83 protein-coding genes (2 of these 83 cut by a window edge) are annotated in these 115,343 nt (G+C 74.6%); 48 read left to right on the top strand and 35 right to left on the bottom strand.

Going from position 1 to position 115,343, the window contains the following annotated elements; genetic code table 11:
- From BLU95_RS01865 to BLU95_RS01845, 5 genes are all read left to right on the top strand, one after another.
- Positions 1–948, top strand: the 3' portion of a protein-coding gene (locus tag BLU95_RS01865; protein WP_093864567.1) for an NAD(P)/FAD-dependent oxidoreductase. The gene continues 315 nt to the left of window position 1, outside the view; only the last 948 of its 1,263 coding nucleotides appear in the window; the start codon falls outside the window, past its left edge; its stop codon occupies positions 946–948.
- Entirely contained in the window at positions 945–1,790 is an 846-nt protein-coding gene (locus BLU95_RS01860; RefSeq protein WP_502689787.1) for a DUF1365 domain-containing protein, read from the top strand. The genes BLU95_RS01865 and BLU95_RS01860 overlap by 4 nt, the downstream gene beginning before the upstream one ends.
- Complete coding sequence (locus tag BLU95_RS01855) at positions 1,787–3,142, top strand: class I SAM-dependent methyltransferase (protein WP_093858360.1); 1,356 nt, start codon at positions 1,787–1,789, stop codon at positions 3,140–3,142. The genes BLU95_RS01860 and BLU95_RS01855 overlap by 4 nt, the downstream gene beginning before the upstream one ends.
- Positions 3,139–3,972, top strand: coding sequence for a DUF1295 domain-containing protein (locus BLU95_RS01850; protein WP_093858359.1), 834 nt, complete (start codon positions 3,139–3,141; stop codon positions 3,970–3,972). Before BLU95_RS01855 ends, BLU95_RS01850 begins: the two co-directional genes overlap by 4 nt.
- 355 nt (positions 3,973–4,327) lie before the next feature.
- Positions 4,328–5,443, top strand: coding sequence for a DNA topoisomerase subunit B (locus tag BLU95_RS01845; protein ID WP_231978203.1), 1,116 nt, complete (start codon positions 4,328–4,330; stop codon positions 5,441–5,443).
- Positions 5,444–5,579: 136 nt separating this feature from the next.
- On the opposite strand, the gene BLU95_RS01840 is transcribed toward BLU95_RS01845, so the two are convergent.
- Positions 5,580–6,074, bottom strand: coding sequence for an SRPBCC family protein (locus tag BLU95_RS01840; RefSeq protein ID WP_093858358.1), 495 nt, complete (start codon positions 6,072–6,074; stop codon positions 5,580–5,582).
- Positions 6,075–6,352: 278 nt separating this feature from the next.
- On the opposite strand from BLU95_RS01840, the gene BLU95_RS01835 reads away from it, so the two are divergent.
- The 3 genes from BLU95_RS01835 to BLU95_RS01825 all read left to right on the top strand — a co-directional run bounded on the left by BLU95_RS01835 (position 6,353) and on the right by BLU95_RS01825 (position 9,046).
- Entirely contained in the window at positions 6,353–6,955 is a 603-nt protein-coding gene (locus BLU95_RS01835; protein WP_093864565.1) for a VOC family protein, read from the top strand.
- Positions 6,956–7,035: 80 nt separating this feature from the next.
- Complete coding sequence (locus tag BLU95_RS01830; RefSeq protein ID WP_093858357.1) at positions 7,036–7,929, top strand: response regulator transcription factor; 894 nt, start codon at positions 7,036–7,038, stop codon at positions 7,927–7,929.
- Between the two features lie 79 nt (positions 7,930–8,008).
- Positions 8,009–9,046: an alpha/beta fold hydrolase gene (locus BLU95_RS01825; protein WP_093858356.1), complete on the top strand. Its 1,038-nt coding sequence runs from the start codon at positions 8,009–8,011 to the stop codon at positions 9,044–9,046.
- A 131-nt stretch (positions 9,047–9,177) separates the two neighbouring features.
- Here BLU95_RS01825 and BLU95_RS01820 read toward each other — a convergent pair whose 3' ends face one another.
- Positions 9,178–12,051 carry a helix-turn-helix transcriptional regulator gene (locus BLU95_RS01820; RefSeq protein ID WP_093858355.1) on the bottom strand — a complete coding sequence of 958 codons (2,874 nt, stop codon included), beginning with the start codon at positions 12,049–12,051 and terminating at the stop codon, positions 9,178–9,180.
- A 119-nt stretch (positions 12,052–12,170) separates the two neighbouring features.
- Entirely contained in the window at positions 12,171–12,941 is a 771-nt protein-coding gene (locus BLU95_RS01815) for a DUF8817 family protein (RefSeq protein ID WP_231978201.1), read from the bottom strand.
- Positions 12,942–13,384: 443 nt separating this feature from the next.
- Between BLU95_RS01815 and BLU95_RS01810 the strand changes: the two genes are divergently transcribed.
- Positions 13,385–14,782 (top strand): CLIPPER-2 domain-containing protein, encoded by a 1,398-nt coding sequence (locus tag BLU95_RS01810; protein ID WP_231978199.1) that lies wholly within the window; start codon positions 13,385–13,387, stop codon positions 14,780–14,782.
- 58 nt (positions 14,783–14,840) lie between these two features.
- Here BLU95_RS01810 and BLU95_RS01805 read toward each other — a convergent pair whose 3' ends face one another.
- The 3 genes from BLU95_RS01805 to BLU95_RS01795 form a co-directional block, all read right to left on the bottom strand.
- Positions 14,841–15,158 carry a hypothetical protein gene (locus BLU95_RS01805; protein WP_093858352.1) on the bottom strand — a complete coding sequence of 106 codons (318 nt, stop codon included), beginning with the start codon at positions 15,156–15,158 and terminating at the stop codon, positions 14,841–14,843.
- A gap of 131 nt (positions 15,159–15,289) precedes the next feature.
- Positions 15,290–16,234: a hypothetical protein gene (locus tag BLU95_RS01800; RefSeq protein WP_093858351.1), complete on the bottom strand. Its 945-nt coding sequence runs from the start codon at positions 16,232–16,234 to the stop codon at positions 15,290–15,292.
- Between the two features lie 81 nt (positions 16,235–16,315).
- A complete protein-coding gene (locus BLU95_RS01795) occupies positions 16,316–17,194 on the bottom strand; it encodes an alpha/beta fold hydrolase (RefSeq protein ID WP_093858350.1) in 879 nt (292 codons plus the stop codon).
- 112 nt (positions 17,195–17,306) lie between these two features.
- Between BLU95_RS01795 and BLU95_RS01790 the strand changes: the two genes are divergently transcribed.
- Positions 17,307–19,244, top strand: coding sequence for an AfsR/SARP family transcriptional regulator (locus BLU95_RS01790; RefSeq protein WP_093858349.1), 1,938 nt, complete (start codon positions 17,307–17,309; stop codon positions 19,242–19,244).
- A gap of 127 nt (positions 19,245–19,371) precedes the next feature.
- Positions 19,372–19,659 carry a hypothetical protein gene (locus BLU95_RS01785; RefSeq protein ID WP_093858348.1) on the top strand — a complete coding sequence of 96 codons (288 nt, stop codon included), beginning with the start codon at positions 19,372–19,374 and terminating at the stop codon, positions 19,657–19,659.
- Positions 19,660–19,799: 140 nt separating this feature from the next.
- On the opposite strand, the gene BLU95_RS01780 is transcribed toward BLU95_RS01785, so the two are convergent.
- Positions 19,800–21,584 (bottom strand): penicillin-binding transpeptidase domain-containing protein, encoded by a 1,785-nt coding sequence (locus BLU95_RS01780; RefSeq protein ID WP_159424719.1) that lies wholly within the window; start codon positions 21,582–21,584, stop codon positions 19,800–19,802.
- 332 nt (positions 21,585–21,916) lie between these two features.
- Between BLU95_RS01780 and BLU95_RS01775 the strand changes: the two genes are divergently transcribed.
- The 9 genes from BLU95_RS01775 to BLU95_RS01735 all read left to right on the top strand — a co-directional run bounded on the left by BLU95_RS01775 (position 21,917) and on the right by BLU95_RS01735 (position 31,511).
- The gene (locus tag BLU95_RS01775; RefSeq protein ID WP_159424718.1) at positions 21,917–22,765 is read left to right on the top strand and encodes a hypothetical protein; all 849 of its coding nucleotides are present in this window, start codon (positions 21,917–21,919) and stop codon (positions 22,763–22,765) included.
- Positions 22,766–23,136: 371 nt separating this feature from the next.
- On the top strand, positions 23,137–24,393 hold the full coding sequence (locus tag BLU95_RS01770) for an MFS transporter (protein WP_093858345.1): 1,257 nt from the start codon (positions 23,137–23,139) through the stop codon (positions 24,391–24,393).
- A 460-nt stretch (positions 24,394–24,853) separates the two neighbouring features.
- The gene (locus BLU95_RS01765) at positions 24,854–25,780 is read left to right on the top strand and encodes an ABC transporter substrate-binding protein (protein ID WP_159424717.1); all 927 of its coding nucleotides are present in this window, start codon (positions 24,854–24,856) and stop codon (positions 25,778–25,780) included.
- Between the two features lie 144 nt (positions 25,781–25,924).
- Complete coding sequence (locus BLU95_RS01760) at positions 25,925–26,965, top strand: DUF4129 domain-containing protein (RefSeq protein ID WP_093858343.1); 1,041 nt, start codon at positions 25,925–25,927, stop codon at positions 26,963–26,965.
- The gene (locus BLU95_RS01755) at positions 26,962–27,594 is read left to right on the top strand and encodes a hypothetical protein (protein ID WP_231978197.1); all 633 of its coding nucleotides are present in this window, start codon (positions 26,962–26,964) and stop codon (positions 27,592–27,594) included. The genes BLU95_RS01760 and BLU95_RS01755 overlap by 4 nt, the downstream gene beginning before the upstream one ends.
- 136 nt (positions 27,595–27,730) lie before the next feature.
- Complete coding sequence (locus tag BLU95_RS01750; protein ID WP_093858342.1) at positions 27,731–28,852, top strand: AAA family ATPase; 1,122 nt, start codon at positions 27,731–27,733, stop codon at positions 28,850–28,852.
- The gene (locus BLU95_RS01745; RefSeq protein WP_231978195.1) at positions 28,849–30,414 is read left to right on the top strand and encodes a DUF58 domain-containing protein; all 1,566 of its coding nucleotides are present in this window, start codon (positions 28,849–28,851) and stop codon (positions 30,412–30,414) included. The genes BLU95_RS01750 and BLU95_RS01745 overlap by 4 nt, the downstream gene beginning before the upstream one ends.
- Entirely contained in the window at positions 30,411–31,100 is a 690-nt protein-coding gene (locus tag BLU95_RS01740) for a hypothetical protein (RefSeq protein ID WP_093858341.1), read from the top strand. Before BLU95_RS01745 ends, BLU95_RS01740 begins: the two co-directional genes overlap by 4 nt.
- A gap of 138 nt (positions 31,101–31,238) precedes the next feature.
- Positions 31,239–31,511: a hypothetical protein gene (locus tag BLU95_RS01735; RefSeq protein ID WP_093864562.1), complete on the top strand. Its 273-nt coding sequence runs from the start codon at positions 31,239–31,241 to the stop codon at positions 31,509–31,511.
- A 78-nt stretch (positions 31,512–31,589) separates the two neighbouring features.
- Here the strand turns inward: BLU95_RS01735 and BLU95_RS01730 are convergent, their stop codons facing one another.
- Positions 31,590–31,901, bottom strand: coding sequence for a hypothetical protein (locus tag BLU95_RS01730; RefSeq protein ID WP_093858340.1), 312 nt, complete (start codon positions 31,899–31,901; stop codon positions 31,590–31,592).
- An 895-nt stretch (positions 31,902–32,796) separates the two neighbouring features.
- Between BLU95_RS01730 and BLU95_RS01720 the strand changes: the two genes are divergently transcribed.
- Positions 32,797–33,807 (top strand): hypothetical protein, encoded by a 1,011-nt coding sequence (locus BLU95_RS01720; RefSeq protein ID WP_159424716.1) that lies wholly within the window; start codon positions 32,797–32,799, stop codon positions 33,805–33,807.
- Between the two features lie 535 nt (positions 33,808–34,342).
- On the opposite strand, the gene BLU95_RS01715 is transcribed toward BLU95_RS01720, so the two are convergent.
- Positions 34,343–35,221, bottom strand: coding sequence for a ribosome-inactivating family protein (locus BLU95_RS01715; RefSeq protein WP_159424715.1), 879 nt, complete (start codon positions 35,219–35,221; stop codon positions 34,343–34,345).
- Between the two features lie 263 nt (positions 35,222–35,484).
- Between BLU95_RS01715 and BLU95_RS01710 the strand changes: the two genes are divergently transcribed.
- Positions 35,485–35,823 carry a hypothetical protein gene (locus BLU95_RS01710; protein ID WP_093858336.1) on the top strand — a complete coding sequence of 113 codons (339 nt, stop codon included), beginning with the start codon at positions 35,485–35,487 and terminating at the stop codon, positions 35,821–35,823.
- A 124-nt stretch (positions 35,824–35,947) separates the two neighbouring features.
- Positions 35,948–40,048 carry a hypothetical protein gene (locus BLU95_RS44915; protein ID WP_093858335.1) on the top strand — a complete coding sequence of 1,367 codons (4,101 nt, stop codon included), beginning with the start codon at positions 35,948–35,950 and terminating at the stop codon, positions 40,046–40,048.
- 84 nt (positions 40,049–40,132) lie between these two features.
- Here BLU95_RS44915 and BLU95_RS01700 read toward each other — a convergent pair whose 3' ends face one another.
- On the bottom strand, positions 40,133–40,549 hold the full coding sequence (locus BLU95_RS01700; RefSeq protein WP_093858334.1) for a GNAT family N-acetyltransferase: 417 nt from the start codon (positions 40,547–40,549) through the stop codon (positions 40,133–40,135).
- Between BLU95_RS01700 and BLU95_RS42050 the strand changes: the two genes are divergently transcribed.
- On the top strand, positions 40,439–41,047 hold the full coding sequence (locus BLU95_RS42050; RefSeq protein ID WP_353653534.1) for a TetR/AcrR family transcriptional regulator: 609 nt from the start codon (positions 40,439–40,441) through the stop codon (positions 41,045–41,047). The genes BLU95_RS01700 and BLU95_RS42050 overlap by 111 nt on opposite strands.
- 41 nt (positions 41,048–41,088) lie before the next feature.
- Here the strand turns inward: BLU95_RS42050 and BLU95_RS01690 are convergent, their stop codons facing one another.
- Entirely contained in the window at positions 41,089–41,868 is a 780-nt protein-coding gene (locus tag BLU95_RS01690; RefSeq protein ID WP_093858333.1) for a hypothetical protein, read from the bottom strand.
- Entirely contained in the window at positions 41,852–43,117 is a 1,266-nt protein-coding gene (locus tag BLU95_RS01685) for a hypothetical protein (protein WP_173861994.1), read from the bottom strand. The genes BLU95_RS01690 and BLU95_RS01685 overlap by 17 nt, the downstream gene beginning before the upstream one ends.
- 285 nt (positions 43,118–43,402) lie before the next feature.
- Between BLU95_RS01685 and BLU95_RS43635 the strand changes: the two genes are divergently transcribed.
- The 3 genes from BLU95_RS43635 (at position 43,403) to BLU95_RS01670 (ending at position 45,065) form a co-directional block, all read left to right on the top strand.
- Complete coding sequence (locus BLU95_RS43635) at positions 43,403–43,597, top strand: hypothetical protein (protein ID WP_231978194.1); 195 nt, start codon at positions 43,403–43,405, stop codon at positions 43,595–43,597.
- A gap of 108 nt (positions 43,598–43,705) precedes the next feature.
- Positions 43,706–44,203, top strand: coding sequence for a phosphoribosyltransferase (locus BLU95_RS01675; RefSeq protein WP_093858332.1), 498 nt, complete (start codon positions 43,706–43,708; stop codon positions 44,201–44,203).
- A 232-nt stretch (positions 44,204–44,435) separates the two neighbouring features.
- A complete protein-coding gene (locus tag BLU95_RS01670) occupies positions 44,436–45,065 on the top strand; it encodes a hypothetical protein (protein ID WP_159424713.1) in 630 nt (209 codons plus the stop codon).
- 101 nt (positions 45,066–45,166) lie between these two features.
- Here the strand turns inward: BLU95_RS01670 and BLU95_RS01665 are convergent, their stop codons facing one another.
- The 4 genes from BLU95_RS01665 to BLU95_RS01650 form a co-directional block, all read right to left on the bottom strand.
- Positions 45,167–46,036 (bottom strand): DUF3592 domain-containing protein, encoded by an 870-nt coding sequence (locus BLU95_RS01665; protein ID WP_093858330.1) that lies wholly within the window; start codon positions 46,034–46,036, stop codon positions 45,167–45,169.
- Positions 46,037–46,134: 98 nt separating this feature from the next.
- The gene (locus BLU95_RS01660) at positions 46,135–47,247 is read right to left on the bottom strand and encodes a hypothetical protein (protein ID WP_093858329.1); all 1,113 of its coding nucleotides are present in this window, start codon (positions 47,245–47,247) and stop codon (positions 46,135–46,137) included.
- Between the two features lie 234 nt (positions 47,248–47,481).
- The gene (locus BLU95_RS01655; protein WP_093858328.1) at positions 47,482–48,363 is read right to left on the bottom strand and encodes a carbon-nitrogen hydrolase family protein; all 882 of its coding nucleotides are present in this window, start codon (positions 48,361–48,363) and stop codon (positions 47,482–47,484) included.
- An 8-nt stretch (positions 48,364–48,371) separates the two neighbouring features.
- Positions 48,372–49,904 carry an APC family permease gene (locus BLU95_RS01650; RefSeq protein ID WP_093858327.1) on the bottom strand — a complete coding sequence of 511 codons (1,533 nt, stop codon included), beginning with the start codon at positions 49,902–49,904 and terminating at the stop codon, positions 48,372–48,374.
- A gap of 128 nt (positions 49,905–50,032) precedes the next feature.
- Between BLU95_RS01650 and BLU95_RS01645 the strand changes: the two genes are divergently transcribed.
- Positions 50,033–50,641: a TetR/AcrR family transcriptional regulator gene (locus BLU95_RS01645; protein ID WP_093858326.1), complete on the top strand. Its 609-nt coding sequence runs from the start codon at positions 50,033–50,035 to the stop codon at positions 50,639–50,641.
- 149 nt (positions 50,642–50,790) lie between these two features.
- Here BLU95_RS01645 and BLU95_RS01640 read toward each other — a convergent pair whose 3' ends face one another.
- The 4 genes from BLU95_RS01640 to BLU95_RS42950 form a co-directional block, all read right to left on the bottom strand.
- On the bottom strand, positions 50,791–52,053 hold the full coding sequence (locus tag BLU95_RS01640; RefSeq protein WP_093864560.1) for an MFS transporter: 1,263 nt from the start codon (positions 52,051–52,053) through the stop codon (positions 50,791–50,793).
- 212 nt (positions 52,054–52,265) lie between these two features.
- Positions 52,266–52,826, bottom strand: coding sequence for a glycine-rich domain-containing protein (locus BLU95_RS01635; protein ID WP_231978192.1), 561 nt, complete (start codon positions 52,824–52,826; stop codon positions 52,266–52,268).
- Complete coding sequence (locus BLU95_RS01630; RefSeq protein WP_231978190.1) at positions 52,823–54,139, bottom strand: phenylacetate--CoA ligase family protein; 1,317 nt, start codon at positions 54,137–54,139, stop codon at positions 52,823–52,825. The genes BLU95_RS01635 and BLU95_RS01630 overlap by 4 nt, the downstream gene beginning before the upstream one ends.
- 212 nt (positions 54,140–54,351) lie before the next feature.
- Positions 54,352–54,501, bottom strand: coding sequence for a hypothetical protein (locus BLU95_RS42950; protein WP_173861992.1), 150 nt, complete (start codon positions 54,499–54,501; stop codon positions 54,352–54,354).
- Between the two features lie 445 nt (positions 54,502–54,946).
- Here BLU95_RS42950 and BLU95_RS01625 point away from each other — a divergent pair, with 445 nt between their 5' ends.
- On the top strand, positions 54,947–55,942 hold the full coding sequence (locus BLU95_RS01625; protein WP_159424712.1) for a YncE family protein: 996 nt from the start codon (positions 54,947–54,949) through the stop codon (positions 55,940–55,942).
- Positions 55,943–56,426: 484 nt separating this feature from the next.
- Positions 56,427–58,136 carry a hypothetical protein gene (locus BLU95_RS01620; RefSeq protein WP_093858324.1) on the top strand — a complete coding sequence of 570 codons (1,710 nt, stop codon included), beginning with the start codon at positions 56,427–56,429 and terminating at the stop codon, positions 58,134–58,136.
- 229 nt (positions 58,137–58,365) lie between these two features.
- Here BLU95_RS01620 and BLU95_RS01615 read toward each other — a convergent pair whose 3' ends face one another.
- Together BLU95_RS01615 and BLU95_RS01610 are read right to left on the bottom strand one after the other, a co-directional pair.
- Positions 58,366–58,623: a hypothetical protein gene (locus BLU95_RS01615; RefSeq protein WP_093858323.1), complete on the bottom strand. Its 258-nt coding sequence runs from the start codon at positions 58,621–58,623 to the stop codon at positions 58,366–58,368.
- A gap of 52 nt (positions 58,624–58,675) precedes the next feature.
- Positions 58,676–59,278: a DUF4291 domain-containing protein gene (locus tag BLU95_RS01610; protein ID WP_093858322.1), complete on the bottom strand. Its 603-nt coding sequence runs from the start codon at positions 59,276–59,278 to the stop codon at positions 58,676–58,678.
- A gap of 306 nt (positions 59,279–59,584) precedes the next feature.
- Between BLU95_RS01610 and BLU95_RS01605 the strand changes: the two genes are divergently transcribed.
- On the top strand, positions 59,585–62,083 hold the full coding sequence (locus BLU95_RS01605; protein ID WP_093858321.1) for a right-handed parallel beta-helix repeat-containing protein: 2,499 nt from the start codon (positions 59,585–59,587) through the stop codon (positions 62,081–62,083).
- A gap of 341 nt (positions 62,084–62,424) precedes the next feature.
- On the opposite strand, the gene BLU95_RS01600 is transcribed toward BLU95_RS01605, so the two are convergent.
- Entirely contained in the window at positions 62,425–62,673 is a 249-nt protein-coding gene (locus BLU95_RS01600; RefSeq protein WP_093858320.1) for a DUF5302 domain-containing protein, read from the bottom strand.
- Positions 62,674–63,036: 363 nt separating this feature from the next.
- Between BLU95_RS01600 and BLU95_RS01595 the strand changes: the two genes are divergently transcribed.
- A complete protein-coding gene (locus BLU95_RS01595; protein WP_093858319.1) occupies positions 63,037–63,480 on the top strand; it encodes a hypothetical protein in 444 nt (147 codons plus the stop codon).
- Positions 63,481–63,648: 168 nt separating this feature from the next.
- On the opposite strand, the gene BLU95_RS01590 is transcribed toward BLU95_RS01595, so the two are convergent.
- Together BLU95_RS01590 and BLU95_RS01585 are read right to left on the bottom strand one after the other, a co-directional pair.
- Positions 63,649–64,473 carry a polysaccharide deacetylase family protein gene (locus BLU95_RS01590; RefSeq protein WP_093858318.1) on the bottom strand — a complete coding sequence of 275 codons (825 nt, stop codon included), beginning with the start codon at positions 64,471–64,473 and terminating at the stop codon, positions 63,649–63,651.
- Complete coding sequence (locus tag BLU95_RS01585) at positions 64,470–66,182, bottom strand: N,N-dimethylformamidase beta subunit family domain-containing protein (RefSeq protein WP_231978189.1); 1,713 nt, start codon at positions 66,180–66,182, stop codon at positions 64,470–64,472. The genes BLU95_RS01590 and BLU95_RS01585 overlap by 4 nt, the downstream gene beginning before the upstream one ends.
- Positions 66,183–66,636: 454 nt before the next feature.
- Between BLU95_RS01585 and BLU95_RS01580 the strand changes: the two genes are divergently transcribed.
- Positions 66,637–67,647 carry an ArsR/SmtB family transcription factor gene (locus BLU95_RS01580; protein ID WP_093858317.1) on the top strand — a complete coding sequence of 337 codons (1,011 nt, stop codon included), beginning with the start codon at positions 66,637–66,639 and terminating at the stop codon, positions 67,645–67,647.
- Between the two features lie 116 nt (positions 67,648–67,763).
- Here the strand turns inward: BLU95_RS01580 and BLU95_RS01575 are convergent, their stop codons facing one another.
- Positions 67,764–68,345 (bottom strand): alpha/beta fold hydrolase, encoded by a 582-nt coding sequence (locus BLU95_RS01575; protein WP_093858316.1) that lies wholly within the window; start codon positions 68,343–68,345, stop codon positions 67,764–67,766.
- 74 nt (positions 68,346–68,419) lie between these two features.
- Between BLU95_RS01575 and BLU95_RS01570 the strand changes: the two genes are divergently transcribed.
- Positions 68,420–69,028 (top strand): TetR/AcrR family transcriptional regulator, encoded by a 609-nt coding sequence (locus tag BLU95_RS01570; protein WP_093858315.1) that lies wholly within the window; start codon positions 68,420–68,422, stop codon positions 69,026–69,028.
- A gap of 147 nt (positions 69,029–69,175) precedes the next feature.
- Here BLU95_RS01570 and gcvH read toward each other — a convergent pair whose 3' ends face one another.
- From gcvH to BLU95_RS01545, 5 genes are all read right to left on the bottom strand, one after another.
- Entirely contained in the window at positions 69,176–69,559 is a 384-nt protein-coding gene (gcvH, locus tag BLU95_RS01565; protein WP_093858314.1) for a glycine cleavage system protein GcvH, read from the bottom strand.
- A gap of 232 nt (positions 69,560–69,791) precedes the next feature.
- On the bottom strand, positions 69,792–70,652 hold the full coding sequence (locus tag BLU95_RS01560) for an amidohydrolase family protein (RefSeq protein ID WP_093858313.1): 861 nt from the start codon (positions 70,650–70,652) through the stop codon (positions 69,792–69,794).
- 8 nt (positions 70,653–70,660) lie between these two features.
- The gene (locus BLU95_RS01555) at positions 70,661–71,545 is read right to left on the bottom strand and encodes a 3-hydroxyacyl-CoA dehydrogenase NAD-binding domain-containing protein (protein WP_231978187.1); all 885 of its coding nucleotides are present in this window, start codon (positions 71,543–71,545) and stop codon (positions 70,661–70,663) included.
- The gene (locus BLU95_RS01550) at positions 71,542–73,599 is read right to left on the bottom strand and encodes an acetoacetate--CoA ligase (RefSeq protein ID WP_093858312.1); all 2,058 of its coding nucleotides are present in this window, start codon (positions 73,597–73,599) and stop codon (positions 71,542–71,544) included. The genes BLU95_RS01555 and BLU95_RS01550 overlap by 4 nt, the downstream gene beginning before the upstream one ends.
- Positions 73,596–74,393, bottom strand: coding sequence for a crotonase/enoyl-CoA hydratase family protein (locus BLU95_RS01545; protein WP_231978186.1), 798 nt, complete (start codon positions 74,391–74,393; stop codon positions 73,596–73,598). The genes BLU95_RS01550 and BLU95_RS01545 overlap by 4 nt, the downstream gene beginning before the upstream one ends.
- Positions 74,394–74,503: 110 nt before the next feature.
- Here BLU95_RS01545 and BLU95_RS01540 point away from each other — a divergent pair, with 110 nt between their 5' ends.
- Positions 74,504–74,929: a MarR family winged helix-turn-helix transcriptional regulator gene (locus BLU95_RS01540; RefSeq protein ID WP_093858310.1), complete on the top strand. Its 426-nt coding sequence runs from the start codon at positions 74,504–74,506 to the stop codon at positions 74,927–74,929.
- A gap of 27 nt (positions 74,930–74,956) precedes the next feature.
- Here BLU95_RS01540 and BLU95_RS01535 read toward each other — a convergent pair whose 3' ends face one another.
- A complete protein-coding gene (locus BLU95_RS01535) occupies positions 74,957–75,649 on the bottom strand; it encodes a substrate-binding domain-containing protein (RefSeq protein ID WP_093858309.1) in 693 nt (230 codons plus the stop codon).
- 74 nt (positions 75,650–75,723) lie between these two features.
- On the opposite strand from BLU95_RS01535, the gene BLU95_RS01530 reads away from it, so the two are divergent.
- From BLU95_RS01530 to BLU95_RS01500, 7 genes are all read left to right on the top strand, one after another.
- Positions 75,724–76,491 carry an IclR family transcriptional regulator gene (locus tag BLU95_RS01530; protein ID WP_093858308.1) on the top strand — a complete coding sequence of 256 codons (768 nt, stop codon included), beginning with the start codon at positions 75,724–75,726 and terminating at the stop codon, positions 76,489–76,491.
- A gap of 103 nt (positions 76,492–76,594) precedes the next feature.
- On the top strand, positions 76,595–77,866 hold the full coding sequence (locus BLU95_RS01525) for a 4-hydroxybenzoate 3-monooxygenase (protein WP_093858307.1): 1,272 nt from the start codon (positions 76,595–76,597) through the stop codon (positions 77,864–77,866).
- A 32-nt stretch (positions 77,867–77,898) separates the two neighbouring features.
- Positions 77,899–78,936, top strand: coding sequence for an amidohydrolase family protein (locus BLU95_RS01520; protein WP_093858306.1), 1,038 nt, complete (start codon positions 77,899–77,901; stop codon positions 78,934–78,936).
- 18 nt (positions 78,937–78,954) lie between these two features.
- Complete coding sequence (gene ligK / locus BLU95_RS01515; protein WP_093858305.1) at positions 78,955–79,644, top strand: 4-carboxy-4-hydroxy-2-oxoadipate aldolase/oxaloacetate decarboxylase; 690 nt, start codon at positions 78,955–78,957, stop codon at positions 79,642–79,644.
- Between the two features lie 2 nt (positions 79,645–79,646).
- A complete protein-coding gene (locus BLU95_RS01510) occupies positions 79,647–80,651 on the top strand; it encodes an amidohydrolase family protein (RefSeq protein ID WP_093858304.1) in 1,005 nt (334 codons plus the stop codon).
- A gap of 25 nt (positions 80,652–80,676) precedes the next feature.
- Positions 80,677–81,984: a protocatechuate 4,5-dioxygenase subunit alpha gene (ligA, locus tag BLU95_RS01505; RefSeq protein WP_093858303.1), complete on the top strand. Its 1,308-nt coding sequence runs from the start codon at positions 80,677–80,679 to the stop codon at positions 81,982–81,984.
- Positions 81,985–81,988: 4 nt separating this feature from the next.
- On the top strand, positions 81,989–82,960 hold the full coding sequence (locus BLU95_RS01500; protein WP_093858302.1) for a Gfo/Idh/MocA family oxidoreductase: 972 nt from the start codon (positions 81,989–81,991) through the stop codon (positions 82,958–82,960).
- A 140-nt stretch (positions 82,961–83,100) separates the two neighbouring features.
- Here the strand turns inward: BLU95_RS01500 and BLU95_RS01495 are convergent, their stop codons facing one another.
- The gene (locus BLU95_RS01495; RefSeq protein ID WP_093858301.1) at positions 83,101–84,561 is read right to left on the bottom strand and encodes an acyl-CoA dehydrogenase family protein; all 1,461 of its coding nucleotides are present in this window, start codon (positions 84,559–84,561) and stop codon (positions 83,101–83,103) included.
- A gap of 354 nt (positions 84,562–84,915) precedes the next feature.
- On the opposite strand from BLU95_RS01495, the gene BLU95_RS01490 reads away from it, so the two are divergent.
- The 3 genes from BLU95_RS01490 (at position 84,916) to BLU95_RS01480 (ending at position 87,263) form a co-directional block, all read left to right on the top strand.
- Positions 84,916–85,815, top strand: a complete 900-nt coding sequence (locus BLU95_RS01490; protein WP_093858300.1) for an inositol monophosphatase family protein — start codon at positions 84,916–84,918, stop codon at positions 85,813–85,815.
- Positions 85,816–85,852: 37 nt separating this feature from the next.
- Complete coding sequence (locus BLU95_RS01485) at positions 85,853–86,449, top strand: NADPH-dependent F420 reductase (RefSeq protein ID WP_093858299.1); 597 nt, start codon at positions 85,853–85,855, stop codon at positions 86,447–86,449.
- A gap of 457 nt (positions 86,450–86,906) precedes the next feature.
- Positions 86,907–87,263, top strand: coding sequence for a PRC domain containing protein (locus BLU95_RS01480; RefSeq protein ID WP_093858298.1), 357 nt, complete (start codon positions 86,907–86,909; stop codon positions 87,261–87,263).
- Between the two features lie 99 nt (positions 87,264–87,362).
- Here BLU95_RS01480 and BLU95_RS01475 read toward each other — a convergent pair whose 3' ends face one another.
- Positions 87,363–88,718 carry an eCIS core domain-containing protein gene (locus tag BLU95_RS01475; protein ID WP_353653533.1) on the bottom strand — a complete coding sequence of 452 codons (1,356 nt, stop codon included), beginning with the start codon at positions 88,716–88,718 and terminating at the stop codon, positions 87,363–87,365.
- A 490-nt stretch (positions 88,719–89,208) separates the two neighbouring features.
- Here BLU95_RS01475 and BLU95_RS01470 point away from each other — a divergent pair, with 490 nt between their 5' ends.
- Positions 89,209–90,477: a hypothetical protein gene (locus tag BLU95_RS01470; RefSeq protein WP_093858296.1), complete on the top strand. Its 1,269-nt coding sequence runs from the start codon at positions 89,209–89,211 to the stop codon at positions 90,475–90,477.
- 189 nt (positions 90,478–90,666) lie between these two features.
- On the opposite strand, the gene BLU95_RS01465 is transcribed toward BLU95_RS01470, so the two are convergent.
- Entirely contained in the window at positions 90,667–91,182 is a 516-nt protein-coding gene (locus tag BLU95_RS01465) for a hypothetical protein (protein ID WP_093858295.1), read from the bottom strand.
- A gap of 360 nt (positions 91,183–91,542) precedes the next feature.
- On the opposite strand from BLU95_RS01465, the gene BLU95_RS01460 reads away from it, so the two are divergent.
- A complete protein-coding gene (locus BLU95_RS01460; protein ID WP_093864557.1) occupies positions 91,543–105,933 on the top strand; it encodes a type I polyketide synthase in 14,391 nt (4,796 codons plus the stop codon).
- Between the two features lie 16 nt (positions 105,934–105,949).
- Positions 105,950–115,343, top strand: the 5' portion of a protein-coding gene (locus tag BLU95_RS01455; RefSeq protein WP_093858294.1) for a type I polyketide synthase. It continues 5,648 nt past the right edge of the window; the window shows 9,394 of its 15,042 coding nt (coding positions 1–9,394); its start codon is at positions 105,950–105,952; the stop codon falls past the right edge of the window.

Here is a 115,343-nt window from a genome sequence, read left to right as displayed (position 1 = left end):
CTCGGCCGCCCCGACGTGGTGGTCCGGGGCCGGTACCTGCGCATGCTCGCCGAGGTGCCCCGGTTCCACCGGCGCGCCCGCCGGCTGCTGGCCGACCCGGACGCGGGGGAGCCGAGCCTGCGGGAGTTCCTCGCCGCCGGCCGGTTCGGACCCTACTTCGTGAGCCACTTCATGACCCCGGTCGTCTCCTCGGTGTGGTCCTGCGCCCCCGACCTGGCGGGGGACTACCCGGCCCGCTACCTGTTCGCCTTCCTGCGCAACCACGGCCTGCTCGGCGTGGGCGGCTCACCGACCTGGCACACCGTCGTCGGCGGATCGCGCACCTACGTCGAGCGGATCGCCGAGCGGCTCACCACCGTCCACCGGTCCGCGCCCGTGCGCGCGGTGCGCCGGCACCCGGACGGGGTCACCGTGGTCCGCGCGGACGGCCGCAGCACCGAGGCCGACGCCGTGGTGGTCGCCACGCACGCCGACCAGGCGCTCCGGCTGCTCGCCGACCCGAGCGACGACGAGCGCGCCGTCCTCGGCGCCTTCCGCTACTCGCGCAACCCGACGGTGCTGCACCGCGACCCGACGGTCCTTCCCGCCGCGCCCTCGGCGCGTGGATCGTGGAACTACCGGATGCCCCACTGCACCGCGCCCTCCGACCGGGTCCGGGTCAGCTACCACCTCAACCGGCTGCTGCGGCTGGACACCGAGGCCGACTACCTGGTCACCCTCAACGAGGACCGGCAGCGGCCGATCCCCGAGGAGCGGGTGCTGTCCCGCACCGTCTACGAACACCCCGTGTACACCGCGCGCACGGTCGCGGCCCAGCGCCGGCTGCCCGGCCTCGCCACCGCCCGCACCGCGTTCGCCGGCGCCTACCACGGCTGGGGCTTCCACGAGGACGGCTGCCGCTCCGGCGTCCAGGCCGCGCACTCCCTGCTGGGGGTGAGCGCGCCGTGACCGCCTCGCCCGCCCCGAACCTGCCCGGACCGTGGCGCGCGGTCCTCTACGACACCGTCACCACGCACGTGCGCACCGCACCCCGGAGACGGGCGTTCCGGCACGCCGGCTACCTGTGGCTGGTGGACCTCGACGACCTGCCGGTGCTGCCGCGCCCGCTGCGGCCACTGGCCCGCTTCCTGCCGCGCGACCACGCCCTCGCGGCCGCCGACGACCCGCCGACGGTCCGGCACGACCTGGAGCGCTACCTCCTCGGTCACGGTGTCCGGCTCGGCCGCGGAAGGGTCCTGATGCTGACCCAGGCCCGCTCGCTCGGACACGTGTTCAACCCGCTGACCGTGTACTGGTGCCGGGACGCGGAGGGCCGCCCGCTGTGCACCGTCGCCGAGGTCCACAACACCTACGGCGGCCGCCACCGCTACCTGCTGGCGCCCGACCCCGAGGGCCGCGGCGAGTGCGACAAGGACTTCTACGTCTCACCGTTCTTCCCCGTCGACGGCCGCTACCGCATGGTGCTGCCCGAACCGGGGGACCAGCTCCGGCTGGCGGTCCACCTGGAGCGCCGGGGCGAGCCGGCCTTCACCGCCACCGTGCGCGGCGCCGCACGACCGGCCGGCCCGGCGGCCCTGCTGCGGGTCGCGCTCACCCATCCGTTCGCCACCTGGGCCGTCAGCCTCCACATCCGCTACCGGGGGATCCGGCTGTGGCTCAGCGGCCTGCCGGTCCGTCCCCGGCCGGCCGACACCACCGACCGCTCCGCCGCCACCCCTGCCTGCCCCGCGGCCGCCGCGCCCCGGCCCGACGACCGGCCCGCTCCCACGGAAGAGGTACCCGCCCCATGACGACCACGGTCCCCCCGGCCGCGACGCCGACACCCTCCGTCGACCCCGCGCGCTGGCCGGACGTCGCCCGAGTGCCGGACGTGCCGCTGCGGGCCGCCGTCGCCGCGCGCCTGCTGCGCCGGGCGGCCTCGCGGCGCGGCCTGCGCGTCGAACTCCCGGGCGGCCGCGTCCTGCGACCCGCGCCGGCCGGGGCGCCGGTCCTGCGCCTGCACCGCCCCCGGGCCTTCCTCCACCGGGTCGGCGAGGGCGGCCTGATCGGCTTCGGCGAGTCCTACCAGGCCGGGGACTGGGACAGCCCCGACCTGGTCGCACTGCTCACCGCGCTCGCCACCGCCCCCGAGACCCTCGTGCCGACCGGCACGCGGTGGCTGCGCCGGCTCTACGTCCAGCGGCCGCCGGACGAGGAACTCTCCACCGCGGCGAACACACGGCGCAACGTCGGCCGCCACTACGACCTGTCGAACGACCTGTTCGCGCTGTTCCTCGACCCGACGATGAGCTACTCCGCCGCCCTCTTCCCGACCGGCGCCGCCCACGCGCCGCTCGCCACCCACGACGATCTGGCCGCAGCCCAGCACCGCAAGATCGACCGGCTGCTCGACCTCGCCCGCGTCGGTCCCGGCACCCGGATGCTGGAGATCGGCACCGGCTGGGGCGAACTGGCCCTGCGCGCCGCCGGGCGCGGCGCCCACGTCGTCAGCCTGACCCTCTCCGAGCAGCAGCTCGTTCTCGCCCGGCAGCGGATCGCCGCGGCCGGGCAGGCGGACCGGGCGGAGGTCCGGCTGTGCGACTACCGCGCCGCCGAAGGCCAGTACGACGCCGTGGTCAGCGTCGAGATGATCGAAGCCGTCGGCCGGCCCTTCTGGCCCGACTACTTCGCCACCCTCGACCGGGTCCTGGCACCCGGCGGACGTGTCGCCCTCCAGGCGATCACCATGCCCCACGGCCGGATGGTGGCCAGCAGCCGCACCTACACCTGGATCCTCAAGTACATCTTCCCCGGCGGCCAGATCCCCTCCGTACGGGCGATCGAGGAGAGCGCCACCCGTCACACCCGGCTGCGCCTCACCCGTGCCGACGCGTACGGACCGCACTACGCCGAGACGCTGCGCCTGTGGCGCGAACGCTTCACCGAACGCTCGCCGCAGGTCGCGGCCCTCGGCTTCGACGAGGTGTTCCGGCGGATGTGGGAGCTCTACCTCGCCCACTCCGAGGCCGGGTTCCGCACCGGCTATCTCGACCTCCACCAGCTCCTCCTCACCCGCGACGGGGCGACGGACGCACCGGTGCCGACCTCCCCCTCCGGGCGGGAGGAGCAGCGGCCGTTCGGCGGGAAGGAGGAGCGGCCGTGAACGCCACCGCCTTCGCACTCAACCTCGCCGTCACCGCCGCCGTCGCCCTCGCCGTCCTCCTCGCCGCGTTCGCGGTGGGGGTGCGCAGCGGGCGCCACCGGGGCGTGGACGTCGCCTGGGGGCTGGCGTTCACCGCCGTGGCGCTGAGCGGCCTCGCGCTCTCGCAGGGCCACGGGGACCCGGGGCGCCGACTGCTGGCCACCCTGCTCGTCACCGTCTGGGGCCTTCGGCTCTCCGCCCACCTGTGGTGGCGCGCCCGCGGCGCCCCGGAGGACCCGCGCTACGCCCGGATGCTCTCCCGGGCCCCCGAGGGACCGGCCCGCACCCGGTACGCCCTGCGGATCGTCTACCTGCTCCAGGCCGCTCTGGTGTGGTTCGTCTCGCTGCCCGTCCAGGCCGCCCAGTACCTTCCCCACCCGCCCGGCGCGCTCGCCTGGGCGGGCACCGCGCTGTGGACGGTCGGCCTGCTCTTCGAGGCGGTCGGGGACCGGCAGCTCGCCCGCTTCAAGGCGGACCCCGCCAACCGCGGCCGGATCATGGACCGCGGCCTGTGGAGCTGGACCAGGCACCCCAACTACTTCGGCGACGCCTGCGTCTGGTGGGGCCTGTTCCTGCTCGCCGCGGACAGCCCGGTCGGCTGGGCCTTCGTCCTCAGCCCCGTCCTGATGACCTACCTGCTCGCGTTCGGCAGCGGCAAACCGATGCTGGAACGCCGGCTCGGTGCGGAGCGGCCCGGCTGGGCCGAGTACGCCGCGCGCACCAGCGGCTTCCTGCCCCTGCCACCGCGTCGGACGGCCTCGCCCGCAGGACCGCCGCGGCCCCACCTCTGACCGCGGCCGCGGCGCCACCCCTGACCGCCGCCGCGGCCGTGCCCGGCCTCCGCGACAGCCGCGGGTCGGGCACGGGAAATTCTCTTCGGACTCCCGGTCCCGCGGCCGCCGGGAAGGGCGCCTCCCAGGGCCGTGAGCGGCTCGCGGCGGCTCTGCCGCGACGGTCCGGGCCCCTCCCGGCCGACCGCCCCCGATCGTCCGTCAGGCGCCCGTCCACGGCCGTGCCGCACCGCCACTGACCTGGTGTTCTCCTGAGAATTCCGTAGGCTGGAGAGCTCTGTCGGAGACTCTCGGAGGGGGCAGCGTGAGCGAGGGAACGGGCGAGGGAGCAAGCCAGGGAACGGGCGAGGAGCCCGTGACGTACGACGCCGGCATGATCGTGGTCCTGGAGGGCCTGGAGGCGGTTCGGGCGCGGCCCTGGATGCACATCGGACCGGTCGACGAGCGAGCACTGCACCAGCTGGTGCTCGACGCCGCCGAGCCGGCGCTGGACGAGGCGCTGAACGGCACGGCCGGTCGGATCGGGATCACCCTCACCGCGGACGGCGGCGTCACGGTCGCCGACGACGGCAGGGGCCACCCGGTCGGACACGCCGGACACCGCGACGGCCGTGCGCTGGAGGAATGCCTGTCCGTGCTCTGCGGCGGGGTCCCGTTCGTCGGCCGGCGCTCGCCGGCCGGCAGCAGGTTCGCTGCGGAGCTGTCGGTCGTCAACGCCCTGTCCAGCCACCTGACGGCCGAGGTTCGGCGCGACGGCTCCCGTTGGGTGCTGGAGTACGAGCGGGGAGTGCGGGTCGGGGCGCCCGTCCGGACCGGTGCGGACGGGGGCAGCGGGACGGCGATCTCCTTCCGCCCCGATCCCGGGATCTTCGGGGCACTGACGCTCTCGTTCGACACACTGGCCGACCGCTTCAGGGAACTGGCCTTCCTGAACCGTGACTTGGACATCACCCTGACCGACGACCGGCACCCCGGCCGGCCCCGTTCCGTCCGTTTCCGCTACCCCGGGGGAGTGCGCGACCGCCTCGCCGAACAGGGCGCCCCGCCCCACCCGGAGGTGCTCGCCTTCGAACGCGAGTGCCCGGACATGGAGGGAACCGTGGAAGTGGCCCTGTGCTGGGCCGACTCCCACGAGGAACAGGTCACCGGCTACGCCAACAGCCGGCCGACCACCGACGGCGGAACCCACCAACTCGGCTTCCGCGACGGCCTGGCAGCCGCGCTCACCGCCGTCGCCGGGGGCCAGTACGTACCCACCCCGGCCCGGCTCGGCCCCGGCCTGACGGCGATCGTGTCGGTGAAGCTCGACCGGCCCGAGTTCGAGGGCGCCGCCCGCGCGCGGCTGAGCAACGGCCCCGTCCGCACCTGCGTCGCCGACGCCGTCCGGGAGCACGCGACCGCCTGGCTCCGCGCCGACCCGGCCCGCGCGGCCGCCGTCCTCGCCCGGCTCCCGGCCACCACCCGGGACTGACACAGCCGCACCGCCGGGTCTCCCGGTCCGGCGCGACGTCCGGACCGGGACCGGGGCGGCGCAGACCGCGAGCCCGACCGGATCCGCTCGGTGGCGCCTGCTCCCCACCTCGACGGCTCCGGGTTCCGGGCTCCGGTCAGCGGGTGTGCGGGGCGTTCGGGGTGTCGGGGGCGGGGCGGTCGTGGGGCGGGAGGGAGCGGGCCTCGACGGCCCTGGCCGTGTTCCTCAGGGCCTTCGCGAGCACGCCCTTGCCGACGCTGCCCAGGAGCAGGCCGGTGAGTCGTCCCCGGAGGTTCTTGCCCTCGCGCACCACCACGGCGTCCAGCCGTGTGGTGCCGTCCGGCAGCGGTGTGAAGGTGTACGTGTGTCCGGAGGCGCCGCCCCAGATGTTGGAGTCGACGGTGGTCATCACCACTCGGTGCGGGTCGGACCAGTCGTAGTGCAGCCGCTCCCAGACACCGCCCGAGCCCTCGGTGACATCGGCCCGGTCGGTGCCCCGGGTGTGGACCTTCAGGTACTCGTCCGCGCTGTTGCCGAACAGTTCCCGGCGGCCCGGACCGAAGTCGGTGAGGCAGGCCACGAACTGTTCCGGTGTCGCGTGCGTCCGCTCGGTGAGGTGGATGGTGGCCATGGTGTGTTCTCGTGCTCCTCGGGTCGGGGCGGGCCGGACGGTCCGCGTCGGGCGGTCGGGCCGGGTCGGGCCGGTGATCGCTGGACCCAGGTTGCCGGTCGGTGCGCTCCCGTCGAGCCCGTGTCCAACCCTGGTCCACCCCCCCGGGGCCCTGGCCGGGGACACCCGGGCCAGGGTCTCCACCAGGGTCCGTCCCTGGGGCGACGGGGCGGCGCTCCCGGGATCGTTGTCGGCGGGTGCCCTCCCGGCACCCGTCGACGCAGAAGGAGCAGATGACGGTGGATCTCAAGCTCGAGGTCGTGGTCGTGCCGGTCTCGGACGTGGACCGGGCCAAGGAGTTCTGGACGCGGATCGGTTTCCGCGAGGACGTCGACTTCTCCGGCCCCGGGGGCTTCCGGGTCGTGCACCTGACGCCGCCCGGCTCGGCCGCGTCGATCATCGTCGGCAGTGGCGTGACCGACGCGGCGCCGGGTTCGGAACGGGGCGTGCACCTGGTCGTGGACGACGTCGTCGCGGCCCGCGCCGAGTTGGTGGCCCGCGGTGTCGACGTCGGCGAGGTGTTCCACGACGCCGGCGGTGTGTTCCACCACGCCGGCTCGACCGGCCGGGTCACGGGGCCGCACCCGAGCCGGCAGTCCTACGGCTCGTTCGTGACGTTCGCCGACCCGGACGGCAACACCTTCGTCCTGCAGGAGGTGACGACGCGGCGGCCCGGTCGGATCACCCAGGTGGTCTACCGCTCGGCGGCGGAGGTCGAGCAGGCGCTGCGCGAGGCGGCGCTCGCCCACGGAGAGTACGAGGCCCGGCTCGGTCACCACGATCCGGACTGGCCGTCGTGGTACGCCGCGTACATGGCCCGCGCGGCCGGTGTCGGCGACTGACGCCCGGTGGCGCGGTCCGGCCACCGGGGCGTGCGGGCGAGACCCGATCGACGGCGGACGGCGGACGGCGGAGGGAACCGATGCCGACGGAGAACGTGAACGAGGACGAGAACGTGAACGAGCGGAACGGTGCGGGCCGGCTGCCGGTGGCGCGGGAGCGTGCGCACGCCGAACTCGCGGCGCTGGCGCGGAGCACGGCGGGCCGGGCCCTCGTGCTCCGCGCGCTGCCGGGAGTCGACCGGACGTCCCTGCTGGGTCGCGCCGCCGTCACGGCGGAGCGGGAGGGGCACCGCGTCGTGCGGGTGACCGGGGTCGAGGCGGAGGCCCGGCTGCCCCACGCCGGACTGCACCAGTTGCTCCATCCGCTGCTCGGTGAGGTCGCGCGGTCGGACGAGGCGACCCGAGCCGTGCTCGACGGTGTCTTCGGCCGGGCCGAGGACGACCGGCCGTCGGTCGTGCGACTGGGCACAGCCGTCCTCCGGCTGCTGTCCCGGGCGGCGGTGCGGCAGCCGCTGCTGTTAGTCGTGGACGACGGGCAGTGGCTGGACGATCCCAGTGCCGAGGTGCTCGGCTTCGTGGGGCGGCGCCTGGCCGGGAGCCGGGTGCGGCTGCTGATCGCGGTCCGTGCCGAAGTGGCGTCGCGGTTCGACTCCGCCGCCCTGCCCGGGTGGACCGTCGCCGTCCGCTCGGGAACCGTCCCCCGGGGAGCCGTCCTCGCCGACGCGCACTCGGCGCACCGGCCGGACCGTACCGCAGTGCCGGTCCTCACCCCGCTGACCTGGCAGGAACGCCGGGTCGCGGACCTGGCAGCCGCAGGGCTGACCAACAAGGAGATCGGCCGGCGCATGCACCTCTCGCCGCGCACGGTCGCCTCGCATCTCTACCGCGTCTTCCCGAAGCTCGGCATCACCACCAGGGCGGCGCTGCGCGACGCCCTGAACCGAACCGCGGGCGCGGGTCGGCTCCAGCCGTGAGCCGGGCCTCGGCGCATCAGAACGTCAGAACGTCAGAACGTCATCAGCTTCCGGATCAGCTTCCAGGAAAGGATCGAACATGATCAACAGGCGTACGTTCTCCAAGGCGGTCGGTCTGGGCATGGGTGCCGTGGCCGTGCCCACCGGGGCCGCCGCCGCGAGCACCGTCGCCGTCGCCGACGACGACCGCTCCCGCGGCCCCGCCCCGGCCCCTGCGTTCGGCGGCCTGAAGCAGGTCCGCGCCGGCGTGCTCGACATCGGCTACGCCGAGGCGGGACCGGCCCGGGGGCCCGTGGCCGTCTGCCTGCACGGCTGGCCGTACGACATCCACAGCTACGTCGACGTGGCCCCGCTGCTGGCCGAGGCCGGCTACCGCGTGATCGTCCCGTACCTGCGCGGCCACGGCAGCACCACCTTCCGGTCGCCCACCGAGGTCCGCAACGCGCAGCAGTCCGCGGTGGCGCTCGACGTCGTCGCCCTCCTGGACGCGCTGGGGATCCGCAGGGCGGTCCTGGCCGGGTTCGACTGGGGCGCGCGGACCGCCGACGTCGTCGCGGCGCTGTGGCCGGAGCGGGTCCGGGTCCTGGTGTCGGTGAACGGGTACCTCGTCACCGACGTCCGGGCGCAGCAGAACCCCCTGCCGCCGAAGGCCGAGCACACCTGGTGGTACCAGTACTACTTCGCCACCGACCGCGGCCGGCGGGCGCTGGAGAACCCGCAGTACCGCCGGGAGCTGTGCCGGGCGGTGTGGGAGGAGGCCTCGCCGACCTGGGAGTTCGACGACGCGACGTTCGAACGCACCGCCGCCGCCTTCGACAATCCCGACTACGCCGCGATCGTCACCCACAACTACCGGTGGCGGCTGGGGCTCGCGGCCGGCGAACCCCGCTACGACCGCTACGAGCAGCGGCTCGCGGACCGGCCCACGATCGGTGTTCCGACCATCACCCTGGATCCCGGGCTCGATCCCTTCCTGGCCTCCACCGACGGCCTCGGGTACCGGAAGTTCTTCACCGGCCCGTACGAGCACCGGGTGCTCGCCGGCGTCGGGCACAACGCTCCCCAGGAGGCCCCGGCGGCGTTCGCCCGGGCGGTCATGGACGCCGACCGGCTCTGACCACGCGGTCCGGACCGGGAGGCCGACCGGGCGGGGACACTGGCCGCAGGGGGACGCCGACCACGCCGGCCAGGCCGGCCACGCCGGTCACGCCGATCACGGCGGACGTCCCGGCGGCGCCCGACGCGTGGTCACAGGCCGCCCGACAGCGCCCCGTCCAGCTCCCGACGGGAGGCGATCCCCAGCCTGACGAAGACCTTGCGCAGGTGCCACTCGACCGTCCGGGGGCTGATGAACAGCTGGGCCCCGATCTCCGCGTTCGAGTGCCCGGCCACCACGAGCCGGGCGATCTGGGTCTCCTGCGGCGTCAGGGCCGGCGCGTCGACGGTCCGGCGGCGGACGGTCTCGCCGGTGGCGAGCAGCTCCCGCCGGGCCCGCTCCGCGAACGCCTCCATGCCCATCGCCGCGGCGGCGTCGTGCGCCGTCCGCAGCTCGGCGCGGGCCTCGGCCCGCCGGTTGCGGCGGCGCAGCCACTCGCCGTACAGGAGCCGGGCCCGTGCCCCGAACACCGGCAGCCCGCCCCGGTCGTAGTGTTCGACCGCGTCCCGGTAGCGCTCCTCGGCGTGCTCCTCGGGCCCGGTCAGGGCGTCGGCGACCGCCGCCGCGCCGCGTGCCCAGGGGGTGCCGGTCAGGCTGCGGTCGGCCAGCCGCTCCCGCGCCTCGCGCGCCTCTGTCGGCGCGTCGGGGCCGCCGGTGCGGGTGGCCGCCTCGACCAGTTCCAGGCAGGTCCAGTGGTGCACGGCGAGGTCCTGGTGCTCCAGGCCGCGCCGTGCGGCCTCCAGCGCGAGCGGATAGTTGCCCAGACCGTTGTGGAGCACCGCCCGCGCATACGCGGCCACGGCGATCGAGCGGCCCAGGCCGCGTCGCTCGCCCTCCCGCTCCAGCGTCTCCAGCGCCTCCAGGGCCGCGCGCTCCCGCCCCCGGTGGGCGCTCAGAAGGCCGGTCGCGGCCAGGCGCGCCGCCGCCCCGGCGGGCTCCTCGGTGTTCGCTCCCTCGGCCAGCAGGTCCCAGGCCTCCGTGAAGCGCCCTGCCAGGCCCAGTGCGGTCGCCCGGTGGGGGAGCGCCGTGGAGAGGACCGACAGGGCGCCCGTCGTCCGGGCGAACCGCACCGCCCGGTCCGTGACGGCCAGCCACGCCGCCAGGTCGCCCAGTTCCCCGGCGGAGTCCACGGCCGGCTCCAGGACCGCCGGGACCGCCCGGTCGTCCCCGTCGGTGACGGCGCGCAGCGCCCGCGCCAGCGGGGGGAAGGCCTTGACCGGTCCGTCCTCGGTCCAGACGGCCAGGGCGTGCAGGAACGCTCCGGCGGCCCCGTCGCCGTCCGTCCGGTCCCCGTCGCCCACCTCCCCGTCGCCTGCCGACCCGCCGCCCACTTCCCCGTCGCCTGCCGACCCGCCGCCCACTTCCCCGTCGCCTGCCGACCCGCCGCCCGCCGACCCGCCGCCCGCCGACCCGCCTGCCGCGAGGCCGCGGGCGGCCTCCGCCACCTGCCGCAGTCCGTCCCCGTCGAGCCGTCCGGCCCGCACGGCCGCCCCGAACGCGGCGAGGCAGGTCTCGCGCGCGGCGGCCGGGTCGAGCTCCCCGAGCGTCACGGCCGCCGCGATCAGCGGCCGTATCGCGCCCGGCCCGGGGTCGGCCATGGCGGCCGCCCCCGCCCGCAGTCGGCCCGCCCCGGCCCGTTGCAGCCGGTCCAGCGGCCCGAGTTCGGCGGCGGCCAGCAGGTCCGGGACCCGGTCGGCCGCGCCCGCCGCGAGATGCGCCCCGGCCGAGGCCAGCGCCCGCCGGGCCCGCTGCGCCGGGTCGGGGCTGAGCGCGGCGGCACGTTCCAGGAACGAGGCCGCGGCCGCCCGGCCGCCGCGCGCCAGGGCCCGGTCCGCCGAGCGTTCCAACGCGGCGGCGACCGGCTCGTTCGGGCCGACCGCCGCGTGGGCGAGGTGCCAGGCCCGCCGGTCGGGGTCGCGTTCGGCGTCGGTGGCGTCGGCGAGGGCGGCGTGCACCGCCCGCAGGTCCGCGGCGTCGGCGCGGCGCCAGACCGCCGAGCGCACCAGCGGGTGCCGGAACCGCACCGGGGCGCCCAGCTTGAGCAGCCCGGCGGCCTCGGCGGGCGCCGCGGCCCCGGGCCCGATGCCCAGGGGGCCGAGGGCGCGCCACAGCAACAGCTCGTCGCCGACCGGCTCGACCGCCGCGAGCAGCAGCAGGGCCCGGGTGTCGGCGGGCAGCGCGTCGACACGCCGGCGGAAGCCCTCCTCGACCCGGTTCGGCACGGGGGCGGGGCCGTGTCCGCCGAAGCCGAAGGCCAGTTCGGCCGCCGACAGCCCCTGCGGCAGCTCGAGCAGGGCCAGCGGGTTCCCGCCGGTCTCGGCGACGATCCGGTCCCGCACCCGGGGGTCCACCGGCCCCGGCAGCACCGAACCGAGCAGGGTCCGGGCGTCCGCGTCGGCCAGCCCCCGCAGGGGCAGGACCGGCAGATCGGCGAGCTCGCCCTCCCCGTCGGCGAGCCGTTCGGCGAAGACCAGCGCCACCGACTCGGCGTCCAGCCGACGGCCGACGAACCCCAGGATCCGCAGCGACATCAGGTCCAGCCACTGCGCGTCGTCGACCAGGCACACCAGCGGGCTCGTGGCGGCCGCCTCGGCGAAGAGCCCCAGCACCGCCATTCCGACCAGCAGCAGTTCGGGCGCGGGCCCGCCGCTCAGGCCGAACGCCACCCGCAGCGCGTCCTGCTGGACCGGCGGCAGCCCGTCCAGGTGCGACAGCAGCGGGGCGCAGAGCCGCTGCAGGCCCGAGTAGGCGAACTCCGACTCGGCCTCGACGCCCTCCGTGCGCACGACCCGCATCCCCGTCGCCCGGGCGGCCGCGTGGTCGAGCAGCACGGACTTGCCGATCCCCGCCTCACCGCGCAGCACCACCACCCGGCTTCGCCCGTGACGCACTTCGCGCAGCAGCCGGTCGAGCTCCTCCGACTCCCGGTGCCGTCCGAGCAGCTGATGCGTCGTGCCCTGCTCCATCACGCTTCCTCCGCCGCGTCCGCCCTGGCAGAGCCCCCTTTCCCCAGGAGCTTCGCCCCCATCCTACGAACCCCGCGCGCCACCCGGCCCGGTGGTGACCGACCCCGCGTGCCGGAACGTCAGGGTGTGCCGACGGTTCCCGCGTCCGGGTCCGCGCCGTCGCGCCACAGCCGGAGCGCCTCGGCGTCGCGGAGCCCGGCGGCGGCCCGGTGACGTTCGGCCTCGGTGAGGTCGAGCGCGTTCAGCCGACGGCGCCACTCGTCGACACCGTCGGTCTCCTCCAGCGCGGTGGCGAGCTCGACCAGGGTGGCCAGCGTCCGGGCGACCTCCAACGGCGCGGCGGTGTCCCCGTGCCGGCGCACAGCCGTCGCCAGGACCCGCAGTGCGGCACGGTCGTCGTTCTTGAACTCGCTGAGGACACGGGCGTTGTCGAGGGCCTTGGCCAGGCCGGCGAGGTCCTTGGAGCCGCCGTACTCCAGCTCCGCGGGCTCGTCCCGCTGGATGAAGATGATCGAGTTCCCGGACGGGTCGACGAGGGTGAAGCGGCTCGCCCCCGGCCTGAACCGGGTGATGCGCGGTCGGCCCTTGGACAGCGTCCGCCCGTACGCGGCGCGCAGGGCCCGGGTGAACTCGGCGTGGTACGGCGCGACTTCGTCGACGAGTACCAGGCAGCCGCCGCCGTCCTCGTGGCTCGGCTCGATGTTCCTGGGGGGAGTCCCGAAGTGCAGCGCGAACCCGCTCCACTCCAGTGCCAGGTAGACGTAGGGGCGGGTCTGCTTGTAGGTGACCTCGAACCCGAGGGCCTGGTAGAACTCCAGCGTCTCGTCGACCGAGACGCACGGCAGCACCGGCACCGTGGTCTCATTGGCGCGCACCGTCGGTCCTGGCATGTCCGCCACCTCTTCCCCTCCTGTTCCGGTCCGAACCTCGGACCCGAAGACCGGGTCCGAACCTCGGACCCGAAGACCGGGTCCGAACCTCGGACCCGAATCCCCGAGCCTGCCGCAGAATCGGCCCCGGCGCCCATGAGTTCTCCGCGCGGCGTGCAGAGTCCGCGCCGATGCCGACGGAGCGCAGGCCGGTGCCGAAGGCGTTGCCCTTCCTGTTCACGATGGCCGCTGCCCCGGTGCAGGTCGGGGCTGCCTCTGCGGGCGGGAAGCGCCGGGACGGTGAACCGCACGGCGGTCGCGGCGGGGCGGGGCGCGATCCGGCGCGGTTCGCGCTCGTCCGTGCTCCGGGAGCCGGTCCCCGCGCTCTCGTCCGTACAAGAACCATTGCCGCACCCTGAACCCGGATGCCGCCGGTGTGCGGCACCGGAACGAAGGGGAAGAACGTGACCACTCCCGCCCCGTCCCGCATCACCCTCGTCAACGGCAGCTTCGAGCAGCCCGCCGTCCCCGCCGGCAGCAACGCGCTGCTGCCCGACGCCTCCCAGACCCAGAGCCCGAACCGCGTCCCGGGCTGGCTGACCACCGCCACCGACCACCTCATCGAGCTCTGGCACGACGGCTTCAACGGCGTCCCCTCCGCCGACGGCACCCAGTTCGCCGAACTCAACGCCAACCAGGTCTCCACCCTCTACCAGGACCTGCCCACCACCCCCGGCGCCACCCTGTACTGGCGGCTCTACCACCGCGGGCGGCTCGGCCAGGACACCATGGCCCTGGACATCGGCCGCCCCGGCGCGGTCGTCCAGCAGCGCCAGTTCACCGACGGCACCACCGCCTGGGGCTTCTACTCCGGCACCTACACCGTGCCCGCCGGGCAGACCGTCACCCGCTTCGCCTTCCGCTCGGTCGCCTCCGCGGGCGGCAACCAGTCGGTCGGCAACTTCCTCGACGGCATCTTCTTCGGCACCGCCCCCGCCGTCACCGTCACCAAGTCCGCCGTCCCCGACGGGCCCCTCCAGGTGGGCGACGTCATCACCTACCGGATCGTCGCCAGGAACGAGGGCGGCGGCAACGCCGAAGCCCTCCTCCTGACCGACACCGTGCCGGACGGCACCACCTACCTGCCCGGGACCCTGCGCATCGTCGACGGCCCCAACACCGGGGCGAAGACCGACCGGCCGGGCGACGACCAGGCCTCCTACGACCCGGTGGGCAACCGGGTGACGTTCGCCCTCGGAAACGGCGCCACCGCGGGCCACGGCGGCAGCCTGCCCAACACCGACACCCTGCCGAACGGCACCACCGTCGAGTACCGGGTCACCATCGACGAGGACAGTGCCGGCGGGCACGTCACCAACACCGCCACCGCCACCTACGAGAACCGGCTCGGCCCCACCCCCGAACCCCTCACCACCACCTCCGGCCCGGCCGACACCGCAGTCCTCCCGGCGGCCGACCTGAGCGTCACCAAGTCCGCCGACGAGACGACCGTCACCGTCGGCCAGACCGTCACCTACCGGATCACCGTCCGCAACGCCGGACCCAACACCGCCACCGGCGTCACCGTCACCGACCCCCTCCCGGACGGCCTGGTGTTCCTCTCCGCCGAGACGGGAACCGGCAGCTACGACCCCGACAGCGGCGAGTGGAGCGTCCGCACGCTCGCCCCCGACGCCTCCGTCACCCTCACCCTCCGGGCCAAGGCCACCGCCCCGGGCACCGTCACCAACACGGCGACGGTGCACGCCACCGAGACGGACCTCCACCGCGCCGACAACACCGACTCCGTCACCGTCTGCGTCAAGGCCGCCCCCGTCTGCCCGCCCCCCGGCTGCTGCTGACCCCGCGGACGCCGCGGGCACCGTCCCTCCCCGGCGGTGCCCGCGGCTCCCGGGCCCGCTACTCGCCCGCCTCCCTGACCAGTTGGTAGGCGGCGGCGAGGGAGAGCCCGGGCCGGGCTGTCCGCAACGCCTTCACCGCCCCGACCTGGTCGCGGACATCGGCGCCCGACGCGTGGAGCACCTCCCGCACCCACCGCCGGCGCACCCCGGCATCGGGCGCCGACACCGTCTCCATGACGATCCGCAGGGCTCTCTCGAGCCCCGCCCGCTCGCCCGCCTCGGCGGTCTCCAGGGCCCGCCGCAGGTCCGCCTCCACCTGCCGGGAGTCACGGACGACGATGACGGGCTCCTCCTGGGCCTTGCCGGACTTGAACACTGCACCACTCCTCGGGTCGGACGACAGGACGTGCGGCCACGGCTGAACCCCGGTCCGCGAAGGGGACAACGTTCGTACCGATGACTTCGACTCCGCCGCCGGCCGGCCTCCTACCGCGCGGGGAGGGCGGGCTACGAATCGGTCCAGCGCACCGGGTGTCCGGACGGGTCCGTGGTGAGCCAGGTGCCGTCCCCGAGGGGGTGGATGTCGTAGGGGTCCTCCCCACGTGCGTCGAACTCCGCGTGGACCCGGCCGGAGCGGGCGTCGACGCGGTAGTGGCGGAACCATTCCTCCCCGTCCTCGGATTCGCCGACGACGGTGACGACGACGGTGTCCGGGCTCAGATGCCCACCGGACCACTCCACCCAGGCCTCGTCGGGGTTGTGCCCGAAGGCGTCCACCGGGAGGGTGAACACCGCCTCGCCGCCGGGATACGCATGGATGGTGATGTCCCCCTGGTCGTGGTTGACGGTCATGAACCGGTGGCCGTCGGGCGACAGGTCGATGAGGCATCGGTCGTCCCAGGGGTACTGGAAGAGATCCATCCCGGCCTCGGTGAGCGAGGCGCGGTAGACGGCCGTGCCGTCCTGTCCTTCCCCCACGTTGAGGAGGATCTGGCCGCTCGGTCGGTGCGGCAGCTGCACTCCGCCGTGCCCGGCGGTCCGCAGGTCCGCCTGCGCGACGACCGCCCCGGAGCGGGCGTCCAGGGCGACCCACTGGTCGGGGCGGTCACGGCCCGCCATGGCGTCGGGGCGGTAGACCCAGAGCACGCGTTCGTCCGGCGACAGCACGCAGCCGGGCGCGTGTCCGTACCGACCGGACGACTCCGGTTCGAGCCCGGACCTCCAGACCTCGACGCCGTCCGGTGTCACGCACACGACCGCGTTCTGCGTCGTGTAGTAGACCCGCTGAAGGTCGGCGGCAACGGCGTGGCCGACGATGTCGTCCCCGGGAGCCGGTGGGCGGACCAGGACGGGTGACAGCGGACCGCGCTCCTCCCCGGCCAGGTCGTAGGCGCAGACGCCTCCGTCCACGAGCCGCGTGATGATCCGGTGGGGGTGCCGCGCTTCAGCCATGCCCGGAGGCTAGCGCCCCCCGGCGGACCCAGCTCGGCCCGGGGCTGGCCGGGGTGCGATCACTGCCGCCGCGCGGTGGGCTCAGCGGGCCAGCAGGTCCCGGACCGCCGCCGCGATCTCGTCGGGTGCCTCCTCGGCCATGAAGTGCCCGGCGCGGGTCAGCCGGTGGTCCAGGTCCGGTGCCCACGCCCTCCACACCCCGGCGGCGTCGAAGCCCAGCTGCGCGCCCCAGTCCTGCTGGACCACCGTCACGGGCATGGCCAGTTGCGACCCGGCGTCCAGGTCCGCCTGGTCGTGCGTGACGTCGATGTCCGACGAGGCCCGGTAGTCCGCGACGATCGACGTCACCGCCGCGGCGCTCGCGCGCAGGTACTCGGCACGCACGTCCTCGGGCACGGCGGCCGGGTCGGCGGCCCAGGCGTCGAGGAACGAGCCGAAGAACGCGTCCGCGCTGGCCGCGATCATCGCCTCCGGCAGGCCCGGCGGCTGAGCCATCAGGAAGAGGTGGTAACCGACCGCGGCCGGGACGCCGCGCAGGACGTTCCACATGTCGAGCGTCGGCACCACATCGAGGATGCCCAGGTGGGTGACGGTCTCGGGGTGGTCCAGCCCCGCCCGGAAGGCGACCAGGGCGCCCCGGTCGTGGCCGACCAGGGCAAAGCGCTCGTGACCGAGTTCCGCCGCCAGGGCCACGACATCGGCGGCCATGGTGCGCTTGGCGTACACATCGGGGTCGGTGGCCGCGGGCTTGTCACTCGCACCGTAGCCGCGCAGGTCCGGACAGATCACCATGTGCTCGTCGCGGAGCCGCTCCGCGACGTGCCGCCACATCAGGTGGGTCTGCGGAAAGCCGTGCAGCAGCACGACCGGGCTGCCACTGCCGCCTACGGCCGCGGCCAGCTCCACACCGTCCGCACCGGGCAGGCGAAGGTGATCGAAACCGGGAAGGGTGAGCGTCATGAGGGACCGCACTCTCGGGTCGGGGACTTGACCGGACCAGCTTGGGCGACGGCGATCAGCAACCGATCAGTACGGTCGGGCGCGGCCGGCCCCCGGCACGGAGGATGGGGGCATGCGAATCGACGTGCTCGGCGTGGTGCGGGCCCTCGGCGACGACGGCGGCCCCGTCGACCTGGGCGGACCCCGCCATCGTGAGGTCCTCGCCCGGCTCGTCGCCGCCGAGGCACGGACGGTCACCACCGACACCCTTGTCGAGGACCTGTGGACCGATCCGCCGGCCCGCGCGGTCGGTGCGCTGCGGACGTTCGTCGCCGCGCTGCGCCGCGCCCTCGAACCCGACCGGCCGCCCCGCACCCCGCCGCGCGTACTCGTCACCGAAGGCCCCGGCTACGCACTGCGCCTGCCGCGCGAGGACGTGGACGTCCACCGGTTCGAGGACACCCTGGCCCGGGCCCGCCGCAGCCCCGACGCGGTCACCGACCTCGGCGCGGCACTCGCGAGCTGGCGCGGTCCCGCCTACGCCGATGTGACCGGCTCGGCATGGGCGCAGCGCGAGCGGACCAGGCTGGAGGAACTGAGGCTGGACGGGGTGGAACTGCGCGCCCGCATCCTCCTCGACTCCGGGGAAGGGGCCGACCTCGTCGCCGGCCTGGGTGCCCACGTCGCCGAACACCCGTGGCGCGAGCCGGCCTGGCAGCTGCTGGCCCGCGCGCTGTACCGCGCGGGCCGCCAGGCCGACGCGCTCGCCACCCTCCGCCGTGCCCGCGCGATGCTCGTCGACCAGCTCGGACTCGACCCCGGTGCCGAGCTCCAGCGTCTGGAGACGGAGATCCTCAACGGGACCGCGCCCCCGGACGCCGGACGTACCGCGTGGACCGGCCCCGCTGTCCGGCTCGGCCCGCGCACCACCGTGGACCTGGCCCGCACCCTCGCGCTGGCGGGCGGCGACGCCCTCGTCCACTCCCGGCGCGACCGCCTCGCCGCCGTCCGTGCGGCGGAACGCGCGGGGGACCTCGCGCTGACCGCCCGGATCATCGGCGCCTACGACGTGCCCGCCCTCTGGAGCCGGGCCGACGACGCCGAGCAGTCCCGCGCCGTCGTCGCGGCCGCCGAACGCACCCTCACCGGGCTCGGCCCGGACGGCCCCGCCGACCTGCGCGCCCGCCTGCTGGCCACGGTCGCCGTCGAGAGCCGCAGCGCCGATCTGTCCGGGACCGAACGGAGGCACGCGGAGCAGGCGGCCCGGGAAGCGGAGCAGCTGGCACGGCGGCTGGCCGATCCCGCCCTGCTGGCCTTCGCCCTCAACGGGGTGTTCCTGCAGTCCTTCGCCCGCCCCGGGCTCGCGGCGGCACGGGACAGGACCGGCGCCGAGATCCTCGACCTGGCCACCCGGCACGAGCTGCCGAACTTCGCCGTCCTCGGCCGGCTCGTCCGCCTGCAGTCGGCCTCGGCCCTCGGCGACCTCGACGCCGCCACCTCGCACGCGGACGCGGCCGACCGGCTCGCCGCCACCACCGAGGCGTCCCTCGTCCCCGTCCTCACCGCGTGGTTCAGGGCCCGGGCCACCGCCGCCCGCAGCACCGAACCCGGCGGACCGACCGCCGCCACGGCGGCGGCGCAGTACCGCTGTGCCGAGGACGCCCTCCGGACGGCCGGAATGCCGGGGCTGCACCGCGGCCTGTTCCCGCTCGCCCTGCTGGGACTGCGCCTGCTGCACGACCGGCCGGCGCCCACCGACCCGCACCTCGACTGGGGCCCTTACCGGCCCTGGACGCGCCCCCTGGTGCTGCTCGCCCAGGACCGGGCCGAGGAGGCCCGTACCGCCCTCGCCGCGGCACCCGAACCACCGCGCGACCACCTCCAGGAGGCCATGTGGTGCCTGACCGCCCGCGCCGCCGTACGCCTCGACGAGCCCGGCACCGCCGCGCACGCCGCGGCCGCCCTGCGTGACGCCGCCGCGGAACACGCCGGCGCCGCCAGCGGACTGCTGACCCTGGGCCCGGTGGCGCGCTACCTCGCGGAGGCGCAGGCCTGCGCCTCCGCGAGGTAGCGCGACCGCGATCCGCCGTCGGCATCCCGCACTCGAACTCGCCCGACAGGCGGCCGCGAACGTGACGGTGTTGAGGGCGACGTTCCCGGCTCTGCCGGACGTCGCCCGATGTCTGACGTCCGGGCCGGTGCGCCGGGGCTTCCTCTCGGACGGCTTCGACGCCGGGATCGCAGCCGCACTCGGCGGTGATCCGGACACGGCCCGCGAACACTTCGAGCGAGTCCTTCGAGAGGACCCGCTGGCGCCGTGGATGGTCGAAGCTCAGGAGAAGGCGCACGAGCTGCACGCGATCGCCGCCGATCACGACGCCGTGACCGCCTGGGCACCCGCGCCGTCGACTCGTGCCGGAGCAAGCTGGGTCTGGACCCTGTGCCGCTCGCGACCCGTCGGCCGCGTGTACGTGAAGCGGTTCTGACTCGACCTCCGCAGCCTGCGCAAGGAAGTTGAGCCAGAACCCACTCTCGCGAACACGGCCGCCGGGGAGGCGGAAGTCGGCGTACGGGCCGACGACGTCCGTCCGGCCCGGGTGGGTGGCGGGCTCCGGGGTGGGGGCCGTCAGCCCTTGCCGCCGGCCTTGAGGACCTGGGCGGCGGCCACGCCCGCCGCGGCGAAGCCGTGGCCGCCGCCGTCGACCTCGGCGGCGACGGCGAGGTCGCCGCGGTAGGCGATGAACCAGCTGTTGGTGGCCGTGCCGCCGGATTCGGCGGTGCCGGTCTTGGCGCCGATCTGGCCGGTGAGGCCGGCCATCGGGGTGCGGGCGGTGCCCTGGGTGGCAGTTCTGGCCATCATGGCGCGCAGGTCCTTGGCGACGCCGGCGGGCAGCGAGCCCGGGGCGGTGACGCGCTTGGCGTCCGCCCGCAGGACGGGCTGGCGGAACGTTCCGTTCTGCACGGTGGCGGCGACCGAGGCCATCGCGAGCGAGTTGACCTGGATCGTGCCCTGGCCGATGTACTCGGCGGCGGCTTCGTCATTGGTGCGCGGCACCGGGATCGTGGCGTCCCGGCTGTCGATGCCGATGTGCCACTCCAGGCCGAGGCCGAACTGGTCGCGGGCCACCTTGGCGAGCGTTCCGGGCTGCAGCTTCTCCAGGCCCTTGTCGATGAAGCCGGTGTTGCAGGAGTGGCTGAAGTCGTCGGCGAGCGTGTACGACGGGAAGTCGCCGCGTTCGTCGTTGTGCCACTGCCGGGGCGAGTTGGTGGTGTCCTTGCAGGGCACCACGGTGTCCGGGGTCACCCCGGCCTCCAGCAGGGCCGCCGAGGTGATCACCTTCATCGTGGAGCCGGGAGCCTGGCCGGCCGAGACCGCGCGGTTGTGCCCGCTCGGCGAGTAGGCCATCGCCAGGATGTGGCCGGTGCTCGGCTGGATCGCCACCAGCGAAGCCGGCTTGCCGCCCGCGGCCTGCTGCTTGATCGCCTCCTCGGCGACCCGCTGCAGCTCGGCGTCCAGCGTCAGCTTCACCTGTGGCGCGCTCGGCGGGGTGAGCACGTACAACTGCTCGGGCTCCTTGCCGGCCGCGGAGAGCACCACGGCCCGCCCGCCGACGACGGTCCCGCCGTCGGCCGGTGTGATCCTGGGCAGTACGGCGGCCAGCGAGGGGAAGCCCTCCAGCGGTTTGCCGTTGCGGTCGGTCGGCTTGGAGACCGGGTCGGGCAGTGCCTTCACGGCGATCGTCCCGCCCTGGGCGAGGTGCGGGTGGAGCACCGCCGGCGTCCAGTGCACGAGGGCCTTGCCGCTCCCGCCCCGGACGACGCCGAGCGTGCTGTCGTACTCCCAGGCACCGGTCGCGCCCTCGAACTCGGCCTTCACCCGGAAGCCGACGAGGGGTTCCCCGTCCGTGCCGCCCGCCGTGCCGCCCGCCGCGCCGCCCGCCGGTCCCGTCGCGGTCAGCGCCAGCGTGCGGGCCGGCACGTTCTCCTGGAAGGCGGCCAGCGCCGCGCGGGCCGCCTCCGGCCGGCTGGTCAGCGCCGAGGCGGCCGTGACGTCCCCGCGGCCCCAGGCCGCCAGGAAGTCCGTGGTCACCGCGGCGGCCTCCTCGGCGGTCGCCGGTGCCTGCGGGGTCTGCGTCGCGCTCCCGGACGCCTGGCTTCCGCCGCTGCCGCCGCTCGAGGACCCGCCCTGCACGGTGGTCACGATGGTGTGCAGGCCGTACCCGCCGACCGCCAGCAGTGCGGCGAACACTCCGCCGACGGTGGCCAGGACGGCCTTCCGGGCACCGGAGCGGCGCGGTGCGCCCGGATCGCCGCCCGCATCGCCCCCGCCCCCGTCCTCGAAGTCGTACCCGTCGAGCTCGGTGTGCCCGGCGTACCCCTGGTAGTCCTCGGGTTCCTGTCGGTCCCGCATGTCCTCGTCCCCCTGCGTATGGGTGTCCCGCGGACCTGCCCCCTCCGGCATCCCGGCCCGTGGCCCGTCCGGTCGTCCGTCTGTCCGTCCGTTCGAGCACGGATCAGCATATGCGGAGGGCGTCGGGAGGTCGACGGAGGGCGGGGCCGCCGAGCAGTGGGCACCGGGAGGATCGAAGCCCAGGGGACTCCATTGCCGAAGGACGGTGTAAGTGCTGAATCGTAAAGGCGAGTTGGAATCCCCTGCCGTGGCTGTCGGGCGCCTTCGACGATACGCGGGGCCGGCTGTCGCTGTGCGGGTGACCTGTCGGCAGGGGTTTCGTTGAGTGGATCATGGACTTAGTACAGGAGTCGTACCACCGCATCCCCGACGGCCGCACCGAGCACCAGGAGACCGTGCCCGCGCCCTCCGAAGGCCCCGTGCCCGCGCCCTCCGAAGGCCCCGGGCCTGGAGAGTCGGGACAGGAGGGGCTGGAGCGGATGACCGCACTGCCCGCCGTCGCGACGATGGGCACCAGCCAGCACCTCGACGGCGCCCAGTGGCTCGCCAGGCTCGGCACGGGCCGGGTCTACATGATGGGCGACAACCCGGCCCTGCCGCCGATGCCCGACCGACCGACCCTCGCCGACTTCTTCCGCCTGCGCCTCTCGCAGGACCGGTTCACCGGCCTGCACCTGATCCACAGCGCACGCCGGGCCCGTGCCCTCGACCTGGGCGACACGGTCGTCACCGCGTGCCTGCTCCACGACATCGCCGTTGGCGGACTCCTGCGCAGCCACCACGGCCACTGGGGCGCCCAGTTGGTCGCGCCCTACGTCAGTGAAGAGGTCGCCTGGGCGATCCGCCAGCACGAGATCCTGCGCTTCTTCCCCGACGCCACGGTGGGCTACGACTACCCGCAGGCCTACAACGCCTTCTTCGGACCCGACTACCGCCCGCCGGCGCACGTGCGCCGCGCCTACCACGAGGTCCGTGCCCACCGCTGGTACATGACGGCCAGGTTGGTCACCCTCAACGACCTCTACACGTTCGACTTCGACCCGGCCGAGGAGGTCGACATCAGCGAGTTCGAGGACACCCTCGGCCGCTGTTTCCGCCAGCCCCGTGAAGGGCTGGGATTCGACGGCTCACCGGTGGCCCACATGTGGCGCACCATGATCTGGCCCAACAACTTCCTCTGACTCCAGCGGTGATGGCGGCGGGAATCCACGTGCAGCCCGGTCGACGGCGGCCGACAGGACCGACCTTCGTCACCGGGTGCCGAGTGCCGGTGGACCGAGCACCGGGGCGTCGTACGCCGACGGGCGCATGCGCGACCGGCACCGCCACCTCCGTCGCCACCTCCATCGCAGCCTTATCCGCAGCCGCAGCCTTATCCGCAGCCGCAGCCGTTCCGCTCCGGGTCGGCGTCCGGCCGTCGCCCCGACGGCCGGACGCCGACCCGGGTCCTCCGGGACGGCCGCACGTCGAGGTCCGATTCACGCCGGACCGCCGCCCGCCTGCCTGGTGGACTCCGTGGTGACACCCACCCCTCACGGACAGGACCTCCGGCATGGCCGACACCGCTCTCCGTCCCGCACCGCAACCGCCCGGAAGCGGCCCCATCCGCCCGTACTCCCGTGCGCGCAACGGAGGTTGGCCCGCCGTGCTGGCCGTCACCACGGGTGTGTTCTCCATCGTCACCACCGAGATCCTGCCGATCGGGCTGCTGACCCCGATCGGTGCGACCTTCCGGATCTCCGACGGCACGGCCGGGCTGATGATGACGCTCCCGGGCCTCGTCGCCGCGGTCGCCGCACCGGTGCTGACCGTCGCGACCAGGCACGTCGACCGGCGGACCGTGCTCGCCGCCCTGCTGCTGCTCCTGGTCGCGGCCGACCTGCTCAACGCCCTCGCCCCCGCCTACGGGGCCGTGCTGGCCGCCCGGGTGGCCCTCGGCCTGGTCATCGGCGCGTTCTGGTCGATCGGCGCGGGGCTCCCCGCACGGCTCGTCCCGGAGCGCCGGCGGGCCCGGGCCACCACGCTGTTCTTCACCGCCGTCCCGCTCGGCTCGGTCCTCGGCGTACCGGCGGGCGTGTTCCTCGGCTCGTTCGCCGGCTGGCGCGCCGCCTTCCTCGTGATGGCCGCGCTGACCCTGCTGACCCTGGCCGGCCTGCTGCTCTCCCTCCCGCCGTTGCCCCCGCTGACGACCACCGGCCTGGGCGTGCTGCGCGGGCTGCTCGCCGGTCGGGGCACCCGCACCGGGCTCGCCGTGACGTTCTTGATCGTGCCGGCCCACTTCGGTGGCTACACCTATGTCACCCCGTTCCTCGAGGGCACCGTCCAGGCCGGCCCCGGCCTGGTCACCGGGCTTCTGCTCGTGTACGGCGCGGCCGGAATGCTCGGCAACGCGCTCGCCGGGGGCCGCGCGGCCGTCGCGCTGCGCCCCGTGTTCGGCACGGCCGTCGTGCTGCTCGCCGCCGCGGCTCTGCTGATGCCCGTGCTCGGCACCGGCGGCCCGGGTGCCGCCGTGCTGCTGACGGTCTGGGGCGCGGCGTACGGGGCGGTGCCGGTCTGCTCCCTGACGTGGTTCCTCGCCGCGGCCCCGCAGGCGCCGGAGGCGGCCGGTGTGCTGTTCACCTCGTCCTTCCAGGCGACCCTGTCGATCGGCGCCCTGTCCGGTGGCCTGGTGGTGGATCGTTCCTCCCCGGCCACGGTCATGGTGCTCGGGGGAGCGGTCGCCCTCCTCGCCGCCGCCCTCGTCCTGGGGCACGGCCACCGGGTGCGACCCGATTCGGCCGCCGGCCCCGTGCGCGGGGCCGGCGCCTGACGACGGACGGACTCCGGTCGCGGCGCGAGGGCTCGCGTCCGGCCGGGAATCCACGCGGCTCGGACTCCTCCGCCGGGGCACGGATCCCGATCGGTTCGGGCCCGGCGCCGGGAGTCGCGAGCGGATTCGGGCACGATCGAGTTCACCAGGTGGGACGATCGGGCCCCGTGCTGGGCCCCGTGGCGGGTCCCTCGCCCCGCCGTGCCGCCGCTCGCGCGGTGTGCGTCGGCGAGCCGCTCCACGGCCCGCCGGCCTCGTCCCGCCCCGCCGGGCCTTCTGCCGTCCGTGCTGTTCCGAGGACGGGCAGGCCGGGCCCGGGGCGCGGGTGAACCCGATAGCGGATCGTGACATGTCTACGGCCCGTCGAGGCAGAAACGGATGGCAGGATTCCGCCTCCCGGTCGCTGCCGCTCCCTCGTGGATGCCGGTCGCGCCACCCTGCCTCGCAGAGGAGCGCCATCGTGGTCCATCTCCCCGGCTCGTTCCCCCACCGCCGGGCCCTGCCGGCGGCCCTCACCACCGCGTCGGCCCTGCTGCTCACCGCCTGCGCCGGGCCGGAGGCCCCGGTGAGTGTCGAGGACAAGGCCCGGGCGGCCGTCCCGAGCGCGCAGCGCGCCGCCGGGGTCCTGCGGATCGGGTCCGACCTCAACTACCCGCCGGTCGCGTTCCGCGGCACCGACGGCAGGCCGACCGGTCTCGACCCGGACCTGGCGGAGGCCCTGGGGAAGGTCCTCGGCCTGCGGATCGAGATCGTCGACACGCCGTTCGACAAGCTGATACCGGGTGTCAACGGCAAGCAGTTCGACCTGGCGATGTCGGGGATCAGTGACACGCCCGCGCGTCGCAACGCGCTCGGCGACAACGGCATGCCGACGGGCCGGCCGGGCGTGGACTTCGTGGACTACTTCATCGCCTGGACCTCGATCATCGTGCAGAAGGGCAACCCGAAGGGCATCCGGACGCTGGACGACCTCTGCGGCCGTACGGTCGCCGTGCAGCGCGGCACGACCCAGGACGAGATCGTCAGCCGCCAGGTGGGGGCCTGCGAACGGACGGGCAAGCCCCTGCAGGTCCACCGCTTCGACGACGACACCGTGGCCCTCGCCGAGGTGGCGGCAGGCCGGGCGGTCGCGGACTTCAACGACCTCCCGGTGGCGGCCTACGCGGCCAGGACCACCGACGACGGCAACCGGTTCGAGGTGACGGGCGCGCTGTCGCAGTCGAGCCCGTACGGGATCGCGGTGAACAAGAGCGACACCGTTCTGCGTGACGCGGTGGCGAAGGGGCTGGACGAGCTGATGCGCAGCGGGGAGTACGACGCGATCCTCGCGAAGTGGAACGTCAGTGCCGGTGCGGCCCGGGTGGCGGCGGTCAACGGGGGACTGTGATCCGGACGGCGGGCGGTGGCGCACGCAGCTCCTCGGTCCGGGAGCGCGGCGACCCACAATGCAGCGTGACAATACGATTGTTGGTGTGCGACGCTGCACCTCGCGCGGTGCCCTCCGTGCTGCGGGGGAACCAGGGGTGGCCGCATGAACGACGAAGCGCAGCCGAGCGGGCCTCGGTACGACGGCCGCGAGGCACCGGGCGACAGCGCGGAGGAGCCCGCCCGCCGGTCGGGCGGCCGGATCACCGCTGCCCTGGTGACCGTCGCGGGTCTGCTGCTCGCGGCCTCGGCACTGCGGCCGGACGGCGGACTGCTCGGTGCGCCCCTCGCCAGGGTGCCGGTCCGGGCCATCGGGTTCGTCCTGCTGCTCGCGGTCGGCTGGCTGATCGTGGCCGGCCGGTTCGCGCTGCGCTTCCGGGCGGAGGTCCGCCACCTGGACGGGCCCACGCCACGGGCCGAGCGCCTGCGGGAGGCCGCCGCCGTTCTGCTGCCCGGGGCCGCCGTCGCGGTGCCGGTGCTGATGTTCCTCTTCCACAACCGGGCGGACACCGGGTCGGACGGGCCGCACCGGGCGCGGCCGTTGCCGGACTTCGCGCTGCCCCCGGTGCCCACGGTGTCGCCGCCCGAACCCGGCGAACCGGTCTCCGACAGCTCGCTCTCGGGCGTGGTCCCGCTGCTGTTCGGCGTGCTCCTGGTCCTCCTGGTGATCGCGGTGGTCGTCGGCGCCGTCCTGCTGCTGCAGCTGCGGATCGTCCGCCGGCGGCCGCCGACGCCGTTGCCCGCCGCACCGGACCGGAGCGAGGACGCCCTGGCGGCCGCGGTGGTGACGGGGCGCCGTGCCCTCACGGGCGCCGACGCGCGGGCGGCGGTGATCGCCTGCTACGCCGCGATGGAGACCTCGCTGGCCGCCTCGGGGCTCTCCCGCCGGGCTCCTGACAGCCCGACCGAACTGCTGGAGCGCGCGGTGGCCGACGACCGCGTCGACCCGGTCCACGCGCGGGCTCTGACCGCACTGTTCCGAGAAGCCAGGTACTCCACCCACCCGATGGACGAGACCCATGTACGCCGGGCGCGGACCGCCCTGGACGGCCTCGCCGCGAGACTCGCGGAGCGGGCAGGCCCGCTGCCGGAGCCCGCGGCGGCGGGAGCGTCCGGGGGCGCCGACCGGGCCGGAGGCCGGCGATGAGCGCCCGCCGGGACCGACGCACGGCCGGTCCTGCCGCGTCCGCCGCCCCGGAGGATCCGATCGCCCCGGCCGGTCGGCCGGAGGATCCGACCGCCCGGGCCGGTGGTGGCCTCGCCGCGCCCGGTTCCGTCCGGCACAGCCTGATCGAGCTGACCGGGGCGGCCGTGCTGGCCGAGGTCCTCCTCGCGCTGGTCGGCGGCGCTCCCGCGGCCGCCGCGGGCGCGGTCCTGCTGACCACCGGTGCCCTCGTCACCGGGCGGTACGTGGCCGGCGCGGGCTTCCTGGACATCGGCCTGCGCAGGCGGCAACGCGTGCTGGACGCGCGCGAGTTGGGCCTCGGCGACTGGCGCTGGACCGTCCGCGAGGGTCTCGACCCGAAGGGCGACGCCGGGCCGTTGCGCGGTCGCCTCCGGAGGCTGTTCGCGGCACGCCTGTCCGAGACCCACGGCGTCTCGCTGACCGCCGACCGCGACCGGGCCGCCGAACTGGTCGGGCCCCGGCTGTGGCCGTGGATCGATCCGGAGGCCGCGGACCGGGACGGGGCCGTGCCGGCGGCCGTACTCCTCGCGCTCGTCGACCGGCTCGAAGCCCTGCAACCGCCCGGCCCGCCGCCGCCGAAGTCCGGTTAGCGGGCGCCGGCGCGGTGTCCACCGCTCCCCGCACTCCGCTCACCGCCCGCCTTTCCCGCACCCCCGCGTCCCCGCATTCCCGTACTTCTCGCCGGTCCCGACAGCCGGCCGACCGACGCCGTCCTCCAGGAGAGTCATGACCGCCGTTCCCCAGGCCCCCGCCCCGGACACCGAGCAGGCCCGGGCGGCCGGGACGAGCCCGGGCCGCCCGACCGAGGCCGCCGTGCTGACGCCGCAGGAGGCGGGTCGGCGTGCCCGCGCGGTGGTCGAGGAGATCGAACGCGCCGTGGTCGGCAAGCCCGAGGCCCTCCGACTGGTGATGCTCGGCGTGCTGGCCGGCGGCCACGTGCTGATCGAAGACCTGCCGGGGCTCGGCAAGACCCTGCTGGCACGCTCGTTCGCCACCACCCTCGGCCTGGACTTCCGCCGGATCCAGTTCACCCCCGACCTGCTGCCCTCGGACGTCACCGGCGCGCCGTTCTACGACCGGCGCAGCGGCGAGATGGTGTTCCGTCCCGGGCCGCTCTTCACCCAGCTCCTGCTGGCCGACGAGATCAACCGCACCCCGCCGAAGACCCAGGCGGCGCTGCTGGAGGCGATGGCCGAGGGCCAGGTCTCCGTCGACGGGGCCACCCGCCGGCTGCCGCAGCCGTTCGTGGTGATCGCCACCGCCAACCCGATCGAGTACGAGGGCACCTACTCGCTGCCCGAGGCGCAGCTCGACCGCTTCCTGCTCCGGGTGCGGATGGGCTACCTCTCCACCGGGCTGGAGGCCTCGATGCTCCGGGCCCGGCTGGACCGGGCGACGCCCGAACCGGAGCTGGAGACGGTCAGCAGTCCGGCCGAACTGCTGGCGATGCGCGCGGCGTTGGAACGCGTCGAGGTCGACGACGACCTGGTCGACTATGTGATCGCACTGGTCCACGCCACCCGCGACGACGCGCAGATCCAGGTCGGCGCCTCGCCGCGCGGCGGTCTCGCGCTGGTCCAACTGGCGCGTGCCCGCGCGATGCTGGAGGGCCGCGACTACCTGACGCCGGAGGACGTGAAGGCGCTCGCGGTTCCCGCGTTGGCCCACCGGATCACCCTGACACCGGAGTTGTGGGTGCGGCAGGTCGAGGCGGACGAGGTCCTGGCGCGTCTGGTCGCCACCGTTCCGGCGCCGCGGACCCTGCCGCGCGCGGGCGGCGGTGCGGAGAGCGGTCCGGGGAACGGTCCTGGGAGCGGTCCGGTGGACACCCCGGGTGCCGCCCGGTGAGCCCCGAGCCCGCCGCCGGCCAACGGCGCGGGGGACGGGCCGGCCGACTCGCCGCCCAGAGCGCCGCGCTCGGCACACGCCCGGTCCGGCGGCTCGCCGGCCCCGCCGCAGGCCCCGCTCCGCGCCCCGCGCAGAAGCGTCCGGCCCGGACCGCGGGCCCGACCGGCGCAGGGAGCGATGCCCGCACCGACGCCGGCCCCGGCCGTCGTACAGGTCGTCGGACGGGCCCGGCGGGCCCGGAGCGGGCCTCCGCGCGCCTGGTCGCCCGCAGCGCCAGGGCCACACTGGCCGGACTGCCGACCGCACCGCCCTCCCCGTACTGGCGGCCCGGCGAGCGGACCCTGCGCCTGCTCACGGTGGCCACCGTCGCGGCCGTCGCCGCACTGATCACGGGTCACCCCTGGCTGCTCGCGCTGGCGGCCGGCCCGGCCGTCCTGCTCGCCCTGGCCGCCCCGGGCAACGACCGGCCGTCCCGGCTGGACGCCGGGAACACCGTCACACCCCGCCGCTGCCTGGAGGGCGAACCGATCACCGTACGGATCACCGTCCGCCACGACGGGCGGATCGGCCGGCTCGACCCGGCCGCGTCCCTCGGCCCGGGCGTCACCCTGACGGCGGTGACCGTCGGCACCTCCGAGGTCGACCTGGTGGTCCGGGCCGAACGATGGGGCCGCTGGACCCTGGGCAGCGTCGACATCGACGTCTACGACGCCGGCGGACTGGCCCGCCGGACGGTGCGCACCGACCTCGGCACGGTGGACGTCTTCCCGGAGCCGAGCGCGGCCCGCCTCACCCCGATCCCGGTGCGGCTGCCCGAGCGCCTCGGCGAGCACACCACCACGCACGAGGGCACCGGCGTCGAGGTGGTCGGCGTGCGCCCGTACGTGCCGGGTGAGCGCCAGCGGCGCATCCACTGGCCGTCGACCACCCGCCGCGACGCCGTCCAGATCAACCAGTTCGCGGCCGAGCGGGCCACCGACGCCGTCGTCCTGCTGGACACGCTGGCCGACTTCCGCGACGCGGCCACCGGCCGCTCCAGCCTCGACGAGACGCTGCGCGCGGCCACCGGGCTGACCCGTGCCTATCTGCGCCGGCACGACCGGGTCGGCCTGATCGCGGTCGGCGGGAAGCTGCGCTGGCTCACCGCGGGCAGCGGGGAGCGGCAGTCCTACCGGATGGTGGAGAGCGTGCTGGAGGTCCGTCAGGACCGCGGCCACCGCGGCCTCCTCGCGCCCCGGCTCCCCGTCGCGGCACTGCCCCGCCACGCGCTGGTGTACGCGTTCACCTCGCTCGCCGACCAGCGGATCCTGGACGTGCTCGGCCGGGTCCGCGACCTCGGCAATCCGCTGGTCGTGGTGGAGATCCCGGCCGGCGAGCCGGCGGTCGAGCCCGGTGACGAGATCGATGCGGTGGCCCTGCGCCTCTGGCGCGCCGAACGCGAGGCCATGCGGTCGGCGCTCCGAGCCAGGGGCGTGCCGGTGGCCCGCTACACGCCGGGCGAGGCGCTCGACCTGGCGCTGGCGCCACTGCTGCGGCGCCGGATCGGGGGAGGAACGCGATGACCGCACCCGATCACGTCCCGACCCCGGCCGCGATTCCTGCCGCGGTTCCGGCCGTGCCCACTGCGCCCAGCGCGCCCACCACGTCCACAGCGCCCGCCTCGTCCACCGCGTCCACCACGTCCACTGCGGCTGCGGCCCCGTGGGCGCGCTGGACCGAGCGGGCCGCGCTGCGCTGCACCGGTGTCGCCCTGGCGCTCACCGCCGCCGGGGTCGGCGCCGCCGACGGTGCGGCGGACCGGTTCGGGCCCGCCGCCGCGGTGGCCGCCGCGGGCTTCGCCCTCTGGGCCGCCCCGCCGCCCGAGGAGCCCCCGCACCGCCCGCACAGCTGGCCCGGTCGGCTCGTCGCGTCGCGCACCACCGTGCTGGCGGGCGGGAGTGTCCTGCTGGCCGCGCTGGGCGAGCCCGCGTTCGGCCGGATCGCGGCGGTGGCCGCGCTCCTGATCGGTTATCTGCTGCTGGTCGACGTCCTCGGCCCGCAACGCGAGCGTGCCCGGCCCGCGCACGTGCTGGCCGCGGTCGCGGCGTCCGGGCTGGTCCTGTGCGTCGCGTTCGCCCCGACCGGCGCGGGGGAGTGGTCGCGTCCGATCGCCCTGGCCGGTCTCGCGGTCGCGGGCTGGGGCGTCGCGCGGGCTCTCCGGCCGCGCGGCCGGAGGGAGCGTGCGCACGGGCCCCGCCCCGGCGGCTGAGCGGCGCCGGGGCGGTCGCGGCGGCGGCCGGACGGACCCCGCGAGCGTACGGCCGTCCGCCGCCTCCCGCCGCCGGAGAACCGTCCGCCGGAACCCGGATCCCGGCCGATGTCAGTGCCGGGCGCCATGCTGGTGGGCATGGACGAGGAGGCATTGATGCGGGGCCGGGTGTACGGCGCGGACCACGACGACCCGGACCCCGGCCCGCGGCCCGGCCGCGTCTACCGGGAGCTGTGCGGCGGGCCGCTCGACGGTCTGCTCCTGGACGTCACCGGTTGGGGCGCCGAGGCTCTCGCCGACGGCGCCGCGCTGCCCACGGAGATCGGCCGCTTCGGCTCCGGCGGCCGGGCCCACTACGAGCCGCGCCCCGTGGACCCGCGCCGGTGGGACTGGACGGGGGACAGCGCCTGACGATCTTGAACCGGCCTCCCGGTCCGGGCCCGCCGCCGGTCCGGTTCCGCACCCGCTCCCGCTCGCCCCGTCGGAAGGTCAGCCGGTGTACGTACCGGCGGCATCCGTGCCGATCGGTTCCAGAGCCTCGTCGTCGTCCTCCGCGAGGTCCTGAAGAAGAGCCCGGGGCCCGGGATCGGCCGACCACAACAGGGCCGGCAGTCTGACGGCCCGGACCCTCACCTCCGTCGACTCGTCGCGGCGCGCACGCTCCGCGGCCGGGCAGATCGTGGGCCGCCGTCGAGCGAGCAGCACCAGCGCGGTGACGCGCATGCTCGGATCGGCGGCCACGACCCCGGCGAGGAGTGCGCCGCGCGTCTCCTCGCGCTCGCCCCACCGATCGGTCAGCATCTCGAGCGCGGTGGTTCCGACCCGCTCCCGGACGTCGCCGGCTGCGGCGAGGGTGGCGGCGCAAGCCTCTTCCCGCTCACCCAGTGGGCGGCGAGCAGTGCCGGGGCGATGCAACAGATCGTCCCGTGGCTGTCGGTGGTGGCGGCGACGGCCGCGGTGAGGGCCTCCTCCCGGCCGCCCCCACCGAACGAGGAAATGGGGGCGGGGACCGGACGCGTGGTCGGTGGCAGCTGCCGGAGCCGTGGTCGAGCTCTCCCGCGCACGTGATCCGGCCTCCCGAGGGCGGCGTGCGGGGCCGTGGTAGTGCTGGCCTGTGGCGGTGACTTGGTCCCCGTACGGCCCCACGCCGGGCCGGACCGGGGGCTCCCTCGAGCGTTGGGGTGACCGAGGACGGCAACAGCCGGTGTACCACGGCCCTTTCGCCGTCCTCATTGCTGCCGCCCGGTGGTCCCGTGGTGCGTTGTCCGCTCAACGGTGAAGCGCGGCACGAACGTTCGGTTGCCGTCGCCCTGACGCGGTGGAGTGGAGCGCGACATTCGGCGTGCCGGTGATGCGGACCCGGGTGGGTTCGGCCGACTCCTCCGATGCCACTGGACCCCAGGAGGCGTCGACTTCGCGGCTGCGGTTGTGTTTGTCGGACGGCTCGAACCAGGAATACCGGTACCGGATTCCTTGCGACTACCCGGTCGGCGAGATGTTCTTCCCGTGCTGAAAGGGGAGTTGGAGGGAAGGCCGTGCGGCGGTGAGGGTGGACCGGGATCGCGCGGGGCCGGCCGATGCGGCACGACGCCGGCAACTATGTGGGATGAATTCTGCTTACTCCTGTGGCATTTGGGAATGCAGGTCGTAGATTTACCCACAGGAAGCGTGATTGACGAGGCGACAGGGAGTCCTTGTGGAAGACACAGAGGCGTTCGGCGCGGACAGCGGTGTGGGATCGACGATCGCCCTGTTGGAGGCGAGGCTGCCCGGCGTGCGGGAGCGGCGCCGACAGTTGGAGGGCGAGCTCGCGGCCGTCGTCGCACAGGAGAACGCCATGGTCAGCGTGCTGCAGGGCCTGGAGACCCTTGCGGACACGCTGCCGGCCGGCGGGAGCGCGACGGTGGAACCGGCCGAGGTGGTCGAGCCGGCAGCCACGGAGGCCGAGCAGGCGACCGCGAAGGACGAGCCGGCAACCACGCAGGACGAGCCGGACGCCGCACCGGCGCCCGCGGAACCGGCCGGCAGCGCGGACGTGCCGGTCGCGGGGGAGGCCGAACCGCCGACCATCCCGACGCAGACCGCCCGTAGGCGCACCGGCACGACCCCCGCCCGGAAGCCCACGGCGAAGAGGGCCCCGGCCAGGAAGGCCGCCGCGAAGACGACGGGCGGGCGGACGACCCGTCCGCGGAATACGGCAACGGCGAGTGCCCCGGCCACCGTCGCCCCCGAGCAGGACATCGCGGCGGAGCCCGTCCTGACGGAGAAGACAGCCGCACGAGGCGCGGCCAAGAAGGCGGCCGCGAAGAAGGCAGCCGCGACGAAGACCGCGGTGACGAAAGCAGCGGTGACGAAGGCAGCGGCGACCAAGAGCGCGGCGACGAAGAGCGAGGTCAGGAAGACCACGGCGAAGAAGGAGGTCACGAAGCCGGCCGCGGACGCCGCTCCGGCTCCTGACGCCGAGCCGCAGACGGTCTCCGCGCCGGCCGACGAGTCCGGCCGTAGGCGGCGCACCGACGCCGGCAGCGTGCTGGCCGTCCTCACCGGCACCAGCGATTCGCTGCGGGCCCGCCAGGTGGCCGACCTGCTCGGCCTGGACGGCACCGACACCGACGTGAACGCGGTGCGCACCATGCTGGAGCGCCTGACCAAGAGCGGCACCGTGCAGCGGACCGGCCGAGGTCTTTACACCGCCGTGTCCGGCTGACATCACGGCAGGAATCACGGGCGAACGGTCCGGGCCGGCGTGCGAGGCCCCTGCCATGGTCCGCCACCAGGAGTTGCCGTTGCGGCTGAGGGTGCGACGGTCCCACCACTGACCTGTCGCAGCAGGCCCGTGAAGGCCGAGGGCAGCTGCCCGGCTGCCCGGCCGGAAGCCCGATTGGCAGGGCTCGCGGGACCCTCCGGGCGAACCGGCCGACGACTGCGCCGGTCCGAGCGAGCGCAGGTACGCTCCCGCAGCCCGGCGCACGCGGGCGGCGAGGGACCGCACCCGCTCGGGTACGAGCATCCGCCGGCGGCCGACGCCGCGAGGGCGCCGGGCCGTTCGTGGCTGTACACGCCCGGCCCCGCTCCGCACGCATCTGCGCCGGAGCGGGGCCGGTCCCTGCCGCGATACGCCGCCGGTCGGCTCGGTCCGGCCGACCGGCCGGCTCGGCGCGGGTGATGGAGAGTTTGCTCCGGGCCGAGGGGGCGGTCCACCGGTGGACCGCCCCCTCGGCCCGGAGGCGCTGGGTCGCGGTTCAGGGCCTGCTGTGCATGATGCCGCCGTTGGCCTCGATGAAGCCGATGTAGTAGAGCACCGCGGCGATGGTCGTGACGGTGTGGCCCATGACGCTGACGCTCTGGCCGGAGGGGTTGGCGCGGGCGTTGCGGATGAACTGGCTGATGGCTCCCCACTGGTTCTGCACATTGGCGGCCAGGACGGTGCCGCGTGCCGGGTCGGGGTCGACGTAGTTCAGGGTGCGGTTGCGGTTGGGGTTCTGGATGTTGCCCCGGACGACGTCGAAGACCACACCGAAGCGCGCCGCCTCGGAGAAGATCTGAGTGGCCATCAGCACCGCCCGCCCGGTCGCGTCGTTGTAGGCGGTCGCGCGCCCGAGGGTGCGCATGGCGTTGTAGATGTTCTCGGGAGCGGGGGCGAGGCTCCCGCGGTTGTTGCCGCCCGGGATGTCGGAGTAGTTGCCGCTGGCGATCCGGCGGTTCTGGGGCACGGTGACGCCCAGCGCCGTCTGGAACTCGTTGATCCGGTCCTGGAAGGCCCAGTGGGTGTTGGTCTGCGGCGCGTAGAACCCCGCGACGTAGAGGTCGTTCGCCCAGAGGTAGACCGAGGCCAGGTGGGTGTTGTTGGTGTCCAGGACGCGGACCTGCACCAGCCTGCCGCGTTCGGTGGTGGTCTCGGTGACGTTGTTGACACCGGTCACGTCACCGTAGGTGTACCGGTGGATGGCGTCGATCAGGTTCCAGTAGTTCTGGTGGTGGGTGTTCCCGCCGGCGGTGATGTTCGAGATGTTCCAGTCGATCACCTGGTAGTTGGTCGCGGACGCGGTGCCGCTGAAGGCCGTCACCAGGCCCAGGGAGAGGGCGAGTGTCAGCAGGGCGGAGCAGAGGCGTTTCAGCACGGTGTTCTCGATGTCCTCGACATGATGGCCTGTCAGGCCCGTTGCGGCACGACACTAGGAGCCACGGCGGCGGCGGGCTCGGCCGACCGTGCATCGCCGTTCGCCCGAGAGCGCACCGATGGTCCGGGGCATCGCCCGGTGTCGTCGCGCAGCTCCCGCCCGGCGGCCGGCCCGAGCCGGCCGAGACGTTCGGCCCGGTCCGGACACGGCCTGGGGCGAGGCCTCCCGGCAGGGCCGGTTAGGCTGCCGCCGAGGAGGCGGTCATGGGGATCGAGATCGAACTGCACTCCGCTCGACTGGCGCTGATCGACTGGGACACGTCCAGGGCCTCACTCCTGCACGGCTCCTACGAGCACGGCGAGGCGCTGGGGGAGGTACTGGCGGGACTCGCGGTGAACCACCCGGGCAAGCTCCGGACAGTGGATCCGTACGGCGACACGCAGTTCGACGAGCAGGACGCGCGAGCCGCGCTCGGCGAGATCGCCGGACTGCGGAAGCAGTGCGCCGACGCCGCGCAGGAAGCTGCCGTGCGGGACCTCGCGATGCTGCTGGAGTCCTGTGCGACGACGCCGGGAAGCCACCTCTGGTTCATGGGCGACTGAGGGGGCCCCGCCGGGGACAGCGCGACCCCGCCCCCGGCGGCCCTGTCAGAGGTGGTCGTTAGGCTGCGGGGGTCGCCGGGCGAGCGTTGCCCGGCCGCTGGACAGCACGGGGGAGTGGCGGGTCGTGGTCGGGGAGATCGGTGCGCAGGGTTACGTCGCGCGGCTGGAGGACGAGAAGGTCGTCTTCCGCAACGAGCGCGGGCGGGTGCTGAAGAAGGTGCCGCCGGCGCTGGCGGGGCATCCCGGTCTGCCGCGGCTGGTCGCGCTCGCCGCCGGTGCCGAGGCGCATCGCCGGGTGTGCGGCCAGGAGGCCGAGCGGTTGGTGCGCGACGGTGTCGCGGTGCCGGCCGGAGTGGTGGAGCTGCTCTCGGTGGACGCCGCCTGGACGGACGCGCTGGCCCTGGCCGGAATCACGCCGACCGGAAACGCTCGGGTCGGAACCGCCCGGGCCGGAGCCGTTCCCTCCGCCGGGGAGCCGGACGACGAGGGCGCGCTGCTCGCCCGCCGCTACCGGCACCAGGCGCTGCCAGACGCCGAACGCGTGCTGCTCACCACCCCCGACGCCGCACGCCACCGCGACCGGCTGATGGCCCACCAGGGCTGGCAAGCGGTCGGGCCCCTGGCACCGACCGGCCTGCCGGCCGACGGAGCGGTGCCGTTCCCCGAGGCCGCACTCGCCGGGCATCCCGCCCGCGAGCAGGAGGTGCTGCGGTACGTCGAACGCCTGGAGGAGGTCACCTCGGTCTGGCGGGTGTGGGTGAAGCGCGACGTCGACGCCGTACTGAAGGCGATCGCCGCCACCGATCCGGTGCTCTCGCGCTGCTTCCTGGACGGCGTCGCGGACCTGTGCCTCCGCCACGGCGGGGAGCGGGCCGACGCGGCGGCGTGGTTCGCCCGCGCCAGAACGGCGGAGCGCGCCGCCGGCGAGCACGTCGACCAGGAATGGCTGGACGCCCGCTACGCCGCCGCGGACGCGGCCGGCGCGCTCACCGACACCGCGCTGCGCGAACGCGTGCGGCAGGTCACCGCGCGCGGTGCCGACCGCGACGCGGCGCGTCGCACGCTGACCCTGCTCGGCGACCGCACGGTCCGAGAGGGCACCCGTCCCGGACTCGTCGACGACCTCGTGCGCACCGCCCGTGCCGCCGGCCTGGATCCGTCCCGCGAGCTGGCCCGGCTTGCGGGCCGGAGGTTGCCGGCCCGCGACCTGTGGCACACGGCGGCCCGCGAGTTCTGGTCCGCGCTGCTGACCGGCCCCGCCTGGGAACTGGTCCTGGCCGAACGTCCGCACCTCGGCCGGGAGGTGGTCGCGGCGGGACCGCAGTCCGGGATGCCGGAAGCGGATCTGACGCTCGACTACCTGGAGCGGACCGGCGCGCTGGCGCACCTCACCACCGACGCCGAAGCGGGCGGCGCCGCACCCGGCACCGCCGCCGACTGGCTGCGCGCCCTGGTCGTCCTCGCCGACCGCTCGCTCCGTTCGAGGGTCGGTCCGGTCGTGCACCGGCTCGCCGCGCTGCTGGCGCCCCGGATCGCGGCCGACGGCGTGCCCGTCGACCTGCCCTACCCGAGCCGGTGGGACCGGCGGGTGCCGGGGAGCCCGGTCCTGCGACTCGGTGTCCTGGACGTGCTGCTGGCCGCGGGCGCGCCGGTGGCCGACCCGCCGCCCCGCCTCGCCGACCCGCGCCTGCACCGCGTCGACGCCGCGCCGCGTCCCGGGCTGCCCGCGCTGAGTGCCGATCCGAGGTTCGCCCGGGAGCTGCGGGCACTGCTGCGGGCCGAGTTCGAGCTGACCAACGGCGGTGACGCGGACAACCTCTGGTACCAGCCGCACGACCCGAAGGGGTGGACGGAGACACCGGCCCTGGTGGACACCGAGCCGGGGCGCGCCGAGCTGGCGCAGTGGTGCGAGGAGGAGCTCACCGAGTTGCCCGTGCTCGACCTGGACGGGGTGGCGCTGACGCTCGCCCGCTTCCAGCACATCGGCGCCGCCGCCGCACTGCTCGCCGACCCGGAGCGGGCCCGGCGACTGGCCGCCGTCGACGTCCCCGCCCTGCTGCTCGACGCGGTGCGGGCGGAGACCCCGGACACCGGGCTGGACCGGGCGGGTGCCGAGCTCCTGCTCGGCGCGGTCGAAGCGCGGTCCGTGTTCCGCGACGCCGCCGCCGGCCCGGTGCGCCAGCGGATCGGCCGACTGCTGGGGATCGACGACGACCTGGTCGGCCGGGAGTTCACCCGTCTGGTGCAGATCGCCGCGAACTGCCGGGACGGTCTGGCGCACCTGGTGCCGCTGCTGACCCCCGCGGCCGCGGCGGCCTCCGTGCCTCCCGTGCCCGCCCCTACCGCGCCCGCCCTTCCCGCGCCCGCCGCCCCGCCTGCGCTCGCCGCTCCGCCCGCCGCCCCGCCGTCCCCGCCCGCCGCCCCGGCACGGGTGCGCGTCGGCCGGCTGCTGCGCGAGGCGGCGACGAGCAGCCCCCTCTGGGACGGCGACCTCGACCGTCCGAGCGCGATCGTCCCCGGGGCGTCCGCCGCCTTCCCCTACCTGGTCGTCGACTGGCAGGCCGAGCTGCTCCGCGGCGACACCACGACTCCCGGGCGACTGCGTGAGTACGCCGACCTGGCGTTCGTGGCGGAGCGGGGCGAGGGCCGCTGGCGCACCGTCACCCTCTCCCGCCCGGACCACCGGCCCACCCCGCCGGCCGGCCACCTCTTCCGGACCGCGCTGTCGACCGCGCTCGTCCTCCACAGCACCTTCAACCGCGCCGTGCTCCTGGAGTACGCCCCCGGCGGCACCTTCCCCGAGAACGGTCCGGCGGCCGCCGCCGGCTGCGAGGTCCGCGCCGACGCCGACCTCACCGCCGAGCTCGACCCCGACCTGCTGCACGCCTACCTGGAAGGCTTCGCCGAACGCGGCCCGCTGCCCGCCCACCCCGGGACGGTCGAGCACCTGGCCGAACGGCTCGCCCTCACCTTGGCGGAGGCGGGCGCCCTGCTCGCCGTCCGCACCCACCACCGGGACTACGAGAGCGCCGCCGAGAAGGCCCTCACCCGAAGGATCGGGGCGGACGCCGTCCGGGAGTTCCGCACCCGGCTGGTGCCCGCCGAGCCGGAGCGGCTGTGGACGCACGGGCCGGACGTGGACCGCGCGGTGGCCTGGTGGCACGAGCGGTACGGCGCGCCGCCGGCCGACGCCGACCTGATCGCCCTGGCCCGGCGCGAGATCCGCTTCCCCACCGGCGAATGGACGCCGGCGGGCCCCGGACCGGCGGCCGACCCGGTCCCACCGGGCCTGCGCCGGCGCTGCCGCCACCCCGAGGCCCTCCTCGCCGCCGCTCTCGCCACGAAGGGCGACCCCGACCACGCACCCGCGCCCTACGCCTCGCCGTACGCGATGGCCTGGCTCGCCTACCGCACGCCCGCCGGCCACCCGCTGCGCCCCGCGCTCGCCGCGGCCGCACTGCGCGTCAGCTCCGAGCGGGAGGATCCCCGAGCGGTGTGGCGAGTCTTCTCCGTCGACCGCCGCAGCGCCGCCGGCAGGCCGCCGACCCCACCGGCCGACCTGCCCGGTGTGGAGGTGGTGGACGAACCGGCTGCGAGCCGGTGGCACGTCCTGGTGCGCCCCGGCCTGCTCACCGGCGCCGACGACCCGGTCCTGGACGCGCTCGACGACTACTACGACCGGCTGAAGCCCTCACAGGCCCGCCCGTCCGGTTCCGGGCTGCCCGCCCTCGCGGACCTGCGCATCCTGCTGTCCGGCGACCTGGCGGCACTCGGCCACCACCTCGCCGCCGACGCCGACCGCGCCCCCGGTTGGGAACAGGACCCGCGCCGCAGCGCCCCGGACGTCGTCGCCGCCTGCGCGGACGCCCTCGACCTGACCTCGGACGCCGCCGCGCTGTACCTGATGCTGCTGGCCCTGCCCGATCCCACCGACCGGCAGGTCCGGCAGTGGACGGGCTGGACCCCGGCCGTGCTGACGGCCGCCGGGCAAGGTCTGTCCGCCACCGGCCGGGTGGTCACCGCCCGCCGCTCCCGCGCCGGCCGGACCCTCGTCCTGCCCGGCCCCTGGCTGGACCTGAAGGCCCCCCGACTGCCCGTCGAGGCCGCCAAACTCGCCCACCTCACCCTCGCCCCCGAACGCGCGAGCACCGCCCACACCGTCCTCGTCCCCACCCGGCCCCTGCCCACGCTCTTCACCACCGCCTGGCACACCACCTACCCCTGACACCGCCGCCGGGCGCCCGGGCCCGGCTGTCGGAGGCCTCCTCCCGACCGCCCGGCGCGGGAGAGAGAGGTCCGTTGCGGCGGTCTACGGTCGGTCGAACGTCCAGGTGAGTACCACCTGTCCCGCTTCCGTGACACCGCCGGCGCGGCGGTACGTCGCCCGTGCCGCCGCGTTCTCCTCGTCCGTGACCGTCCAGACGCCGTAGCAACCCCGCTCACGTGACAGGTCCGCGAGTGCGGACACCAGCGCCCGGCCGACGCCACGCCCACGGAACGACTCGTCCACGCCCAGCTCGTACAGGAACATCTCGGTCCCCTTGTCGGGGTGGGTCATCTCGACACCGGTGACCATCCCCGCCGGGACGTCCTCCACGTAGGCGATCAGGAGGTGATGGCGCTCGTCCGTCAGGAACCGTTCCGTGGCCCGCCGTTCCGGAGCGGAGTCGAAGAGATGCCCGGCGGCGTCGACCGCCTCGACCTGAGTGACACGACGGATCTCCATCCAGGAATCCTGACACGTCCCGGTGCCGGGGCCAGCCGTTTTTCGGCCGAGCGGTCCCGCCCCGGGCCACCGCCGGACGGACCCGCGCCGGCCCTGCCGCGGCCGGCCGCCACCGCCCCCCGACCACTCCCGTCGTCAGGGGCCTCGCGTGTCATCGCGTGTCCTCGTGCGGCCTCGCCGGGTCGTCGCGCACCGCGCTCGCCTACTCGGCCCTGCCGCTGCTGGCGCATCGCCTTCTCCCGGCACCACCTGGAGCTCGGCGGACAGGCCCGGGCCAACTTCCGCGCGCAGGTCATCGACGCCCTCGCCGCCCGGCTCGCCGGGCCGGACGCCGCGCTGCGGGCGGAGATGGCCGTCGGCGTGCTGCTCGGCCTGGGCGCCCTGTACGCGACCGTCCAGGCCGACCGGCTGACGGGCCTGGCCCCCGACGAGGTCGCCGACCGGTACGTCCCGCTCCTGCAACCCCTGCTCGACGGCGAGGCTCCGGCGTGTCGCTGACCGGTGCGTTCCCGGCACCACGCACGGCGATCCTTCCGCCGTCAGACGGGCGGCAGCAGATCGCTCTCGCTGATCGTGTACGCCAGCACCGGCTGGACGAAGTCCGTCTCGCGGTTCTCGCGGCGCCGCAGCCGGAAGAACTCCTGCCGCTGCTCCTCGTCGGCCGTCACCAGGCGCTCGCCCTGCGGCAGATGGGGATGCCCGTCGCGGAAGCGCAGCAGGGTCTTCGACGTCCGGAAGGTCACGCCCAGCCACCGGTTGTCCGCGGTCCGGGCCGGCGCGTCCAGGACGATCCGGTGCCGAAGCCGCCGGTTCGCCTCGACGGAGAACACGACCGCACCGTGGTGGAGCAGCGGGACCTCGAACGTCCCGTCACCGTCGCCACCGGGTTCCTTCGACTCGACGATCAGCTTCCTCGGCGGGTCGGCGTCGGGGTGGCGGTAGCAGGAGAAGACGGCGATGAACGACTTGTCGGCCAGGTCGAGGGCCTGGTCGGAGTGGCTGCCCATGGTGGTGTACGCGTTGGTGCAGCTCTCGACGAGCGCGTTGTTGAAGCCGACCGTGAGCCCCGCGCGTTCCTGGATCCGCCGCGCCAGCCGCTCGTGCAGCGGCCGGAAACGCTGCGCCGGGCCGCTGTAGCGGGTGGTGGTGCGGACGAGCGGCACGCCGCCCGTTCCGTCGACCAGGGTGAGGGTGGCGCCCTGCCGGCCTTTGCCGGTGTCCTCCAGACGGACCGACGCGGAGAGTTCCGTGAAGAGGTTCCGGTCGGCGGGCAGGTCGTAGGAGCGGACCTGGTCCGGGATGCTAGGGGTGCGGGGCAAGGTAGTCTCCCGTGTTCATGCTGAAGCGGAATCCGTCGCCGTAGTCGATGAAGGACGAGGTCCTGTTCTCCTCGGCGTACAGGCCGCGCAGGTCGTCCATCCCGGCCGGTGTGGGCGGCTCCAGCGGCACCGGATCCCCGGCGGTCTTGAGGAACGTGCGGCCGTCCCGGTGCACGGCTTCGGCCTTCGAACAGCGCACCACGTACCCCAGACGCGTCGGCAGCAGTTCGGCGTCCAGCGACGACGGCCGGATCTCGTGCGTGTAGCGGCGGTTGGTGGACAGCGGCATCAGGAACACGGAGCCGGGGTGGAGGGTCAGGGTGAACTGCGGCGGCAGTGCGACGCCGTCCAGCACGGCCGCCGGGTCCTTGAGGTGGAAGCGGAGCCTGGTCAGCCCGCTGACGCCGTTCACGCCGAGGTCGAACGGATCCCCGGCCGTGGGCCGCAGCCCGTCGAGCCGGTCGTAGAAGGTGCAGAAGGCCATGATGCCGTTGACGGGCATGTCCTTGGTCTTGTCGGCATGGGCCGAGATCCGCGCCTTGGACTGCCTGCGACCGTCCGTGGCACGGGTGTTGTGGTACGTCTGGGCGAGGACGTGGTTCAGCGGCGCCTGGTCGCGGAACACGGCCGCGGCCTCGCGGTTGAGCGCCCGGACGATGCCCGTGTCGGTCGGGCCGAAGCCCTCGGTCGGCCCCGAGAGGTTGGTCGAGCAGCGCAGCAGCCGGAAGTGCAGGTCGTCGCCCTCCCTGGTGACCGGCGTCAGATAGATCCCGCTGCGAAGGGCCGTTCCGGGCTTGGTGGACTCGGTCAGCGACTGGAACGCGTGCTCCGCGCGGATGCGCCCGAAGTGATCGGCGTCGGGTTCGAAGAAGCGCGGGTAGTACACGCCGACGCCGTGCACCCGGAGGGGGAGCCGGCCGAGCCCGACGACACTCCACGGCGTCCCGACGTCCCCGCCCACCTCCCCGCCCACGTTCCCGGCCTCGTCCCCGTCGTAGTCGTGCGACAGCTCCCGCACGACGAACACCCGCGCGGCCGCTCGCAGCCGGTGGCCGCTGACGGCGCCGATGTCCCCGCACAGGTGGACGGTCCTCCCCGCGAGACCGACCGCACCGGAGGCGAGCTCCTCCGGTGTGACGACCGATCCGAAGAACCGGGCCACCGCGTCATGGCCGTGCAGCAGCGAAGGCGCGACCAGGACACTGCCCGCGTCCTCGATGCGGGCCTCCGCCGACTCCGTCGCGTCCATCAGGAACCACCGCCGTTCGCAGACTTCGGTGATTCGCCCACCACCGTCGACCGCCGATGCTCTCATGCGGGTCGGACAACGGGTACGGCAGCCGGCCGCTCGGTACCGCCCCACCCACCGAGGGGAGCCTGGACCGTGAGACCTGGATCCGGCTGATCGACATCCTCACCGCGCACAGCCCCGCGGGCCCGGACACCCGCTGCCTGGCCCACTACGACCCGATGACGCTCGGGGCCGTCGACTTCGACGACCTCCACGTGCGCCCCGGGGCGGCTCGGCGACGCCGTGAGCCTCTACGACGCGCCCGAGGCCGACCTGACCGACTTCAGTCCCGCCAACTTCCGGGCCGAGGAACGATCCTGGGTCCTGTGCACCGACCACGACCTGTGGGGCGCCGAGGTCGCCGGCCCGACGGCCCTGGTCGAGGCCCTGCGGAACGACGCCGGCGTCGAAGCGGTACGGCTGCCGTGCGCGACCTGAGGACGAACCGGACCGATCACCCTGCCGCCCGCGCGGACGGCGCTTCCGTCGCCCCGCCCGGCGTGCCGGTGTTCGTCGCCGGGCCGACCGCCGGGGAGACTGGGCGCCGTGACTGACGTGCGAGAGAACCTGACCTATCAGAAGTTCGGCCTGGCAGTGCGTGAACTCGCGCGGACCATCGCCGACGACGGCTACGAGCCCGACCTGATCCTGAGCATCGCCCGCGGCGGTGTGTTCGTGGCGGGCGGTCTGGCGTACGCGCTGGACTGCAAGAACATCCACCTGGTGAACGTGGAGTTCTACACGGGCGTGGGCACCACCCTGGACATGCCCGTCATGCTGGCGCCCGTCCCCGCCGCGATCGACTTCACCGACAAGAAGGTCCTGATCGCCGACGACGTCGCCGACACCGGCAAGACCCTGAAGCTGGTGCACGACTTCTGCCTCGACCATGTGGCCGAGGTGCGGTCCGCGGTCATCTACGAGAAGTCCCACTCCCTCGTGAAGTGCGAGTACGTGTGGAAGCGCACGGACGACTGGATCAACTTCCCGTGGTCGGTGGAACCCCCGGTCGTCCGCCGTGAGGGCCAGGCGCTGGACGCCTGACCGGAGGAGCGTGCCGCCGACACCCCGGACGGGGGCGGGCAGCCGTGCGACAGCTGCCCGCCGCCTCATCGAGCGCCCGGAGACTGCGGGCCGCCCGACCACCGAGGGCAGCGCGGCCCCTCCCTCCGGCCGGCCGCCCCTCGGGCCCGACATCGGACCGGCGCAGGGCGCGAGGTTGACCGCAGCGGCCGCCGAGCCCTACTTTGAACGCGTTCAATCTCGTGGAGGGGGCATGGGAATGAGGCACAACGCCGGACCGGTGGCAGCTGTGGCGGGCGGAGGACACGCCGGGGCGAAGGAACGCGGTGTTCTGTGCGACACCGCGCACTCCCTGACGGTCACCCTGCTCGCTCTCCTGCCCGCGGCCTACCTCCTGGTGTTCGAACTCGACGACGGCTACCCCGGCGGGGACCCGGCGATGTACCTCCTGTGCGTGCTGCCGCTCCTGCTCCTCCCGTTCGCCGTCGGCGCGCGCGGGTGGGCGGACCACGGCGGGGCGGCCCTGCGCTGGTTCCTGCGCGCCGCCACCCGTTACGCACTCCGCTTCCTGACGCCCACGATCCTGCTGCTCGACGCGGCCTGTCTGGCCGTCCGGGCGGCCTACGGCGGCACCTGGACCTCGAGCGAGTCGCTGCTGACCCTGTTCGGTCTCTCCGCGCTGGTCATCGGCGGCCCCGTCGTGCTGGCCCTGCTCATGGTGGCGCCGTGGGCCGCCCGGGGCCGTGACGCCCGCTGCGCCCTCGCGGTGCTGGCCAATCTGTTCCCGCTGTTCCTGCTGATGATCGGCGGCATCCCAGCGGTCCTCGTCATCATGGTCAACCTGGTCTTCACCTGCCGGGTGACGGCCCCCAGGGCGGCGTGAGCGGCTCGGTTCCGGTCTGCTCGTGGTCGCCACCGTGCCGTTCGGAGCTCCGATCGGGCCGACTCCTGCGGAGCCGCCGGACGACCGGTCCCGGCCCGACGTCAGAGCAGGAGCACGCCCACGACGGCCCCTGCCGCGACGAGGACCAGGAACACCACGTTGACCGCGATGTCGGAGCGCACCGAACGCTGCCGGGTCGCGTGGTCGAGGACGAACCCGGCGGGGTCGTCGGCTGGGTAGTGGACCGTCAGGTGCCGCTCGTACGAGTCCGCCGGATCGGGCACGCCGGCGTCGCAGTGCGCGGTGACGGCCGTTCCCTCGCGGGTGGTGAACGCCACGACGGGCGTGATCGTGGTGGAGGTGCTGCCCTCGCCGTCCGTGGTGACGTCCCGGAGTACCGCGACGATCCGGCCTTCGGCGGCGGTCATCGATGCCAGCCGCTCACGGCGGCGCCTGGTGTCACGCACGTTCCCCGGCAGGTAGCAGACGCCGATCAGGGCCCACGGCCCGCAGACACCGATCAGCGCCCACGGCCAGCCCCGGTCGACCGCGGCGGCGACCACCAGGCTGCCGTACAGCAGGAACAGCGCCGTGTTCGGCAGGCCCAGGCCGCGACCGCCGCCGTGCGGGTCGTCGGTGAAGCGGTAGTCGTGCGGCCTGCCGCGCGGGTAGCGGACGCCGACCTCCCGGCCCGTCCACGCGGCGGTGATCGCCTCGCCGTTCTCGCCGTGCTCGCCGTCGTTCGTCACGAGGACCCGCGCACCGCTGGACGGATCGCGGTAGGACACCACCACCGCGATCCCCCCGCGCCGGGAGCCGCCGTGCCGGGGCGTCCGCACCTGCTCGATCCGCCCCGGGACCCGCACCGCCCGCTGCTCGCGCGTCATCCCGGCCAGCGACCGGCCGTACCCCACCAGCGCCACCGCGCCCAGCACCCCGCACCACAGCGCCAGGTACCCGTGCCACCCCATCCGCCCGTCCCTCCTGTCGTTCCGACCCCGTCGCTCCACCGGCCCGCGCCGTCCCGGTCACGCACCCCGGCACCCCGGTCCACCCCTGCGGCACTCCCTCAACGGACCGGGCTGCGCCGCACCACCACGCCTTGCCCGTCCGCCTCCAGCGAGGCCGATCCGCCGGCCCCGGTCACGCCGATCCTGATCGTGAGGGCACCGGCCAGGCGTTCCGCGGAAAGCTGCCAGGTGTGCGGCGCGTCGACACCGAGCGTGGTCCTGGCCTCCTCGACCAGCGCGGGCACCCGGTCGAACGGCAGCGACCGCGGGTCGAACGCCGGGGCGCTCACCCCCTCCGGGGCGAACACCACCGTCAGCAACTGCTCCCGCACCACGACGGTCAGCGCCTGCTTGCCGTCCCCGCCCCCGGTGAGCGACTGGACGGCCTCCCGCAGCACGCCCCGGTCCAGCACCGACCGGCCGGGGCCGAAGGTCACCGTGCCGGTGGCCGAGGAGGTGACCGTAGCCGTCACCGTCAACGTGCTCGTACTCGTACTCGTGCTCGACGAGGCGACGGGCCGGGCGGCGGGTGCGTCGGTGTCCTTCCCGAACAGCTCGGCCCGCATGAGCAGGACCACGGCGGCCGCGCCGAGCAGTACCCCGAGGAGGGTGGTCAGGCTCCAGAGACAGCCGTCCTTGCGGTCCGCCACCACGACCGGTCCGGGTGCCGGCTCCAGGACGGCGCCCGCCGCGCGGTCCTCCCACTCCGGGGTGGGCCGCTTGACGATCCGCAGCAGCCACGGCCGGTCCGGAGCGTAGCGGACCACCAGGACCGCGCCGGCCCGGTGGTCGGCGAGCTCGGAGACGTGCACGTCCTGGGTGAACCGGATGCGGAAGGGGGGTGCCCCGTCCGGGGCGACGCTCAGGTCGAAGCGCACCGGGACGTCCGTCTCCCGGCCCGTACGCAGCACCTCCCGTCCGTCGATCAGTGCCAGCGCTGTGAGGGGGGCCCGGGCACCCTCCCGGGCCCGGCGCGGCGCGCCGGCGAGGCGGAACAGCAGTGCGTAGGCCGCGAGCAGGGCCGGCCCGGCGATGATCAGCGGGACCCTGCCGAGAGTGCAGCCGACGACGAAGGCGGCCAGCGATGCCCCGATCACTCCGCCGGTGAGGAATCCCCTGGCGAGGTCCAGGGGAGCGGCGCCGGTGGGAGTTTCGACCGTGGCGGTTGTCATACGGGTGATTCTGTCCGTCCTGAGCGGCTGCCGACAGGGGTCGGTGCGCGTTCGATCGATCATTCTGCCCGGCCGGGCGTCATAGCGTCCGCCCGGCCACCCGCCTGCCCGGCCACCCGCCCGCCCGCCCGGCCACCCGCCCGCCCGGCCACCCGCCCGGCCGGGCGACCCGGTCCCGGTCCCGCTCCCGGTCTCGTCCCGGTCCCGGTGCCGCCTCCGCCGATCGAACCGCTGTCAGACGCTCTCGTCCGTCAGCCACTCGGGCGCGACGAAGCCGCCGCCACCGTACATGGGCAGTCGGATCGCCTCGCCGTAGCGGGCGAGTTGGCTCCAGGGGCGGTTGAGGCCGGCGGAGCCGTACCGGCGGACGCGGGTGACGGTGTCGAGGTCGAGGACGTCGACGAGGATCTCCTCGCCGGGGCCGGCCTGCTGGCGGACGATTCCCTCGGGGTCGACGATCGTGCTGGAGCCGACGCCCGCCGGGTCGGAGGCGTTGACGTTCACCACGAACACCTGGTTGGTCCAGGCGTTGGCGCGTGCGCACACGAGTTCCATCTCGCGGTCACGGGTGGGGGTGAGGGTGGGCTGGATGACGATCTCGGCGCCGAGCCATGCCAGTTGGCGCACCGTCTCGGGGAACGAACCGTCGTAGCAGACGGCCAGGCCGACGCGGCCGGTGCCCGGGATGTCGAAGACGGTGAACTCGCTGCCGGGGACCGACTTCTCGTAGGGCTGCCAGGGGAAGACCTTGCGGTAGCGGGCGGCGATCCGGCCCTCGGGGGAGACGGCGATCGCCGTGTTGTGGATCCGCCCGTCCGGCCCGCGCTCGTAGATGCTGCCGGGGACGAGCCACAGCCCGGTCTCCTCGGCGAGCGCGCAGATCCGGTCGGTCAGCGGGCCCGGGATCGTGACGGCGGTGTGTTCCGTCCAGTCCTGCGGGGCCGGCCGGAGGAGGGCGCCCTCGGCGGCGAGCAGGAGTTCGGGGACGACGACGAGCTGGACGTGGGGGAACAGCTCGCGGGTGGTGCGGACCTGGTGGGCGAAGCGTTCCCAGGTGGCCTCGATGTCGTGGGGGACGGGGGCGGTCTGGACGGCGGCGACGACGAGTGAGCGCATGGGTCGGTTCAGTCCTCGATGGTGGTGGTGGTGGTGGCGACGGCGGGCTCGGCGACCGCGGTGCGGCCGTTGCGGAAGAAGGGGCGGAACCGGGTACGGGCGACGGCCAGGGCGAGGGCGCCGGCGGCCAGGGAACCGGCCCCGAGGAGGAACACCCCGCCGACGCCGTGGAAGGAGGTGGCGCCGTAGCCGGGGTCGTACATGTCGTAGGCGCTGCGGGCGAAGGCGGCCAGCATCATCAGGCCGCCGGCCAGGGGAAGCACGCCCCGCAGCACCAGGTCGCGCGGCGAGGTGCGGAGCCGGGAGCGGAAGTACCAGACGCAGGCCAGGGCGGTGGTGCCGTAGTAGCAGGCGATGAGCAGGCCGATGCACAGGATGGCGTCGCCGAGGAAGCGGCCGGAGACGAGGGTGAGCAGCACCAGCAGTCCGGCCGCCGCGGTGCCGAGGAACACGGTCCCGAAGCCAGGGGTTCGGTGGCGCGGGTGGATGCGGGCGAAGGCACGCGGCAGGGCTCCGTGCGCGGCCATGGACAGGGTGCCGCGGGAGGAGCCGACGAGGCAGGTGAGCAGGGCCGAGACGGCCGAGACGCAGACGGCCAGCTGCATCACCTTGGACAGGGCCGGGCCGAGGACGGGTGGTGCGAGGGCGGCCAGGATGTCGCCGGCGTTGTCGGCGTTCCCGAGTCCGGTTCCGCTGTCGCCCGTTCCGGCGAAGCCGATGGCCGCGAAGGCGGTGAACAGGTAGGTGCCCAGAAGCACCAGGGTGGAGATGACGGCCGCCTGGCCGGCCACGCGTTCGCCGTCGCGGGTCTCCTCGTTGGCCGTGAGGAGGGCGTCCCAGCCCCAGTAGATGAACAGGCAGAGCATCACGGCTTCGGTGAGTTGCCCGGGACCGGTGAACGCGAACGGATCGAGCCAGCCCAGGGACGGACCGGACGGACCGGTCGCGCCGGGACGGGCGAAGGCGGCGATGCCGAAGCCGAGCAGGGCGGCGAGCTGCAGGGCGAGCATCACGTACTGGACGGAGGCGGCCAGCTGCAGGCCGCGGTGGGCGATGGCCGTGACGGCCGCGAGCAGGAGGACGGCGGTCGCCGCCACGGCGGTGCTGTCGCCGGCCAGGACGTGCAGGCCGGTCAGGTCGAGCAGGTAGGTGGCGCCGACCTGGGCCAGGGCCGTCATCGCGATGAGGGTCGCGCACTGGACGATCCACCCGCCGGTGAGCCAGCCCGCCAGAGGTCCGAAGGCGCGGGTGACCCAGACGAAGGTGGTGCCGCAGTCGGGCATCTCGCGGTTGAGCTCGCGGAAGGCGAACGCGGTGAGCAGGATGGGCACGAACCCCAGCAGCAGGGCGGCCGGGGCGAGGTGGCCGGCGACGAGGGTCACGAAGCCGAGCGTGACGGCGATGCTGTAGGCCGGGGCGACGGACGACAGCCCGAGGGTGACGGCGGCGAACAGGCCGACCGAGCCGCCGCGCAGTCCTTTGTCGGTGGGGGAAGGTCTGGACGGTCCGGTGGTCGCCCCGACGTCGGTCGCGTTGGTCATGGTGCCTCCGTGAGCCCTGCGCGTTTGTTAAACGCAGATTTAAATCATGGGGCTCTCGCCAGTCAATAGGCGGTGGGGTAGCGTTAAATATTCGTACAGTAGAGACGGCGACAGGAGAGCGGCGCACCGTGGCTGGCAGGAAGAGCGTGGGCAAGGAGGCCCGCCGGGCCGAACTCGGCAGGGCCGTGGAGCAGGCACTGGCCGCCCGCGGCCTGGAAGGACTGCGCCTTCGCGACGTCGCCGAGGCCGCCGGCATCACTCCGGCCGCGGTCCTCTACTACGGAGACCTCGACGAACTGGTCCATACCACCTACCGGCAGGCCATCGAGCGCTACAGCGAGGAACGCGAAGAGGCCGCGAGCCGTTTCACCGACGCCCGCGACCAGCTGCGCGCGTGCATCGACCGAGGCGTGGCGACCGGCCCCGACGACACGCTGACGCGCCTGCTCTTCGAGTGCTGGCCCCGCTGCCTGCGCGATGCCAGGGCCGCCGTCCTCGACAGTGCTCTGACCGAGCGTCAGATCGCGTTGTATGCAGCGATTCTGATCCTCGGTCAGGTGCAGGGCCACTTCACCCTCCAGGACCCGCCCCGTCTGCTCGCCGCGAACTTCGTCGCACTGGAGGACGGCTACCAGATGGAGATCCTCGCCGGCCGGCGCACCCGCGACGAGGTCCTCACCGCCCTGCACGCCCAAGCCCGTGCGGTCACCGGCCACACCCTCGCCCAGCACCCCTGACCCGCGCGGGCCGGCGCGGGGTGTCGTGCGCCGATCGCCCCGCGCCGTCCTCTCCGGAGCCGCACCGGACGGCGCCCGGGGCCCCGGCCGGATTGCCGTGCGACGGCGACGGCGGCGCGGGCGGCAGTGCTCGCCGCCCGCGCCCCGCTTCACCCGGCGGGCGCGCCGGTCCGCTCCTGTTCGAGCGCGGTCAGGCGCTGCCGCAGTGCCAGTGGTGTGACCAGGAGGGCCGTCAGCGCGCAGCCGAGGGCCAGGGCGTCGTAGCCGCCGGCCGTGACGACCAGGCCCGAGAGCAGGCCGCCGGTGCTGCCCGCGACGGCGAGGCCGACGTCGGCCAGACCCTGGGTGCTCGCACCGCGCCCAGGCGGCAGCGCGGCCGTGATCACGGCCGTTCCGCTGACCAGGCCGAGGTTCCAGGCGATGCCGGCGAGGGTGAGGGCCAGGGCTAGGAGGGGCACGGAGTCGCCCGGTGCGGCGGCGGCCAGGAGTGCGGCCGCGCAGAGCAGGACGCCGGAGGCGGCGGCGACGGGGAGGGCGCCGAGCCGGTCGGTCAGGAGGCCGGTGAGCGGGGAGGGCAGGAACATCGCGGCGATGTGGAGCGAGACGACCAGGCCGATCGTGCCGGTGCCGTGGCCGTTGGCGGCCAGGTGGACGGGCGTCATGGTCATCAGGGCGACCTTGGGCAGCTGGCCGAGCAGCATGATCCACAGGCCGGTGGCGAATCCCGGCCCTCGTCGCCGGTCCGCCTCCTTCCGTAGCTTCCGTACCGGGTGGGCCCCGTCGCCGGAATCGGAGCCGTCACTCGCGTCCCCGTCGGCGGCCGGGGCCTCCGGGGCGGGGAGCCGGGCCTGCGCCAGGTGGAGGGGATCGGGCCGCAGCAGCGCGGTGAGCAGGACGGCCGCCGCCGTGTAGCCGAGCGCGGCGAGCAGGAAGGGCCCGGCCAGTGGGGGGATGCCCCAGGCACGGGCGAGGTCGCCGGTGAGCGGCACGAGGTTGGGGCCCGCGACCGCGCCGAGGGTCGCGGCGAGCAGGACACGACTCAGGGCGCGGGCGCGGCGGTGGGGTGCGGCGAGGTCCGCGCCGGCGTAGCGGGCGAGGAGGTTGGTGGCGGTGCCGGCGCCGTAGACCAGGAGCGAGGGCAGCAGCAGCGCTACCTGGTCCAGGGCCACGGCGGCGACCACACCGACGCTGCCCAGGGCGCCGATCGCGTAGCCGGTGCCGAGACCGGGGCGGCGCCCGCGCCGCTGGCACAGCCGGCCGACGACGAGCGCGCCGAGCATCGATCCGCCGGTGAACAGGGCGGTGGGGATGCCGGCGAGGCCGGTGGAGCCGAGCATCTGTTCGGCCAGCAGGGCGCCGACGACGATGCCGGCGGTGAGCCCGGCGCCGCTGACCAGTTGCGATGCGACCAGTACGGCGAGGACCCGCCGCTGTTCGGGGGCCTCGGTGGCCTCCGGTGCCTCGGGGGCGTCCGGTGCCTCGGGAGCGTCCGGGGCCTCGGCGGCCTCGGGCCCCGCCGGTCCGTGCCCTGCCCGTGCGGCCCCGGACGGCTTGGAGTCGGACGGCCCGGCGCCGCCGCGCCCCGGCGGGCGGCGGGGCGCGGCGGCGGCCGGCGGGGTGGCGGTCACGAGGACGCCAGGGGGCTCAGCGCCGAGATCTCCTCCAGTGACATGCCCATGTGCTCGTGGAGGTAGCGGACGATGGTCCAGTGGGCGAGCGCACCCTCGTCGAAGGGGCCGAAGGCGCGGCAGTAGAGCGGGATCCAGCGCAGTGCCTCCTCGGCGGCCTGCCGGCGGCCGGGCTCCTCCTGGTAGGACTCGTACGGGATGCCGCGGTGGTGGACGAAGAACCGGCCGGGCAGCCGCTCCTCGCACAGTGCGCGGTACTCGCGGGTCTGCAGGATGAGGTAGTGCCAGATCTCGTCGATGTGCTGCTCGACGGGGAGGAAGAGGCCGGCGAGTTCGTCGCGGTGCCGGGACACGAGGTAGAGGTAGCGCAGGCACTCGGTCACCTGGCGTCCGGCGTCGGCGGGTGTGCAGCCGGTCCGGGTGACGGTGTGGGCGACCACCTCGGCGTGGAGGTCGGCGCCGAGCAGTTCCTCGAGGTCCGTGGCCGTGACGGTGACAAGGTCCGGCGCCTCGGACCGGGCCGGGAATCCGGATCGGGACTCGGATCGGGTGGTCATCGGGCACCTCCGGCCGACGTGGTCGGGATCGTGGTGGCGTTCGGGGGCGCGGTCGGTGATGCGGCCCGTGACGCGCTCGGTGACGCGGCGAGCCAGGCGTATTTGCCGGAGGCGCCGACGGGCAGGTGGTCGTGGTGTTCCACGCGGCAGCGCCGGCCGGTGACTTCGCCGGCCGCGGCGGCCAGGGCGTCGCTCTCGGCGCGGGTGAGCGGGGCGGCGTCGAAGGTGGTGCAGCGCAGCACGGCCCCGCCCGGTTCCTCGAGGTGCAGGCGGGTGAGGAAGACCCGCGGCGTGACGGCGCTGACGGCTTCGTCGAGGTCGCCCTGCGCGCGGGGGCCGCGCGGGGTGGCGAGCAGTTCCTTCTCACGGCCGCAGAAGCGGGTGATGCGCTCCGGGTCCGTGCTGCCGTCCGCGGTGCGGACGCAGTCGCCCGAGCGGTAGCGGACCAGCGGCATGAAGGGATTGCGCACGCTGGTGACGATCAGGCTGTGGATGGTGCTGCCGGGGGCGACGGGCAGCAGTTCGACGCTCATGTCGTGCAGGTAGGGCCGGTAGTCGCCACCGCGGTCGCTGTAGTAGAGGTAGCCGAGTTCGGTGCTGCCGAACAGGTCGACGATCGGGCAGTCGAAGTGCTCGCGCAGGTACCGGGCCACGTTCGCGGGCGTGTACTCGTAGGCGTGGACGACGGCCGCCGGCGGCGGGAACCCCTCCCACAGGCCCCAGGCGCGGGCCTTGCGCACCAGGTGGGCGAGGTGGGAGGAGGAGCAGTCGAGGAGGTAGTGGCCGCGCGGGTGCGCACGGGCGGCGTCGCGGATCTCGGCGAGCATGCGCTCGACGTCGGCCCGCTGCCAGTGGTCCGGGTCCAGCCGCAGGTTGAGGTAGCGGGTGCGGTCGTCCAGCCGGCGGTCCTGCGCGTCCGGTTCGGCCGCCGGTTCCTCGCCCCGCTTGCGGGCGTTGACGCGGGCGACGTGCTCGGTGGCCAGGACGGTGGTGAGGGAGACCCGGTGACAGCCCTCCCGCCAGGTGTCGGCGAGGTCGGGGTGCTCGCTCCACAGGCGGTAGTAGGACTTCAGCAGGAAGTAGGGCGGTCGGATGATCTGCATGCGGGCGTGGTTGGTGCCGGTGGAGAGCACGAACTCCGCCTCACCGGCCGCGAGGGCGGCGGACAGGCGCGGGGTCATCCAGTTGCCGGGAAATCCGCGGGCGATCTCGGGCTTTTCCAGAATGGGGAAACAGCCCTGCTCGATCGAGTCGCGGTAGAGGGGAATGTCCTTGATCCGGTCGACCACGTCGGCGGTCGGCTGGCCGTTCAAATGTCACCTCCGGTCGGTGCCCGGGGCTCCGGTTCGCCGGCCCCGGGGCAGGATGCGGACGGCGCGCGGCACGCAGCACGCTGCACGCAGCGCGGGCGGCACGCGTCGGCGGGCCGCGCCGCAGGTCCGGGCCGACCGGCATCTTCCGGTCGGCCCGAACCGCGTCGGCGCAGCTCAGGGCAGATCTGTGCCGTCAGGATCCGGTCGGCGCGTCAGGAGATACAACCGGCCTTGGCCACGCTGATGCACCCGGACTTGGGGGCCGTGCTGATGCAGCCGTCCTTGGCGGTGCTGCTGGAGTTGGCGGCGACCCAGCCGTTCCACTTGTCGTCCTGGGTCATCTTCTTGATGAGCTGTTCCATTCGGACCTCCGAGATATACCGGTAATCCGGCGGCGTGTTCTTCGCCGCCACTTCGACATTAAAGTGATGGTCAAGCATGTGTCAATGACGGGTCATCAGGCCGCGATCCCAGGTGCCTGGCCGGTAGTCGCCGTCCGGGGGAGCGGAGTCCGTGGGCGGACGGTGAACCGGAACGGCATGTTCATGCCCTAGCCTCGTGGCAGGTCCGCGATTCCGTCCCGGGGGAGAGGCTGGTTCCATGAACTCACGTCCGCCGGTGGCCCGTTGGGCTGCTTCCCTGCTCTCGGCCGCCCTCGTGGCCGCGGGCGTTCTGGTCGGGCCCGCAGTCGGCCCGGCCGCCGCTGCCACAGTCGGTGCCGGTGCTGCTGCCACAGACACAGCCACTGCTGCAGCCGCTGCCACTGCCACAGCCGCGCCCGCGGCGGGCCGGCCTCCCGTCGGCGGCGTGGAACGACTGGTGCCGCTGCCCGGCGTCTCCTGGGCGCAGCGGGCCCTGATCAGCGGTGACGGACGGCGCGCCTACGTGGGGGAGGAGTTGCAGTCGGGCAGTCGGCTCGGTGTCGTCGACACGCAGAGCGGCGCCGTCCTCGCCGAGGTGCAGACCAGCCCGGAGTTCTGGAGCGGGCCCAAGACCCTGGCCCCGGACGGCCGGTCCGTCTACCTGGTCACCGCGACCGCCCTGAACGTCTTCGACACCGCCACCAACACCGTGACGGCGCACGTGCCGCTGCCCGACCAGCCCCGCCCGGACGGTTGGCAGGCGGGCTCGCCGTACAGCCTGGCGGTATCGCCGGACGGGACGACCGTGTACGTCGGCCAGGGCGGCCCGTACTCCCCGGCTCCGCCGAACCCGTCCCTGCCGGGGCGCCTGCTCACCTTCTCCGCCGCCTCGCGCGCGTTCACCGGGCAGACCCCGCTGCCGACGTCGAACCCCCGCGACCTCGTGGTGCGCCCGGGTGGTGCCACCGGCTACCTCTCCAGTCCCGAGGGCCTGATCCGCCTCGACCTCACCAGGGCTCACCCGGCCGTCGTACGCACCATCACCTCCCCGGGGTTCATCGACGACCTGGCCCTCGCCCCGAACGGGTCCACGGTGTACGCGATCACCAAGCCCGAGGGCCGGATCCAGGTGGTCGACCTGACCACCGACACCCTCGCCGCCACGATCGACCTCAACACGGGCTTCCGCCAGATCGCCGGCCTGGCGGTGAACCCCCGCGGCAACCGGCTGTACGTCCTGATCCAGACCGACCTGCCCAGCCCGACCGTGGCCGCGTACAGCACGGCCACCAACCGGCCCGTCCCGAAGGAGGACTTCGCCGAGTTCGACCTCGAGCACGGCGCCACCCTGACGGTCGGCCCGGACGGCCACACCTTCTACGTCACCGGCACCAACTACAACGACAACCCCGGCACCTTCCTGCAGATCGTCAGCTTCTAGCCTTTGCCGGCGCGCCCGTAGCCGGCGCGCCTCCGGCCCGCGCACCCGTAGCCGCCACGTCCGGGGTCGTGGCCGCCGACCGGCGGTCACGACCCACGGGACCGACCGGCGTCGCGTCGGACCTGCCGCCGGGCCCGCCCCTCCACCGCCGTCCCGCCCTCGCCCCGGTTCCGCAGTGGGGCGAGGGCGGGGCGGTCCTGGGCGGGCGAGCGTGACGCCGGGACGCATTGCTCATCCCTGCCCTGATCCTGACGCCGTCGTCGGTGGCTCGGGGCTCGGGGCTCGGGTGCAGGTCCTGCCCATCGGACCGCTCCGCGCGACGCAGGACGATCGAGAGGTCGAGGCGCCGTGCCACGCCGGGCGTGACGTCGTGGTCCAGATCACTCGGGCGAATCCCGTCAAGATCCCACGTGCCGGTCCCGGCTGTCCTACGCTCGCGAACAAGGCATGCACATGTCACTCATTCGACCTGCACAGGAGCATCATGCACGGATCCCTGACGAAGGCCGCGAAACTCCTCACCGCGCCGGCCGTCGCCCTGTGCCTCTCGGCACCCGTCCTCGCCGCCACCCCCGCCACCGCCACCCCCGCCGCCACCCCGGCCGGTGCTGCGGCCGTCGCCGGGGCGACCGACGCCTACACTTTCACCAACCCCGACGGCACTCTCAACGCCACCGGCACCGGCGACGGGAACCAGATCTCCGTCACCCCCGACGGCGCCAACTTCACCGGCTGGCGCCTGATCAGGCTCGGTGAGCCCGGTGCCTTCAACATCGCCAGCACCTCGTCCGGGAAGTGCGTCTACGCCAGCCAGCCCGCGGTGCAGCAGTCCTGCGGCAAGGACGGCGAGCAGTGGCACTTCCGCCCCGTGGACGGAAAGCCCAACGCCTTCGGCATCGTGCGCCGCGACGACACCAGCGGCACCGAGTACTGCATGGACAACCGGGGCGGCCTCCATCTCTGGGGCATCCTCGCGCAGCCCAACGTCTGCAACGGCAGCGCCGGCCAGGAGTGGACGGTTCCCGCGTCGAAGGCGGCCGAAGCGCGCAGCCTGGCCCTCGACTACTACGCGGACCTGTGCTCCAGGAAGACCTCCACCTGCTCCTGGACCCAGAGGTCCGAAGGGCAGCCGGAGCCCCTGCCCCGGGTGAAGGCGTCCTCGGTCTGGTACAACGACACGGCCGACAAGGTCAGCCAGGTGTTCACCACGGTCTACCACTCCGGCTGGTCGCAGTCGTTGTCCGCGAGCGTCGGCACGTCCTTCGGTGTCTCCGTCCCGTTCCAGGCCATGGTCTCCGCCCAGTTGACGTCGGGCGTCACCTACTCCTCGGACTCGACCACCATCAACGGCGTGGTCGTTACCGTCCCGGCCAGGAACTACGGCTGGGTCGACTTCGCCGCCGTCGGCAAGAAGGTCACCGGCACCTGGACCTTCGACACCGACAACCAGCCGTGGACCACCGACGCCACGGTCACCGTCCCCGTCGTGGACTCCCCGGCGGGTACCACGATGTACGTCGCCCACACCAGCGCCGACGCGCCCGGCAGCGGCACCACCCCAGCACCCGCCCCCGTCGTGCAGACCTTCGCCACCACCACCAGCGCCAGGCTCGATCTCCCGGCCGGTACCCGCCTGACGGCCACCGCCGACGGCGCCGAGATCACCGACGCGAGCGGCAACCCCGTCATGCGGATGCGGCCGGGCACCGTGACCGACACCCAGGGCGTCAAGCACGCCTACAAGCTGGCTGTCGACGGGAACACTCTGACGCAGACCGTCGACGGGGCCCCGGGCCCGACCGTCGACGGTACCGAGACGCCCTCGGCCGTCACCATGGGCCCGGGCGCGTTCCCCGGTGGGACGGCGGCACGGCCCAGCGCCCTCGCGGCGCCGGAGTCGCTGTCGGCGCCGACGGTGCGGACGCCGACGCTGCGGGAGCAGACCGGGGACGACGTCAGTGCGGCCTGCGCCAGGGCTCAGGGCCACACCTGCTCGGACGCGGAGAAGAAGGCGTACGAGGAGAAGCTCAAGAAGGCCGCCGCTTGGGACAAGTGCGTGGCCCAGTGGACCGTCGGCACCGCGATCACCGGTGCCGTGGCAGGCGCCCCCGCGGCCGGCGTCGGTGCTCTCGCGGGCGGTGTGCTCGGCCTGATCGGCGGTGCGAGCGCGGGCATGGTCGTCTGCAGTTTCTGAGTCGACGTCCGCCCACCGACGTCCGCCCACCGACGTCCGCCCACTGACGTCCGCCCCGGCTGACGTCCCGAGCCGTCGGACCCGACCCCCGCCCGGTGACCGGACAGCCACGAGACCGGGCGGGGGAGCAGGCGCGGAGCGTGCCACCCCCGGCGCCCGCGGCGCCACGGAGCGGATCACGACCGCCGCGTCCCCGGTGCCGGCGCGCCGGGGACGCGGACGACGAGGACTACGTCCGGCTCGCTGTCAGGGGCACCGGGCCGAGTCGGTCGAATACGGCCTTGACCAGGGTGTCGAGCAGGAGGTCGACGGCGTCGGCCCAGGAGCCCGCGAGGACGGCCGGGCCGGCGCCGATCCCGGTGTCGTAGGTGGCGAGGACGAGGACGAGGCGGGCGACGTGTCGGCGACGGTGGGGTTCTTCGCTCCTGCCGCGGTCTGTCGCCGGCCCGGCTACGCCCCGCTGGTCGGCCGCCGGGCGCTGGCGCACTTCTTCACCGTCACCGCGAGCGCCGCGTTCGGCAGCCGCGACCCGTTCTTCCTCACCCCTCTCGTCCGGCCCTCGCGCCCGGCTTCTTGGTGTGCACCGCCGACAGGTGCGCTTCCAGGGACCTGCTCAGCGGGTAGACGCGCTCCGCCGGAATCAGCCGTTGGGCCTGGGCGGCGCGTCCGTCGCGGACGAGCGCCGCGGCCCTGCGGACCTGCGGGGTGAGGTCGGTGAGGCCGACGGCCCATTCCTCCGCGAACGTGCGGACGAGGCTGCGACCGATGCCGACCTGGATGCTGTAGTGGTTCAGGGCCGCGCTGCGCAGCGAGCGCTCGGGGTCCCACTGGAGGTGCACGGCGGCCTGCGCCACCGCCGCGGGACCAGCGGTCGTGTGCACGGCCCGGGCCAGGGCCTGTTCCCAGCCGTCCCGGGTCATCCGCACGGCGAGGATGCGCTCCTGGCCCGGTTTGCGGGCCCAGTTGCTGCGGTGCATCAGCCACCGGAACGAGGGCTTGATCCACGTCATCCGCTCGAACGAGAACGGCGCCACGAAGCGCCCCGCCCGCAGAGCGGCGTCGGCGATCGCGGACGAGTACGCCTGGTAGACCACGACGGTGCGGGCGTCGTAGTCGGCGCGGATCTGGTACGGCGGGGTCATGCACCGCACCCTGCCATCCGACGCGCCGGCACCGCCAACGGTTTCCCTCGCGGGGGGTGGACCGTCGCGGGAGGGGAGACCCGGCTCGCCCTCGGGCGGTCGGGCCGTCGGGCGGCCGGTCGGGGACGAGCGTGGCGGCCCGGCCGAAGGCCCGGGGGCGCGGTTCCGGCCTCCGTGTGACTCTTCGGGTGCGATCCGACATGATGGCACCCATCATGCGTCCGTGTGTTCGACATGACGGCCGGTCATGTCGTCCGCGGAGAAGAACCCTGGGGGAATCTCATGAACAGACGGGCATTTGCCGGGATGGCGACGACCGTCGTCGTCGGCCTCGGCGTCGTCGCGCCGACCGGTGCCGGTGCCGCGGACCTGCCGACGATCCACGTCGATCAGAACAACTGCTCCAGCCGGCCGGACGGCAGCGCCGCGTACCCGTTCTGCAGCATCCAGGCGGCCGCCGACGTGGTCCAGCCCGGGCAGACCGTCCTGGTCGCGGGGGGCATCTACCGCGAGAACGTCACCCTGCGCCGCTCGGGGACGCCGGACCGGCCGATCGTCTTCGCCGGGGGCGCCCGGGACCGGTACCTCAACGAGGCCCGGCTCACCTCCCCCTACGGGACCTACGGGAGCGCGACCGGCTTCCTGTTCTCCGGGGTCCACGACGTGGAGGTGCGGAAGTTCAACTTCGGCGGGCTCGGTACCGCGGTCGCGGTCGAGGCGTCGACGCGGGTGCGGATCGCGGACAGCACCTTCCACCCGGAGATCCTGAACGGTCAGCCGGCGAGGCCCCTGCTGTCCGTCCGCAACTCCTCCGTGGACGTCACCGTCCAGCAGAACGACTTCGACTACGCGCCGTTCGGCGGGATCGAGGTCGGCTCCGGTGCTCGGGGCACCCTGATCACGGCCAACCGGATCGAGGACACCGACGGCACCGGCATCGCGGTCGTCGACGCCCCCGGCACGAGGATCACCAACAACGACGTGACCGAGGCGTGCGGCAACAGCATCGCCCTGGCGGGTGCCTCGCCCGGCTCGCTGGTCGAGAACAACATCGTCGGCAAGGTGCGGTCCGGCACGGACCCGGGCGCCTGCCCGGCCGGTTCCTCGCCCGCCGAGATCGCCGTGTCGGACGGGGCCACGACGGCTCTCACCCTGGACTACAACATCGTCTGGGCCGGCGCCGGGGCGGCGGCCTACCGCTGGTCCGGAACGGCACACCCCTCCGCCGTCGAACTGCGCGCGGCGACCGGCCAGGGCGCCCACGAGTACAACGGCGACCCGCGGCTCGATCCGAACGGCGTGCCGCTCGCGGACTCGCCCGCGCTCGACTCGGGCGACCCGACGGCGCCCTGGGCCGGCTCCGACCGGTGGCAGCAGCCCGAGGCCGACAACCCGCTGGTCGCCTCACCGGCCGGTCAGGGCCCGCGCGACCGCGGGGCGTTGGAGATGCAGGCCGTCCAGCACCTCACCCTCGACCCGAGCGTGGTCGCCGGGGCCGCGCCGCTGGCCGTCCCGCTGACGCCCGGGGCCGTCCTCAACTGGCCGACGGAACTCGGCTACCGCATCGACTTCGGCGACGGCTCGCCGATCGCGTCCAGCACCGGGCAGCCCGTGAACCACGTGTACACCCGGCCCGGCACGGAACCGTACATCACCGTCACGGCCACCGCGCCCAACGGCCACCGCGTCACCGGCCAGGTGCAGGCACACGTGCGCTACCCGGCGGGCGGCTACGTCGCGGTCGCGCCGACGCGGGTGCTGGACACCCGGACCGGCCTCGGCGGCGCCGGCGCCGCGGCCTTCACCGACGGCGAGCAGCGGGACCTCACCGTGCCGGGGATCCCGGCCGGCACCACCGCTGTGGTGCTCAACCTGACGGCCGTCACGCCCACGGCGGACGGTCACCTGGACGTCTGGCCGGCCGGCGACCCCGCGCCCGGCACCTCCAACCTGAACTTCGCGCCGGGCCAGATCCTCTCCAACCTGGTCACCGTGCCGGTGAACGCCGACGGCACCGTGACACTGCGCAACAGCGCCGGATCCACGGACGTGGTGGCCGACCTGTCCGGCTACTACCGGCAGAACGACGGCCGCCGCTTCACCGGGATGCTCCCGCAGCGGCTGGTCGACACCCGCGACGGTGGCGGCGCGCTGGACGGTGGCGGCGCCCTCTCCGTCCAGGTCGCCGGCAACGCGGGGGTGCCGTCCTCCGCCACCGCGGCCGTCCTCAACGTGACCGCGACGCAGGGCGAGCGGGACAGCTTCCTGACCGCCCACGCCTCGGGCTCGCCCCGGCCCGACACCAGCAACGTCAACTACGCCGCCGGCCAGACCGTCGCCAACCAGGTGATCGTCCCGATCGGCCCCGACGGCCGCGTCACACTCGACAACAACGACGGTTCCGTCCACGTCGTCGTCGACATCGCGGGCTACTACGACATCGGCGGCGCCGACCTGTTCACCCCGGTGCGCCCGGTCCGGCTGCTCGACACCCGGCAGTTCTACCCGGGCCTGATCGGCCCCGACCGGTCGCAGTACGTGAGCCTGTCGCCGGGTCTGGAGAGCGGGGTGAACCCCGACTCGGTCGTGCTGAACGTCACGGCGGTCCAGCCCACCACGGACACCCACCTGTCCGTGTGGGCCGGCACCCGGACGGTTGCCAGCAACCTCAACGCGGCCCGGGGCAGCACGGTGGCCAACCACGTCACCACGCGGGTCGACGGCAACCGCGTGTTCAACGTGTACAACCACGCCGGGTCGACGCACGCGGTCGCCGATCTCTTCGGCTACTTCGGCAAGGGCTGACACACACCCGCACCACCCCGGGCCGGTACCCCGAGCGGGGTGCCGGCCCGGGGCCGTTCCCCCCGCGGCGCCGGTTCGCCCGGTGGTGCCGGGCTCTCCTGCCCTCCGGGGGCAGCACCGACCCTTGGTCGTGGCGGTGGTCCGTCGGCCTCCGTCCCGCCGGGGAGTCCCCGCCGCGACGACTCCGAGGCGACGACTCCGAGGCGCTGAACCGCTGCCGCGCCGCGCCCGGCGGCTCCGCCCCGGGCGGCTGCCACCGGGCCGGGGCCCGTGCCAGGACTCCGGGGGCCGGGCGGGCGGCGGTGCGCGGCCCGGCCGCTCCGGTGCGTGCCCGAGTGCGGTCAGCCGCCGCTCTTGCGGCGGAAGTTGCGCTTCCCGCCCGCCGCGGCGTGGGTGCCGTGGATCTTCGAGTCGCTGTTCGGGCCGCCGGCGGTGCTGCCGCCCTTGGCACCGTGCTTGCGCTCCAGCGCGGCGAGGAACCGGGCCTTGACGTCGTCCGGGGCGGCGGCCGCGGGGGCCTCGGCGGCGGCCCCGGTCTCCGGCTCCCCGGAGTTCTCGGGGTTCTCGGGTGACGCTGCGCTGCTGGTCATGCGGGCCTCCTGATGGGTCGATACCTTCAAGGGACACCATGTCATGTTCCGGAGCCGGCCCGGCCCGCCGGTCCACCCGGGACGCGTGCCGGACCCGTGCCGGGGCTGCACCGGACCCGCCTCGGGGTCGTCCTGGGGCCGCGTTCGTGCTGCCCCCGCCGGTCGGAGTGTCCTCGACGGCGGCGCTCACCGCACCCTCGGGGGCCGGTTCGGTGTCCCGGGTCCACTACCCGTGCCGGGACACGGACCAGAAACCTGGGATGTCGCCGAGCCGGCGGGTGCGGCGAGGATTCGGTCCACGGCGTCGGTCACCAAAGGTGCCGGGCGCGGGTGATTCCGTTCCCTTGAAGGAGAGTTCTTCCCATGAGTCTTCGTCGACCGCTCGCCGCGGCGGCCACCGCGGCCGTGCTGGCCCCGCTGCTGGCGCTGGCCGCCGGAACCGCGAACGCCGCGCAGGGGCCCGCCACCGATCCGGGCCCGATCAATGTCGCACAGGTGCCCGCTCCCACGTTCGACACCCTTCCCTCGAACCCCTCGATGCTGCAGCTCACGCGGCGCGACCAGTGCATGGCCTCCTACAACGTCAACTACTGGGTCGGCGGCATGCCCTTCGCCCTCACCCAGCTGAAGCTCTGCCTGAGTGCGCCGGCCACCCTCGTGCGCGGCGCGCAGATCTACTTCCCCGGCGACGTGAACTACCTCCCGGGCGAGCCCGTCCTCGTCCCGACCGGGCCGACGGTGCCCGTCCTCGTCCCGACGGAGCCGACCGGTCCGGTCCTCGTTCCGGGCGTGCCCCTCTTCCCCTGACCGTCCGAAAACCGGCCGCCGGTCGCCAGTAGCCGGTCGCGCTGTCGAACCGTCGGAGCGGTGTGGCCCGTACCGGTCCGGTACGGGCCACGAGCGGCTCCGGGAGTCTCCCGCTCACCCGCGCCGAGCACGGCGGCAGGTCGGTCGGCCCGAGGACCCGGGGGTGTGTCAGTGGCCGAGGTAGTCCTCCAGGCGGGCCACGGCGAAGCCCTGTTCGCCGATGCGGCGCAGGAGTTCGGCGAACATGTCGGTCATGGTGGAGCCGTTGAGTTCGGCGGGGCCGCGGAAGTGGGCGAGGAGGATGTCGCCGGGGCGGAGTCTCCGGTCGGGTTCCTGGTAGCGGAGGTCGTGGATCTGCATGGTGGCGTGCCACAGGACGACGGCGCGGGGTCCGCAGGCCCGTACCGCGTGGTCGAGGTCCTCGGTGCGGGCGGCGTCGCCGTAGGGGGGACGGAAGAGCAGCGGTGCGCTGCCGTACTGCTCTGTGAGGACGGACTGTGCGCCGCAGATCTCCGCCTGCTGCTGGTCGGCCGTCAGGGTGCTGAGGTGGGGGTGGGTGAGGGTGTGGTTCTGGATGCGGTTGCCGAGGGCCTGCAGGGGACGGAAGTAGGCGTAGTCGTCCTGGACGAGGTCGCGGGTGAGGAACATGGAGACGGGCACGCCCAGGTCGGTGACCATCCGGACGAAGGTGGGGTCCTTCTCCTTGCCGTCGTCGATGGTGATGAAGACGACGCGGTCCGGGGTGGGGACGGTGCTGATCACGGGCACCGGCCCGGTGACGGGGAGGTCGAGCGGCGGGTCGGCGGGCGGGTCCGGCGGCGGGGGCAGGGGAGGGATGCCCCAGGCGGCCCAGGCGGCGGGGTCGCCCTGCCGACGGGTGACGGCGTCGCCCGGGGGCGAGGAGGCCGCGGTGGCGAGCGGGCTGCTGCCGCCGACCGTCGGTACGAGCGCCAGCACGAGCGCGAGAGCGGTCCCGACGAGGGGGTGTCTCAAGGCCGGTCCGGTCCCTTCGGTGGTGCGGGTGCGGGTGCGGGTCCGGGTCCGGGTGGGGGTGAAGGCGAGGGCGGCAGCGCCGCGCCCGCTTTCCGCGGTCCGGCCGCGGGTGCCGGGTAGTGGTCGGCGACGTTGTCCCGGGCCGGACGGTCGATGCCCGCCGGGCCGGCGGCGAAGGCCCGGAGCACGTTAGTGGTGACGGTACGGGTGAAGGCACCGGCGGCGCCGTCCAGACCGTGGTTGCGCGGGTCGGCCGGGCCGTCGGCTTCCAGCGACTCGACCCAGCGCATGGTGCCGCTCGCGAACACGGCCGCCCCCGTCGGCAGGGTGAGGTAGGCGCTGTCGCTGTGGTCCGGGCGGCCTTCGCAGACGACGGGGGAGTGGGCGAGGATCTCGACCGGGCGCGGGGTCGGCCAGGCGGTGTCGACGCGGTCGTACTCCACCCCTACCAGGTGCTCGAAGGAGTCCCCGGCCCGCACGCCGGTGCCCTCGTAGAGCCAGTGCCCGGGGTTGGTCACGACGAAGGGCGCGTCCACCGGGTAGTCCCCGTAGAGGACGCCGAGCAGGGTGCTCTCCGGGTCCGGCGCGGGTTCGGCCCGGAAGTCGGTGGTGGGCGGCAGTCCCTGGAGGTACCCGGGGTCGCGTTCGTAGTCGCCCTTGTAGCAGACCACCGTGCGGCGTGCGCCGAGCGGGGAGTCCTCGTAGCGCACCCGGCGGAAGCAGCAGTTGGCGCCTAGGACGGCGAGGTTGGTGCCGCTGTCCCGGGCAGCCGCCACCCGCTGTCGTTGGTCGACCGACCAATACTCGTCGTGGCCCGGTGACACCAGGCAGTTCGCGCCGGTGAGCAGGTGCTCCTCGCGGTCCAGGTCCGGACCGGTGGCGTAGGCCAGTGGCAGCCCGAGGCGTTCGGCCAGGGCGATCAGCGGCGCCTCGTACACCAGGAACAGCCCGGCCCCGTCGGCATACCGGTAGGGGCGGTCGAAGCCGACCGTCAGCGAGCGGCTGTCGCGCCGGCCCGTCGGCCCGTAGTAGAGGTTGTACCCGCCCCACAGGTTGTACGCCTGCCAGGTGGCGACGGCGTTCACCAGCAGGGTGCGGCCGGCCGCCGAGGCGCAGCGCACGGTGACGGGCACGTACCGCTGGCCGGTGCCCCCGACGGCGTCCAGGCGCAGCAGGTAACTGCCCTCCGGCCAGCCGTCGGTGGGAACGGTCAGGCTGCGTGGCCAGTCGGTGCGGACCGTACGGGTGGCGGAGTCCAGCGTCGGTCCGTTCCGGCGTACGCCCGGCAGCGGTTCGGACTCGTACACCAGGCGGGCGCGTGCACCGCCGTACCAGCCCGTCCGGTAGGCGCGGACGGTGAAGCCGGGCGCGGTGGTCGACACGTGCAGGCCGAACGGCTCACCGGGCAGGACGCTGACCCGGTCGGCGAAACCTTCGACGGCCTCCGGCGGGCCGGGGTCGGTGATCCGCCAGTCGGCGTTCCCGGGCAGGGCGTTCTCGGCGAGCACGTCCAGCCCCGCCCCGGACGCGGAGACAGTGCCGGAACCCCCGTCGCCGGAAGTCCCCGTGCCGGTCCGCCCCCGTGCGGTGCCGGCCCTCACCGTCGCCGTGGCCGCCCACGCGGGCCGGGTGCCCGCCAGGAGCCCGGCCCCGGCGGCGAGGGCGAGAAACGCCCGGCGGCGGGTGCCGTCCGGGCCCGGCGCGGTCACCGCCGCTGCTCCCGTCGTCCGGTCGCGCCGGCAACCGGCCGGTCGCGCCCGCCCGCGGCCGGAACGCCCGTGGCCGGAACGCCCGCGGCCGGAACGCCCGCCCCGAGTCCTCCGGTGGCGTCCCACCGCTTCGCTGGATCGATGACCCGCCTCCTGCCTTTCCCCTGCCCTGACACGGCGCCGCGGCGCGACCATCGGCCCCGCCGCGCACCACCACCTACCACCTGCCCGGCCACCAGGGCGCCGTTCCCGGCCGCCGACCGGTCGTGGTCCACCCGAAAGCACGGCGCCGCGGGGGCCGTGCTTCGGCGCGGGGCACGGCGGAGCGATTCGGCCATCGCCGGACAACGCCCTGTCCGGCCGCGCCGTCCCGCTTACGGTGGTCGGAAGGCCGCAGGGGGCGGGCGGGGACGTCGGGGCACCCGTGGCGGTGCTCGACGCGGAGGGGGCGGGATTGCTGCGTATCCATTTCACCCACGAGGATCTGGCCAGGGTCCGGATCGCGCGGGCGCCCGATCCGCTCGCCGAGACGATGCTGAGCCTGTCGCTGGTGCAGACGCGCGGGGCCGGCGGTGTGGCGCTGGAGGGGTGGCGCAGCCGGACCCGCAACAGCATCCGCCCCGAACTGCGGATGCTGTTCGACCTGGCGACGCCGCTCGGGGCGGCGGAGGCCGCGGAGGCGTTCCTGCACGCCGGCAGCCACACCCTGGCGGAGAGCCTGGACCAGACCTGGTCACTGCCCCGACCGCGGTGGAGCGCGGACCTGCCCGTCCTCAGCGCGATGCGTCCCCGGGCGCCGAGGTGGGTGCACGAACTGCGCGGGGGCGGGCACTCGCAACGCGAGCTGGTGGACCGCCGGCTGCGCGAGTACCACGCCTTCGCGCTCGCGCCGTACTGGTCGCAGCTGCTGGCCGCCGCGCACGCCGACCGCGCCCGGCGGGCCGCCCTGTTGGTCGAGCGCGGTCTGGACGGACTGCTCGCCACGCTCCACCCCGGCATCCGCTGGGAGTCACCGGTGCTGACGCTGCCCTGCCCCGCCAACGCGGACGTGCGGCTGCGCGGCGCGGGCGTCATGCTCGTACCGACCTTCTTCTGGCCCGAGCCGATGGCCCTGACGGACACCCGCGGCCTGGAGCACCCGCTCGTCCTGCACTACCCGCTCACCCCCGACCTGGCCACCTACCGGGCGATCTGGTCCCCGGACGCCGGGCACGGGCCGGACGGCGCGCTCGTCGCGCTGCTCGGCACCACCCGCGCCCGCACCCTGCGCGCGGCGGCCGACCCGGCGGGCACCGCCGAACTCGCCCGCCGCACCGGCACCTCGCCCGCCACCGCGAGCCACCACACCACCGTCCTGCGCTCCGCCGGGCTCCTGACCACCGAACGCACGGGCCCCGGGGTGCGCCACACCCTCACCCCCCTCGGCCGGGCCCTCCTCGAGGACCGCGCCCCCGACCACGCGTAGCCGGTCGCGGCATCACCGACCGGTCACCGCCGACCGGCCGTCGTCGTACCGCGGGACGCCCCACGGCACGTGGACGGCGCGGATCCGCGATCGCTCCGGGTGCGCGCCCGGGCCGGTCAGGCTCCGAGCAGTTCGGTGACCAGTCGGACCGCTTCCGGCACCTCGACGTGGTCGTCCGGGGTGGCCCCGAAGTGGGCGCCGGTCGCGGTCAGTACCGCGGTCGCGCCGAGGCCCTCGACGAGCAGCCGGACGTGTTCGGTCGGGTCGGGCCGGTTGACCGGGTCGTCCATGGCCTGGAGGACCCGGAACCGGCGGGCGGAGCGGCGGATCCGCGCCCAGTCGAAGCCGCCCTCGAAGAACTCGGCGAGTGCGTCGTAGCCGACTTCGTGCGCCGAGGTCGCCACCAGGAGGACGCCCGCGAACACCCCCTGGGTGTCGGGGTCGTGCTGTTCCAGGAAGCGCAGCACGTTGACTCCGCCGATGCTGTGACCGACGAGCACGGTGGAACCGGTGGGGCCGGCGGCCAGGGCGGCGTCGCCGTAGGTCTTGCGCCACGGCTCCAGCCGGGGGGCGGCACTGTCCGGCAGACGGGGCACGGTGACCCGGTGTCCGGCGGCCGCGAGCTGTTCGGTCAGGTACGGGAACCAGACGCTGTCGTCGCCCGCGCCGTAGCCGTGCGACACCACGATCTCGCTCATGATCGATCCACTCCCCTAAATCAAAACGATCCGTCGCGTTTCGATTAAAGCTAGCACACTGCTAGCGTGTTCACGTGCCTACCGGACAACCCCCAACCCGCCGCACCGGCGGCCGGATCCGCAACGAGGACGCCCGCGACGCCGTCCTCGCCGCCGCGATCGAACTCGTCGAGGAGCTCGGCTACCAGTCCGTCACCGTCGAACGCGTCGCCGCCCGTGCCGGTGTCGCCAAGAGCACCATCTACCGCTGGTGGAAGTCGAAGGCCCCGCTGGTCATGGAGGCCTACCGCACGACCGTCCAGCAGCGGATGCCCGAACCCGACACCGGCGCGGTCGCCGACGACCTGACCGCCTTCGCCACCGCCCTCTACGGCGTCACCGCACACCCGCTCCGGGTGCGGACCCTGCGCGGCCTGATGGCGGAGGCCCAGCTCGACCCCGCCTTCGCCGAGCCGTTCCGGGAGTGGGTGGAGAGCAGGCGGGCCGTCGTCCTCACGCTGCTCGGCCGCGGCGTGCAACGCGGCGAACTCCCGGCCACCGCCGATCTTGACGCCGCCACCGACCAGCTCTTCGGCCTGTTCTGGTACCGCCTCCTGGTCGGCCATCGGCCGCTCGAACCCGCCCGGGCCGCCGAGCACGTCGGTCAGCTGCTGAACGGCCTGCGCGCACAGCACCGGCGGTAGGCCGGTCGACGGATGCGGCCGCTCCTCCGGGACCGGCGGATGTCGATGGAGGCGCTGTCCTGTGCGACCCGTGTCCGGGCGGGCCGCCCACCCGCGGCGGCCCGCCCGGACGCGGGTCGCCACGGGGTCCGGCTGGATCCCCCGTGCCTATTCGCCGATGGCCTTCCTGTAGCCGGCCGCGTCGAGGAGCTGGGCGATGTCGGTCTTGTTCGTGGGCTTGACCTTGAAGATCCACGACTCGTAGGGCTCCTCGTTGAGGAGTTCGGCGGAGTCGGAGAGTTCCTCGTTGACGGCGGTCACCTTGCCGCCGACGGGTGCGTAGATGTCGGAGGCGGCCTTCACGGACTCCACGACGCCGGCGGGCTCCCCGGCGGCGAGGGTGCTGCCCACCTTGGGGAGTTCGACGAAGACCACGTCGCCGAGCGCGCGTTGGGCGTGGTCGCTGATTCCGACGGTCACGGTGCCGTCGGCCTCCTGACGGGCCCATTCGTGGGTCTCGGCGAACCGCAGGTCGGTGGGGATGTGCGACATGGCTGCTCCTCGTGGCGTGGCTGTCGACCGGTCAGGCCATCGTCACGGATCCGGTGCCCGATTCCGGGGGACCGGCCGACGAGGTCACCGGATCCAGGGACCGCCATCCCGCCCAGAGCCCGCCCGGAGCCCGCCCCGCGGCCCGGTGCGGGCAGCGGCGCCGAGGCAACGGGCACCGGTGGACCACCGCGTGCCGCCGCCCGCACCGGGTGTGCCGTCGGAGTGTGCGTCGTCAGAGGCCCAGGACGCGGGCGGCGTTCTCCTTGAGGATCAGGGGGCGGACCTCCGGCTTGATGTCGAGGGTGTCGAAGTCCGCCAGCCACCGGTCGGGTGTGACGACGGGGTAGTCGGAGCCGAACAGCACCTTGTGCCGGAGGAAGGAGCCGGCCGCCTTCACGAGCTGCGGCGGGAAGTACTTCGGCGACCACCCCGACAGGTCGATGTACACGTTGGCCTTGTGGGTGGCGACGGAGATCGCCGCGTCCTGCCAGGGCACCGACGGGTGGGCGAGGACGATCGTCAGGCCGGGGAAGTCGGCCGCGACGTCGTCCAGGAGCATCGGGTCGGACCAGCGCAGCTTGATGCCGCGCCCGCCGGGCAGGCCGGCGCCGATCCCGGTCTGCCCGGTGTGGAACAGGGCGGGGACGCCCAGTTCCTGGATCGTCTCGTAGAGCGGGTAGTGCTCACGGGCGTTCGGCGCGAACGCCTGCAGGCTCGGGTGGAACTTGAAGCCGCGCACGCCGTGGTCGAGGACGAGTGCGCGGGCCCGGGCGACGGCGTCGGGGCGGTGCGGGTCGACCGAGCCGAAGGGGATCAGGACGTCCGGGTGGGCGGCCGCGGCCGCGGCGATCTCCTCGCTGGACAGGGCGGGGTGGCCCAGGCCGGTGGTGGCGTCCACGGTGAAGACGACGGCGGCCGTGCGGCGCTCGCGGTAGTAGGCGGCCAGACGCTCCACGGTCGGCGTGCGGTCCTGGCCGGAGCGGAAGTAGGCGGCCGAGGCGTCCATCAGCTCCGGGTCGAGCGCGAGGTGGCCGTGGGCGTCCTGTTCCACGTGGACGTGGAAGTCGATGGCGATCGCGTCGGCGGGGGTCATGGGGGTGCTCACAGGTGGTGGGTCCGGTTCTTGGCGTCGAGGAGGAGGGACAGGAGGGCGTCGCGTTCCGCGACGAGGTCGGCGGCCGTCGTCCCGGCCAGCGCGTCGTCCACGCCCTCGGCGATCGCGCGCTTCAGCGCGGGGGTGAGGCGGGGCGTGCCGAGGTCGGCCCACCACTCCTCCATGGGCGGGCCGAGGTGCTCCAGGACGTGCGCGATGCCACCCGGGCCGCCCGAGAGGTGCTGGTTGAGGAAGGGCCCGAGCAGTGCCCAGCGCAGGCCGGGGCCGTGGGCGATGGCCGCGTCGATGTCGGCGACGCTCGCCGCGCCGCGTTCGACCAGGGAGTACGCCTCCCGCCAGAGTGCGGCCTGGAGGCGGTTCGCGACATGGCCGGGCAGTTCCTGGCGCAGCCGGATCGGGCGGCGGCCCAGGCTGCGGTAGAACCGCACGGCCGTCTCGACGGCGGCCTCCGCGGTCCGCTCGCCCGGTACGACCTCGACCAGCGGGACGAGGTGGGGCGGGTTGAACGGGTGTCCCACGAGGACCCGTTCGGGATGGGCGGTGCAGGCCCGCTGGATCCGCGACGGCGTCAGCCCGGAGGAACTGCTCGCCAGGACCGTCCCCGGCGGGGCGGCGGCGTCGAGGGCGGCGAAGAGTTCGTCCTTCAGGTCGGGCCGCTCGGGGCCGTTCTCCTGGACGAAGTCGGCGTCGGCGACGGCCTCGGCGAGGTCGGGGACGAACGACAGCCGGCGCTGGTCGGCGGCGACGGCCGCCCGGAGCCGCTCCTCCGCGCCGGGCGCGGGGTCGCTGGCGAGGACCTCGTGCCCGTGCAGCAGGAAGAGGGTGGTCCAGGAGGCGCCGATGACCCCGGTGCCGACGACGGCGACCTTCACGACGAGCTCCCGTGCCCGGCGCCGGTGGCCTGCCCGGATCCCGCGGCCGGCCCGCTGGCGTCGGCGTCCGGCTCGGCGGCGTCGGCGTCGGCGTCCGGCTCGGCGGCGTCCGCGGCCCGTGCGGCGGCGTACTCGACGAAGGGGTCGAGGGAACGCGGGTCGGCGAGGACGTCGGCGCCGGCGACGGACTCGGGAGGCGCGCCGAGCAGGATCCGCTTGACCGGCACCTCCAGCTTCTTGCCGGTGCGGTTGCGCGGGACGGCGGGCACCCGCTCGATGACGTCCGGGACGTGCCGGGGCGAGAGCGCGGACCGCAGCGCGCGGGCGATCCCCGTGCGGAGGGTGTCGTCGAGCTCCCCGGGGCCGGCGACGAAGAGCAGCAGTTCCCCGTTGCCGCCCTCGGGGTCCTCGAGGTGGACGACCAGACTGTCCTCGATCCCGGGCAGGTCCTCGACGACGGCGTAGAACTCGGCGGTGCCGAGCCGGACCCCGCCCCGGTTCAGGGTGGCGTCGGAGCGTCCGGCGACGACGCAGTGTCCCTCGGGGGCGAACCGGACCCAGTCGCCGTGCCGCCACACGCCCGGGTACTGCTCGAAGTACGCGGCCCGGTAGCGGGAGCCGTCGGTGTCGCCCCAGAAGCCGAGGGGCATCGACGGCATCGGCTCGGTGATCACCAGTTCGCCCAGCTCGCCGACGACCCGTTCGCCCCGGCTGTCGTAGGCGTGGGCGGCGACCCCGAGGCAGGGGCCGGAGATCTCTCCCGCGCGCACCGTCTGGAGCGGGCCGCCCTGGAGGATGCCGGTGCAGACGTCGGTGCCGCCGCAGCCGACGTTCAGCAGCACCCGGTCCCCGAACTGCTCGGCCACCCAGCGGAATCCGTCGGCGGCGAGCGGGCTGCCCGCCGCGCCGATCTGCCGCAGCCGGGAGAGGTCGAACTCCTCCGCGGGCCGGATCCCGGCCCTGCGGCAGGCCATGAGGAAGCCGGGGCTCACGCCCATCAGCGTGGTCCCCGTCTCCTGCGCGATCCGCCACTGCTCCCGCAGGTCGGGGTGGACCGGGTTGCCGTCGATCATGACGATCGAGGCGCGGACGAGCAGTGCCGAGACGAGGGTGTTCCACAGCATCCAGGCGGTCGTGCTGAACCAGAGCATCCGGTCGCCGGGCTTGAGGTCCCAGCTCAGCGCGTTGTTCTTCAGATGCTCCAGGAGGATCCCGCCGTGCCGGTGGACGATCGCCTTGGGGATGCCGGTGGTGCCGGAGGAGAAGAGCACGAACAGCGGATGGTCGAACGGCAGGGGTGCGAAGGACAGTTCGCCCGGCTCGGCCAGCAGCTCGGTCCAGCCCAGCGCGTCGGGGACGGTGTCCGGACCGTACGGGACGTGGACGACCCGCTCGACGGTGGGCAGCCGGGCGGCGATCTCCGCCACCTCGCTGCGGCGGTCGACGTGCCGGTCCCCGTAGCGGTAGCCGGCGACGGTCAGCAGCACCTTCGGTTCGAGCTGGGCGAACCGGTCGACGACGCTGCGCGGGCCGAACTCCGGGGCGCAGGCCGCCCAGACGGCGCCGATGCTCGCGGTGGCGAGGAAGGCCACCAGTGTCTCCGGGATGTTCGGCAGGTAGGCGACGACCCGGTCGCCCTCGCGGACGCCGAGGCGCAGCAGCCCGGCGCGGGCCCGGGCGACCTGGTCGCGGAGTTCGCCGAAGGTCAGTTCGACCGGCGGCCGGGTCTGGGAGCGGGCGACGACGGCGACGGCGTCGAGGTCCTCCTCGCGGCCGAGTGCGTGCTCGGCATAGTTGAGCGTCGCGCCGGGGAACCACTCGGTGTCCGGCATCGACCGCCGGCCCAGGGCGGCCGTGGGCGGGGTGTGGGGGCGGACGTCGAAGAACTCCCAGACCGAGGACCAGAAGCCGTCGAGGTCGGTGACGGACCACTGCCACAGGCTGTCGTAGTCCGGGAAGACCAGCTGCCGCCGGGACTCCAGCCAGCGGAGGTAGCGGCCGATCTCCGACTCGTCCCTGACGGCGGGGCCGGGGGTGCTGAGGATCTCGCTCATCGGGCGGTGTCCTTCCGGTGGGAGCCGTGCGCGGGGGCGACCTTCGCGGCGCGGCCGTCGAGGAACGCCCGCATCCGCTGCTGGGCGTCCTGGCTTCCGGCCGCGACGGCCGACATGAGGGATTCGAGCAGCAGGCCGCCGGCCGGGGAGGCTTCGGCGATCCGGGGGAGCGCCTGGAGGACGGCGAAGTTGGTCAGCGGCGCGTTGGCCGCGATCCGCTGCGCGAGCTCCAGGGCCCGGGCGCGCGCCCCGCCCTCCTCGGTGAGGTAGTGCGAGAGGCCGAGGGCCTGGCCCTCGGCGGCGTCGAGGACGCGGCCGGTGAGCATCATGTCCGCCATCCGGTGGGCGCCGATCAGCCGGGGGATCCGGACCGAGCCGCCGCCGCCGACGAAGAGGCCGCGCTGTCCCTCGGGCAGCGCGTAGAAGGCGGACGGCTCGGCCACGCGGATGTGCGCGGCCGCGGCCAGCTCCAGTCCGCCGCCGATCACCGCGCCCTTGAGCGCGGCCACCACGGGAACGCGCCCGTCCTCGACGGTGTCGAGGACGCGGTGCCACATGAGCGAGTGCTCCAGTGCCTCCTCGGTGGACCGCTCGGTCAGCTCGCCGAGATCGAGCCCGGCCGAGAAGTGGTCGCCCTCGGCGTCCAGGACGACGGCCCGGACGTCCGCGCCCGGCTTGCGGAAGAACCGCTCGACGCTCAGCACGGTGGCGTCGTCCAGGGCGTTGCGCTTGGCCGGGCGGCGGAGTGTCAGGACCGCCACCCCGTCGCGGCGGTCGATGGAAAGCGTGCTCAAGGGAGGCTCCTCAATCATCAGGAATCCTGAGTATCGGAGGGCGCGGTGCCGGCGGGCAAGGGGGTCGGGCTAGAATTTTTGACAGGTTTCCTGATGATGAAGGAGGGCTTGTGACGGACACGGCTCCGCCGTCGTTGCTGTACTCGGTGAAGCAGGTCGAGCTGGCCACCCGGGCCCGGCTCGACGAGCTGCTCAAGCCCGCGGGCGTCACCGCCCTCCAGTACACCGCGCTGACCGTGCTCGAACGCCGGGACGGCATGTCCTCGGCCGAGCTGGCCCGCAACTCCTTCGTCAGGCCGCAGTCCATGGCCGACCTGGTGGGCTCGCTGGAACGCCGGCACCTCATCACCAGGTCCCCGGACCCGGCGAGCCGGCGCCGCCACGTCATCGGCCTCACCGACGAGGGCCGTGCCCTGCTGGCCCGCTACGCCCCGGCCGTCGGGGAGTTGGAGGAGGAGATGCTCACGGGTTTCACGGCCCGCGAGCGCACCGCCTTCCGCGCGTACCTCGACCGCGCCCGCGCCGCACTCGGCTAGGGGTTGTCCGGCCTCGTGCCGGCCCGGCTACCCGATCGCCTCCATGCCCCTGGCGCGGGCGATCCCCGCCGCCGCCTCGGACCCGAGGAGGTCGAGGACCTCGCGGGCCCGGCCCGGCCGCCCGGACGAAGCCAGGACGCCCCCGCCGAAGACCGAGCTGATCGCGGTGTCGCCCGGCAGCGGGCCGACGACCACGACGCCCGGCAGGTCCGTCAGCTCGCTGCGCTGCTGGAATGCCAGGTCGGCCCGGCCGGAGGGGAGCAGACTGCCGGCGGGCACCCCCGCCGGCGCCTGTACGAGTCGCTCCGAGAGCGCGTCGGTGAGCCCCAGCCGGGCGATCAGCCCGATGAGGGCCGTTCCGCTGGGACCGGTGGAGTACGCGATCCCCGTCGCGGACAGGAGCGCGGCCCGCAGGTCGGACACCGAGTCGAGGGCCGGTACCGGCGCCCCGGCCGGCACCGCGGCGACGACCTGGGAGACCCACAGCGGGCGTGCCGTGCCCCTGAGCACGAGCCCTTCCCGCTCCAGTTCGGCCAGCGCTCCTTCGGCGAGGACGAGCAGGTCGGCCTCGGCGCCCTCGCGCACCCGCCGGGCGACCACGACCCCGCCCGCGGACTCGAAGCGCAGCTGGATGCCGCGGGTGTGCCGGAGGTGTTCGGAGAGGTCGGCCAGGACCGGCCGCGTCGCCATCGAGGACAGGCCGGAGATCTCTTGCTTCACATCGCCTCCTGGGGAGCCGGCAGCCGGTACGACGCGTGCCGGGAGGCTTCGCGCCGGTCTGCGAGACTGGCCGGATGATCACACCCCGGAGCACGGCGGCCGGAAAGGTTCTCGAGGTCCTCGCGGCCTTCGACCGTGAGCACCCGTCGCAGACACTGTCGGAGATCGCCCAGCGTACGGGCCTGGCGCTGAGCACCACCCACCGCGTGCTGACGGAGCTGGCGGCCTGGGGGGCGCTGGAGCGCGCGGAGGACGGATCGTGGCACGTCGGGCTGCGGCTGTGGGAGATCGCCTCGGGATGTCCGAGGACCCAGATCCTGCGTGACGCGGCGCTGCCGTTCATGCAGGACCTCTACGAGGCGACCCACGAGAACGTCCAGCTCGCGGTGCGCGAGGGCACGGAGCTGGTGTTCGTGGAACGGATCGCGGGGCACGGGTCGGTCGAGGTGGTCACGATGGTCGGGTCGCGGTTCCCGGTCGGTTCCACCGGGATGGGCCGGGTGCTGCTGGCGCACGCGCCCGGGGAGATCCAGGAGGAGGTCCTCGGAGCGCCGCTGCGGGCCTGGACCCCGTACACCGTCACCGACCCGAAGGCGTTGCGCGCGCAGCTGGACCGGATCCGCCGCGAGCAGGTGTTCGTCAGTGACCGGCAGCTCTCGGAACGCTCGGTCGCGGTGGCCGCGCCGGTGCGGATCGGTCGGGCCGGCCCGGTGAGCGCCGCCCTGGGAATCGTCGTCGCCGCGCGGGGGGCGAGCCGTGCGCGGGGGCTGCGCGAGCCGTTGCTGAGGGCTGTGCGGGGGATCTCCGAGGAGCTGGGCCGGCGGGCCCGGACGACGGCCTGACGCTCCGGGGTTTCCGCCTGGCGGAAAGAGCGGCGACGGGGCGGGGGGCGGGATGCCAGCGTTCGGGGTGTCCGCAACCCCGTACCACCGCTCAGGAGATGCCATGGCCGATGCCGTTGACGCCGCCGACGGCGTTGATGCCGCCGATGCCGATGCCGTTGATGCTGCCGATGACGTCGTCGACACCGTCGCCACGGTCCCCGTCGCCGTGGTCGGTGCCGGCCCGGCCGGACTGATGCTGGCCCACCTGCTCGGGCGTGCCGGGGTGGAGACGGTCGTGCTCGACACCCGCACCCGGCAGGAGATCGGGGCGACGCACCGGGCGGGCATCCTCGAAGCGGACGTGGCCCGGGACCTGGTCGAGACCGGTGTCTCCGGGCGGATCCTGCGGGAGGGCCACGAGCACGAGGGCGTCGAGCTGCGGTTCGGCGGCCGGCCGTACCGGGTCGACTTCAGGGAACTGGTCGGCGCGTCGGTGTGGCTCTACCCGCAGACCGATGTGTTCACCGACCTGGCGGACGCCCGGGAGCGCGACGGCGGCACGGTCCGCTTCGGTGTCAGGGACACCGAGGTCCTGGACGTTGCGACCGACGCTCCCCGGGTGCGCTGGACCGCGCCCGACGGGGCCCGCCACGAGGTCCGGGCGCGCTACGTGGTCGGTGCGGACGGATCGCGCAGCATGTGCCGCGATCTGGTCCCCGAGGACCGGCGGGTGCGTTACGGCAAGGACTACCCCTTCGCGTGGTTCGGCATCATGGCGCAGGCGCCGACGAGCGCACCCGAGCTGGTCTACGCCCACTCCGGGCACGGGTTCGCGCTGATCAGCCAGCGCACCGAGAGCGTGCAGCGGATGTACTTCCAGTGCGCCCCCGAGGAGAGCGTCGACGCCTGGCCGGACGAGCGCATCTGGCGGACGCTCCAGGAACGGGTGGCCGGCGAGGACGGCTTCCGGCTCAAGGAGGGGCCGATCCTCGAGAAGACGGTGCTGCGGTTCCGTTCCTTCGTGCAGGAGCCGATGCGCTGGGGCTCGATGGCGCTGGCGGGCGACGCCGCGCACACCGTACCGCCGACCGGCGCCCGCGGGCTGAACCTGGCGCTGCACGACGTGAAGGTCCTCGCCGGTGTGCTGCTGCGCGCGCTCGGCAGCGAAGGCGCGGCCGCGCTGGACGACTACCAGCCGCAGGCCCTCCAACGGGTTTGGCGGGCACAGAACTTCTCGTCCTGGATGACCGGGCTGCTGCACACCGCGCCCGGTGCCACGCCGTTCGACCTGCGGCGCCAGCTCGGCGAGCTCGACAACGCGGTGGGCACCCGGGCCGGTCGCACCTTCCTCGCCGAGCAGTACACCGGCTGGCCCACCGGCAGCCGGGCCTGACCCGGACGTCCCCCTTCCAGGAGAGCGCAGCCATGATCATCGACTGTCACGGTCACTTCACCACCGCACCCGCACAGGTGGCGCAATGGCGGGAGCGGCAGGTGGCGGCGGCGGGCTCCGCCGCCGAAGCACCCGACCCCGGGGACCTGGTCGTCACCGACGACGACCTGCGCCGGGCGATCGAGGACAACCAGCTGAGGCTGATGGACGCGCGCGGCAGCGACCTGACCGTCTTCTCCCCGCGGGCCAGCTTCATGGCCCACCACATCGGCGGCTTCGACGTGTCGTCGGTGTGGGCGCGGATCTGCAACGACCTCGTCCACCGCGTCAGCACGCTCCACCCCGACCGCTTCGCGATGGGCGCGATGCTCCCGCAGTCGCCCGGCGTCGACCCCGCCACCTGCCTGCCCGAACTGCGCCGTGCGGTCGAGGAGCTCGGCGCGGTGTCGGTCAACCTCAATCCCGACCCGTCGGGCGGCCGGTGGAGCGCACCGCCGCTGACCGACCGCAGCTGGTACCCGCTCTACGAGGCGATGGTCGAGTACGACGTCCCGGCCATGATCCATGTCAGCACCTCGTGCAACCCGGCCTTCCACACCACCGGCGCCCACTACCTCAACGCCGACACCACGGCGTTCATGCAACTGGTCCAGGGCGACCTGTTCGCCGACTTCCCCACGCTGCGGTTGGTGATCCCGCACGGCGGCGGCGCGGTGCCCTACCACTGGGGACGGTTCCGCGGCCTGGCGATGGCGCTCGGCAGGCCGGACCCCGAGACCCTGCTGGACAACGTCTTCTTCGACACCTGCGTGTACCACCAGCCGGGCGTCGACCTGCTGACCCGGGTGGTCCCCAGCCGGTCGCTCCTGTTCGCGAGCGAGATGATCGGCGCGGTCCGCGACGTCGACCCGCGCACCGGCCACCACTTCGACGACACGAAGCGGTACGTGGACGCCACGCCGCACCTCTCCGACGAGGAGCGGGCGGCCGTCTACGCGGGCAACGCCCTGCGCGTCCACCCCCGTCTCGCCGCGCGGCTCGCGGCGCGCCCGGCCGCGTCCGGCCGCTGAACCCACGAGGAGGAACACATGGAGCACACCGAGATCGGTGTCGTGCGCACGTCGGTCACCCGCGCCGCCCCCGAGGCGGTCGCCGCGCTGTCGGCGTTCGGCGTGGCGACCGTCCACGAGGCCATGGGAAGGGTCGGGCTGATGCGTCCTTACCTGCGCCCCGCCTACCCGAAGGCCCGGCTCTGCGGTACGGCGGTGACCGTCCTGCTGCAACCCGGCGACAACTGGATGCTGCACGTCGCCGCCGAGCAGGTCCGCCCCGGCGATGTCGTGGTCGCGGCCTGCACGACCGAGAGCGAGGACGGGTTCTTCGGCGACCTGCTCGCCACGTCCTTCCGCGCCAGGGGATGCCAGGGGCTGGTCATCGACGGCGGCGTGCGCGACGTGGCCGACCTGGAGGAGATGGACTTCCCGGTCTTCGCGCGGGCGATCAACGCCAGGGGCACGGTGAAGGCCACCCTCGGCTCGGTCAACGTGCCGGTGGTCTGCGCCAACGCCCTGGTGCGGCCCGGCGATGTCGTCGTCGCGGACGCCGACGGCGTCGTCGTGGTGCCGCGCGAGCGGGCCGCCGAGGTCGCCGAGGCGTCGGCCGCGCGGGAGGCGGGGGAGGCGGGCAAGCGCGCGAGGTTCCGCGCGGGCGAACTCGGCCTGGACATCTACGGCATGCGCGGCCCGCTGGGCGCGCTCGGGCTTCGGTACGAGGACTGAGGATGAACCCGACCCCGATCCCGATCCCGACCCCGGCCCCGATCCCGGCCCCGACCCCGATCCCGGCCCCGACCCCGACCCCGACCCCGGCCCCGGCCTTCGAGAAGACCCCCGGCTGGCTGGACTGGTACGCAGCTCCGAGTCGCCCGGAGCTGCGGCTGCCCGCGGGCGCCGTCGACGCGCACTGCCACGTCTTCGGCCCCGGTGCGGAGTTCCCGTTCGCCCCCGAACGCAAGTACACCCCCTGCGACGCCTCCAAGGAGCAGCTGTTCGCGCTGCGCGACCGGCTGGGTTTCGCCCGCACGGTCGTGGTCCAGGCGACCTGCCACGGCGCCGACAACAGCGCCATGGTCGACGCCCTGCGGGCGTCGGGCGGCCTTGCCCGTGGGGTCGCGACGGTGCGACCCGGGACCGCGGACGCGCGACTGAGGGAACTGCACGAGGCCGGCGTGCGCGGAGTGCGGTTCAACTTCGTCAAGCGGCTCGTCGACGCCGCGCCGCGGCAGGAGCTGTGGGACGTCGTCGAGCGGATCAGGCCGTACGGCTGGCACGTCGTCGTCTACTTCGAGGCGGCCGACCTCCCCGAGCTGCGCGAGTTCCTCCTCTCGGTCCCGGTGCCGCTGGTCGTCGACCACATGGGCCGCCCCGATGTCACCAAGGACCCGCACGGCCCGGAGTTCGAGGTGTTCCTGGACCTGTTGCGGGCCCGGCCCGACATCTGGTGCAAGGTCACCTGTCCGGAGCGGCTGTCGGTGGACGGCCCGCCGGCCCTGCACGGGGAGCGGACGGCGTACCGCGACGTGGTCCCGTTCGCCCGGCGCGTGGTCGAGGAGTTCCCCGACCGGGTGCTGTGGGGCACCGACTGGCCCCACCCGAACCTCACCGACCACATGCCCGACGACGGCCTGCTCGTCGACTTCCTCCCGCACATCGCGCCGACACCGGCCCTGCGGCACAAGCTCCTCGTCGACAACCCGATGCGCCTGTACTGGCCCGATGCCGACTGACCCGCCACCCGATCGGAGCCCCAGCATGTCGCTGGACAAGACCTACCAGCTGGTCCCGGGCACGACCGTCTTCGACGCCGAGCAGTCCGCCAGGGGCTACCACCTCAACCAGTTCTGCATGTCGCTGATGACGGCCGACAACCGCGAGCTGTACCTCGCCGACGAGCGCGCCTACCTGGACGCCTGGCCGCTGCGGGAGGAGCAGAAGCGGGCGCTGCTGGAGCGCGACCTGAACGCCGCGATGCGCGAGGGCGGCAACATCTACTTCCTCGCCAAGTGGGGCGCCACGCTGGGACTGTCGTTCCAGCAGATGGCGGGCTCGATGACCGGCATGACCGAGCAGGAGTACCGCGACATGATGCTGCGCGGCGGCCGCTCGGTCGAGGGCAACCGGATCGACCACGCCGTCCTCGAAGCCGCCCACGCCGACCGCAGGCCGCCCGCCGGGCACGCGACCGTCACCGGCGCGGTCTTCACCTCGCACGTGCCGGCGATCGGTGCGGCGATGGACCACCACAAGACCGACGAGCCCTACTGGCGGCCCGTCTTCGAGGGCTACGAGTACTCCAGGCGGTGGGCGCGCGAGAACCTCCCCGACGTGATCCTCCTGGTCTACAACGACCACGCCTCCGCCTTCGACCAGTCGATGGTTCCGACCTTCGTGCTCGGCACCGGCGCCGCCTGCCCCACCGCCGACGAGGGCTACGGACCCCGCCCGGTCCCCGGGACCGAGGGCGATCCCGACCTGGCCGCGCACATCGCCCACTCACTGATCCGCGACGACTTCGACCTCACCCTGGCCAACGAGATGAGCGTCGACCACGGCCTGACCGTTCCGCTGTCGCTGATGTTCGGCGACGTCGAGCGGTGGCCGTGCAGGGTGATCCCGCTCCACGTCAACGTGGTGCAGTACCCCGTGCCCTCGGGCGCCAGGTGCTTCGAGCTCGGCCGGGCGCTGCGCAGGGCCGTCGAGTCCTACGACCGGCCGCTGAAGGTCCAGGTCTGGGGCACCGGCGGCATGAGCCACCAGCTCCAGGGGCCGCGCGCGGGTCTGATCAACCGCGCGTGGGACAACGCCTTCCTGGACCGTCTGATCACCGATCCGCAGGGCCTGGCCCGGGTCCCGCACCTGGAGTACGTCGAGGAGGCCGGCTCCGAGGGCATCGAGCTGGTCATGTGGCTGATCGCCCGGGGAGCGATGAGCGACGTCGACGGCGCGGGCCGCACCGAGGTCAAGCACCGCTTCTACCACGTGCCGGCGTCCAACACCGCCGTCGGCCACCTGATTCTCGAGAACCACCCGGCGGGCGGGACGCCCACCACGAAGGAGTGACGACATGACCGACGAGCAGACCGTGCGGATCGCCCTGGTCGGGGGCGGCGCGTTCGGCGCCAAGCACGCGGCCGCGCTGCGCCGGATCGAGGGAGTGGAGGTGGCCGCCGTGGTCAGCAGCACCCCGGAGAAGGCGCGCAGGTTCGCCGAGGAGCAGGCCGTGGGCCGCGCCGTCGCGACGTTGGAGGAGGTGCTCGCGGCGGACGACATCGACGCGGTGGTCCTCGCGACGCCCACCCATCTGCACGCCGGGCAGACCCTCGCATGCCTGGAAGCGGGCAAGCACGTCCAGGTCGAGATCCCGCTCGCCGACTCGCTGGGCGACGCGGAGGCCTGCGACGCGGCGCAGCGCCGGACCGGGCTGGTCGCCATGGTGGGCCACACCCGGCGCTTCAACCCCAGCCACCAGTGGGTGCACCGGCGGATCCGCTCCGGCGACTACCGGATCCAGCAGATGGACGTGCAGACCTACTTCCTGCGCCGCGAGAACCTCAACGCCCTGGGCCAGGCGCGTTCCTGGACGGACCACCTGCTGTGGCACCACGCCGCGCACACCGTCGACCTGTTCGCCCACCAGACCGGCTCGCCGATCGTGCAGGCCAACGCGATCCAGGGGCCGGTCCACCCCGAACTGGGCATCGCGATGGACATGTCCGTCCAGCTGCGGGCGGAGAACGGAGCCATCTGCACGCTGTCGCTGTCCTTCAACAACGACGGTCCGCTGGGCACCTTCTTCCGCTACATCGGCGACACCGGCACCTACCTGGCACGGTACGACGACCTGTTCACCGGCCAGGACGTGCCGATCGACGTGAGCGGGGTCGACGTCTCGATGGACGGCATTGAGCTGCAGGACCGCGAGTTCGTCGCCGCGATCCGCGAGGGCCGCGAGCCGAACGCCTCGGTCGCCCAGGTGCTGAACTGCTACCGGACGCTGGCTGTCCTGGAGCAGCAGCTCGCGGCCGCCGCGTCCTGACCGGGGGCCGACGCGAGGCTCCGGGCGCCGCGTGTCGCGACGCCCGGGGCCCTGGGAGGTCCTGACCCGGTCCTCGAGGGGTGCGCCGGGGGCGGGTCAGGTCGGCCCGGCGGGTTTCGCCCCTCCCGCGCCGGTGCTGGTCAGGAGCCGGGCGCGAGGTCGTCCAGGAGGTCGAACTCGACGCGGACGCGGTCGATGTCGGCCCGGAGGAACGCGGCCGCGCGGCGGGCCCGGTCGGCGTCGGCGCCGCTCTCGCGGGCCCACTGCAGGACGCGGGCGGCGGCGAAGGTGTAGGCGATCGCCCGGCCGGCCAGGACCAGGTGCTCCTGGGCGAGTTCGCGGTCGAGGAACCGCAGGTCGAGGCCGTGCGCCGGGACGGCCGGCGCGGTCGGTTCCCAGTCGGCGAGGAAGGCGCTGAGGGAACGGCCGGGCGAACGGTCCAGGCAGTGCTGGGCGAGTTGCTGGCCGAGGAGGTCGTTGGTGCCGTCGAACACGGTGAAGACCCGGGAGTCCAGGAACGCCTGGGCGGCGATGTTGGTCGGCGAGCCGTTGCGGTAGCCCTCGCCGCCCGCGAGTTGCTGGTAGTGGTTGGCGGAACTCACCATCAGCTCGGTGGCCACGATCTTGACGGCCTGGATGCAGGGGAACGCGGGGGTGAGGTCGGCCGTGAGGTCCAGCCGGGTCCGGACGTAGTGGTCGAGCGCCGCGCAGACGGTGTGGGCGGCGTCGACGGCTTCGAGCCGGTGGCGGACGAACCCGATCGCCGACAGGGGCGAGCGCCCGACGCGACGCGCGTCGGCGTAGGCGCGTGCCTCGCGGGCGAGACGGCGCAGGAAGCCGCACGCCAGCGCGCTGATCAGGGCCCGCCCCGACAGGTAGATGTCCACCATCGAGCTCAGGTCGCCGGCCCCGACGTCGATGCGCCGGTGTGCGGGAACGATCGCGTCGATGTCGTTGACCCCGTAGTCGATCACCTTCAGGCCCAGCGCCTCGTACCGCTCCGAGGTGCGGAACCCGTCGCCGCGCTCGACGACGAACCACCCGTACTCGCGGCCGCCGTCGCGGTCCCGTTTGGCGACGACCACCCACCACGACGCGGTGGCGCTCAGCGCCTGCCAGTGCTTGCGGCCGCGGATGCGGTAGCCGCCCTCGACCTCCTCGAAGGTGGTGGTCAGGCCCGACATGGCGGAGCCGCAGCCGGGTTCGGTGGAGGCGAACCCGGCCGTCGGCGCGACCGGAGCGGCGAACAGGGGCAGCACCTCGCGCTTGGTCTCCTCACCGGCCCACCGCACGACGGGTCGCAGTGCCAGCCCGGTGACGATCGCCGTGTGAACGGCGACGGCCAGGTTCCGCTCCGCCAGGACCTCGACCACCCGGCACATCTCGACGTGGCTGCCCCGGCCGCCGTACTCGACCGGCAGCACCGGCAGCAGCACGCCCGCCCCCGTCAGCGCGGCCCAGTCCCGCGCGGGCAGTTCCCGCTGCGGGTAGGTGGCCGCGTCGAACCGCACGGCGGCCGCCTCGATCCCGGCGACGAACTCCTCCGTCGGGAGCGAGGCGAGGACCGCGACCGACGTGCGGGCGTCCGCGGCTTCAGTCATGACTCCATCCGTTTCCGGGACGTGCGACCCGGTTGCCCGGAACCGTTCCTGACGGTTCGCGGCGGCCGCCGACCGGGCGGCGCGGGTGTCGGTCCGGTGATCCTACTGACGGGCTCGGCCGGAGAGCCGCAGGGGGCCGGACGGAGTGCTGCCGGCCCCACCCGTCCCCTGCGGCGGTGCGTCGTGCACGGCCCGGCGGATTCGAGTCCGATTGCATGCCGGTAATTCCAGGCGTTCCTGACATGCATTTGAAGTCAGTCATGGGGGCGCCTACCTTCGTTACCGGAGCGCCGCACAGGGCGCGCGGTTCGGTCCGAACCTCCTCATCACCCGCTGTCTGCAAGGGAGTTCACCATGCAAGAAACGCTTCGGAACGCCGCCGCCTCCGCCGGTCCCGCGCCCGCCTCGGTTCCCGGCCCCGCTTCGGTTCCCGGCCCCGTTTCCGTTACCGCCCCCGTTTCCGTTACCGCCTCCGATGCGGACCTGCTGACCCGTACCGCGCTCGCCGTGCGCGAGGCCGGCGCCGCGCTTCGCGCGCTCTTCGGCGAGGTGGTCTGTTACGAGAGCCGCGAGGAGCTGATGCGCGCGCTGGCCGTCAACGACGACGCGGCGCTGGAGATCCTGCGCCCCGCCCTCACCGGGCTGCGCCCGCAGGCCCGGTGGGTGGAGGACGAGCTCGACGGCGGGGCGCTGCCGCCGGGTGAGTGGTGGGTGGTGGATCCGGCCGAGGGCAACGTCAACCACCTGCACGCCCTGCCCGAGTGGGCGGTGACCGCCACCCTGGTCCGGGAGAACAGCCCGGTCCTGACCGTGGTCCACCTGCCGCTGACCGGCGAGACCTACACCGCGCTCGCCGGCGCGGGCGCCCACCTCGACGGCCGGCCGTTGCGCGTCGCCCCGACCACCGACCTGGGCCTTGGCATCGTGGCCACCAGCCAGGCCCGCCCCGACGAGGACGAGAGCGTCGTGCGGCGCATCGGCTCCTCCGTCACCGCGATGCTCCTCGACGCACTCGTCGTGCGCACCTCGGTGCCCGCGACCCTGCACCTGGCCAACGTCGCCGCCGGCCGCACCGACGTCTTCTGGCAGTTCGCCGGGGCCCGTGCCGACCTGCTCCCCGGCGCCCTGCTCGTCACCGAGGCCGGCGGACACGTCTCCGACACCGACGGCCGCCCCTGGACCCCGCGGAGCGAGAGCTTCCTGGCCGCCGCCCCCGGCATCCACGCCCAGGCCGTCACCACCCTCTCGCGCTGAACCTCACCACCGACTGCACGTACGGAAGGACCACATCATGACCACGATCGCAGTTCTCGGGAACGGCCGCGTCGGCGGCAACCTGGCCGCAGCCCTTACCCGGGCCGGCCACCAGGTCACGGTCGCGGACCGCGCACCGGGCGAGGCCGCCGCGGCGGCCCGGACCGCCGAGATCGTCATCAACGCCACCCCCGGCGCCGGCTCGCTGGAGCGGCTCGCCGCCCTGCGCGAGGAACTGCGCGGCAGGATCCTCGTCGACGTCTCCAACGCCACCACCGACGGACCGGACGGACTGCCCGCCGACCTGCTCCACCCCGGCTCCAGCCTCGCCGAACAGCTGCAGGAGGCCCTCCCGGAGACCCACGTCGTCAAGACCCTCAACACCATGCTCTTCCCGGTGATGACCGCACCGGCCACCCTCACCCAGGCGCCGACCGTCTTCCTGTCCGGCGAGGACCCTCAGGCCAAGAAGACCGTCCACGACCTGCTCACCGACCTCGGCTGGCACCCCGAGTGGATCACCGACCTCGGCGGGATCACCACCGCCCGCGCCACCGAGGCCGCGATCCTGTTCGTCCCGCACATCATCCGCTCCACCGGATTCACCCCCTTCGCGATCTCCATCGCCCGCTGACGGTCGGTCCGGAGCCGACCCACCGGCTCCGGACCGGCACCGACCGGCCGCCGCCGCACCGGATCGGGGCACTCCCTCGCCCTCGGCGCCGATACGCTCACCGGCCTTGCCGAGAGTCTCGGCCGGCGTCGGGTTCTTTCCCGGTCCGGGGCGTCCGGGTGTTCCGTTCCTGCGGGTGCGGAGCCCTTGGGAGTCCGGTGCCCGGTGGGTGTCACGGGCCGGGGTCGTTCGCTCCTCGTGTCCTGGGGGACGTTCCTCGGTAGCGCCGGAGGTGCGGACCCGTTGTCCATCGCGACGGCGTACGGCGCCGGAAGAGGCCGCCCGGGGCGCTGGGTGTCCGCGTCGTTCGGACAGAGCCGGCCGCGAGACGTTGCATGGTTCGCGTCTGCGTACTTTCCCCGTGGCGGGGCAGTCGGGCTGCGTCGGAGGAATGCAGTCGATACGCGAGGAGGCAGTGGTGAGCAGCGGACTGTGGGGCTACGAGGGTGCCCAGGGCTACGCGGCGGGCACGGACCTGACCGGTTTCCGGGTGGAGGCCACGGACGGGCACATCGGGAAGGTGGACAAGCACACCGAGGACGTCGACACCGCGCACGTCGTGGTCGACACCGGGCCGTGGATCTTCGGCCGTGAGGTCCTGCTGCCGGCCGGCACGATCACCCGGATCGACGTCACGGAGAAGACCGTGTGGGTGGACCGCACCAAGGACGAGATCAAGAACTCCCCCGAGTTCGACAAGGACCGGCACACCGGCGACCGCGAGTACCACGAACGGCTGGAGGGCTACTACGGCGGCAGCGGCACTGCCCTCTGACTCCGTCGGCCCGGGCGGGTCCCGCACCACCACCCGGTGGTGCGGGACCCGCCCGTCCGTCCGTGCGCCGGGTTCGGCCGCGCGGCACCACCGGCGAATCTAGGCGACGTTGGGGTTGACCGGCTGTTCCGAGCCCGCTGCCACCCGGCGGCCCTTGCCGCGCTTGACGAGGACCACGGTCTTCATGGTGACTTCCGGGTAGTACGGGGTGTAGTACGCGCCCGTCCAGTAGTCGTGGAAGGAGGCCACCGTACCGATCGTGTAAGTCATCGGGTTCGCGGCCGTCTGGCCGCTTCCGGCGAAGGCCTCCATCGTCACCGTGTCCTGGCCGTCCATCCCCACCACCGCTGCGGCGTGGTACTGCGACATGATCTCCTCGCCGGGGTTCATGGCGAGCATCAGGTAGGACTGTCCCACCACCGGGCTGGCGTTGCGGTCCGTCGCCCCCTGGAAGTCGCCTGCGCGGTCGCGGTTCTGCTCGTCCGACATGCCGAAGGCCTTGAGCCCCGCGCTCGTACGGACGTTGCTGTTCGCGCCGTCGGCCAGCTCTCCGACGGCGTTGTGCATGATCTCCTCCGCCGTGTGGAGGCAGTCGTCCAGGATGTTGCGCGCCAGCTCGTGCTCCTGGTACAGCTCCGTGCCGCCGAAGAGGGCCTGCTGCGCCGTGCTCGTCGGGCGCAGGGCCGGGGAGTAGGACCCCGCGGGCGCGCTGACGCGGATCCAGATCGACGTGGCGTCGGCGTTCGGGACGGCGAAGACGCCGTTCGCCGAGACCGTCATCTGCTGCTGACCCGGGCCGGCCTGTGCGGCCCAGCGCTGGACCGCCTCCTGGGCGGCCCCCCGGCCGGCCCGGCCCGCCTCGTGCGCGTGCTGTTCGGTCCTCGGCGCCGCCCCGCTCATGGCGCGGCGCGCGTTGCTCTCCGCCTCCCGCTCGAAGCGGTCGGAGGGGTCGGAGACCCGCAGGCCCGCTCCGTTGTCCGTACCCGCGACGGGGCCCCGGCGCTGCTGGATCACGTGGGTGAGTTCGTGGGCGAGCGTGTGCTTGTCGGCGCCGCCGTCCCCGATCACCACGTGGTTCCCACTGGTGTACGCCCGGGCGCCCACCTCGGCCGCCGACGCCTTCGCCGCGCTGCCGTCGTGGATGCGGACGTCGGAGAAGTCGGCGCCCAGCCGCCTCTCCATGTCCGCGCGCGTACCGCCGTCCAGCGGCCGGCCGCCGGCCCGCAGCACGTCGTGGACGGCCGAGCGCTGGACCGGCGCCTCTTCCGCCTCGTGGCCGCACCCCGCACCGTGGCGGTGCTGCTGCTTCAGGCGCTGGACGACCACCGAGTTCCCCACCGTCGCCTGCAGCCCGAGGAGCCCGGAGGCCTGTGCGGGTGGTGCGCCGGCCGGCCTGCGGACCGTCGTCCGGGCGTCCTCGGTGGCGTTCGGCCCGGCCTTCGCGTGGTTGTGCACTGGCGCTTCCTCCGTCGGCGGATCGGGGCCGTAGGTGATGTCCATGCCCTGCGTACGTCTCGCGCAGGCCCTTGTCATGGATACGCCGGGCGGGCCCGCGGGCGCCAGGTACCCGAGGGCAGAGCCGGCGGGCGGTGAGGGCAGTCCCGGTTCCCCCGGAGAACGGGCTTGTGCCGTGCGCGAGTCGACCGCCGTCCACGATCTCCCACCGGGGGAGGACGTCCGGCGTCATCCATGTCGGTGACCCGGCCCGGTACCTCGCCGGCTCCGTGTCTGCGTCCTGTCAGTAGCTTGCCGATCGGCCTGCGGGTGCGGCCCGCGGTGGCGGAGACTGGGACCGCACCGGGCCCCGGCCAGGGCCGACCGGTGTCGCCGTACGTCGCGTCAACAGCTCCCGCACCGTGCGCAGTTCACGAGGGCCGGCCTTGGCCGACCCGTCCGGTCACCGTCCAGCCGATCCGCACAGTCGACGAGACAGGAAGCGAACGTCATGAGCACACCCGCAGCCACCCGAGCGATCCTCCGCACCACCGGCGCGTTACGGGCCGCCGTCGCGGTGGCCACCGCCGCGGCCGCCGTCGCTCTCGCGGCGCCGGCCGTACCCAGCGCGGCCGCCGTCGGCCGCGGCACGGCACCTTCCGTGGCCGTCGCGCTGCCCACCCCGCCCGGCACGCCCTTCGGCGACCCCACCGGGGTCAACGGGCTCGGCGTCGTCATCGGGAGCGTGTCCTCCGGCAGCCCCGGTGACGGCCCCCGCGCGGTGCGTTGGGACGACGACCACACCGTCGCCGTTCTCGACCCGCTCCCCGGCGACCAGTACAGCAGGACCGTCGCGCTCAACGACGCGGGCACCGTGGTCGGGTTCTCCTGGCAGTCCGGCCTGCCGGGCGGCGGACACGCCGTTCGCTGGGCCCCCGGAGCCGCCACCGCCGCCGCCCTGGCGGCGCTGCCCGGCGACGTGTACAGCCGGCCCACCGCCGTCAACAGCGGGGGAACCGCCGTCGGTTACTCCTGGAACGACGCGGGACAGGAGCACGCCGTGGCGTGGCGCCCGGACGGCACGGTGGTCGCGCTCGCCGCGCTCGCCGGAGACGTCCGCACCGTCGCCACCGCGATCAACAGCTCCGGCACGGTGGTCGGTTACTCTGCGGGGGCCGGTTCCCTCGACCCCCGGCACGCGGTGGTCTGGAGCCCCGGCGGGGCCGTCACCGCCCTCGGTGCACCACCGGCCTACCGCTACACGTCCGCCACCGGCATCAACGACGCGGGAACCGTGATCGGTGGCGGGACGGCGGATCCCGACTCCGGTGCCGGGCACGCCCTGGTCTGGGCCGCTGACCACAGCCGCCGGGACCTGGGCGCGGGCACCACTGCCACGGTGCTCAACGCCTCGGGCCACATCGCGGGCACCGTGCCGCCCGCCGACCCGGACACCGCCCGGCAGGACGCGGCCCTCTGGCGCCCCGGTGGTGCGCGCAGGACGCTCGGGGCGCCCGCCGGTGTATCGGGCACTGTGCCCAGCGGCATCAACGCCTCCGCCGTCGTCGTCGGATACACCTGGAGCGGTATTCCCGCCCGCGAGTACCGGCAGGCGATGCGCTGGAGCCCCGACGGGACGGCCACCGTGCTGCCGGTCGGCGCGGGCGAGCCGTACGCGGCCGCCCTGTTCGTCAACGACGCCGGTCTCGTCGCCGGGGTCCGACTGATTCACGGAAGCAACATGTACGCCTCCCACCTGCCCGTGGTCTGGCGGCCGTAGTCCCTCGCGGTTCCGCCCCTGCGACCGGTTCCCGCGTCGCAGGGGCGACGACGGCTGCCCCTGCCGGGTCCGCCGGCGCACCGCCGACGGCCCGCCACGCGCGGGGCGTGCTGTGGCGGTGGGCGCACCGCCGGGACCGCCGACCCGACCGCCACCCGTGAACCCAAGCCCGATGGCGCGGCGGGCGGTTCATTGCCCGTCGTCGAGGCCCTCGACCTCGACGGGCCGCCTTCCGTCGAACGTCACGAGGATTCCGTAGGGGTCCGCCAGCCGGAGCCTGCTCTCCGTGAAACGGATCGCCCACGTCCGGTCGGCCCACACGGTTGCTTCAGGACCTGCCAGTGGCAACTCCGGACGGTCGAGCCAGCTCAGTTCCTCGGTGGTGAGTCCGAAGCGCGCTTCCCGGAGTCGGGTGCGGCAGTACTCCGAAGCGCGGTCGACGAAGACATCGAACTGGGTCACGATGTCGTGGGCGAAACGGAGGGTGGCCTCGTCCGGCGGGGCGGCCGGCTCGATCACCAGACTCGTCCCGATCTCGGCCGCGCCCGTCGGCCCCGGGAAGAAACCGCTCCAGCAGGCCAGTGACGGAGGGCTCTCCGTCCTGCTCAGTACAACCCCGGCGATGCTTACGGTCGAGGGCAGTTGCGGGTCGGCGCCGAGCTGTTCAGCGCCCGTGCCTTCCGTGGGTGCGCCGTTGTCGGTCATCGGCTCAGCATAGGTCCGCCGGAACGGACGGCCGACCCGGCCCACGGGGTGCGTGCGGCTCTCCCTCTCCGCCGTAACCCACTGCTCCGCCGCGACCCACCCGGTCCGCCGCGACCCGTCCGGTCCGCCGCGACCCGTCCGGTCTGCCGCGACCCGTCCGCTCCCCGTGCCCGCGCCGTGTCGCGGCCTGCGCTATCGGGACGCTATGCGCCTTGGGCAAGATCGACGTCGCGGTCCGGTGGCGGTACAGGCCGGGCACGACGATGGCGTCCCGGTCGGCGCGCGACCCGTGGGAGCGGGCACCCCGCCGCGGTCCGGCGACTGATGATCCTGATCGCGGTGAAGGAGTCCGAAGTCACGATGACGCACCCCGACGGCACGGAAGCACCGCTGCTCTGGACACTGGCCGGCAGCGGCAAGGAGTCGCTGGCAGCCGGCGCGCGCGGCCTGCACGCGTACCTGGCCGATCGTGACGACTGGAGCCCGCAGGACATCGCGCTCACCCTCGCGCGCACCGCTTCCCGGGGGAGCCGACGGGCGGCGGTGGTGGCGGACGGTCGGGACGGATTCCTGCGGCGGCTGGACGCGCTCGCCGACGGCAGGAGCATGCCCGGCCTGCTGGAGGGCGCCGCGGGGCCGGGCGGGCGGATCGCCTTCGTGTTCCCCGGGCAGGGCGCGCAGTGGCCCCGGATGGCGGTGGACCTGTTGGACACCTCCACGGTGTTCCGCGACCGGATGGACGCGTGCGCGCAGGCCCTGGAACCGTTCGTCGACTGGTCGCCGATCGACGTGCTCCGCGACCCGGACGCGGCGGGCGCACCCGCCGCGGACCGGGCCGACGTGGTGCAGCCCCTGCTGTTCGCCGTGACGGTGTCGCTCGCCGCGCTGTGGCGCTCCCACGGTGTGGAACCGGCCGCCGTGCTCGGGCACAGCGTCGGCGAGGTCACCGCCGCCGCGGTCTGCGGCGCGCTGTCCCTGGACGACTGCGCGCGGGTGGTGGCGCTGTGGAGCCAGGCCCAGGCGACCCTGGCCGGGAAGGGGGACATGGTCTCCGTCATGGCCCCGGCCGACGAGGTCGAGCCGCGCTTGCGCCGCTGGGACGGCCGCCTCGTCGTCGCCGCGCACAACGGCCCGCGGTCCGTGATCGTCTCCGGCGACCGCGACGCCGCGGCCGAACTCCTCGCCGACCTGGCCTCGGACGCGGTGCACGCACGGCGGATCGCGGTGGGCCTGGCCGCCCATTCCCCCCACATCGACGCGATCGTCCCCCGGATGCGCGCCGACCTCGCACCGGTCCGGCCCCGCACACCGGATCTGCCCTACTACTCCGGACTGACCGGGGGGCGACTGGACGTCCCGGTCCTGGACGCCGACTACTGGTGCCGCAACCTGCGCAGCACGGTCAGGTTCCATCAGGCGGCCGAGGCCCTGCTGCGGGACGGGCACGGGGTCCTGCTGGAGGTCAGCCCGCACACCGTGCTGACCTCCGCCCTCGCGGACTGCGCGGAGGAACACGGCGCGCAGGCCGCCGTCCTCGGGACGCTGCGCCGCGATCAGGACGGTCCGGGCCGGTTCCTGACCTCGCTCGGTGAGCTGTACGTGCACGGGGTCACCCCGGAACGGGGCGCGCTGTTCTCCGGGGATGACGCCCGGGTGCGGGAACTGCCGACGGCCGCCCTGGCGGCGCTCACCCCGCAGGACGCGAACGGGCCGGGCGGCGCGGGCGCCGCGGGCGGTGACCGGGACGCCGGCGCCGCGTTCCGCGCGGAGCTGGCCGGACTGGACGTACCGGAGCGGCGTGCCGCGCTGGTGCGGCTGGTGGGCGAGGAGATCGCCGCGCTGACCGGCCGGTCCGATCCGGTCCCCGCCGAACTGGCCTTCCTCGACCTGGGATTCGACTCCGTCACCGCGGTGGAGCTGCGCAACCGGTTGGGTGCGGCGACGGCGCTGCGCATCCCGGCGACGATCGCCTTCGACTGCCCGACCCCGATGGCCCTGGCCGAGTACCTCTGTGCCGCGATCGGCGGCGACCGGGCCGACAGGACGACGGCCGCGGACGTGCCGGTGCGGCGGTCCGAGGACGACGACCCCGTGGTGATCGTCGGTATGGGCTGCCGCTACCCCGGCGGGGTCACCAGTCCCGACGAGCTCTGGGAGCTGGTCTCGTCAGGTGCCGACGCCGTCTCCGCGCTGCCGGACGACCGCGGTTGGGACACCGCCGGTCGCTACGACCCCGCACCGGGAACTCCCGGCCGGTACTACCAGCGCGAGGCGGGTTCGCTGGCCGGCGCGGCGGACTTCGACGCGGAGTTCTTCGGCATCTCGCCGCGCGAGGCCCTGGCCATGGACCCGCAGCAGCGGCTGCTGCTGGAGACGACCTGGGAAGTGCTGGAGCGGGCCGGGATCGACCCGGCCACTCTGCGGCGGACCCCGACGGGCGTCTATGTCGGGGCGATGACCATGGACTACGGGCCCACTCTCGAACAGGGCGCCGACGAGGGCGGCCACCTGCTGACCGGCAACACCGGAAGCGTCACGTCGGGCCGACTGGCCTACACCCTCGGACTGGAGGGAGCGGCGGTCACCGTCGACACGGCGTGCTCGTCCTCGCTGGTGGCCCTGCACCTCGCGGTCCGGGCGGTGCGGTCGGGCGAGTGCTCGCTGGCGCTGGCGGGCGGCGCGACCGTGATGTCCACGGTCGGCATGTTCGTGGAGTTCAGCCGGCAGGGCGGTCTGGCGCCGGACGGCCGCTGCAAGTCCTTCGCGGCGGCCGCCGACGGTTTCGGCCTGGCCGAGGGCGTGGGGATGCTGCTGGTGGAGCGGTTGTCGGACGCCCGGCGCAACGGGCATCCGGTGCTGGCCGTCGTCCGGGGTTCGGCCGTGAACCAGGACGGTGCGAGCAACGGTCTGACGGCGCCGAGCGGTCCGTCGCAGCAGCGGGTGATCCGGGCGGCGCTGGCGGACGCGGGACTGTCGGCGTCCGAGGTGGACGTGGTGGAGGCGCACGGTACGGGGACGCGGTTGGGCGACCCGATCGAGGCGCAGGCGCTGCTGGCGACGTACGGGCAGGACCGGCCCGCGGACCGTCCGGTGCGGATCGGCTCGCTCAAGTCCAACATCGGCCATGCCCAGGCCGCGGCGGGGGTGGGCGGTGTCATCAAGTCGGTGCTGGCGATGCAGCACGGGGTGATGCCGAAGACGCTGCACGTGGACGGCCCCACGCCCGAGGTGGACTGGTCGGCGGGAGCCGTGGAGATCCTCTCCGAGGCCCGTGCCTGGGACGACACGGGCCGTCCGCGTCGGGCGGGGGTGTCCTCCTTCGGTATCAGCGGGACCAACGCTCACGTGATCCTGGAGTCCGCGCCGGCCGAGGCTTCGGCCGGAGCGGTGGAGAATGTCCGGCGTCCTGGGCCGGTGGTGTGGCCGGTGTCGGCGCGCAGTGCGGAGGCCCTGCGGGCGCAGGCCGGGACGCTGGCGGCGCGGGTGGTGACGGAGCCCGGACTCGACACGGCGGACGTGGGTTTCTCGCTGGCGGTGGGGCGTGCGTCCTTCGAGCACCGTGCCGTGCTGGTGGGCGCGGACCGGAGCGAGTTGCTCGACGGCGTGAAGGCGCTCGCGGACGGGCGTTTGGCCCCGGGGCCGGTGTCCGGCGGCGGGTTGGTTTCGGGTCGTTCGGTGCTGGTGTTCCCGGGTCAGGGTTCGCAGTGGGTGGGGATGGCCGCGGAGTTGCTGGCCGAATCGGGGGTGTTCGCCGAGCGGATGGCGGAGTGCGGGCGTGCTCTGGCGCCTTACGTGGATTGGTCGTTGGTGGAGGCGCTGGGCTCGGAGCGGTTGCTCGCCCGGGTGGATGTGGTGCAGCCGGTGCTGTGGGCGGTGATGGTGTCGTTGGCGGAGGTGTGGCGTTCGTTCGGTGTGGTGCCGGACGCGGTGGTGGGCCATTCGCAGGGTGAGATCGCCGCGGCGGTGGTGGCGGGTGGTCTGGGTCTGGAGGACGGGGCGCGGGTGGTGGCGCTGCGTTCCCGTGCGATCAAGGTTCTGGCGGGTCGTGGCGGCATGGCCTCGTTGCCGTTGCCGGTCGCGGCGGTGCGGGGGCGGCTCTCCGCGTGGGCGGGCCGGTTGTCGGTGGCGGCGGTGAACGGTCCGTCGTCGACGGTGGTTTCCGGTGACGCGGACGCGGTCACGGCACTGGTGGAGGAGTTGGTGGGGGAGGGGGTCCGGGCGCGCGTGATCGAGGTCGATTACGCGTCGCACTCCTCGCACGTGGAGGAGATCCGCGAGGAGCTGCTGTCCGATCTGGACGGGATCACGCCGGTGTCTGGTGCGGTGCCGTTCTTCTCGACGGTGACGGGTGGTTGGCTGGACACGAAGTCCCTTGACGCGGAGTACTGGTACCGCAATCTGCGGGAGACCGTCGAGTTCGGGCAGGCCACGGCGGCGTTGTTGGGCGAGGGTTTCCGGTTCTTCGTCGAGTCCAGCCCGCATGCGGTGCTGTCGGTCGCGGTGGGGGAGTCGGTGGAGGCCGCGGGGGTGGACGCGGCGGTGCTGGGGACGTTGCGTCGTGGTGAGGGCGGTCGCGAGCAGGTGCTGCGTGCGGTGGGCCGTGCGTGGGAGTGCGGGTTGGGGGTGGACTTGTCGGGTGCGTTCCCGGGGGCCCGCCGGGTGGACCTGCCGACGTACTCCTTCCAGCGCACCCGCTACTGGCTGACGGCCCCCGCCGCCGTCCCGGCCGCCCCCGCCGAGGACCGCTGGGACGACCTGGAACTCGAGGACCCCGCCCGGCTCGCCGAAACCCTCGGGGTCGGCCGGGCCGCCCTGGACGAAGTCCTGCCCGCGCTGGCGACCTGGCGCTCCGTCAGGAACCGTGAACGGAGGGCGGACTCCTGGCGCTACCACGTCGCCTGGGCGCCCCTGTCGGTCGCGCCGGCGGACGGCCTCCCCGGTCGCTGGCTCGCCCTGCGTCCCGAGGGTGACGACGCGGCAGCCGTCCTGGACACCCTCGCCGAGGCCGGAGCCGATCTTCTCCCGTGCGTCGTCGCCGATCCGGGCGCGACCCGCGAACACCTGGCCGCCCTGCTGACGAAGACCGCCGGGGAGCACCCGATCGCCGGTGTGCTGTCCCTGCTGTCCTGGGAGGAGCGCCCCCATCCCGACCACCCCGACCTGCCCGGCGGTCCGGCGCTGACCCTCGCGCTGGCCCAGGCGCTGGAGGACGCGGGCGTTTCCGCCCGGCTCTGGACGCTGACGCAGGGAACGGCGGTCCTGGGCGGCGCGGAGCGGCCGGGACCCGTCGGTCAGGCCGCGTCCGCCGCCCTGGGCCGGACGCTGGCACTGGAGCACCCGCATCGCCGCGGCGGTCTGGTCGACCTGCCCGAGGTGCTGGACCTACGGGCCGCCCGCCGCCTGTGCGCGGTGCTCGCGGGCGCCGCGGCCGACGAGGAACAGGTGGCGGTGCGCTCCACCGGGGTCCACGGACGTCGCCTCCGGCCCGCGTCGCCCGCGCCGGCGAAAGCCCGTCAGGGCGGCGCGGCCGAGCGGAAGCGACCGCGGTGGCAGGGCACGGTCCTCGTCACCGGTGGCACCGGTGGCGTCGGCTCGCACACGGCGCGCTGGCTCGCGGGCCAGGGCGCGGAGCGGCTGCTGCTGGTCAGCCGACGCGGTGCCGACGCACCCGGCACCGACGCGCTGCGGACGGAACTGACGGCGCTGGGCGCCGAAGTGACCTTTGCCGCCTGCGACGTCGCGGACCCGGCCGCACTGGCGGCGCTGATCGCCGACATCCCGGCGCGGTGCCCGCTGTCCGCCGTCGTCCACGCGGCAGGCGTCCTCGACGACGGTGTGCTCGACGCGCTGGACCCGGCGCGGCTCGCCGGGGTGCTGCGCGCCAAGCTGACCGCCGCCCGGAACCTGCACGAGGCCACCGCGGGTCTCGACCTGTCGGCCTTCGTGGTGTTCTCGTCCGTGATGGGCGTCGTGGGCAACGCCGGGCAGGGCAACTACGCCGCCGCCAACGCGGCCGTCGACGCGCTCGTCGCCGCCCGCCGGGCCGCCGGGCTGCCCGGCACGTCCGTGGCCTGGGGCGCCTGGGCCGGGCCGGGCATGCTGGCGGACGAGGTCGCCGCACGGCTGCGGGACCTCGGCATGCCGGTGATGGAGCCCGGAACGGCCGTCACCGCGATCGGCCGGGCGCTCGCGGAGGACGACGAGCTGGTCGTGGTCGCCGATGTCGACTGGAGGCGCTTCACCACGGGCAGGGGCCGGTGGACCGCCGCCCTCCTGCACGGGATCCCGGACCCGGCGACCGAGAGGCCCGTCCCGGATGCCACCGCACCGTCGGCGGCCCGGGAAGGCGGCGACCCCGCCGACGCCCTGCGGCAGCGGACCGCCGTACTGCCGCGCCACGAGGACCGGGTGAGGGCCCTCACCGAGCTGGTACGCACCCACGCGGCGACGGTCCTGCGCCACCCCGACGTCGACACGGTCCAACCCGGAAGGGCGTTCTCCGCGCTCGGCTTCGACTCGCTGACGGCGGTGGAGCTGCGCAACCGGCTCGCCGTCGTCACCGGACTGGCCCTGCCCGCCACCGTCCTTTTCGACCATCCCACACCGTCGGCGCTCGCCGACCGGCTGCTCGCGGACCTGGACCTGCCGGACGCCGCGAGCGGCACCGCCGGGCCCGCCGGCTCCGTCGACGCCGGGGCGGGCCGGGCAGCGGCACCCGGCGGCAACGAGCCGATCGCGATCGTCGGCATGGGCTGCCGCTTCCCCGGCGGGGTCGCGGGGCCCGAGGACTTCTGGCACCTGCTCTCGAAGGGCACCGACGCCGTCGGCGACTGGCCGTCCGACCGGGGCTGGGACACCGAGGGGCTGTACGACCCCGACCCCGACCACGCCGGCACCACGTACAGCAGGCAGGGCGGCTTCCTGCACGACGCCGCCGAGTTCGACGCGGAGTTCTTCGGCATCTCGCCGCGCGAGGCCCTGGCCATGGACCCCCAGCAACGGCTGCTCCTGGAGACCGCCTGGGAGGCGGTCGAGCGCGCCGGGCAGGACCCGACCGCGCTGAAGGACCGACAGGTCGGCGTCTACATCGGTACCAACGGACAGGACTACTCCGCGCTGCTGCGGGGCGCCGAGGGCGTGTCCGAGGGCCATCTGCTGACCGGGAACACGGCCAGCGTGCTGTCCGGGCGGCTGTCCTACGTGCTCGGCCTCCAGGGACCCTCGCTCACCGTCGACACCGCGTGCTCCTCGTCGCTGGTGGCGCTCCACCTGGCCGTGCAGGCACTGAGGCGCGGCGACTGCGAGCAGGCCCTCGCGGGCGGGGTGACGGTGATGAGCACCCCGCAGCTCTTCGTGGAGTTCAGCCGTCAGCGCGGACTCGCCGCCGACGGCCGCTGCAAGGCGTTCTCGGCGGACGCGGACGGCACGGGCTGGGGCGAGGGCGCCGGAGTGCTGCTGCTGGAGCGCCACAGCGACGCCCTGCGCCACGGTCACCCCGTTCTCGCGCTGATCACCGGCACCGCCGTCAACCAGGACGGCGCCAGCAACGGGCTCACCGCCCCCAACGGCCCGTCCCAGCAGCAGGTCGTCCGCGCCGCGCTGGCCGACGCCGGGCTGCGCGCCGACCAGATCGACGCGATCGAGGCCCACGGCACGGGCACGAAGCTCGGCGACCCCATCGAGGCGCAGGCGCTCCAGGCCGTCCACGGACCTGCGCGCCCGGCGGACCGGCCGCTCTGGCTCGGCTCCGTGAAGTCGAACATCGGGCACACCCAGGCGGCGGCCGGGGTGGCCGGCGTGATCAAGATGGTGCTGGCCGTCCGCCACGGCGAACTGCCGGGGACCCTGCACGCCGGGACGCCGAACCCGCACGTCGACTGGTCCGACGGTGCCGTCCGCCTGCTCACCGCGCACACCCCGTGGCCGGAGACCGGGAACCCGCGCCGGGCGGGCGTGTCGTCGTTCGGCATCAGCGGCACCAACGCGCACGCGATCATCGAGCAGGCACCGGCCGTCGCGGTCGTGCCCGCCCCGGAGCGGACCGGCACCGCTGCCGTACCCGCCCCGCCCACCGCTGAGACGGACACCGCTGAGACGCCCACCGCCGAGACGGACACCGCCGAGCCGCCCACCACGACGGCCACCACGCGCCGGGCCGCCCCGCCCGTGCCGCTGCTGCTGTCGGCCGGCACACCGGAGGCCCTGCGGGCACAGGCCGGCCGGCTGGTGAGCCGGCTCGATGCCGACCCGGACGCCGAACTGGCGGACGTCGCCTACTCGCTCGCCACCGGACGGGCCCCGCTCGAACACCGGGCCGCCGTCCTGGGACGGGACCGGGCATCCGTTCGACGCTCGCTCACCGCACTCGCGCGCGGCACGGCGGCGGGCCACCTGCTCACCGGAGGCGCCGCACGCCCCGGCCGGACCGCCTTCCTCTTCCCGGGACAGGGCAGCCAGCGGGCCGGAGCCGGCGTGGAGCTCTACCGCGAGGACCCGGTGTTCGCCGACGCCCTCGACGAGGTACTGACCGGCCTGCACCCGCACCTCGACCGGCCCCTGCGCGAGATTCTGTTCGCCGGGCCCGGAACCCCCGGTGCGGCGCTGCTCGACCGCACCCGGTACACCCAGCCCGCGTTGTTCGCCCTGGAAACGGCGCTGTTCCGGCTCGTGCGCCACTGGGGTGTGCGGCCCGACCTGCTGATGGGGCACTCCGTCGGCGAACTCGCCGCCGCCCACGCGGCGGGCGTGCTGGACCTGCCCGACGCCTGCGCGCTGGTAGCGGCCCGGGGCCGGCTGATGGACGAACTGCCCGAGGGCGGGGCGATGGTGGCGGTGGAGGCCACCGAGGAGGAAGTGCGGCAGGCCCTGCTGGACGACCGTACCGGGCACCCCCTGCCGGAGACGGACACGGACCGCGGCCCGGGCCGGGACGCGGTGGACATCGCCGCCGTCAACGGGCCCGCCTCCGTGGTCCTGTCCGGTGACGCGGACGCGGTGCTGCGCCTGGCCGGGGTGTTCCGCTCCCGCGGCCGGCGCACCCGCCGGCTGAGTGTGAGCCACGCGTTCCACTCCGCCCGGACGGACGGGATGCTCGACGCGTTCCGGGACGTGGCCGAGTCGCTGACCTACCACGCGCCCGCCGTCGAGATCGTCTCCAACCTGACCGGGCGCACGGCCACGGCCGCGGAACTCCGTTCGCCCGAGCACTGGGTGCGCCACGTCCGGGGCACCGTGCGCTTCCTGGAAGGCGCCCGCCGGCTGCGGGCCGAGGGCGCGACGACGTACCTCGAACTCGGACCGGGCGGCGTGCTGTCCGGCATGCTCCACGCCTGCCTCCCCGACGCCACCCCCACCACCGGCGGCCCCGGGACGGTGCCGCTGCTGCGCGACGGCCGCGACGAGCCGGACGCGGTCCGCACCGCGCTCGCCTCGCTGCACCTGCGCGGCGTGGCGGTGGACTGGTCGGCGGGCTGGAGCGGCACCGACGTGCGGCGGGTCGACCTGCCCACCTACGCCTTCCAGCGCAGGCGATTCTGGCCGGTGGCCGCGCCGGACCCGGTGCCCGGCGCCGGGCCGTCCCGCCGGGAGACCGAGGTCCCCGCCAGCCCCCGCCGCTACCGCATCGCCTGGGAGCCGCTCACCGCGCCCGCGGAGCCCCGCCTCTCCGGCCGCTGGCTGCTCGTCACCCCGGACGGACCCGGTGCCGAGGACACCGCGCTCGCCTGCGAACAGGCGCTCGCCGGACACGGCGCCGACGTGGCGGTGATCCGGGTCGGGGCTGCCGCCGAACGCGCCGAACTGGCCTCGCTGCTGCAGGAGTTCGACTCCCCGGAGGGCGTCCTGTCGCTGCTGGCCCTGGCCCGGGGCCCCCTCCCGGGCCTGCCGATGCTCGACGCCTGCCTGAGCGGGACCCTGCTGCTGCTCCAGGCCCTGGGCGACAGCGGCGTCGACGCACCCCTGTGGTGCGCCTCCCGCGGCGCGGTGGCGGCCGACGGCACGGAGGAGGTCCGCCCCGAGCAGGCCCAGGTGTGGGGCCTGGGCCGGGTGGCGGCACTGGAGCACCCGTTGCGCTGGGGCGGCCTGGTCGACCTGCCGGACCTGCTGGACGGGCCCGCGCTGGACGGGCTGTGCGCGGTGCTGGCCGGACGGGACGGCGAGGACCAGGTGGCCGTACGCGCGCCCGGACCGTTGGGCCGTCGGCTCGTGCCCGCGCCGGAGCCCGCGACACCCGCCCCCGTAGCGTGGACGCCGCGCGGCACGGTCCTCGTCACCGGCGGCACCGGAGGCCTCGGCGCCCAGGTGGCGCGCTGGCTCGCGGAGCGCGGTGCGGAACACCTCGTCCTGCTCGGCCGGCGGGGCCCCGACGCCCCCGGGGCCGACGCGCTGGTCGACGCCCTGGCGGCGCTCGGCGCCCGGAGCACCCTGCTGGCCTGCGACGTCGCCGACCGCACCGCCCTGGAACGGGTCCTGGGGCGGCTGCGCGACGAGGGCGACACCGTACGGGCCGTGGTGCACGCCGCCGGACTCACCTCGGACACCGCGCTGATGGACTGCACGCCGGAAGAACTGGCCCGGCGGACGGCGGCCAAGACGCGCGGCGCGGCCCACCTCGACGCCCTGTTCGCAGACCGCCCGCTGGACGCCTTCGTGCTGTTCTCCTCGATCTCGGGCACCTGGGGCAGCGGCGGCCAGGGCGCCTACGCGGCAGCCAACGCCTACCTGGACGGCCTCGCCGCGGCGAGGCGCGGCCGGGGCCTGGCGGCGACCTCGGTGGCCTGGGGCCCCTGGGCCGGCGCGGGCATGGCCGAGGGCGCGGTCGGTGACGGCCTGCGCCGGCACGGGCTGGTGCCGATGGCCCCGGCAGCGGCGCTCTCCGCGCTCGGCCTGGCGCTGACCCTGGACGAGGGCGAACCGGTCGTCGCCGAGCTGGACTGGAGCCGCTTCGCGCCGATCTTCGGCTCGGTCAGGGACAGTGCGCTGCTGCGCGCCCTGTCCGCCGCCCCGGATCCCCGTGCGGCGGACGGCGGCCCCGCGGCGGGGGACGCCTCCGCCGGGACCGGACCCGGTACGGGCGCCGGCCGGTCGTGGCTGCACCGGCTGCACCGGCTGTCCGAGTCCGAGGGCCGCAAACTGCTGACGGAACTGGTGCGGAGCGAAGCGGCCGCCGTGCTGGGCCACGAGTCGGCCGCCGGCCTCACGGCCGAGCGCCCGTTCCGCGAGCTGGGCTTCGACTCGCTCACCGCCGTCGAACTCCGGAACCGGCTGGTCACGGCCACCGCTCTGCCGCTCGCGTTCACCACCGTTTTCGACCACCCGACGGCGGCCGCCCTCGCCGCCCACGTCTTCGCCGGGCTGACCGGCACCGAACCGGCCGCCGACGGCGCGACCGGCACGGCCGCGACGGACTTCGCAGCCGCCGACGGCGCGGCCGGGCCCGCGCCGGCCGACGAACCCCTGGCGATCGTCTCGATGGCCTGCCGGTTCCCGGGCGGCGTCCGCTCGCCCGAGGAGCTGTGGCAGCTGGTGGCCGACGGAGTGGACGCGGTCGCCGCGCTGCCCGCCGACCGCGGCTGGCCGCTGGACACCCTCTACGACCCGGACCCCCTGCACCCGGGCACCTTCTACACCACCGGCGGCGGCTTCCTGGACGGCGCGGCCGAGTTCGACGCGGAGTTCTTCGGCATCTCCCCGCGGGAAGCACTGGCCATGGACCCGCAGCAGCGACTGCTCCTGGAGACCAGCTGGGAGGCGCTGGAGCGGGCCGGGATCGACCCCGCGTCGGTCCGCGGCAGCGAGGGCGGCGTCTACGTCGGCGTCGCCGCCCAGGGCTACGGCACCGGCCCGCAGAACCCGTCCGACGAGGTCGAGGGGCACCTCCTCAGCGGCACGGTCACCAGCGTCGCCTCCGGCCGCGTCGCCTACACCCTCGGGCTCGGCGGCCCCGCCGTGACGGTGGAGACGGCCTGCTCGTCCTCGCTGGTGGCGCTGCACCTGGCCGGCCAGGCCCTGCGCGCCGGCGACTGCTCGTTCGCCCTGGTCGGCGGCGCCGCGGTGATGGCGAGCCCGGACGCCTTCGTCGAGTTCAGCCGCCAGCAGGGCCTGTCGCCCGACGGCCGCTGCCGCTCCTTCGCCGAAGGGGCGAACGGCACGGGCTGGGGCGAAGGGGTGGGCGTCCTGCTGGTGGAACGCCTCTCCGACGCGCGCCGTCTCGGGCACCCGGTGCTGGCCCTCGTCCGGGGCACCGCGGTCAACCAGGACGGTGCCAGCAACGGCCTCACCGCCCCGAGCGGCCCCGCGCAGCAGCGGGTGATCAGGAGTGCGCTGGCCGCCGCCGGACTGTCCGGCGCCGAGGTCGACCTGGTCGAGGCGCACGGCACCGGCACCGTGCTCGGCGACCCCATCGAGGCGCAGGCCCTGCTGGCCACCTACGGCCAGGACCGGCCCGCCGACCGCCCGCTGTGGCTGGGCTCGCTGAAGTCCAACATCGGGCACACCCAGGCCGCCGCCGGGGTCGCCGGGGTCATCAAGACGGTGCTCGCCCTGCGGAACGGCGTGCTCCCCGGCACCCTGCACGCGCAGGAGGCGTCCAGCCGGGTGGACTGGTCGGCCGGAGCGGTCCGGCTGCTCGCGAACGCCCGCCCCTGGGACGCCCCGGAGGGGGACCGGCCGCGCCGGGCCGGCGTCTCCGCGTTCGGCATGAGCGGCACCAACGCCCACGCCGTTCTGGAGGAGGCACCCGCCGCCGAGGCCGGCCCGCTGCCCGGGGGCACGGACGGCGAACCGTCCGAGGACACCGGGACGGCGGTTCCGTGGCTGCTCTCCGCCATGACCCCCGCGGCCCTGCGCCGCCAGGCCCGCCGGCTGGGCGAGCACCTGCGGGCCGACCCCGCCGCGGGCGCCGCCGCGGCCGCCCGGGCGCTCGCCACGACCCGCCCCGCCCTGCCCTTCCGGGCGGCCGCCACCGGCCGCGACCGCGCCGCGCTGCTCGGCCGGCTGGACGCCCTCGCGGCGGGCGAACCCGCGCCCGACACCGTGCAGGACCGGGCGCGCGGCGGTCGTACGGCCTTCGTCTTCCCCGGCCAGGGCTCGCAGTGGGCCGGCATGGCCGCGGCGGCGCTCGACGCCTCCGCGCCGTTCGCCACCGCCGTCGCCGACTGCGAACGGGCGCTCGCCCCGCACACCGACTGGTCCCTGACCGAGGTGCTGCGCGGCGCGCCCGGCGCACCGACCCTCGACCGCGTGGACGTCGTTCAGCCGGTGCTGTTCGCCGTGATGGTCGCGCTGGCCGCGCACTGGCGCGCCACCGGGGTCACCCCGGACGCGGTCGTCGGGCACAGCCAGGGCGAGATCGCCGCCGCCCACGTCGCCGGAGCGCTGTCGCTCGACGACGCGGCCCTCGTGGTGGCGCTGCGCAGCCGGGCGCTGCTGAGGCTGGCCGGACGCGGCGGCATGGTGTCGGTCGCGGCCTCCGCCGAGCGGACCACGAGCCTGATGCCCGTCGGCGGACGCCTCTGCGTGGCCGCGGTGAACGGCCCCGACGCGGTGGTCGTGGCCGGGGAGCCCGAGGAACTGGCCGCCCTGCTCGCGGCCTGCGACCGGGAAGGCGTCCGGGCCCGGGCGATCCCGGTGGACTACGCGGCCCACTCGGCCCAGGTCGCCGAGATCGAGGACGAACTGCGCGAGGCACTCACCGGGATACGCCCCCGCGCCTCGGTCGTCCCGCTCTACTCGACGGTGACCGGCGAACCCGTCGCCGGAGAATCGCTCGACGCCGACTACTGGTACCGCAACCTGCGCGAGCCGGTCGACTTCGTCGCAGCGACCCGCGCCCTGCTCGACGCGGGCCACACCCTGCTCGTCGAGGTCAGCCCGCATCCGGTGCTGCTCGCCGGGATCGAGGCGGTGGCCGCGGAGGCCGGGCGGGAGGTGTCGGCGGTCGGCACGCTGCGGCGCGGCGACGGCGGTCGGGACCGGCTGCTGGCCTCACTGACCGAGGCGTGGGCGGCCGGCGGCGGCCCGGTGGACTGGTCGCCCTGGACGGGGGCCCCCGGGCCGGGCGGCCCGGCACCCGTCCTGCTGCCGACGTACCCCTTCCAGCGCGACCGGTACTGGCTGGCCGCGCCGGGCCGGACGGCCACCCCGGCCACCACCGCGGCGCCGGCCGAGGACACCCCGCGGACCGCGGGCGAGGAGGACGGTACCCCCGCCGCACGGCTGGCCGCCCGGCTGGCCCCGCTGGACCGGCAGGCCCGCCGTCAAGCGGTGCTCGACCTGGTCGTCCGGCACGCGGCCGCGGTCCTCGGCCATCCCGGAACCGGTCCGGTGCGCGCGGAACGCGCCTTCTCCGAGGTCGGCTTCGACTCGATGCTCGCGGTGCGGTTCCGGAACGCGCTGTGCGAGGCCACCGGGCTGGCCGTCCCGCCGACGGTCGTCTTCGACCACCCGACGCCCGAGGCGCTCGCCGCCCACCTGGACGCGGAGCTGTCCGCCGCGCCCGCACCGCCCTCGCCGCTGCTGGCCGAGCTGGACCGGCTGGCCGCGCTCCTCGCGGCCGTCCCGCCCGGAACGGCCGGCACCGACGGGGTCGGCGAACGACTGGACGAACTGCTGCGCGGCTGGGGCCGGCGCGCCGGTGCACCGGGTGGCGAGGCGGCACCGCCCGGTCCGGTGGGAGACACCCCCACGGCCGTGGAGACGGCGACAGCGGACGAGCTGTTCGCCCTGATCGACAACGACTTCGGCAACGCCTGAGAGAGAGCTGTCCCTGATGTCCGACGACAAGAAGCTGCTCGACTACCTCAGGCGCGCCACCGCGGACCTGGGTGACGCCCGGAGGCAACTGCGCGAGGCCGAGCAGGCCCGCCACGAACCGATCGCCATCGTCTCCATGGCCTGCCGCTACCCCGGCGGCGCCGACACGCCGGAACTGCTGTGGGACCTGGTCTCCCGGGGTGCCGACGCGATCTCCGCCTGGCCGGTGAACCGCGGCTGGGACCTGGAGGGCCTGTACGACCCGGACCCCGAGCGGCCCGGTACCTCCTACACCCGGCACGGCGGCTTCCTCCACGACGCGGCCGACTTCGACGCGGAGTTCTTCGGCATCTCGCCGCGCGAGGCCCTGGCGACGGACCCGCAGCAGCGGCTGGCACTGGAGACCGCCTGGGAGGCGGTCGAGCGGGCCGCGATCGACCCCCGCACGCTGCGGCGCACCGCCACGGGCGTCTTCCTCGGGGCGATCGGCAACGGCTACGGGGCGGGCTCGCGCCACCTCCCCGAGGTCCAGGGCCTGTTGGACACCGGGACCGCGAGCAGCGTGGTCTCCGGCCGGATCGCCTACACCCTGGGCCTGGAAGGGCCCGCGGTCACCGTGGACACGGCCTGCTCCTCCTCCCTGGTCGCCCTGCACCTGGCGATCCGGGCCCTGCGGGCGGGCGACTGCACGCTGGCCCTGGCCGGCGGGGTGTCGGTGATGGCGACCCCCGACGCGTTCGTGGCGTTCAGCCGCCAGCGCGCGTTGTCGGCCGACGGACGCTGCAAGGCGTTCGGGGCCGGCGCGGACGGAACCGGCTGGTCCGAGGGTGCCGGCGTGCTGCTGCTGGAGCGGTTGTCGGACGCCCGCCGCAACGGGCACCCGGTGCTGGCCGTCGTCCGGGGTTCGGCCACGAACCAGGACGGTGCGAGCAACGGTCTGACGGCGCCGAGCGGTCCGTCGCAGCAGCGGGTGATCCGGGCGGCGCTGGCGGACGCGGGTCTGACCGCGTCCGAGGTGGACGTGGTGGAGGCGCACGGCACCGGCACCACCCTGGGCGACCCGATCGAGGCGCAGGCCCTGCTGGCCACCTACGGCCGGGGCCGGCCCGCCGAACGACCGCTGTGGCTGGGCTCGTTGAAGTCGAACATCGGCCACACCTCGGCGGCGGCCGGAGTGGGCGGCGTCATCAAGATGGTGCTGGCGATGGAGCACGGCGAACTGCCCAGGACCCTGCACGCGGACCGGCCGACGCCCATGGTGGACTGGTCCTCGGGAGCCGTGGAGATCCTCTCGGAGGCCCGCGCCTGGGACGACACGGAACGCCCGCGCCGGGCCGGGGTGTCCGCCTTCGGTGTCAGCGGCACCAACGCCCATCTGATCCTGGAACAGGCCCCGGTGGAGGACGCCGAACCGGCCGAACCGGCCGGACCTGCGGCCGGTGGCGACGCGCACCCGCTTCCCTGGGTGCTGTCGGGGCGCACCGACGAGGCGCTGCGCGACCAGGCGGCCCGCCTGCTGGCCCACCTGAGCGCCCGTCCCGGACCTCTGCGGGCCGACGACACCGGCCGCGCCCTCGCCCTCACGCGGACCGCCTTCGAGCGGCGGGCCGTGGTCGTGGGCGGAGACCGGAGCGAGTTGCTCGACGGCGTGAAGGCCCTGGCCGAGGGCCGGTCCCTGCCGGGACTGGTACGGGGCGACGGGGTGTCGTCGGGTCGTGCGGTGCTGGTGTTCCCGGGTCAGGGTTCGCAGTGGGTGGGGATGGCTGCGGAGTTGCTGGCCGGGTCTGCGGTGTTCGCGGGGCGGATGGCGGAGTGCGGGCGTGCTCTGGCGCCTTACGTGGACTGGTCGTTGGTGGAGGCGTTGGGTTCGGAGGCGCTGTTGGCGCGGGTGGATGTGGTGCAGCCGGTGCTGTGGGCGGTGATGGTGTCGTTGGCGGAGGTGTGGCGTTCGTTCGGCGTCGTTCCGGACGCGGTGGTGGGCCATTCCCAGGGCGAGATCGCAGCGGCGGTGGTGGCGGGCGGTCTGAGCATCGACGACGGGGCGCGGGTGGTGGCGCTGCGTTCCCGCGCGATCAGGGTTCTGGCGGGTCTTGGCGGTATGGCCTCGGTGCCGTTGCCGGTGGACGGGGTGCGGGAGCGGATCGCTTCCTGGGCGGGGCGGTTGTCGGTGGCGGCGGTCAACGGCCCCTCGTCGACGGTGGTTTCCGGTGACGCGGACGCGGTCACGGAGCTGGTGGACAAGCTGGTCTCCGAGGGTGTGCGGGCGCGCGCGATCGAGGTCGACTACGCGTCGCACTCCTCGCACGTGGAGGAGATCCGCGAGGAGCTGCTCGCGGACCTGGCCGGCATCACCCCCCTCCCGGGTGCGGTGCCGTTCTTCTCCACGGTGACGGGCGACTGGCTGGACACCAAGGCCCTGGACTCCGGGTACTGGTACCGCAATCTGCGGGAGACGGTGGAGTTCGAGCGGGCGACCACGACGCTGCTGGGGGAGGGCTTCCGGTTCTTCGTCGAGTCCAGCCCGCACCCCGTGCTCACCTTCGGTGTCCAGCAGACCGCCGACGCGGCCGACGTCGCCGACTCCGCGCAGGGCCCCGCCGTGATCGTGGGTACACAGCGGCGCGGCGAGGGCGGTCTCGACCGCTTCCTGACGTCCCTGGGCGAGGCCCACGTGGGCGGCCTGCTGCCCGACTGGGAGCGGGTGTTCGCCGGACACCGTCCGGACGGCGTCTCCCTGCCCACCTACCCGTTCCAGCGCCGCCCGTACTGGCTGGAGGACACCGGCCCCGGGGCGGGCGGTCCGTCCGGGACGCCCTCGGCGGGCGACGACTTCTGGGAGGCCCTGGGCGGAGGCGACCTGGACCGGTTCACCGCCACCCTCGGGGTGACGCCCGAGGACCCGCTGAACGTGGTGCTCCCCGCGCTCGCCACCTGGCGCACCGAGCGCACCGAGCGCTCGGTGGTCGACTCCTGGCGCTACCGCGTGACCTGGCGGGCCCTGCCCGAGGGCTCCCCGGGCGCGCTGGACGGCAGCTGGCTCGTGCTGTCGTCCGATGGTCAGCCCGAGGACGGGGTGCGCCGGTCGGAGGCGACCGTCCACGCCATGGAGCAGGCCGGGGCCGCGGTGGTCCACGTACGGATCACCGCGGCGGAGGCCGAGCGCGCCGTCCTGGCCGACCGGGTGCGCGCGTCCCTCGACGCGCTGCCCGGCCCGGTGGCGGGAGTGCTGTCGCTGCTGGGCCTGGACGAGCGCCCGCACTCGGCGCACCCCTCCGTCCCGCTGGGTACCGCGCTCAACCTGGTCCTGGTGCAGGCCCTCGGCGACGCCGGGACCGACGCGCCCCTGTGGTGGGCGACCCGGGGCGCGGTGTCGGTCGGCGGCACGGACACCGGCGGCGGGGTCAGCGCCGCGCAGAGCCTGCTCTGGGGCCTGGGCCGGGTCGCCGCGCTGGAGTTCCCGCAGCGCTGGGGCGGCCTCGTCGACCTTCCGGAGGTCCTGGACCGGGACACCGCCCGTCGGCTGTGCCGGGTGCTGGCCGGCGAGGCCGGGGACGAGGACCAGGTGGCCGTCCGGGCCACCGGCTGCCACGGCCGGCGGCTGGTCCGCTCCGCCCTGGGCGACACCGCGCCGCGGCGGAGCTGGCGGCCCGGGGACACCGTCCTGATCACCGGCGGCACCGGTGGGATCGGCACGCAGATCGCGCGCTGGCTGGCCCGGCGGGGAGCCGGGCACCTGGTGCTGGTCAGCCGGCGCGGCGCGGACACGCCGGGGGCGCCGGAGCTCGTCGAGGAACTGGCCGCCCTCGGCACCCGGGTCACCCTGGCCTCGTGCGACGTCGCCGACCTGGAGGCCCTGCGCGCCCTGAAGGACGGCCTCGAACAGGACGGTCACCGGATCGGCACCGTCTTCCACGCCGCCGGGGGCGGGCTGCTGGTGCCGCTGCCCGACACCGACGCGGAGGAGGTCGCCGGCACCCTGCACGCCAAGGTCGGCGGGGCCAGGAACCTGGACCTGCTCTTCGACCGGGACACGCTCGACGCGTTCGTGCTGTTCTCCTCCATCTCCGGGGTGTGGGGCAGCGCCGTCCACGGTGCCTACGCCGCCGCCAACGCCTACCTCGACGGCCTCGCCGAGGACCGCAGGAGCCGGGGCCTCGCCGCGACCTCCGTGGTGTGGGGCATCTGGAGCCCCGAGGACGGGGCCGGCGGGATGGCGGCCGAACTGGCGGAGGACACCCTGCGCGGCCACGGCGTGCTCTTCATGCCGCCCGCGGTCGCGATCACCGGGCTCCAGCAGGTCCTGGACCACGACGAGACGGTGGTCGTGGTCGCCGACATCGACTGGGACCGCTTCGCGACGGTCTTCACCTCGGCGCGCCCCAGCCCGCTGATCGGGGAGCTCCCCGAGGTGCGCGGCGCGCTGGCCGCCGAAGCGGGGACCGGCGGGGCCGGCACCGGGGGGACGCCCTCGGCGCTGCGCGAGCGGCTGGAGCCGCTCCCGGCGGCCGAGCGGACCCGGGTGCTGGTCGACCTGGTCCGGACGCACGCGGCCGCCGTCCTCGGCCACGACTCGCCGGACGCGGTCGCCGCCGGACGCGCCTTCCGCGACCTGGGCTTCGACTCCCTCACCGCCGTGGACATGCGCAACCGGCTCAACACCGCCACCGGCCTGCGGCTCCCGGTCACCGTGGTCTTCGACTACTCGTCGGCGACGGCGCTCGCCGGGCGCCTGGAGACCGGACTGCTGGGCGCCGCCGAGGAGCCCGCCGCCGTCCGGCAGCCCCCCGCGGCGGCACCCGCCGCCGACGACGACCCCGTCGTGATCGTCGCCATGAGCTGCCGCTACCCCGGCGGCGTCCGCACCCCCGAGGACCTGTGGCGCCTGGTCGCCGACGGGCGCGACGCCGTCTCCGGCCTGCCGTCCGACCGGGGCTGGGACCTCGACGCGCTGTACGACGCGGACCCCGACCGGCCCGGCCGGAGCTACGCCGCCGCGGGCGGTTTCGTCCGGGACGCGGACCGCTTCGACCCCGGGTTCTTCGGGATCTCCCCGCGCGAGGCCCTGGCCATGGACCCGCAGCAGCGACTGCTGCTCGAAACCGCCTGGGAGGCGATCGAGCGCGCCGGCATCGACCCGACGACCCTGCACGGCACCCCGACCGGGGTCTTCGCCGGCGCCTCCTACCAGGGCTACGGCGGCACGCTGCGCGACGTCCCCGAGGAAGTGGAGGGCCTGATCGTCGCGGGCATCTCCACCAGCGTCCTGTCCGGGCGGGTCGCCTACCAACTCGGCCTCCAGGGGCCCGCCGTGACCGTGGACACGGCCTGCTCCTCGTCACTCGTGGCGGTCCACCTCGCCGCGCAGTCGCTGCGCTCGGGCGAGTGCGCGCTGGCCCTGGCGGGCGGCGCCACGGTGATGGGCACCCCGCTGTCGTTCACCGGTTTCAGCCGGCAGCGCGGGCTCGCCGAGGACGGGCGCTGCAAGTCCTTCGCCGCCGCGGCGGACGGCTTCGGCATGGCCGAGGGCGTGGGCCTGCTGCTCCTGGAACGTCTCTCGGACGCCCGCCGCAACGGCCACCCGGTGCTCGCGGTGCTGCGCGGCTCGGCGATCAACCAGGACGGCGCGAGCAACGGGCTGACCGCGCCCAGCGGCCTGGCCCAGCAGCGGGTGATCCGCGACGCGCTGGCGAACGCCCGGCTGACGGCCGCCGACGTGGACGCCGTCGAGGCACACGGCACCGGTACCCGGCTGGGCGACCCGATCGAGGCCGACGCGCTGCTGGCCACCTACGGCCAGGACCGGCCGGCCGACCGGCCGGTGCGGCTCGGGTCGCTGAAGTCGAACATCGGGCACACCCAGGCCGCCGCCGGGGTCGGCGGCATCATCAAGATGGTCCTGGCGATGGAGCACGGCGAGCTGCCGCGGACCCTGCACGTCGACCGGCCGTCCCCGAACGTCGACTGGACGGCGGGCGCCGTCGCCCTGCTGACCGAGGCCACGCCCTGGCCGGAGACCGGCCGGCCGCGCCGGGCCGGCGTGTCCTCGTTCGGCCTGAGCGGCACCAACGCCCACGTCGTCATCGAGCAGCCGCCCGCCGAGTCCGAGCCCGCCCCCGTGCCTGCCCCCGCGCCCGTACCCGGGGCGTCCGCCGTGCCGTGGGTCCTGTCCGGGCGGACCGCCGAGGCGGTGAAGGCCCAGGCGGAGCGGCTGCACACGTACCTGACGGAGCACCCGGAGCTGTCGTCCGCCGACGTCGGGCACTCCCTGGCCACCACCAGGACCGCCTTCGAGCACCGCGCGGCCGTCGTCGGCGACGACCGGGCGACCCTGGTGGGCGGCCTGGCCGCGCTGGCCGCGGGAGAGCGCGCACCCGGCCTGGTCGAAGGCACCGTCGCCCGGCAGGCCAGGACCGTCTTCGTCTTCCCCGGCCAAGGGTCCCAGTGGGCCGGCATGGCCCGGGAGCTGCTCGACCGCGCCCCGGCCTTCGCCGACCGGGTCGCGGCCTGCGAACGCGCCCTCGCCCCGCACCTGGACTGGTCGCTGCTCGCGGTCCTGCGGGAGGAGCCCGACGCGCCCCCGCTGGACCGGGTGGACGTGGTGCAGCCGGTGCTGTTCGCCGTGATGGTGTCGCTGGCCGAGCTGTGGCGGGCGCACGGGATCGTCCCCGACGCCGTGGTCGGCCACTCCCAGGGGGAGATCGCCGCCGCCTGCGTGGCCGGCGCGCTCTCGCTGGACGACGCGGCCCGGATCGTCGCCCTGCGCAGCCGGGCCCTGCTGGCCCTGACCGGGCGCGGCGGCATGCTGTTCGTGCCGCAGCCGGTCGAAGCCGTGCGCGACACACTGTCCGCCGGCTACCCGGCGCTCGACGTCGCCGCGGTGAACGGGCCGACGTCGGTGACGGTCTCCGGCGACCCGGCGGCACTGGAACGGCTGCGCGACCAGTTCTCCGAGGCGGGCGTCCTGACCTGGCCGGTCCCCGGCGTGGACTTCGCCGGACACTCGCCCCAGGTGGAGGAGCTCCGCGAGGAACTGCTCACCCTCCTCGGCGGCACCGCACCACGGACGGCCGACATCCCGTTCTACTCCACGGTCACCGGCGGTCCCCTGGACACCCTGGGCCTGGACGCCGCGTACTGGTACGAGAACCTGCGCCGGCCGGTGGAGTTCGGACGCGCGGTCGACGCGCTCGTCGCCGACGGGCACCACACCTTCGTCGAGTGCAGCACCCACCCCGCGCTGACCGTCTGGCTCCAGGAGGCCGTCGAAGCGGCCGGAGCCGCCGACGGAGCCGTCGTCGGCACCCTGCGCCGCGACGACGGCGGCCCCGGCCGCTTCCTCGCCGCGCTCACCGAACTCCAGGTGCGCGGACTGCCGGTGGACTGGGAGGCGGTGTTCGCCGGAACCGGCGCGCGCAAGCGCCCCCTGCCCACCTACGCCTTCCAGCAGCAGCGCTACTGGCTCGACACCACCCCCGACCGGCCCGCCGACGCCGTCACCGGCACCGACGCCACGACCGGTACCGGCCCGGCCGACTCCGGCTTCTGGGAGGCGGTCGACCGCGGCGACCTGGACGCCCTCGCCACCACCCTGCGGGTCGAGGACGGCGAGCCGAGGGCCTCCCTCGCCTCCCTGGTGCCCACCCTCGCCGCGTGGGCGCGCGGCCGGGCGGGCGACCGGACCGCCGACAGCTGGCGCTACCGGGTCGCCTGGAAGCCCCTGCCGGCACCCGAGCAGCCCCGGCTGACCGGCAGCTGGCTCGTCGTCGCCCCGGCCGGAGCCGTCGACGACCCGGCCGTCGCGTTCGCCGTGGACTCCCTGCGCCGGAACGGCGCCGCACCCGTCCTGGTCGAGGCGGGCCCCGACGCGACCGACCGGACCCGGTTCGCCGCCCTGCTCCGCGACGCCCACGAGCACCCCGACGGGCCGCCCGCCGGAATCCTGTCGCTGCTCGCCCTGGCCGAGGAACCGCACGGCCCCGGATCGGCGCTCCCCCTCGGCCTCACCCTGACGGTCGCACTGCTCCAGGCCCTCGGCGACCTCGGCACCGATGCCCCGCTCTGGTGCGCCACCCGGGGCGCGGTGTCGGTCGGCCGCTCCGACCGGATCGACAGCACGCTCCAGGCCCTGGTCTGGGGCCTCGGCGGGGTCGCCGGTGTCGAGTACCCGCAGCGGTGGGCCGGCCTGGTCGACCTGCCGCGACGGCTCGACGAGCGGGCCGCGACCCGGCTCGCCGAAGCACTGACGGGCCCCGACGGCGAGGACCAACTGGCGGTGCGCGCCACCGGCCTCTACGGCCGCCGGGTCGTGCACGCCGGACTCGGTGACACCGCCCCCGTACGCGACTGGACACCCGAGGGCACCGTCCTGATCACCGGCGGCACCGGAGGACTCGGCGCCCAGATCGCCCGGTGGCTCGCCCGCACCGGCACCGCGCACCTGCTGCTCACCAGCCGGCGCGGCGCACAGGCCCCGGGGGCCGACGCCCTGCTGGCCGAACTGCGCGGACTCGGCGCCGCCGCCACCGCGGTGGCCTGCGACGTCGCGGACCCCGACGCGCTGGCGGAACTGCTCGCCGGGATTCCGGCCGAGCGCCCGCTGCGCGCCGTCCTGCACACCGCGGGCGTCCTCGACGACGGGGTGATCGACTCGATCACCCCGGAACGCGCGGCCGGCGTCCTGCGCCCCAAGCTCGACGGCGCACGCAACCTCGACGCGCTCACCCGTGACCTCGACCTGACCGCCTTCGTGCTGTTCTCCTCGCTGGCCGGCACGCTCGGCGGCACCGGCCAGGGCAGCTACGCCGCCGCCAACGCCTACCTCGACGCCCTGGCCCGGCGGCGCCGCGACCTCGGACTGCCCGGCACCTCGGTGGCCTGGGGCCTGTGGGGCGGCGAGAGCCTCGCCTCCGGAGCGGTCGCCGAACGGCTGGTCCGCGACGGCCTGCCCGCCATGGACCCCGCCGCGGCCACCACCGCGCTGCGCCGGGCCCTCGACCACGACGACACGGCCGTCCTCGTCGCCGACTTCGCCTGGGACCGCTTCACCCGGGCGTTCACCGCCCTCCGGCCCAGTGCCGCGATCGGGGACCTGCCCGAGGTGCGGGCGGTGCTCGCCGCCGCCGGACCCCGGGGCGCGGCCGACGGCGCCGAACCGCCGGCCGCGAGGCTGGCCGCACTGCCCCCGGCGGAACGGGACCGGGCCCTGCTGGACCTGGTCCGCCGCGAGGTCGCCGCCGTGCTCGGCCACCCCGGGCCCGAGGCGGTGGCACCGGACCAGGCGTTCAAGGACATCGGCTTCGACTCGCTGATCGCCGTCGAACTGCGCAACCGGCTCGCCGCGGCCACCGGCCTGCGCCTGTCGGTGACCCTGGCCTTCGACTACCCCACGGCCACGGCGCTGGCCGGCCACC

Source organism: Streptomyces sp. TLI_053, assembly GCF_900105395.1.
Taxonomy (GTDB): Bacteria; Actinomycetota; Actinomycetes; order Streptomycetales; family Streptomycetaceae; genus Kitasatospora.
This window is presented reverse-complemented; position numbering and strand designations above follow the sequence as displayed.

What these genes read in the sequence shown, in the direction of transcription:
- BLU95_RS01855 (WP_093858360.1), top strand. Translation starts at nt 1,787, where the DNA reads ATGACGACCACGGTCCCCCCGGCCGCGACGCCGACACCCTCCGTCGAC.
- BLU95_RS01840 (WP_093858358.1), bottom strand. Translation starts at nt 6,074, where the DNA reads ATGGCCACCATCCACCTCACCGAGCGGACGCACGCGACACCGGAACAG.
- BLU95_RS01830 (WP_093858357.1), top strand. Translation starts at nt 7,036, where the DNA reads ATGCCGACGGAGAACGTGAACGAGGACGAGAACGTGAACGAGCGGAAC.
- BLU95_RS01825 (WP_093858356.1), top strand. Translation starts at nt 8,009, where the DNA reads ATGATCAACAGGCGTACGTTCTCCAAGGCGGTCGGTCTGGGCATGGGT.
- BLU95_RS01820 (WP_093858355.1), bottom strand. Translation starts at nt 12,051, where the DNA reads ATGGAGCAGGGCACGACGCATCAGCTGCTCGGACGGCACCGGGAGTCG.
- BLU95_RS01815 (WP_231978201.1), bottom strand. Translation starts at nt 12,941, where the DNA reads ATGCCAGGACCGACGGTGCGCGCCAATGAGACCACGGTGCCGGTGCTG.
- BLU95_RS01800 (WP_093858351.1), bottom strand. Translation starts at nt 16,234, where the DNA reads ATGGCTGAAGCGCGGCACCCCCACCGGATCATCACGCGGCTCGTGGAC.
- BLU95_RS01795 (WP_093858350.1), bottom strand. Translation starts at nt 17,194, where the DNA reads ATGACGCTCACCCTTCCCGGTTTCGATCACCTTCGCCTGCCCGGTGCG.
- BLU95_RS01790 (WP_093858349.1), top strand. Translation starts at nt 17,307, where the DNA reads ATGCGAATCGACGTGCTCGGCGTGGTGCGGGCCCTCGGCGACGACGGC.
- BLU95_RS01780 (WP_159424719.1), bottom strand. Translation starts at nt 21,584, where the DNA reads ATGCGGGACCGACAGGAACCCGAGGACTACCAGGGGTACGCCGGGCAC.
- BLU95_RS01775 (WP_159424718.1), top strand. Translation starts at nt 21,917, where the DNA reads ATGGACTTAGTACAGGAGTCGTACCACCGCATCCCCGACGGCCGCACC.
- BLU95_RS01770 (WP_093858345.1), top strand. Translation starts at nt 23,137, where the DNA reads ATGGCCGACACCGCTCTCCGTCCCGCACCGCAACCGCCCGGAAGCGGC.
- BLU95_RS01760 (WP_093858343.1), top strand. Translation starts at nt 25,925, where the DNA reads ATGAACGACGAAGCGCAGCCGAGCGGGCCTCGGTACGACGGCCGCGAG.
- BLU95_RS01755 (WP_231978197.1), top strand. Translation starts at nt 26,962, where the DNA reads ATGAGCGCCCGCCGGGACCGACGCACGGCCGGTCCTGCCGCGTCCGCC.
- BLU95_RS01750 (WP_093858342.1), top strand. Translation starts at nt 27,731, where the DNA reads ATGACCGCCGTTCCCCAGGCCCCCGCCCCGGACACCGAGCAGGCCCGG.
- BLU95_RS01740 (WP_093858341.1), top strand. Translation starts at nt 30,411, where the DNA reads ATGACCGCACCCGATCACGTCCCGACCCCGGCCGCGATTCCTGCCGCG.
- BLU95_RS01735 (WP_093864562.1), top strand. Translation starts at nt 31,239, where the DNA reads ATGGACGAGGAGGCATTGATGCGGGGCCGGGTGTACGGCGCGGACCAC.
- BLU95_RS01730 (WP_093858340.1), bottom strand. Translation starts at nt 31,901, where the DNA reads ATGCTGACCGATCGGTGGGGCGAGCGCGAGGAGACGCGCGGCGCACTC.
- BLU95_RS01710 (WP_093858336.1), top strand. Translation starts at nt 35,485, where the DNA reads ATGGGGATCGAGATCGAACTGCACTCCGCTCGACTGGCGCTGATCGAC.
- BLU95_RS42050 (WP_353653534.1), top strand. Translation starts at nt 40,439, where the DNA reads ATGGCGCTCGTCCGTCAGGAACCGTTCCGTGGCCCGCCGTTCCGGAGC.
- BLU95_RS01700 (WP_093858334.1), bottom strand. Translation starts at nt 40,549, where the DNA reads ATGGAGATCCGTCGTGTCACTCAGGTCGAGGCGGTCGACGCCGCCGGG.
- BLU95_RS01685 (WP_173861994.1), bottom strand. Translation starts at nt 43,117, where the DNA reads ATGGACGCGACGGAGTCGGCGGAGGCCCGCATCGAGGACGCGGGCAGT.
- BLU95_RS01670 (WP_159424713.1), top strand. Translation starts at nt 44,436, where the DNA reads ATGGGAATGAGGCACAACGCCGGACCGGTGGCAGCTGTGGCGGGCGGA.
- BLU95_RS01665 (WP_093858330.1), bottom strand. Translation starts at nt 46,036, where the DNA reads ATGGGGTGGCACGGGTACCTGGCGCTGTGGTGCGGGGTGCTGGGCGCG.
- BLU95_RS01660 (WP_093858329.1), bottom strand. Translation starts at nt 47,247, where the DNA reads ATGACAACCGCCACGGTCGAAACTCCCACCGGCGCCGCTCCCCTGGAC.
- BLU95_RS01655 (WP_093858328.1), bottom strand. Translation starts at nt 48,363, where the DNA reads ATGCGCTCACTCGTCGTCGCCGCCGTCCAGACCGCCCCCGTCCCCCAC.
- BLU95_RS01650 (WP_093858327.1), bottom strand. Translation starts at nt 49,904, where the DNA reads ATGACCAACGCGACCGACGTCGGGGCGACCACCGGACCGTCCAGACCT.
- BLU95_RS01635 (WP_231978192.1), bottom strand. Translation starts at nt 52,826, where the DNA reads ATGACCACCCGATCCGAGTCCCGATCCGGATTCCCGGCCCGGTCCGAG.
- BLU95_RS42950 (WP_173861992.1), bottom strand. Translation starts at nt 54,501, where the DNA reads ATGGAACAGCTCATCAAGAAGATGACCCAGGACGACAAGTGGAACGGC.
- BLU95_RS01620 (WP_093858324.1), top strand. Translation starts at nt 56,427, where the DNA reads ATGCACGGATCCCTGACGAAGGCCGCGAAACTCCTCACCGCGCCGGCC.
- BLU95_RS01610 (WP_093858322.1), bottom strand. Translation starts at nt 59,278, where the DNA reads ATGACCCCGCCGTACCAGATCCGCGCCGACTACGACGCCCGCACCGTC.
- BLU95_RS01605 (WP_093858321.1), top strand. Translation starts at nt 59,585, where the DNA reads ATGGCGACGACCGTCGTCGTCGGCCTCGGCGTCGTCGCGCCGACCGGT.
- BLU95_RS01600 (WP_093858320.1), bottom strand. Translation starts at nt 62,673, where the DNA reads ATGACCAGCAGCGCAGCGTCACCCGAGAACCCCGAGAACTCCGGGGAG.
- BLU95_RS01595 (WP_093858319.1), top strand. Translation starts at nt 63,037, where the DNA reads ATGAGTCTTCGTCGACCGCTCGCCGCGGCGGCCACCGCGGCCGTGCTG.
- BLU95_RS01575 (WP_093858316.1), bottom strand. Translation starts at nt 68,345, where the DNA reads ATGAGCGAGATCGTGGTGTCGCACGGCTACGGCGCGGGCGACGACAGC.
- gcvH (WP_093858314.1), bottom strand. Translation starts at nt 69,559, where the DNA reads ATGTCGCACATCCCCACCGACCTGCGGTTCGCCGAGACCCACGAATGG.
- BLU95_RS01560 (WP_093858313.1), bottom strand. Translation starts at nt 70,652, where the DNA reads ATGACCCCCGCCGACGCGATCGCCATCGACTTCCACGTCCACGTGGAA.
- BLU95_RS01550 (WP_093858312.1), bottom strand. Translation starts at nt 73,599, where the DNA reads ATGAGCGAGATCCTCAGCACCCCCGGCCCCGCCGTCAGGGACGAGTCG.
- BLU95_RS01530 (WP_093858308.1), top strand. Translation starts at nt 75,724, where the DNA reads ATGATCACACCCCGGAGCACGGCGGCCGGAAAGGTTCTCGAGGTCCTC.
- BLU95_RS01525 (WP_093858307.1), top strand. Translation starts at nt 76,595, where the DNA reads ATGGCCGATGCCGTTGACGCCGCCGACGGCGTTGATGCCGCCGATGCC.
- BLU95_RS01520 (WP_093858306.1), top strand. Translation starts at nt 77,899, where the DNA reads ATGATCATCGACTGTCACGGTCACTTCACCACCGCACCCGCACAGGTG.
- ligK (WP_093858305.1), top strand. Translation starts at nt 78,955, where the DNA reads ATGGAGCACACCGAGATCGGTGTCGTGCGCACGTCGGTCACCCGCGCC.
- BLU95_RS01510 (WP_093858304.1), top strand. Translation starts at nt 79,647, where the DNA reads ATGAACCCGACCCCGATCCCGATCCCGACCCCGGCCCCGATCCCGGCC.
- ligA (WP_093858303.1), top strand. Translation starts at nt 80,677, where the DNA reads ATGTCGCTGGACAAGACCTACCAGCTGGTCCCGGGCACGACCGTCTTC.
- BLU95_RS01500 (WP_093858302.1), top strand. Translation starts at nt 81,989, where the DNA reads ATGACCGACGAGCAGACCGTGCGGATCGCCCTGGTCGGGGGCGGCGCG.
- BLU95_RS01495 (WP_093858301.1), bottom strand. Translation starts at nt 84,561, where the DNA reads ATGACTGAAGCCGCGGACGCCCGCACGTCGGTCGCGGTCCTCGCCTCG.
- BLU95_RS01490 (WP_093858300.1), top strand. Translation starts at nt 84,916, where the DNA reads ATGCAAGAAACGCTTCGGAACGCCGCCGCCTCCGCCGGTCCCGCGCCC.
- BLU95_RS01485 (WP_093858299.1), top strand. Translation starts at nt 85,853, where the DNA reads ATGACCACGATCGCAGTTCTCGGGAACGGCCGCGTCGGCGGCAACCTG.
- BLU95_RS01470 (WP_093858296.1), top strand. Translation starts at nt 89,209, where the DNA reads ATGAGCACACCCGCAGCCACCCGAGCGATCCTCCGCACCACCGGCGCG.
- BLU95_RS01465 (WP_093858295.1), bottom strand. Translation starts at nt 91,182, where the DNA reads ATGACCGACAACGGCGCACCCACGGAAGGCACGGGCGCTGAACAGCTC.
- BLU95_RS01460 (WP_093864557.1), top strand. Translation starts at nt 91,543, where the DNA reads ATGACGCACCCCGACGGCACGGAAGCACCGCTGCTCTGGACACTGGCC.